The sequence below is a fragment of the Borborobacter arsenicus genome (genome assembly GCF_003934165.1).
Lineage (GTDB): Bacteria > Pseudomonadota > Alphaproteobacteria > Rhizobiales > Rhizobiaceae > Pseudaminobacter > Pseudaminobacter arsenicus.
Map to the genome: position 1 here is coordinate 1 of NZ_RKST01000019.1, position 101,057 is coordinate 101,057.

Annotated in this window: 104 protein-coding genes and 3 tRNA genes; 63 read left to right on the top strand and 44 right to left on the bottom strand. The window is 61.8% G+C overall.

What is annotated here, in order from left to right:
• The 3 genes from EET67_RS19415 to EET67_RS19425 all read left to right on the top strand — a co-directional run.
• Positions 1–1,000, top strand: a 1,000-nt coding sequence (locus EET67_RS19415; protein ID WP_133308882.1) for a porin, incomplete at its 5' end; no start/stop codon positions are given.
• Positions 1,001–1,373: 373 nt separating this feature from the next.
• Complete coding sequence (locus EET67_RS19420) at positions 1,374–2,465, top strand: porin (RefSeq protein ID WP_128627873.1); 1,092 nt, start codon at positions 1,374–1,376, stop codon at positions 2,463–2,465.
• Positions 2,466–2,658: 193 nt separating this feature from the next.
• Positions 2,659–2,979 (top strand): hypothetical protein, encoded by a 321-nt coding sequence (locus tag EET67_RS19425; RefSeq protein ID WP_128627874.1) that lies wholly within the window; start codon positions 2,659–2,661, stop codon positions 2,977–2,979.
• A gap of 90 nt (positions 2,980–3,069) precedes the next feature.
• Here the strand turns inward: EET67_RS19425 and EET67_RS19430 are convergent, their stop codons facing one another.
• A complete protein-coding gene (locus EET67_RS19430) occupies positions 3,070–4,020 on the bottom strand; it encodes an alpha/beta fold hydrolase (protein WP_128627875.1) in 951 nt (316 codons plus the stop codon).
• Positions 4,017–6,047: a lytic transglycosylase domain-containing protein gene (locus tag EET67_RS19435; protein WP_128627876.1), complete on the bottom strand. Its 2,031-nt coding sequence runs from the start codon at positions 6,045–6,047 to the stop codon at positions 4,017–4,019. Before EET67_RS19435 ends, EET67_RS19430 begins: the two co-directional genes overlap by 4 nt.
• Before the next feature lie 238 nt (positions 6,048–6,285).
• Between EET67_RS19435 and dapA the strand changes: the two genes are divergently transcribed.
• Positions 6,286–7,167, top strand: coding sequence for a 4-hydroxy-tetrahydrodipicolinate synthase (gene dapA, locus EET67_RS19440; RefSeq protein ID WP_128627967.1), 882 nt, complete (start codon positions 6,286–6,288; stop codon positions 7,165–7,167).
• Between the two features lie 157 nt (positions 7,168–7,324).
• On the top strand, positions 7,325–7,801 hold the full coding sequence (gene smpB / locus EET67_RS19445; protein ID WP_128627877.1) for an SsrA-binding protein SmpB: 477 nt from the start codon (positions 7,325–7,327) through the stop codon (positions 7,799–7,801).
• A 115-nt stretch (positions 7,802–7,916) separates the two neighbouring features.
• Here smpB and EET67_RS19450 read toward each other — a convergent pair whose 3' ends face one another.
• Together EET67_RS19450 and EET67_RS19455 are read right to left on the bottom strand one after the other, a co-directional pair.
• Positions 7,917–8,567, bottom strand: coding sequence for a uracil-DNA glycosylase (locus EET67_RS19450; protein WP_128627878.1), 651 nt, complete (start codon positions 8,565–8,567; stop codon positions 7,917–7,919).
• Positions 8,567–9,151, bottom strand: a complete 585-nt coding sequence (locus tag EET67_RS19455) for a LabA-like NYN domain-containing protein (RefSeq protein ID WP_128627879.1) — start codon at positions 9,149–9,151, stop codon at positions 8,567–8,569. Before EET67_RS19455 ends, EET67_RS19450 begins: the two co-directional genes overlap by 1 nt.
• 305 nt (positions 9,152–9,456) lie before the next feature.
• Here EET67_RS19455 and rpoZ point away from each other — a divergent pair, with 305 nt between their 5' ends.
• The 9 genes from rpoZ to recO all read left to right on the top strand — a co-directional run bounded on the left by rpoZ (position 9,457) and on the right by recO (position 17,138).
• A complete protein-coding gene (gene rpoZ / locus EET67_RS19460; protein WP_128627880.1) occupies positions 9,457–9,861 on the top strand; it encodes a DNA-directed RNA polymerase subunit omega in 405 nt (134 codons plus the stop codon).
• A 112-nt stretch (positions 9,862–9,973) separates the two neighbouring features.
• Entirely contained in the window at positions 9,974–12,202 is a 2,229-nt protein-coding gene (locus EET67_RS19465; RefSeq protein WP_128627881.1) for a RelA/SpoT family protein, read from the top strand.
• Positions 12,203–12,229: 27 nt separating this feature from the next.
• The gene (gene pyrE, locus EET67_RS19470; RefSeq protein WP_128627882.1) at positions 12,230–12,808 is read left to right on the top strand and encodes an orotate phosphoribosyltransferase; all 579 of its coding nucleotides are present in this window, start codon (positions 12,230–12,232) and stop codon (positions 12,806–12,808) included.
• A gap of 6 nt (positions 12,809–12,814) precedes the next feature.
• Positions 12,815–13,216: a holo-ACP synthase gene (gene acpS / locus EET67_RS19475; RefSeq protein WP_128627883.1), complete on the top strand. Its 402-nt coding sequence runs from the start codon at positions 12,815–12,817 to the stop codon at positions 13,214–13,216.
• Positions 13,217–13,305: 89 nt separating this feature from the next.
• Positions 13,306–14,055, top strand: a complete 750-nt coding sequence (lepB, locus tag EET67_RS19480) for a signal peptidase I (protein ID WP_128627884.1) — start codon at positions 13,306–13,308, stop codon at positions 14,053–14,055.
• Between the two features lie 12 nt (positions 14,056–14,067).
• Positions 14,068–14,793 (top strand): ribonuclease III, encoded by a 726-nt coding sequence (gene rnc / locus EET67_RS19485; protein ID WP_128627885.1) that lies wholly within the window; start codon positions 14,068–14,070, stop codon positions 14,791–14,793.
• A complete protein-coding gene (gene era / locus EET67_RS19490; protein WP_425359535.1) occupies positions 14,763–15,701 on the top strand; it encodes a GTPase Era in 939 nt (312 codons plus the stop codon). The genes rnc and era overlap by 31 nt, the downstream gene beginning before the upstream one ends.
• Before the next feature lie 61 nt (positions 15,702–15,762).
• Positions 15,763–16,374, top strand: coding sequence for a carboxymuconolactone decarboxylase family protein (locus EET67_RS19495; RefSeq protein ID WP_128627886.1), 612 nt, complete (start codon positions 15,763–15,765; stop codon positions 16,372–16,374).
• Positions 16,375–16,382: 8 nt separating this feature from the next.
• Positions 16,383–17,138, top strand: a complete 756-nt coding sequence (recO, locus tag EET67_RS19500) for a DNA repair protein RecO (protein WP_128627887.1) — start codon at positions 16,383–16,385, stop codon at positions 17,136–17,138.
• A 4-nt stretch (positions 17,139–17,142) separates the two neighbouring features.
• Here recO and EET67_RS19505 read toward each other — a convergent pair whose 3' ends face one another.
• Positions 17,143–17,772: a YfbR-like 5'-deoxynucleotidase gene (locus tag EET67_RS19505; protein WP_128627888.1), complete on the bottom strand. Its 630-nt coding sequence runs from the start codon at positions 17,770–17,772 to the stop codon at positions 17,143–17,145.
• The gene (gene ygfZ / locus EET67_RS19510; protein ID WP_128627889.1) at positions 17,769–18,656 is read right to left on the bottom strand and encodes a CAF17-like 4Fe-4S cluster assembly/insertion protein YgfZ; all 888 of its coding nucleotides are present in this window, start codon (positions 18,654–18,656) and stop codon (positions 17,769–17,771) included. The genes EET67_RS19505 and ygfZ overlap by 4 nt, the downstream gene beginning before the upstream one ends.
• 83 nt (positions 18,657–18,739) lie before the next feature.
• Here ygfZ and EET67_RS19515 point away from each other — a divergent pair, with 83 nt between their 5' ends.
• Positions 18,740–20,071: a dihydroorotase gene (locus EET67_RS19515; protein ID WP_128627890.1), complete on the top strand. Its 1,332-nt coding sequence runs from the start codon at positions 18,740–18,742 to the stop codon at positions 20,069–20,071.
• Positions 20,072–20,089: 18 nt separating this feature from the next.
• Here EET67_RS19515 and EET67_RS19520 read toward each other — a convergent pair whose 3' ends face one another.
• The 4 genes from EET67_RS19520 to EET67_RS26425 all read right to left on the bottom strand — a co-directional run bounded on the left by EET67_RS19520 (position 20,090) and on the right by EET67_RS26425 (position 22,223).
• Entirely contained in the window at positions 20,090–20,905 is an 816-nt protein-coding gene (locus tag EET67_RS19520; RefSeq protein ID WP_128627891.1) for a hypothetical protein, read from the bottom strand.
• A gap of 78 nt (positions 20,906–20,983) precedes the next feature.
• A complete protein-coding gene (locus EET67_RS19525; RefSeq protein WP_128627892.1) occupies positions 20,984–21,241 on the bottom strand; it encodes a hypothetical protein in 258 nt (85 codons plus the stop codon).
• A 136-nt stretch (positions 21,242–21,377) separates the two neighbouring features.
• Entirely contained in the window at positions 21,378–21,752 is a 375-nt protein-coding gene (locus EET67_RS19530; protein ID WP_128627893.1) for a TIGR02301 family protein, read from the bottom strand.
• A gap of 57 nt (positions 21,753–21,809) precedes the next feature.
• Entirely contained in the window at positions 21,810–22,223 is a 414-nt protein-coding gene (locus EET67_RS26425) for an NUDIX hydrolase (protein WP_128627894.1), read from the bottom strand.
• Between the two features lie 124 nt (positions 22,224–22,347).
• Between EET67_RS26425 and EET67_RS19540 the strand changes: the two genes are divergently transcribed.
• Both EET67_RS19540 and EET67_RS19545 read left to right on the top strand, forming a co-directional pair.
• Positions 22,348–23,097, top strand: a complete 750-nt coding sequence (locus tag EET67_RS19540) for an SOS response-associated peptidase (protein ID WP_128627895.1) — start codon at positions 22,348–22,350, stop codon at positions 23,095–23,097.
• Positions 23,098–23,109: 12 nt separating this feature from the next.
• On the top strand, positions 23,110–23,727 hold the full coding sequence (locus tag EET67_RS19545; protein WP_128627896.1) for a LysE/ArgO family amino acid transporter: 618 nt from the start codon (positions 23,110–23,112) through the stop codon (positions 23,725–23,727).
• Here EET67_RS19545 and EET67_RS19550 read toward each other — a convergent pair.
• A complete protein-coding gene (locus EET67_RS19550) occupies positions 23,710–23,871 on the bottom strand; it encodes a transcriptional regulator (protein ID WP_128627897.1) in 162 nt (53 codons plus the stop codon). The genes EET67_RS19545 and EET67_RS19550 overlap by 18 nt on opposite strands.
• A gap of 369 nt (positions 23,872–24,240) precedes the next feature.
• Between EET67_RS19550 and cysS the strand changes: the two genes are divergently transcribed.
• The 6 genes from cysS (at position 24,241) to rarD (ending at position 30,434) form a co-directional block, all read left to right on the top strand.
• The gene (gene cysS, locus EET67_RS19555) at positions 24,241–25,731 is read left to right on the top strand and encodes a cysteine--tRNA ligase (protein WP_128627898.1); all 1,491 of its coding nucleotides are present in this window, start codon (positions 24,241–24,243) and stop codon (positions 25,729–25,731) included.
• Positions 25,728–26,111, top strand: coding sequence for a VOC family protein (locus EET67_RS19560; RefSeq protein WP_128627899.1), 384 nt, complete (start codon positions 25,728–25,730; stop codon positions 26,109–26,111). The genes cysS and EET67_RS19560 overlap by 4 nt, the downstream gene beginning before the upstream one ends.
• 18 nt (positions 26,112–26,129) lie before the next feature.
• Complete coding sequence (locus EET67_RS19565; protein ID WP_128627900.1) at positions 26,130–26,630, top strand: GFA family protein; 501 nt, start codon at positions 26,130–26,132, stop codon at positions 26,628–26,630.
• Positions 26,623–27,582, top strand: coding sequence for a prolyl aminopeptidase (pip, locus tag EET67_RS19570; protein WP_128627901.1), 960 nt, complete (start codon positions 26,623–26,625; stop codon positions 27,580–27,582). The genes EET67_RS19565 and pip overlap by 8 nt, the downstream gene beginning before the upstream one ends.
• A 217-nt stretch (positions 27,583–27,799) precedes the next feature.
• Positions 27,800–29,425: a citramalate synthase gene (gene cimA / locus EET67_RS19580; RefSeq protein ID WP_128627969.1), complete on the top strand. Its 1,626-nt coding sequence runs from the start codon at positions 27,800–27,802 to the stop codon at positions 29,423–29,425.
• A gap of 73 nt (positions 29,426–29,498) precedes the next feature.
• Positions 29,499–30,434 carry an EamA family transporter RarD gene (gene rarD, locus EET67_RS19585; protein ID WP_128627903.1) on the top strand — a complete coding sequence of 312 codons (936 nt, stop codon included), beginning with the start codon at positions 29,499–29,501 and terminating at the stop codon, positions 30,432–30,434.
• Between the two features lie 26 nt (positions 30,435–30,460).
• On the opposite strand, the gene EET67_RS19590 is transcribed toward rarD, so the two are convergent.
• Positions 30,461–31,072: an LOG family protein gene (locus EET67_RS19590; RefSeq protein ID WP_128627904.1), complete on the bottom strand. Its 612-nt coding sequence runs from the start codon at positions 31,070–31,072 to the stop codon at positions 30,461–30,463.
• A gap of 114 nt (positions 31,073–31,186) precedes the next feature.
• Here EET67_RS19590 and EET67_RS19595 point away from each other — a divergent pair, with 114 nt between their 5' ends.
• The 5 genes from EET67_RS19595 (at position 31,187) to pssA (ending at position 36,589) form a co-directional block, all read left to right on the top strand.
• On the top strand, positions 31,187–32,689 hold the full coding sequence (locus tag EET67_RS19595) for a LysM peptidoglycan-binding domain-containing protein (protein ID WP_128627905.1): 1,503 nt from the start codon (positions 31,187–31,189) through the stop codon (positions 32,687–32,689).
• A 69-nt stretch (positions 32,690–32,758) separates the two neighbouring features.
• A complete protein-coding gene (locus tag EET67_RS19600; protein WP_128627906.1) occupies positions 32,759–33,100 on the top strand; it encodes an ArsR/SmtB family transcription factor in 342 nt (113 codons plus the stop codon).
• Positions 33,090–34,973, top strand: a complete 1,884-nt coding sequence (locus EET67_RS19605) for an ABCB family ABC transporter ATP-binding protein/permease (protein ID WP_128627907.1) — start codon at positions 33,090–33,092, stop codon at positions 34,971–34,973. The genes EET67_RS19600 and EET67_RS19605 overlap by 11 nt, the downstream gene beginning before the upstream one ends.
• A gap of 94 nt (positions 34,974–35,067) precedes the next feature.
• Entirely contained in the window at positions 35,068–35,766 is a 699-nt protein-coding gene (locus EET67_RS19610; RefSeq protein WP_128627908.1) for a phosphatidylserine decarboxylase, read from the top strand.
• 1 nt (position 35,767) lies between these two features.
• Complete coding sequence (gene pssA, locus EET67_RS19615) at positions 35,768–36,589, top strand: CDP-diacylglycerol--serine O-phosphatidyltransferase (protein WP_128627909.1); 822 nt, start codon at positions 35,768–35,770, stop codon at positions 36,587–36,589.
• Between the two features lie 11 nt (positions 36,590–36,600).
• On the opposite strand, the gene EET67_RS19620 is transcribed toward pssA, so the two are convergent.
• Complete coding sequence (locus EET67_RS19620) at positions 36,601–38,847, bottom strand: AMP-binding protein (RefSeq protein WP_128627910.1); 2,247 nt, start codon at positions 38,845–38,847, stop codon at positions 36,601–36,603.
• A 533-nt stretch (positions 38,848–39,380) separates the two neighbouring features.
• Positions 39,381–39,575, bottom strand: a complete 195-nt coding sequence (locus EET67_RS19625; RefSeq protein ID WP_425359536.1) for a hypothetical protein — start codon at positions 39,573–39,575, stop codon at positions 39,381–39,383.
• A gap of 82 nt (positions 39,576–39,657) precedes the next feature.
• Between EET67_RS19625 and EET67_RS19630 the strand changes: the two genes are divergently transcribed.
• Positions 39,658–40,185: an OsmC family protein gene (locus tag EET67_RS19630; protein ID WP_128627911.1), complete on the top strand. Its 528-nt coding sequence runs from the start codon at positions 39,658–39,660 to the stop codon at positions 40,183–40,185.
• Between the two features lie 28 nt (positions 40,186–40,213).
• Here the strand turns inward: EET67_RS19630 and EET67_RS19635 are convergent, their stop codons facing one another.
• On the bottom strand, positions 40,214–40,801 hold the full coding sequence (locus tag EET67_RS19635; RefSeq protein ID WP_128627970.1) for a hypothetical protein: 588 nt from the start codon (positions 40,799–40,801) through the stop codon (positions 40,214–40,216).
• 151 nt (positions 40,802–40,952) lie between these two features.
• Positions 40,953–41,714 carry an SDR family NAD(P)-dependent oxidoreductase gene (locus EET67_RS19640; RefSeq protein WP_128627912.1) on the bottom strand — a complete coding sequence of 254 codons (762 nt, stop codon included), beginning with the start codon at positions 41,712–41,714 and terminating at the stop codon, positions 40,953–40,955.
• A gap of 163 nt (positions 41,715–41,877) precedes the next feature.
• Between EET67_RS19640 and EET67_RS19645 the strand changes: the two genes are divergently transcribed.
• On the top strand, positions 41,878–42,303 hold the full coding sequence (locus EET67_RS19645) for a DoxX family protein (protein WP_128627913.1): 426 nt from the start codon (positions 41,878–41,880) through the stop codon (positions 42,301–42,303).
• A gap of 50 nt (positions 42,304–42,353) precedes the next feature.
• Here EET67_RS19645 and purF read toward each other — a convergent pair whose 3' ends face one another.
• The 8 genes from purF to rpsF form a co-directional block, all read right to left on the bottom strand.
• The gene (purF, locus tag EET67_RS19650) at positions 42,354–43,820 is read right to left on the bottom strand and encodes an amidophosphoribosyltransferase (RefSeq protein ID WP_128627914.1); all 1,467 of its coding nucleotides are present in this window, start codon (positions 43,818–43,820) and stop codon (positions 42,354–42,356) included.
• Between the two features lie 57 nt (positions 43,821–43,877).
• Positions 43,878–44,480 (bottom strand): CvpA family protein, encoded by a 603-nt coding sequence (locus EET67_RS19655; protein WP_128627915.1) that lies wholly within the window; start codon positions 44,478–44,480, stop codon positions 43,878–43,880.
• Positions 44,481–44,518: 38 nt separating this feature from the next.
• Positions 44,519–45,916, bottom strand: coding sequence for a DNA repair protein RadA (radA, locus tag EET67_RS19660; protein WP_128627916.1), 1,398 nt, complete (start codon positions 45,914–45,916; stop codon positions 44,519–44,521).
• 44 nt (positions 45,917–45,960) lie between these two features.
• Entirely contained in the window at positions 45,961–47,451 is a 1,491-nt protein-coding gene (locus tag EET67_RS19665; RefSeq protein ID WP_128627917.1) for a replicative DNA helicase, read from the bottom strand.
• Between the two features lie 207 nt (positions 47,452–47,658).
• Positions 47,659–48,954: a cyclopropane fatty acid synthase gene (locus tag EET67_RS19670; RefSeq protein ID WP_128627918.1), complete on the bottom strand. Its 1,296-nt coding sequence runs from the start codon at positions 48,952–48,954 to the stop codon at positions 47,659–47,661.
• Positions 48,955–49,107: 153 nt separating this feature from the next.
• Positions 49,108–49,683, bottom strand: a complete 576-nt coding sequence (gene rplI, locus EET67_RS19675) for a 50S ribosomal protein L9 (RefSeq protein ID WP_128627919.1) — start codon at positions 49,681–49,683, stop codon at positions 49,108–49,110.
• A 220-nt stretch (positions 49,684–49,903) separates the two neighbouring features.
• Entirely contained in the window at positions 49,904–50,152 is a 249-nt protein-coding gene (gene rpsR / locus EET67_RS19680; protein WP_019170551.1) for a 30S ribosomal protein S18, read from the bottom strand.
• On the bottom strand, positions 50,152–50,589 hold the full coding sequence (gene rpsF, locus EET67_RS19685) for a 30S ribosomal protein S6 (RefSeq protein WP_128627920.1): 438 nt from the start codon (positions 50,587–50,589) through the stop codon (positions 50,152–50,154). The genes rpsR and rpsF overlap by 1 nt, the downstream gene beginning before the upstream one ends.
• A 386-nt stretch (positions 50,590–50,975) precedes the next feature.
• Here rpsF and EET67_RS19690 point away from each other — a divergent pair, with 386 nt between their 5' ends.
• On the top strand, positions 50,976–52,616 hold the full coding sequence (locus EET67_RS19690) for a TadE/TadG family type IV pilus assembly protein (RefSeq protein WP_128627921.1): 1,641 nt from the start codon (positions 50,976–50,978) through the stop codon (positions 52,614–52,616).
• Here the strand turns inward: EET67_RS19690 and EET67_RS19695 are convergent, their stop codons facing one another.
• Positions 52,617–54,446, bottom strand: a complete 1,830-nt coding sequence (locus tag EET67_RS19695) for an LTA synthase family protein (RefSeq protein WP_245451076.1) — start codon at positions 54,444–54,446, stop codon at positions 52,617–52,619.
• Between the two features lie 299 nt (positions 54,447–54,745).
• Here EET67_RS19695 and fabD point away from each other — a divergent pair, with 299 nt between their 5' ends.
• From fabD to gmk, 7 genes are all read left to right on the top strand, one after another.
• Positions 54,746–55,687: an ACP S-malonyltransferase gene (gene fabD / locus EET67_RS19700; protein WP_128627923.1), complete on the top strand. Its 942-nt coding sequence runs from the start codon at positions 54,746–54,748 to the stop codon at positions 55,685–55,687.
• Positions 55,688–55,744: 57 nt separating this feature from the next.
• On the top strand, positions 55,745–56,482 hold the full coding sequence (fabG, locus tag EET67_RS19705) for a 3-oxoacyl-[acyl-carrier-protein] reductase (protein ID WP_128627924.1): 738 nt from the start codon (positions 55,745–55,747) through the stop codon (positions 56,480–56,482).
• Positions 56,483–56,678: 196 nt separating this feature from the next.
• The gene (locus tag EET67_RS19710) at positions 56,679–56,915 is read left to right on the top strand and encodes an acyl carrier protein (protein WP_019170544.1); all 237 of its coding nucleotides are present in this window, start codon (positions 56,679–56,681) and stop codon (positions 56,913–56,915) included.
• Positions 56,916–56,952: 37 nt separating this feature from the next.
• Positions 56,953–58,215: a beta-ketoacyl-ACP synthase II gene (gene fabF, locus EET67_RS19715; protein ID WP_128627925.1), complete on the top strand. Its 1,263-nt coding sequence runs from the start codon at positions 56,953–56,955 to the stop codon at positions 58,213–58,215.
• A 155-nt stretch (positions 58,216–58,370) separates the two neighbouring features.
• On the top strand, positions 58,371–59,561 hold the full coding sequence (gene mltG / locus EET67_RS19720) for an endolytic transglycosylase MltG (protein ID WP_128627926.1): 1,191 nt from the start codon (positions 58,371–58,373) through the stop codon (positions 59,559–59,561).
• Between the two features lie 118 nt (positions 59,562–59,679).
• Positions 59,680–60,570 carry a YicC/YloC family endoribonuclease gene (locus EET67_RS19725; RefSeq protein WP_128627927.1) on the top strand — a complete coding sequence of 297 codons (891 nt, stop codon included), beginning with the start codon at positions 59,680–59,682 and terminating at the stop codon, positions 60,568–60,570.
• A 3-nt stretch (positions 60,571–60,573) separates the two neighbouring features.
• Positions 60,574–61,227: a guanylate kinase gene (gmk, locus tag EET67_RS19730; RefSeq protein ID WP_128627928.1), complete on the top strand. Its 654-nt coding sequence runs from the start codon at positions 60,574–60,576 to the stop codon at positions 61,225–61,227.
• Positions 61,228–61,242: 15 nt separating this feature from the next.
• Here gmk and rsmA read toward each other — a convergent pair whose 3' ends face one another.
• The 6 genes from rsmA to lptF all read right to left on the bottom strand — a co-directional run bounded on the left by rsmA (position 61,243) and on the right by lptF (position 68,812).
• On the bottom strand, positions 61,243–62,067 hold the full coding sequence (gene rsmA, locus EET67_RS19735) for a 16S rRNA (adenine(1518)-N(6)/adenine(1519)-N(6))-dimethyltransferase RsmA (RefSeq protein WP_128627929.1): 825 nt from the start codon (positions 62,065–62,067) through the stop codon (positions 61,243–61,245).
• Positions 62,064–63,092 carry a 4-hydroxythreonine-4-phosphate dehydrogenase PdxA gene (pdxA, locus tag EET67_RS19740; protein WP_128627930.1) on the bottom strand — a complete coding sequence of 343 codons (1,029 nt, stop codon included), beginning with the start codon at positions 63,090–63,092 and terminating at the stop codon, positions 62,064–62,066. The genes rsmA and pdxA overlap by 4 nt, the downstream gene beginning before the upstream one ends.
• Positions 63,093–63,096: 4 nt before the next feature.
• Positions 63,097–64,035: a peptidylprolyl isomerase gene (locus tag EET67_RS19745; protein WP_128627931.1), complete on the bottom strand. Its 939-nt coding sequence runs from the start codon at positions 64,033–64,035 to the stop codon at positions 63,097–63,099.
• A gap of 96 nt (positions 64,036–64,131) precedes the next feature.
• The gene (locus EET67_RS19750; protein WP_128627971.1) at positions 64,132–66,435 is read right to left on the bottom strand and encodes an LPS-assembly protein LptD; all 2,304 of its coding nucleotides are present in this window, start codon (positions 66,433–66,435) and stop codon (positions 64,132–64,134) included.
• A gap of 89 nt (positions 66,436–66,524) precedes the next feature.
• Positions 66,525–67,613: an LPS export ABC transporter permease LptG gene (gene lptG, locus EET67_RS19755; protein ID WP_170313239.1), complete on the bottom strand. Its 1,089-nt coding sequence runs from the start codon at positions 67,611–67,613 to the stop codon at positions 66,525–66,527.
• Positions 67,610–68,812, bottom strand: a complete 1,203-nt coding sequence (lptF, locus tag EET67_RS19760) for an LPS export ABC transporter permease LptF (RefSeq protein WP_128627932.1) — start codon at positions 68,810–68,812, stop codon at positions 67,610–67,612. The genes lptG and lptF overlap by 4 nt, the downstream gene beginning before the upstream one ends.
• 356 nt (positions 68,813–69,168) lie before the next feature.
• On the opposite strand from lptF, the gene EET67_RS19765 reads away from it, so the two are divergent.
• The 7 genes from EET67_RS19765 (at position 69,169) to EET67_RS19795 (ending at position 74,606) form a co-directional block, all read left to right on the top strand.
• On the top strand, positions 69,169–70,662 hold the full coding sequence (locus tag EET67_RS19765; protein WP_128627933.1) for a leucyl aminopeptidase: 1,494 nt from the start codon (positions 69,169–69,171) through the stop codon (positions 70,660–70,662).
• A 10-nt stretch (positions 70,663–70,672) separates the two neighbouring features.
• Positions 70,673–71,122, top strand: coding sequence for a DNA polymerase III subunit chi (locus EET67_RS19770; protein ID WP_128627934.1), 450 nt, complete (start codon positions 70,673–70,675; stop codon positions 71,120–71,122).
• 112 nt (positions 71,123–71,234) lie between these two features.
• Positions 71,235–71,858, top strand: coding sequence for a hypothetical protein (locus EET67_RS19775; RefSeq protein ID WP_128627935.1), 624 nt, complete (start codon positions 71,235–71,237; stop codon positions 71,856–71,858).
• A 1-nt stretch (position 71,859) separates the two neighbouring features.
• Positions 71,860–72,720 carry a 23S rRNA (adenine(2030)-N(6))-methyltransferase RlmJ gene (locus EET67_RS19780; protein ID WP_128627936.1) on the top strand — a complete coding sequence of 287 codons (861 nt, stop codon included), beginning with the start codon at positions 71,860–71,862 and terminating at the stop codon, positions 72,718–72,720.
• A gap of 70 nt (positions 72,721–72,790) precedes the next feature.
• On the top strand, positions 72,791–73,231 hold the full coding sequence (locus EET67_RS19785) for a hypothetical protein (RefSeq protein ID WP_128627937.1): 441 nt from the start codon (positions 72,791–72,793) through the stop codon (positions 73,229–73,231).
• Positions 73,232–73,269: 38 nt separating this feature from the next.
• Positions 73,270–73,932 (top strand): ribonuclease T2 family protein, encoded by a 663-nt coding sequence (locus EET67_RS19790; RefSeq protein WP_128627938.1) that lies wholly within the window; start codon positions 73,270–73,272, stop codon positions 73,930–73,932.
• Between the two features lie 77 nt (positions 73,933–74,009).
• The gene (locus EET67_RS19795) at positions 74,010–74,606 is read left to right on the top strand and encodes a glutathione S-transferase family protein (protein WP_128627939.1); all 597 of its coding nucleotides are present in this window, start codon (positions 74,010–74,012) and stop codon (positions 74,604–74,606) included.
• A 178-nt stretch (positions 74,607–74,784) separates the two neighbouring features.
• Here the strand turns inward: EET67_RS19795 and EET67_RS19800 are convergent, their stop codons facing one another.
• Positions 74,785–75,447: an outer membrane protein gene (locus EET67_RS19800; RefSeq protein WP_128627940.1), complete on the bottom strand. Its 663-nt coding sequence runs from the start codon at positions 75,445–75,447 to the stop codon at positions 74,785–74,787.
• 401 nt (positions 75,448–75,848) lie between these two features.
• Between EET67_RS19800 and EET67_RS19805 the strand changes: the two genes are divergently transcribed.
• From EET67_RS19805 to EET67_RS19830, 6 genes are all read left to right on the top strand, one after another.
• Positions 75,849–76,613, top strand: a complete 765-nt coding sequence (locus EET67_RS19805; protein WP_128627941.1) for an SDR family oxidoreductase — start codon at positions 75,849–75,851, stop codon at positions 76,611–76,613.
• Positions 76,610–78,685, top strand: coding sequence for an excinuclease ABC subunit UvrC (gene uvrC, locus EET67_RS19810; protein ID WP_128627942.1), 2,076 nt, complete (start codon positions 76,610–76,612; stop codon positions 78,683–78,685). Before EET67_RS19805 ends, uvrC begins: the two co-directional genes overlap by 4 nt.
• 103 nt (positions 78,686–78,788) lie before the next feature.
• Positions 78,789–79,379, top strand: a complete 591-nt coding sequence (gene pgsA, locus EET67_RS19815) for a CDP-diacylglycerol--glycerol-3-phosphate 3-phosphatidyltransferase (RefSeq protein ID WP_128627943.1) — start codon at positions 78,789–78,791, stop codon at positions 79,377–79,379.
• Positions 79,376–79,642, top strand: coding sequence for a molybdopterin converting factor subunit 1 (gene moaD, locus EET67_RS19820; RefSeq protein ID WP_128627944.1), 267 nt, complete (start codon positions 79,376–79,378; stop codon positions 79,640–79,642). Before pgsA ends, moaD begins: the two co-directional genes overlap by 4 nt.
• A 4-nt stretch (positions 79,643–79,646) precedes the next feature.
• A complete protein-coding gene (locus EET67_RS19825) occupies positions 79,647–80,117 on the top strand; it encodes a molybdenum cofactor biosynthesis protein MoaE (protein ID WP_128627945.1) in 471 nt (156 codons plus the stop codon).
• Positions 80,118–80,232: 115 nt separating this feature from the next.
• Positions 80,233–81,006, top strand: a complete 774-nt coding sequence (locus EET67_RS19830; protein ID WP_128627946.1) for a YbaY family lipoprotein — start codon at positions 80,233–80,235, stop codon at positions 81,004–81,006.
• A gap of 89 nt (positions 81,007–81,095) precedes the next feature.
• Here EET67_RS19830 and ndk read toward each other — a convergent pair whose 3' ends face one another.
• Together ndk and EET67_RS19840 are read right to left on the bottom strand one after the other, a co-directional pair.
• Positions 81,096–81,518, bottom strand: a complete 423-nt coding sequence (gene ndk / locus EET67_RS19835) for a nucleoside-diphosphate kinase (RefSeq protein ID WP_128627947.1) — start codon at positions 81,516–81,518, stop codon at positions 81,096–81,098.
• Between the two features lie 91 nt (positions 81,519–81,609).
• Entirely contained in the window at positions 81,610–82,299 is a 690-nt protein-coding gene (locus EET67_RS19840; protein WP_128627948.1) for a glutathione S-transferase family protein, read from the bottom strand.
• A gap of 68 nt (positions 82,300–82,367) precedes the next feature.
• On the opposite strand from EET67_RS19840, the gene EET67_RS19845 reads away from it, so the two are divergent.
• Positions 82,368–82,877 carry a DinB family protein gene (locus EET67_RS19845; RefSeq protein WP_128627949.1) on the top strand — a complete coding sequence of 170 codons (510 nt, stop codon included), beginning with the start codon at positions 82,368–82,370 and terminating at the stop codon, positions 82,875–82,877.
• A 12-nt stretch (positions 82,878–82,889) separates the two neighbouring features.
• On the opposite strand, the gene EET67_RS19850 is transcribed toward EET67_RS19845, so the two are convergent.
• Positions 82,890–83,651, bottom strand: a complete 762-nt coding sequence (locus EET67_RS19850; RefSeq protein WP_128627950.1) for an ABC transporter permease — start codon at positions 83,649–83,651, stop codon at positions 82,890–82,892.
• A complete protein-coding gene (locus EET67_RS19855; RefSeq protein ID WP_128627951.1) occupies positions 83,648–84,574 on the bottom strand; it encodes an ABC transporter ATP-binding protein in 927 nt (308 codons plus the stop codon). Before EET67_RS19855 ends, EET67_RS19850 begins: the two co-directional genes overlap by 4 nt.
• 146 nt (positions 84,575–84,720) lie before the next feature.
• On the opposite strand from EET67_RS19855, the gene EET67_RS19860 reads away from it, so the two are divergent.
• On the top strand, positions 84,721–86,598 hold the full coding sequence (locus EET67_RS19860; RefSeq protein WP_128627952.1) for an ABC-F family ATP-binding cassette domain-containing protein: 1,878 nt from the start codon (positions 84,721–84,723) through the stop codon (positions 86,596–86,598).
• Positions 86,599–86,669: 71 nt separating this feature from the next.
• The gene (locus EET67_RS19865) at positions 86,670–88,778 is read left to right on the top strand and encodes a molybdopterin-containing oxidoreductase family protein (protein WP_128627953.1); all 2,109 of its coding nucleotides are present in this window, start codon (positions 86,670–86,672) and stop codon (positions 88,776–88,778) included.
• Between the two features lie 6 nt (positions 88,779–88,784).
• Here the strand turns inward: EET67_RS19865 and EET67_RS19870 are convergent, their stop codons facing one another.
• The 4 genes from EET67_RS19870 to purM are packed head-to-tail and all read right to left on the bottom strand — an operon-like array spanning position 88,785 to position 91,210.
• Positions 88,785–89,126, bottom strand: a complete 342-nt coding sequence (locus EET67_RS19870) for a type II toxin-antitoxin system HicB family antitoxin (protein ID WP_128627954.1) — start codon at positions 89,124–89,126, stop codon at positions 88,785–88,787.
• A complete protein-coding gene (locus EET67_RS19875) occupies positions 89,123–89,377 on the bottom strand; it encodes a type II toxin-antitoxin system HicA family toxin (RefSeq protein ID WP_128627955.1) in 255 nt (84 codons plus the stop codon). Before EET67_RS19875 ends, EET67_RS19870 begins: the two co-directional genes overlap by 4 nt.
• Before the next feature lie 58 nt (positions 89,378–89,435).
• Complete coding sequence (gene purN, locus EET67_RS19880; protein ID WP_128627956.1) at positions 89,436–90,149, bottom strand: phosphoribosylglycinamide formyltransferase; 714 nt, start codon at positions 90,147–90,149, stop codon at positions 89,436–89,438.
• The gene (purM, locus tag EET67_RS19885; RefSeq protein WP_128627957.1) at positions 90,146–91,210 is read right to left on the bottom strand and encodes a phosphoribosylformylglycinamidine cyclo-ligase; all 1,065 of its coding nucleotides are present in this window, start codon (positions 91,208–91,210) and stop codon (positions 90,146–90,148) included. The genes purN and purM overlap by 4 nt, the downstream gene beginning before the upstream one ends.
• A gap of 198 nt (positions 91,211–91,408) precedes the next feature.
• On the opposite strand from purM, the gene EET67_RS19890 reads away from it, so the two are divergent.
• Genes EET67_RS19890 through hdaA form a run of 3 tightly spaced genes read left to right on the top strand, consistent with a single transcriptional unit; the run spans position 91,409 to position 93,832 of the window.
• Complete coding sequence (locus tag EET67_RS19890; RefSeq protein ID WP_128627958.1) at positions 91,409–91,966, top strand: CDP-alcohol phosphatidyltransferase family protein; 558 nt, start codon at positions 91,409–91,411, stop codon at positions 91,964–91,966.
• Positions 91,938–93,104: an AI-2E family transporter gene (locus EET67_RS19895; RefSeq protein ID WP_128627959.1), complete on the top strand. Its 1,167-nt coding sequence runs from the start codon at positions 91,938–91,940 to the stop codon at positions 93,102–93,104. The genes EET67_RS19890 and EET67_RS19895 overlap by 29 nt, the downstream gene beginning before the upstream one ends.
• A gap of 26 nt (positions 93,105–93,130) precedes the next feature.
• On the top strand, positions 93,131–93,832 hold the full coding sequence (gene hdaA, locus EET67_RS19900; RefSeq protein WP_128627960.1) for a DnaA regulatory inactivator HdaA: 702 nt from the start codon (positions 93,131–93,133) through the stop codon (positions 93,830–93,832).
• 211 nt (positions 93,833–94,043) lie between these two features.
• Here hdaA and EET67_RS19905 read toward each other — a convergent pair whose 3' ends face one another.
• The 3 genes from EET67_RS19905 to bhcR all read right to left on the bottom strand — a co-directional run bounded on the left by EET67_RS19905 (position 94,044) and on the right by bhcR (position 95,559).
• Positions 94,044–94,430, bottom strand: a complete 387-nt coding sequence (locus tag EET67_RS19905) for a hypothetical protein (RefSeq protein ID WP_128627961.1) — start codon at positions 94,428–94,430, stop codon at positions 94,044–94,046.
• A 154-nt stretch (positions 94,431–94,584) separates the two neighbouring features.
• A tRNA-Thr gene (locus tag EET67_RS19910) sits at positions 94,585–94,660 on the bottom strand.
• Positions 94,661–94,731: 71 nt separating this feature from the next.
• Complete coding sequence (gene bhcR, locus EET67_RS19915; protein WP_128627962.1) at positions 94,732–95,559, bottom strand: HTH-type transcriptional regulator BhcR; 828 nt, start codon at positions 95,557–95,559, stop codon at positions 94,732–94,734.
• Positions 95,560–95,743: 184 nt separating this feature from the next.
• Here bhcR and gcl point away from each other — a divergent pair, with 184 nt between their 5' ends.
• From gcl to EET67_RS19930, 3 genes are all read left to right on the top strand, one after another.
• The gene (gcl, locus tag EET67_RS19920) at positions 95,744–97,525 is read left to right on the top strand and encodes a glyoxylate carboligase (protein WP_128627963.1); all 1,782 of its coding nucleotides are present in this window, start codon (positions 95,744–95,746) and stop codon (positions 97,523–97,525) included.
• 184 nt (positions 97,526–97,709) lie between these two features.
• Positions 97,710–98,507: a 2-oxo-tetronate isomerase gene (otnI, locus tag EET67_RS19925; protein WP_128627964.1), complete on the top strand. Its 798-nt coding sequence runs from the start codon at positions 97,710–97,712 to the stop codon at positions 98,505–98,507.
• Positions 98,508–98,509: 2 nt separating this feature from the next.
• Entirely contained in the window at positions 98,510–99,466 is a 957-nt protein-coding gene (locus tag EET67_RS19930; protein ID WP_483458292.1) for a 2-hydroxy-3-oxopropionate reductase, read from the top strand.
• A 43-nt stretch (positions 99,467–99,509) separates the two neighbouring features.
• Here EET67_RS19930 and EET67_RS19935 read toward each other — a convergent pair whose 3' ends face one another.
• Entirely contained in the window at positions 99,510–100,376 is an 867-nt protein-coding gene (locus tag EET67_RS19935) for a TrmH family RNA methyltransferase (protein WP_128627966.1), read from the bottom strand.
• Positions 100,377–100,563: 187 nt separating this feature from the next.
• Between EET67_RS19935 and EET67_RS19940 the strand changes: the two genes are divergently transcribed.
• The 3 genes from EET67_RS19940 to EET67_RS19950 all read left to right on the top strand — a co-directional run.
• Positions 100,564–100,648: transfer RNA gene (locus EET67_RS19940), tRNA-Tyr, on the top strand.
• Positions 100,649–100,671: 23 nt separating this feature from the next.
• A tRNA-Gly gene (locus EET67_RS19945) sits at positions 100,672–100,745 on the top strand.
• 193 nt (positions 100,746–100,938) lie between these two features.
• On the top strand, positions 100,939–101,057 hold a 119-nt coding region (locus EET67_RS19950), incomplete at its 3' end, for a GTP-binding protein (protein WP_245450842.1).

A 101,057-nucleotide genomic window follows, 5' to 3' on the forward strand; every position in this document is an offset into this window, starting at 1 on the left:
CGAACCGGAACCCATGGAATATGTCCGCGTCTGCGACGTTTACGGCGCCGGCTTCTACTACATCCCGGGCACCGAAACCTGCCTGCGCGTCGGCGGCTATCTGCGCTACGACATCCGCGTCGGTGATGCTGCCGTGTATAACGGTCTGCAGGACGTCAACGACCGTCTCGACGGCGGAACGGACGACACCTACTTCAAGCGTGCTCGCGCTGCCGTGCAGCTCGACGCCCGTTCGGAAACCGAACTCGGCACCCTGCGTTCCTACATCCACCTCAACTTCAACTGGGATACCTTCAGGAACGACGACAACGACAGCGACACGCGCACCAGTGTTGCCATCAACCATGCCTATATCGAGCTCGGCGGCTTCCGCATCGGTAAGACCGACTCGCTGTTCTCGACCTTCACCGGCTATGCCGGCGGCGTGATCATGGACGATATCATCCTTTACGGTCCGTTCGACACCCACCAGATCGCCTACACCTACACCGGCGGCAACGGCTTCTCGGCTGCAGTCGCTGTTGAAGAGGGTGCCGGTCCGGACTTCACGCTCGACTCCTATGTCCCGCACGTGGTTGCTGGCGTTGGCTACACGCAGGCCTGGGGCGGCGTCTCGGGTGTCGTCGGCTATGACTCGGTTTGGGAAGAGTGGACCGGCAAGGTTCGCCTGGACGTGAACGCCACCGAGACGGTTTCGCTCTTCATCATGGGCGCCTATGGCTCGGATGACAATGTCGCTCAGAGCTTCTACAAGCAGTGGGACGGCAATTGGGCTGTCTGGGGCGGCGGTTCGGCTCAGCTGACCGAAAAGGCCAAGCTGAACATCCAGCTCTCCTACACCGAAGCAGAAGATTTTGCTGCTGTCGCTGGCGTGAACTACCAGCTGGTTCCAGGCCTGACCATCACGCCTGAAATCGCCTACACCGACAACTTCGACGCCCCGGATGGTGTTGATGCTGATGGCGTCACCGGCTTCCTGCGCTTCCAGCGCAACTTCTAATCAGCCCATCGGCTGATTTGAGAACCCGGCGGGCAACCGCCGGGTTTTTTGTTTGGGTGGATCGCTCGAAGCGGGCTCCGCCACCTATTGCGCAGTCCCGAAATTGCGTCCGGCTGCTTGGCCTGGCTGCGGCGTTCACATGGTAAACGCGGCCTTAACGCCACCACTCCATTTGTGTTTTCTCTACAACAGACGAAGAAACTCCGGCTGCGCATAGCATTCTGCGGATCGGCTCCTGTTGCGCGGCAAGATTTTGGTGGCAAATATCGCCTTCAAGAATCGGTGCCTCCCGCATCGGTCTCTTCAAGCCAAGGCAATCCGCAATAGCAGCGATACCCAGGCCACCCTTTGAGTTTTGACTGGAGATTTGACTATGAACACCAAGAGCCTCTTTCTCGGCTCCGCTGCGGCCCTTTTCGCAGTCTCCGGTGCTTACGCGGCCGATGCGGTTGTCGTCGCTGAACCGGAGCCCATGGAATATGTCCGCGTCTGCGACGTTTACGGCGCTGGCTTCTACTATATCCCGGGCACCGAGACCTGCCTGCGCGTTGGTGGCTATCTGCGCTATGACATCGGTGTTGGCGACCGTACCGGTTATGGCGGCTTCACCGATGTGGTTGACAAGGGAGACGCATTTGATGGTGTCGATAGCCTGAACGACACCTACTATAAGCGCGCCCGCGTAGCGCTGCAGCTTGATGCCCGGTCCGAGACCGAACTTGGCACCCTGCGCGCCTATATGCACCTCAACTTCAACTGGGATGGCGGCGACGTAAACGACGACGGCATCACCACCACCAGCACGGAAGTGGCGATCGAGCACGCCTATATCGAGCTTGGCGGGTTCCGCATCGGCAAGAGCGATTCACTGTTCTCGACCTTCACCGGCTATGCCGGCGGCGTGATTGCCGACGACATCATCCCCTACGGCCCGTTCGACACCCACCAGATCGTCTACACCTACACCGGTGGCAACGGTTTCTCGGCGGCGATCGGCCTGGAAGAGGGCGACGGTCCGCTGTTCACTCTCGACTCCTACGTCCCGCATGTGGTCGGTGGCCTGTCCTTCACCCAGGGCTGGGGCGGTGTCTCGGCCGTCGTCGGCTATGACTCGGTGTGGGAAGAGTGGGCCGGCAAGGTTCGCCTGGACGTCAATGCGACCGAAACCGTTTCGCTCTTCATCATGGGCGGCTGGCAGTCAGATGCCGACAGGCCGAATTTCTATGGCTCCTGGAACGGCGATTGGGCAGTCTGGGGTGGCGGCACCGCCAAGCTGTCGGAAAAGGCGACGCTTAACGTCCAGCTTTCCTACACGGAGACGGAAGACTTCGCCGCAGTTGCTGGCTTAGCCTATGAACTCGTTCCTAACCTGACGATCACGCCGGAAGTCAACTATGTCGACAATTTCGACGTCGACGGTGAAGACGGTGTTGGCGGCTTCCTGCGCTTCCAGCGCAATTTCTGATCGGCCTATCGGCCTACTGAGTGTTGACGGCTCGCGGTCCAAGGGATCGCGAGCCGTCGTCTATTTGTCCACCTGATCTGCCGCGACGCTACCACAATAGATTGACGGGTCTCTCCCAAGTGAGCGCTATTCGCTCGCTGTGGCCGAGATTACGCTTGGGCATCTGCCCGCGTCAGCGCGTGGAGCCTCACTGATGCTGCGGACAAGCGTATTTCATTGTTTCCTGGCTGGTTGCATGGGGATGGTCAACGCCAGCGCACAGGAGGTGGTGGTGTTCAGACCTATCGACGCGAACGCAACATCGATCCCGTCTCTGGCTTGCCTCGACGCCTATGACCGTGTTGACGATTCGTCAGCGCGGCTTTCGATGAGTTCCGATATTCTTCGCCTTTGCGCTGCAAATGAAGATGTGGATGGCGATGGGTGTGACAAGGAATTGAAGCGGGTTGTAACCGATCAGTCCAAATTCCGCGACGCACTGAGGGGCTTCAAGAAGGAATGCCGCGCCAAATGATATGAGATACAAACATCCGCGCCCCGCGCAGAGATGGTGTGCGGCTGGCGGACATAACAGAAGCGATTTCGTGTCTTTCCGCGCACTCGTTTACGCAGAGGTCCCGGCAATGGATGAGGGGGCGATGCTTCCCGCGCCCGACCCGCCATGGCGCGTCTTGCGATCGGCCTTTGCAAGAAAGGTTGCGATTTTCTGAGGCAGACTGCCTGTTTCAAGAAGGGGAGCATGCCCCTGGCCGGTAACGGTCACTGTATCGATCATTGGATGGCGCCGCGCCATTTCATCCAAGGTTTCGGCCGAAAGCAGCCGAGAATTTTCGCCTCTGATCGCCAGAAGCGGAATATTGCACAGGCCCTGGAATTGTGGCCACAGCACCGGCAGCGGTGCATTCAGATCCAAACCAGTCACGGTTTTCACAAGCGCAGGGTCGTAGTCCGCGACTGGATTGCCGTCGGCATCGCGGTAGATGGCCCGGACGAATCGTTCCCAGTCGGCATCGGTCAGCGCCGAAAAGGCCTGGCCGTGAGTGGCGCGCTGGATAGTTACGGCATCGGCAAGGCTCTTGGGCTTGGGCGCACGTTCGAGATAGGCCCGGATATGGGCCAAGCCCGCACCTTCGACGACCGGGCCTATGTCGTTGAGAATCACGGCCTTCAAGGTCGTTGGGCGCATGGCGGCAAGCACGTGGATGATGAGGCCGCCGCGCGAGGTGCCAATGAAGGCGCCATGCGCAATCCCCATTGCCGTCAGCCCGGCAAGAATATCCTCTGCCTCGACGACGACATTGTAGTTTTGCCAGTTGCGGTCATAGGCCGATTGGCCACGGCCACGATAGTCGAAGGCGACGACCATGCGCGGCGTAGCGGCGTCGCGCGACAGATAGAGCGCAAGTTCATGGAAGTCGCGGGCATTGCGGGTGAGCCCCGGAAGGCAGATTGCCGGCTGTGCTGTCGATATCTCCTTGCCATAGATGCGCGCGTGCAGACGCAACCCATCAGGCGCGCTGTAATAGAAGTCGGAATAGTCTGGCGTGGAAGTCAACGACCGTTCACCAGATCGTCGACAATATCGAACTTGCCCGAAAGGCGCATCTTGTAGACCTGATAGTTCTCCATGACACGCTGGATATAGCCGCGGGTTTCGGCGAAGGGAATGCGTTCGATCCAGTCGATGACGATCTCGATATCCTTTCCACGCGGATCGCCATAGCGCGACATCCATTGGGAGGCACGGCGCGGACCGGCGTTGTAGCCGGCGAAGGTGAGCACATAGGAGCCGTCGAAACGCCTAAGCTGCTCGCCGAGAAAGGCCGCACCCAGCGTCGCATTATACCCAGCATCGGTGGTGAGGCGGGCCTGCGAATAGGTCATGCCGGCCGTTCGTGCCACCTCCTTGGCGGTTCCCGGCAGCAATTGCAACAGGCCGCGCGCACCGGCACCCGAAACGGCCGTGACGTTGAACTCGCTCTCCTGGCGGGCAATGGCATAGGCAAGAGCCTTTCCGGAACCGGAAATATTGGCGGAGGAGGGGATGACACCGGTGGGATGGGCAAGCGCGCCGACCTCGATGCCGCGCGCAGCGGCGATCTTGCCGACCCTCAAGGCCAGGAAATGATTACCGCGCTTTTCGGCCATGACGGCAAGCAAAGCCAATTCGCCGGGGCTGGTGAGTTGGGCTGCAAGGTCGCGGTATAGCGTGTCGGCAAGGCTGGCATGGTCCGCCTGCTCCAGACGCTTGATGGCATGCACCGCCTCGCGGCGCTCGAAAGCCTGCCGATCCCGGGTAGATGGCTGGGGGTAGTCCACCTTGATCGTGTTGCGGCCCAGCTTGGCGGCGGCGAGTTGGCCATAGAAACTGGTGCCGTAGCGCGCCGCCTTCTGGAAATAATCCTTCGAATTGCCCGGGCCGCCCGTTTCGGCAGCGCGTCCGAGCCAATAATAGGCTCGCGCCAGCGAAATGGGGCCTTCGGCGAGATCGGCAATGCGGGCAAAATGCCGGGCCGCCACATTCGCGTCGCGCAGGCCGCGCAAGGCATACCAGCCCGCATGGAATTCGGCATCGGCAGCATTGGCCGGACTTTCGGCCGCATGGGCGGCTGCCACGCGATAGGCGGTTTTCATGTCGCCCTGATCGACCAGTTCGCGCGACAGTACGCGGCGTTCGATCCACCAGGCATCGGGATCGACCAGCGCGGCCTTCTCCTTGGGCGCCTTGAGCATGACGGCTGCGGCCTGCGCGAACTTGTCCTTGCGCCGAAGATATTTCGCCTCGGCAAAATAATAGCCGGCACTGCGCTGCATGGCCGGCACCGCGTCAAGCAGCTTGCCCGCCGATTTTTCGCCGCGGATCACGGCACCCCAGGCTTCGGCCAATGTCTCGGCGCCGGCAAGGGCGGCAACGCGCATGGCCGAGTTGACTCGATCCGCATAAAGCATCCGCTCCATGCGCAAACGGTGGTCGGCGGCCGGGATGAGCTTGCCGAACTCCTTGATGACGGCAACTTCGTCCCTGGCGTCGAGTTTTTGCGTGCGCCACAGCGGTGAAAGTGCGGCGCGTGCTGCGTTGCGATTTCCGAGCGCGACATGCGCCCGGGCGAGGATCATCGCGCCTTCGATGGTCTGCGGCGGCGTGCTGCCGAATGCCTTGGCGACGGCTTTCGCATCAGGCGCCTCGCGAAAAAGCGCACGTTCGCTGTTGCGGCGCAGCGCCTCCATGCCGGGCCAGCCGGGCAGCGCCTGTGCGGCAGCGGCAATTTCGCCGCTTGGGACCTTGTCGCCGCCTCGAAGAGCGATGGCCCAGGAGAGGATATGGTGGTCGAGGGAATGGCGAGGCAGTCGATCGCGGATCGTGCGTGCGCCATCGATGTCGCGCGCCGAGAGCGCATCGAGCCCGCTTTTCAGTACGGCGATGCTGCCCGTTGCAATCGCACCCGCGCCAACGAAACCACCAGGCTGGGCGGGGATCGCGGCGGTCATTTGCGCATCAACGGTGCCTGTCATCGCCGCTGGCGTGAAAGCGAGAAACGCGCCGACCAGCGCGAAGCGATGAATGTGCCTGTTGCCGGCCATGCCAACTCCCTGCCGCACACAATACAAACTGGATGGAGTGACAGGAAGCCTATTCGGCGCCGATGAAGAGCAGGTTAATGAAAGGTTATCGGGGTCGATAAAATAGCGGGTTTTCTGGCCCTGCCGATCCCTCCTGTCTGCCGCGTCAAGGCTATGGTGTGCGGCTTTGTTTTCGGATAGAAAGCCGCGAAATCAAAACATGACTGCATATCCGAAAGGCCGCAGGGAGTTCCATGACATGCTGAGAGGCTCGATCACCGCACTCGTGACACCGTTCCAGAAGGGTGGCGGTTTCGACGAGAAAGCCTTTCGCGACCTTGTCGAGTGGCAGATTTCGGAAGGCACGTCCGGGTTGGTGCCGGTCGGCACCACCGGTGAATCACCGACCCTGTCGCATGACGAGCACCGCCAGGTGGTCAAGGCCTGTGTCGAGGTCGCCGCAGGCCGGGTGCCGGTGATCGCGGGTGCCGGCTCCAACAATACGGAAGAAGCGATTGGCCTTGCCAGATATGCCGAGCAGGTCGGGGCAGATGCGGTGCTGGTTGTCACGCCATACTACAACAAGCCGAGCCAGCGCGGCCTCTACGCCCACTTTGCGGCGGTGGCCAAGGCAACCAAACTGCCGATCATCATCTACAATATCCCGCCGCGCTCGATCATCGACATGGCGCCCGAAACCATGGGCCGCCTGGCGCATGACTTCCCCAACATCGCCGGCGTCAAGGATGCCACCGGCAAGGTCGAGCGCGCTTCCGAGCAGCGCGCGACCTGCGGCAAGGACTTCATCCAGCTTTCGGGCGAGGATGCCTCGGCGCTGGGCTTCAATGCCCATGGCGGCGTCGGCTGCATTTCGGTGACCGCCAATGTCGCGCCGCGGCTGTGTGCGGAGTTCCAGGAGGCTTCGCTGAAGGGCGATCGCGAACGCGCACTCGAATTGCAGGACCGACTGATGCCGCTGCACCGGGCGCTGTTCCTGGAGCCCAACCCGGCCGGGCCGAAATATGCGCTTTCGCGCCTCGGTCGGATCGAGAATCTGCTGCGTACGCCGATGGTCGAGATCGAGGCCGAGACTGCCGCGCGCATCGATGCGGCGATGAAGCATGCCGGGCTGATCAACTGAAATGCGGCTGAATAAAAGCTTGGAGCCGTCCTCGAACTGGAACGGCTCTAGCCCCTTGCGGAATTCGGCTCGCAGGGCCATTTGAGTGCGTCCTTCAAGGCCTTTCCCGACAGCGAGGGGGGCGCCTTGAAGAACCACCGGATAGCGATGTGATGCCATGAGCCAGAAGAAAGCAGACCCCAACAACAAGGTTGCCGCAGAAAACCGCAAGGCACGGTTTTCCTATGAGGTCATCGACACGGTCGAGGCCGGCCTTGTGCTGACCGGGACCGAGGTCAAGTCTCTGCGGCAGGGGCAGGCGAATATCCAGGAATCCTACGCCTCGGCCGAGGATGGCGAGATCTGGCTGATCAATTCCTATGTGCCGGAATATCTGCAGGGCAACCGCTTCAACCATGAGCCGCGCCGCCGCCGCAAATTGTTGCTGAACAAGCGTGAAATGGCGCGACTTGCCCAGAGCGTCGAACGCGAAGGCATGACCATGGTGCCGTTGAAGATCTATTTCAACGACAAGGGCCGCGCCAAGCTGCTTTTGGCCATCGCACGCGGCAAGAAGCTGCACGACAAGCGCGAGACTGAAAAACAGCGCGACTGGAACCGCGAAAAGGGCAGGCTGCTCAAGGAGCGAGGGTGAGGAATGGTGCGCGTCCGCGCACGAAAAGCCAACGATTTGGCTTTTCGTGCGACGAACGTCCGAAGCCATAGCGAAGGGCCGGACCGGGTAGAGCTACTTCAGCTCCAGCCTGATTTTATCGCTTCAGATACTCTGCTATCTCGCTGAATACATTGATGAACATCTCTGTCGTCAGGCGACCGGTATTGGTGTTGTAGCGCGAGCAGTGATAGCTCGAAAACACGGTCACACCGCCGATCTGTTGCCTGCCGCCATGGCTGAAGGGAAAGTCGGCCACTCGCCCGCCCAATGCCCTGATGGTGGATTGATGTGAAATCGTCCCCAGTGTCAGGATCGCTTCCAGATTTTCAAAGCGCTTCAATGTGGCGCTGAGGAACTGCCGGCAGGTGTTGATTTCGGCGCCGACCGGCTTGTTTTCGGGTGGGACGCATTTGACCGCATTGGTGATTGCGGTGCCGATCAGTTCGAGACTGTCGTCGGGACGCGCCTCGAAGCGCCCGCGTGCCAGACCGAAGCGGATCAGTGTGTCATAGAGGAGGTCGCCAGCGTAGTCGCCGGTGAAGGGCCTTCCGGTGCGGTTGGCACCGCGCAGGCCGGGTGCCAGCCCGACGACGAGCAGGCGCACGGCCGCGTCGCCTTCAGGGGGCAGGAAGGAGGGGACCGGTGCATTGTGCCATGATGGCTCGCGCTCACGCCATCCCGCAATGAAATCATGCAGGCGGGGGCAGAGTGGGCAATCGGGCGAGGGTTCGCAGGCGCCCCGCATCAATAGTCTTCGTCATCGGCCGTATCGGCCGGCTCCGGGCGCCGCGCGGGTCGTTCGGTGGGATCGCGGCCGATCTCGCCCTTCAGCGTCATGAGGTCGATGAAGTGGTCGGCCTGCCGACGCAGTTCATCGGAGATCATCGGCGGCTGCGAGGCCATGGTGGATACCACGCTCACCTTCTTGCCCCGACGCTGCAATGCCTCGACCAGCGTGCGGAAGTCGCCGTCGCCGGAGAAGATGACATAGTGGTCGACCACGTCGGCCAGTTCCAGCGCATCGACGGTGAGTTCGATGTCCATATTGCCTTTGATCTTGCGGCGGCCGGCGGAATCGGTGAATTCCTTGGCCGGCTTGGTCACCACCTTGAAGCCGTTATAGTCGAGCCAGTCTATCAGCGGGCGAATGGAGGAGTATTCCTGATCTTCGACCAGCGCAGTGTAGTAGTAGGCTCGGAGCAGATAACCGCGTTTCTGGAAGCTCGACAGCAATTTGCGATAGTCGATGTCGAAGCCGAGCGAGCGCGATGTGGCGTAGAGATTAGCGCCATCAATAAAGAGCGCGATCTTCTCCCGTGGATCAAACATGTGAAATATCCCTAGAAAAAATAGGCAACGTCATCAAAACGCCAGAACTGCCGTTGGGTTTCGTGAAAACAGCCCTGACGAACCGCCTAATCTAAAAATATAACGCGACTGCTTCCCATTCCAAGGGCCGCAAGCCTGCACAAGAAAATGTGATCTTGCGTTTCCGGCAAGAGGAGTCGAGTGTCAAGGCATGAAACCGTGCCTGTGGCCGAGGCGGCATGCTGCTTCTTGCTTGTGTTTTGCAGCGGTTCGGGTTAAGGACCGCGCCTGTTTTCCATGACATTCACGTATGAAAGGGGCGATCCATGGCCCGCGTAACCGTTGAAGACTGCATTGACAAGGTCGACAACCGCTTTGAGCTGGTGCTTCTGGCCGGCCATCGCGCCCGGCAGATCTCGCAGGGTGCGCCGATCACCGTTGATCGTGACAACGACAAGAATCCGGTCGTCGCATTGCGCGAAATCGCTGACGAGACCCTGTCGCCGGGCGATCTCAAGGAAGACCTGATCCATTCGCTGCAGAAGCATGTCGAGGTCGACGAACCCGAATCCGATAGCCAGGCCTTGCTCGACCAGGCCGACGCATCGGCGGCGGCTCCTTCCGAGGACGCTGGCGAGGAAGAAAACATCGCTTTCGACCGGATGAGCGAGGAAGACCTGCTTGCCGGCATCGAAGGCCTTGTCGCGCCGGAGAAAAACGACGAATACTGACCTTTTGGGTCAGCATCGGCACTTCCGTGCCGGTTGAATCATGGCTATTTATGACATGCGCCGTATCACCCGATGCGGCGCATGATCGTTTTCCGACCCGCGAGATCTGGCCATGATGCGTCAATATGAGCTTGTCGAGCGCGTGCAGCGCTACAAGCCTGACGTGAACGAGGCGCTTCTCAACAAGGCTTATGTCTATGCCATGCAGAAGCATGGCCATCAGCGGCGTGCTTCTGGTGATCCTTATTTCTCGCACCCGCTGGAAGTGGCGGCGATCCTCACCGAAATGCATATGGACGAGGCGACCATTGCCGTGGCGCTTCTTCATGACACGATAGAGGACACGTCGGCGACAAGGCAGGAGATCGACGAACTCTTCGGCCCCGATCTCGGCTCGCTGGTCGAGGGGCTGACCAAGCTCAAGAAGCTCGATCTCGTGTCGAAGAAGGCCGAGCAGGCCGAGAACCTGCGCAAGCTGCTTCTGGCGATCTCGGAAGATGTGCGCGTGCTTCTGGTCAAGCTTGCCGATCGCCTGCACAATATGCGCACGCTCGACCATATGCCCGAAAGCAAGCGACTGCGCATCGCCGAGGAGACGATGGACATCTATGCGCCGCTGGCCGGCCGCATGGGCATGCAAGGCATGCGCGAGGAACTGGAGGAACTGGCCTTCCGCTATATCAACCCGGAGGCCTATCGCACAGTGACTTCCCGGCTTGCCGAGCTTTCCGAGCGCAATCGCGACGTGATCGTGGAGATCGAGAACACGCTGTCGGAACTGTTCAAGAAATATGAGCTGAAGGCGAGCGTCAAAGGCCGCCAGAAAAAGCCGTGGTCGGTGTTCCGCAAGATGGAGTCCAAGGCGCTCTCCTTCGAGCAGCTTTCCGATATTTTCGGCTTCCGCGTCATCGTCGACACGGTCGAGGATTGCTATCGCGCTCTGGGTGCCATCCACACGACCTGGTCGATGGTGCCAGGCCGCTTCAAGGATTACATTTCGACGCCCAAGCAGAACGACTATCGCTCGATCCACACCACCATCGTCGGGCCGTCGCGCCAGCGCATCGAGTTGCAGATCCGCACCCGCGAGATGAACAAGGTGGCCGAGTATGGTGTTGCCGTTCATGCGCTCTACAAGGATACGCCCGGCAAGGTGAATGCCGCAGACCACGCGATCTCCAAGGAAACCAATGCCTATGCTTGGCTGCGGCGCACCATCGAGCAACTGGCGGAAGGCGACAATCCGGAAGACTTCCTCGAAAACACCAAGCTCGAATTGTTCCAGGATCAGGTGTTCTGCTTCACGCCCAAGGGCATGCTGATTGCGCTGCCGCGCGGCGCGACCCCGATCGATTTTGCCTATGCCGTGCACACCGATGTCGGCGACACTTGCGTGGGGGCCAAGGTCAATGGCCGCATCATGCCGCTGATGACCGAACTGAAGAATGGCGACGAGGTCGAGATCATCCGCTCCAAGGCGCAGGTGCCGCCGGCGGCATGGGAATCGGTAGTGGTGACCGGCAAGGCGCGCGCCGCCATCCGTCGCGCCACCAAGAATGCCATCCGCAAGCAATATTCCGGCCTCGGGGCGCGCATCCTGGAGCGCGCCTTCGACCGTGCCGGCAAGGTCTTTTCCAAGGACGGGCTGAAGCCGGTGCTGCATCGCCTTGCACGCAAGGATGTCGAGGATGTGCTGACGGCAGTCGGCCGTGGCGAACTGGCGTCCAGCGACGTGATGAAGGCGGTGTTCCCGGATTTCAAGGACGAACGGGTCACCCAAGCAGCGAAGCCGCGGGAGGAAGGCTGGTCGAAGATCAGGAACGCGGCCGGCATGCTGTTCCAGATTCCGGGCCGGGCCTCGCGCAAGGACAGGCAGGTGGCCAGAGAGAACGGCGCAGTGCCGATCCGCGGCGTTCGCGGCGACCTCCCGGTGCGGTTTGCGCCGGAGGGCGCCGTGCCGGGTGATCGCATCATCGGCATCATGCAGCCAGGGTCTGGCATCACCATCTATCCGATCCAGTCGCCGTCGCTCACCGCTTTCGACGACCAGCCGGAGCGCTGGATCGACGTGCGCTGGGACATCGACGAGGCGACCAAGGAGCGCTTTCCCGCCCGCATATCGGTGGTGGCGCTCAATGCGCCGGGGTCGCTCGCCGAAATCGCGCAGGTGATTGCCGAAAACGATGCGAACATCCATACGCTTTCCATGATCCGCACAGCGCCTGACTTCACCGAGATGCTGATCGATCTCGAAGTCTGGGACCTGAAGCACCTGAACCGGCTGATTTCTCAGCTCAAGGAGAACGCCAGCGTCAGCGACGCCCATCGCGTCAATGGCTGAACGCCTGCCAAGCAATGGACTGACTGAATGAATACGACAGAAGTGCTGGATATCTTCCGCAGCGCAGGCGCCGTGCTGGAAGGCCATTTCATCCTGACTTCGGGACTGCGCAGCCCGATCTTCCTGCAGAAGGCGCGCGTCTTCATGCATGCCGACAAGACCGAGGCACTGTGCCGGGCGCTGGCCGAGAAGATCCGTGCCGAGGTGCCGGGCCGGATCGACTATGTCGTGGGACCTGCCATTGGCGGCCTGATCCCGGCCTATGAGACCTCGCGCCATCTCGGCGTGCCGGCAATATGGGTTGAGCGCGAGGCAGGCACCTTCAAGCTGCGCCGCTTTGAGATCGAGCCGGGTGCCCGTGTGGTTATCGTGGAGGATATAGTCACCACCGGCCTGTCGATCCGGGAAACCATCGAGTGCCTGCGCGATCTGGGCGCGGAAGTGCTGGCCGCCGCCTGCATCATCGACCGCTCGGCCGGCAAGAGCGATGTCGGTGTGAAGCTGGTGGCGCTCGCCGAATATGAGGTGCCGGCCTATCCGGCGGACCAGTTGCCGCCTGAACTTGCCGCGCTACCCGCGGTCAAGCCCGGCAGCCGCAACATCTGACTTGCCATGATTATCGGCATCGGCAGCGATCTGATCGACATAAGGCGCATCGAGAAATCGCTCGAGCGCTATGGCGAGCGTTTCGTCCAAAGAATCTACACCGAGGTGGAGCAGGCGAAATCCGACCGCCGCCGGGAGCGGGCCGCGTCCTATGCCAAGCGTTTCGCGGCCAAGGAGGCCTGCGCCAAGGCGCTGGGCACGGGAATGTCGCATGGCGTGTTCTGGCGCGACATGGGCGTGGTCAACCTGCCGGGGGGCAAGCCGACGATGAAACTGACCGGCGGCGCGGCCACGCGATTGCAACAGATGCTGCCAAAGGGTCATCGGGCGATGATCCATCTCACCATCACCGATGATTTTCCGCTCGCCCAAGCCTTTGTGATCATCGAGGCCCTGCCGGTCGAATAACCGCCACTTTCATGGCGCTCCTACCGGCTCGGGACGTTGCCCCGCGCGTGCCGACCCCTTATACCAACGACCCAGACAAAGAGGACGACATGAGCGTGGCTGACAAATCTGAGAAGAAATCGGGCGGACTTGGCGAAACCGTCAGCGTCATCGTCCAGGCGCTCCTGCTGGCATTGGTCATCCGCACGCTTTTGTTCCAGCCGTTCTCGATCCCCTCCGGGTCGATGCGGCCTACGCTGCTGGAAGGCGACTATCTCTTCGTCACCAAATGGGCCTATGGCTATTCGCGCCACTCGCTGCCCTTTTCGCCCAACATCTTCTCCGGCCGCATTTGGGGATCGGAGCCGGAGCGCGGCGATGTCGTGGTGTTCAAATTCCCGCCCAATCCCTCGCTTGACTATATCAAGCGCGTAGTTGGCCTGCCGGGCGACCGTATCCAGATGCGTGACGGCGAGCTCGTCGTCAATGGCGAGGCGGTGAAACGCGAGAAGATCGGCCAGATCGACAATCCGGACATCACGGAGGTCAGCCGCCCGGTCGACGTCTATCGCGAAACGCTGCCGAACGGCGTTTCCTACGACACGCTCGACATCACGCCGAATTCGATCGGCGACAATACGCGCGAATTCGTCGTGCCCGACGGGCATTATTTCATGATGGGCGACAATCGCGACAATTCCTCCGACAGCCGCTTCTCGGTGGGCTATGTGCCGGCGGAAAACCTCGTCGGCCGCGCCAATATCATCTTCTTCTCGATCGCCGATGGCGCAAGCCCGCTGGAAATATGGAAATGGCCGGGCTCGCTGCGCGGCTCGCGCCTGCTCGACTTCGTGCGCTAGCGGCGCCGCGTCATGGCCTTCAAACGGCTGACCGGAGAGGCGCTGGCGGCAGCGCTGCAGGAGCGCACCGGACATATTTTCCGCGATCATCAGCGGCTGCAGCGCGCGCTTACCCATGCCAGCGCGCGCGGCGCTCATTCAGGCGTCGATTATGAGCGGTTCGAATTCCTTGGCGACCGGGTGCTTGGCCTGTTGGTGGCCGACATGCTGTTCCATGCCTTTCCGGATGCGGCCGAAGGCGAATTGTCGGTGCGGCTGAACGCGCTGGTCAATGCCGAGGCGCTTGCTGAAATCGCTGACGAGATCGGCCTGACCGAACTGATCCGCGCCGGCAGCGAAGTCAAGACACTGGCCGGCCGCAAGCGCGTCAATATTCGCGCCGATGCGTTGGAATCGCTGATCGCGGCCCTTTATCTCGATGGCGGCATGGATGTGGCGCGAGCCTTCATCCTGCGCTATTGGGAGCCGCGCTCGCGTGTGACAGGGGCTGCCCGCCGCGATCCCAAGACCGAACTGCAGGAATGGGCGCATCACACTGCAACCACCACGCCCGTGTACAAGATCGAAAGCCGCGAGGGACCGGATCACGATCCGCTCTTTACGATGAGCGTGCAAGTGGGCGACCATGAGCCGGCGATCGGAACCGGCCGCTCCAAGCGCGAGGCAGAACAGGCGGCGGCCGCCGCATTGCTTCTGCGCGAGGGCGTGTGGGGCAGCGAGGAAGGACAACAATCGTGACCGAAACCCAGGCGCCTGTGACACATTCCGGCTTCGTTGCGCTGATCGGCGCGCCCAATGCCGGCAAATCCACGCTGGTCAACCAGCTGGTCGGCGCCAAGGTGTCGATCGTTACTCATAAGGTGCAGACGACTCGCGCCATCGTGCGCGGCATCGCCACGCATAACAATGCGCAGATCGTGTTCGTGGATACGCCCGGCATCTTCAAGCCGCGCCGCCGACTCGACCGCGCCATGGTCACCACCGCCTGGGGCGGGGCCAAGGACGCCGATCTGGTCATGGTGCTGATCGATGCCGAACGCGGGATCAAGGGCGATGCCGACGCGATGCTGACCAGTCTTGAGGGCGTGCATCAGCCCAAAATCCTCATTTTGAACAAGCTCGACCGGGTGAAGCCTGAAAGCCTGCTGGAATTGGCCGCCACGGCCAATGAGCGCGTCAAGTTCGAGCGCACTTTCATGGTCTCGGCCCTGACCGGGGCTGGTTGCGGCGCCATCCTCGATTATCTCGCCGAGGCCTTGCCGGCCGGCCCCTGGTATTATCCGGAAGACCAGATTTCCGACCTGCCGATGCGCCAGCTCGCCGCCGAGATCACCCGCGAGAAGCTTTATCTGCGCCTGCACCAGGAACTGCCCTATTCTTCCCATGTCGAGACGGAGAAGTGGGAGGAAAAGCCCGACGGCTCGGTGCGCATCGAGCAGGTGATCTATGTCGAGCGCGACAGCCAGAAGAAGATCGTGCTCGGCCACAAGGGCGAGACGATCCGCTCGATCGGCCAGGCGGCCCGCAAGGAGATCGGCGATATTCTCGAACAGAAGGTGCATCTGTTCCTGTTCGTGAAGGTGCGCGAGAACTGGGGCGACGACCCCGAACGCTATCGCGAAATGGGCCTTGATTTCCCTGGTTGATCGTTCCGCGCGACCTGGATTTGCGCTATTCTTTCGGCTCGTTCAGTTCGGGAGATGCGCGATGGCTTACATCAATACCGTGACCGACAGCGATCCTGGTTCCAAGATAGCGCGGATGTTCGCAAAGGCTGAGGCCGGCTACGGTTATCTGCCCAATATGGTGAAGGCGTTCAGCCACCGTCCGGATGTGATGGAGGCCTGGAACAACCTTCTTGCCAGTATCAAGTCGAGCATGGATTTGCGCCGCTATGAACTGGTGACCATGGCGGCAGCCAAGGAACTGCGCAGTTCATATTGCATGCTGGCCCATGGCAGCGTGCTCCTGCACGGACATTTCACCCCGCTGGAGCTTCAGGCGGTGGTGGAAGGCAACGATACGGCTCCCCTCAACGAAACCGACCGCGCCATCATGCGCTTTGCCGCCAAGGTGGTGCGCGATGCCACGTCGGTCAGCGCCGAAGACGTCGAGGACTTGCGGAGCAGGGGACTGACGGATAGCGAGATTTTCGACATCGTTGCTGCGGCCGCCGTGCGCTGCTTCTTCAGCAAGACGCTTGATGCATTGGGTGTGCAGCCTGATGGCGTCTATCATGAGATAGAGCCGCGTCTGAAACGGGCGCTTGTGGTGGGGCGCGACATTGATAGCGGTTGCGACCTGTCGCACCCGGCTTAGTTTGCACGATGGAATGGCGCGACGAAGGCATCATCCTCGGCACCCGCAAGCATGGCGAATCGAGTGTCATCCTTGAGGTGATGACACGCGCGCATGGCCGCCATCTCGGCATGGTGCGCGGCGGGCGCTCACGCAAAGCGCAGCCGGTGCTGCAGGCGGGCAACCGGGTGGACGTGACCTGGCGCGCACGACTCGACGAACATCTCGGCATGTTCCAGGTCGAGGCGCTGGAACTCAATGCCGCGCGATTGTTCGAAAGCGCCTGTGCCGTCTACGGCCTGCAGACGCTTGCCGCGCACCTTCGCCTGCTCCCCGAACGCGACCCGCATGCTGCGCTGTATGAAACGCTGCTAGTGCTGATCCCAAATCTTGCCGAGCCGATGGCGGCGGGGGAACTGGTGGTGCGTTTCGAATTGCTCGTCCTGGAAGAACTTGGCTTCGGCCTCGATCTTGCCTCATGTGCTGCAACCGGCCGGCGCGATGAACTGGTCTATGTCTCGCCGAAATCAGGCCGTGCGGTCTCACGCGAAGCGGGGCTGCCCTGGCACGAGAAGATGCTGGCGCTGCCGTCCTTCCTGCTGCGCGGGTCGGGCTTGCGCGCCGACAGGGCGACGATGGAGCAGGCATTTCGCCTGACGGATTTCTTCTTCACCCGGCACGTCTATGAGCCGCGCGGGCTGCATCCGCCGGAGGCCCGCGCCGGCTTCCTCAACGCGCTACGCAAGCACGAAATGGCCGCCGCAGCCGCTGACGAACGCACGTAGCCTGTCAGCTTGCCCTCGCAATGGTGGCGCGCTGCTTTTCGATATGCATGAAGCGGTCGAGGAACGCCTTCTGCACCGCCCTGACCGGGCGCGATGTCAGGTCGAAGCGATCTGCCGCGATGCCGCGCGGGCGGCCGAAGAACTGGGCGGCTTCGGCGGTCGAGAAGCCCGCCAGTTCGGTCGCCTCGAAATAGGCGGCGATCTGGTCGGCGCGCTTGATCGCCTTCTTCAGCTTCTCGTCGGGGTCGGCCGGCAATGAGAAGCGGATATGGATCGCCCGTTGCAGGCGGTGCTCGACCGTCTTGTAGCCGCCGCCGACCACGGATTTGAACGGCGAGATCATGTCGCCGATGACATATTCCGGGGCGTCATGCAGCAGCGCTGCCAGGCAGGCGTCGGGCGAGGGATTTTTGACCTGCTCGCGAAAGATCGCTTCCACCAGAAGCGAATGCTGCGCGACCGAAAAGGCATGATCCCCGCCGGTCTGGCCGTTCCAGCGGGCAACACGCGAAAGGCCGTGGGCGATGTCGGAGATTTCGACATCGAGCGGCGAGGGATCGAGCAGGTCGAGCCTGCGCCCCGAAAGCATGCGCTGCCATGCACGCGCCGGCGCGCCCGCCCGATCCGCCATCAGGCGTCCCCCGTGGCGGTCTGGTCCTGCGGGAAAGTGAATTTTGCCCAGGCGGGAATGGTGAGCGAGACGGCAACGCCGCCGGCGGTGATTGGCAGGCCGGTGTCAAGCGCATCCTTGACGCGGTCGATCCGCACGATCGCCAGGCCGTCAGTGCCGGAAACGGAACCGAGCGTACCGATGGAACGGTCGCCGGCAAGGATGTCTGCGCCGCTTTCAGACAGGGCCGAGTCTGCGGCAACCAGAAGGACACGCCTGCGCGCGGTACCTCGATGCTGCATGCGCGACACCACCTCCTGGCCGACATAGCAGCCCTTGGTGAAGCCGACCCCATCGCTCTGGTCGAGCAGCACATCGTGCGGGAAGGCATCGCCGAGCGCATAGTCCGGACCGCTTTCGGCAATGCCGTGGGCAATGCGCAGCGCATGCCACAGCGAGGGATCGGGCTCGCCCAAAGCAATGGGAGCGTAGATGCGGCGGACGGAAGGCTCGCCGGCAAAACGCGCGTCGCGAACCGCTGCCGTGCCTTGCGGCAGCTCGCTTGAATCATCTTGTGAAGTCGATGAATCACCTTGCCACGAAACGGAGACAAATGTCTGATCCGGCTTGGAAATCTCAGCCTTGGCACGCAGCCGGTAGAGCATCAGCCGGCGGATGAAGTCGTCCACCACATCGGCGCGGCAATCCAGCCGGAAGCCGCCGGAACCGTCGCGCGAGATCAGGAAATCGAACAGGATCTTGCCCTGCGGCGTCAGCAGCGCGCCGGGCTTGGCCTCATCTTCGCCGAGTTTGTCGAGATCGGTGGTGAGGATGTTTTGCAACAAATGTTCCGCATCCGCGCCAGACACCAAAACCAGGCTACGGTCTGCGAGGTGGACAATGGGCATGATGACAATGACCTGAAACTTGCAAATCGGGATGCCATTACGTAAGCCGCTCACATCAGACCGGCAAGAGCCAGGACCCAGCTATGACAGCGAGTTACGACCTTATTCTCAAAGGCGGCATTGTCGTCAATCAGGACGGCATCGGTGCGCGCGACATCGGCGTGAGGGCGGGGCGGATCGCGGCGATAGGCAATCTCGCCACGGCCTCGGCCGGCGAGACCATCGATTGCACCGGCCTGCACATCCTGCCTGGCGTGGTGGACAGCCAGGTGCATTTCCGCGAGCCCGGACTGGAGCACAAGGAAGACCTGGAGAGTGGGTCGCGGGCCGCCGTGCTCGGTGGTGTGACCGCCGTCTTCGAAATGCCCAACACCAATCCGCTGACGACGAGTGCCGATGCACTGGCCGACAAGGTTGCGCGCGGTACGAACCGCATGCATTGCGACTTTGCCTTCTGGGTCGGCGGCACACGCGACAATGCCGCCGATGTCGGCGAGTTGGAAAGGCTGCCGGGCGCTGCCGGCATCAAGGTGTTCATGGGCTCGTCCACCGGCGACCTTCTGGTTGAGGATGATGACGGCGTGTTCTCGATCCTGAAGAACACGCGCCGGCGGGCTGCCTTCCATTCGGAAGATGAATTCCGCCTGCGCGAGCGGCTTGGCGAGCGAGTGGCGGGCGATGCTTCCTCGCATCCGGTGTGGCGCGACGAGATCGCGGCACTGCGCTGCACGGAGCGGCTGGTTGAGGTGGCGCGGCGCGCGCGGGCACGCATCCATGTGCTGCATATCTCGACGGCGGAGGAGATCGCCTTCCTCGAAGGCCACAAGGACGTGGCAAGCTGTGAGGCGACGCCGCATCACCTGACCATGACCGCCGACGACTATGGCCGGCTCGGCACGCTGTTGCAGATGAACCCGCCGGTTCGTGTCTCGCGCCATCGCGATGGCATCTGGCGCGGCATTTCGCAGGGGATCGTCGATGTGCTGGGCTCCGACCATGCGCCGCACACGCTTGCCGAGAAGGCGAAGGAATATCCGGCGTCGCCCTCGGGTATGACGGGCGTGCAGACGCTGGTACCGATCATGCTCGACCATGTAAATGCCGGCCGGCTGACGCTGGAGCGGCTGGTGGACCTGACCAGCCATGGCCCGCAGCGCCTGTTCGGCATGGCCCGCAAGGGTCGGATCGCCGCCGGCTACGATGCCGATTTCACCGTGGTCGATCTCAAGCGGCGTGAAACCATCACCAATGCCCAGCAGGGCTCCAAGGCGGGCTGGACGCCCTATGACGGCAGGGAAGTGACCGGCTGGCCAGTTGGCACCATCATCCGCGGCAGCCGCGTGATGTGGGAAGGCGAGATTGTTTCGCCTTCGCAGGGCAGGGCGGTCGAGTTCTCCGAATCCGGCGCAGGCTGAGGCTCAAGCCGGATCGCTCTATTCACCGGCGACGAAGAACACCCACTGGCCGTCAGGCGCGATGCCGGCACGGTAGAATGTATATGTGCCGTAGGTCTTCATATCCTCGTAATCGCCGGCCGTGACGATCTTGAAAAGCTCGACGCGCTGCGGCGAGGTGAGCTTTTCCAGGGGCATGGCGAAGAAATAGGGCCAGGCATAAAGCTCCTGCGGCGTGCCGGGGTCGAGATGGACGTAGCCGCTGGTCAGCACCTCCTCCAGGATAGCCAGTATCTCCTGGCCTTCGGTGTCACCGGAAAGGCCGCGCAGGAAGTCGATGGCGTCGCCCTCGACTTCGGCCAGTGAAAGCTGGGTTGCGTCGTCGCCGGAGCCGATCAGGGGACGCAGCTTTTCGATGTCGCCGGTCTTGGCCGCGTCGAGAATGAGTTGGCGCATGCGCCGGACGGGTTCTGGCAGCTTTTCCAGGTCATAGAGGATTTCCGGCAGCGGCGCATTGGGGTCGTCAACGCCCTGCGTGGCTCCGTTGGGTTGCGCCGGCTGTCCGGGCTCGACCTGTTCGGGTTCTTCTTCCTCGGGCTCTGCCTCGTCAGGCTTGGCGCCCGTTGGCGGCGTGGTCTGGATGGGATCGGGCAGGGGGACGGATTTCTCCGGTGCCTCTTCGGGGGAGGCTGGCGCGGGAAGCTCTTCCCGTTTGATTTCGCTCAAGGCTGCGGCTGGAAGCGTCGCGGTGAAGAAAAACGCCGAAGCGGCGATGGCAAATGTGGCAAGCCAGGAAAAGGTAAACCGGCCGATCGAAACTCGGTCGCCTGCCGCGCCGCATCTGGATAGCTGCATGTCACTCCCTCTCATGGGCACGGAATCGATTCCTTGCCCAGCCGTCTCTTACAATGAAAAGGCGGCGAGGGGGACGTGTCAATGTCGCAGGCGGACCGGTTCGAACTCGCCGGCGATCACTTTCTCGCGCATCCGCTCAAGCAGGCCCAGTGCGGCGGCCTCGCCGCTGCGCCGCAATATCTCGCCGCAAGCGGTGGCAAGGGCCGCCTCCGCGATGATGTCGGATTCGATGCCGGCCGAAAGTCCTTCTGCCCAGGCCTCATTGTGGCATTCAACGGCAGTCAGGCGCTTTTCTTCCCTGACCAGCGCATCGATGTCGCTGATCCTTTGTTGCATGCTCATCTTCCACCCTTTCAAGTCCGGCCCGAAAAAGTCGGATCAACTTGAGCTTTCCCTTTAATGTCCCGTTAAGTTGTTTAGCACGCCAGGCGTTCCATGTACGCCCCGGATTGCCGGGACCGTTAATGCGCACTTAATTTCCATAGCGCCCGGCGACCTCGCGGGTGAGCGTTTCGCCCTCCTTCATGTAGCGGTCGATCGCCTCGGTGGCCGAGGGGGTGCATTTGGCATAGGCACCTTCGAAAGAGCGATAGCCGCGATTGAAGCTGGCGATGAATTTTGCCCGCCGCGCCGGGTCGGGCTTTTCGGCCTCGATCAGCTTTTCCATCTGGCCACGCCACTGCGTGCCTTCCTCGCCACACAGATTGCGCAGGAAATGCAGCGAGCCGAGAATTTCGGCAAGCCGCATCAAGCTGCCCTCGAACGGCGCCTCCGCAGCGCGTGCGGGTCCGGAGGAGAGTGCCGGAACGACGGCCAGAACGAGGAAAATCTGCAAGATGCGGCTCATAACCCCTTGTGGCGAAACAATTTGTCAGCCGCAAGGCGATTTACCGGCAATTCCCGGTCAATTGTCGTCCGCCAGAAGCTTGGCTGCCACCTCCAGCGTGCTCGCGGTTACCGGCATGGTTTTCATCTGCCCCAGCGTGAAGAAGCCGGCCTCGGCTGCATCGGTGGCGGCCAGGGGCTCGCCGCCGCAATCGTCTCCCGAAAACACCTGAAGGCGATAGGCAACCGCGATGCCGTCGCGTAGCGTTTCGATCGTGAATTGACGCAGCGGTGTCAGGTTGCAGACCTCAAGTCCGGTCTCCTCGCGCAACTCGCGGGCTGCCGCCTGCTCTTCGCTCTCGCCCGGCTCCACCCGTCCCCCTGGAAAGGCATATTCGCCGAAGGAGGGGGCGTGGCCGCGCTTGACCAGCAGGATGCGGTCGCCGCGCCTGAGCGCTACCGAGACTGCGGGGATGATCAGCTTCTGTGCCATTGGTCTGCTCGGTTGTTGGTGATTGCGTTGGGGACAGCGCCGGTTGCGGACACTTAGCAGGTTGCCGCCACCGGTTTCCATGGCCACAGTACCGATAGAATTATCAATCGGTATCGAACGAGCAATGTGCGGCCGCTTTTCACTCATTTCCAACCCGGAAGAGGTCGAAGCCCTGTTCGGACTGATTGCGCTCGACCCGTTCCCGCCGCGCTACAATATCGCTCCCACCCAGCCCATCCTGATGGTGATGGCAGGCACGCCGCGTGAACCCGGCTCCAATCTGCCCGACCGCCAGGCGCTGCTGGTGCGCTGGGGGCTTATTCCGGCCTGGGTGAAGGATACCAAGGCCTTTCCGCTGTTATTCAATGCCCGGTCCGAAACGGCAGCCCAAAAGGCGGCGTTCCGCACCGCCATGCGGCATCGCCGCACGCTGGTGCCGGCCTCCGGCTTCTATGAATGGCGGCAGGGCAACAAGAAGGGCGCACAGGCCTATTGGGTGCGGCCGAGGGAGGGCGGCATCATCGCCTTCGCCGGGCTGATGGAAAGCTATGCCGAGCCCGGCGGCTCGGAAATGGATACAGGTACCATCCTGACCACCAGCGCCAGCAGCGATATCGCCCCGATCCATGAGCGCATGCCGGTGGTGATCCACCGCGAGGATTTCGCACGCTGGCTGGATTGCCGCACGCAGGAGCCCCGCGACGTGGTCGATCTGATGCGGCCGACCGAACCCGGCTTCTTCGAGGCGGTTCCCGTATCCGATCTCGTCAACAAGGTCGACAATGCCGGGCCGGAACTGCAGCAGCGCGTGGAGCCCGCGGCGGTGGAGAAGGCTGACCCGCCACCCGCTCCTGCGCAGATGTCGCTGTTCTAAGCGGTCCTACCGATGTCAGCCACGCTATCGGCAGGCCTGTCCGGTTTTCTGCTCGGCGCCTCGCTCATCATCGCCATCGGCGCGCAGAACGCCTTCATCCTGAGGCAGGGCCTGCTCAGGCAGCATGTCTTCATCCTGTGCCTGATCTGCGCTTTATCGGATGCGTTGCTGATCTTGGCGGGCGTCGCCGGGCTCGGCACGCTGATCGCGCAATCGCCAATGCTGATCAATGTGGTGACGATGGGCGGAGCGCTCTTCCTGTTCTGCTATGCGCTCTTTGCCTTTCGCCGCGCGCTGAAGCCGGAGGTGCTGCACGCGGCCAACACCGGCCGAGGCAGCCTGAAGACGGCAATCGCTGCCTGCCTGGCCTTCACCTTCCTCAACCCGCACGTCTATCTGGATACGGTGCTTTTGCTGGGCTCGCTCTCGGCACGCTACGAGGGAAGCGCCCGCCTGGCCTATGCGGCAGGCGCGGTGCTTGCATCCTTCGTCTGGTTCTTCGGGCTGGGCTATGGCGCCCGCCTGCTCCAGCCCGTCTTTGCCAGACCCGCCGCCTGGCGCGTGCTCGACGTCGCCATCGGCCTCATCATGGCCGGTATCGGCCTCAGTCTGCTAAGCCGCCTTGCGTAGCGGCTGCTGCTCTTCGGCCGGCTTGTCCTTCCTGGCCGCAAGCACGGCTGCGAGAATGTCCGCTGGGCCGATTGCCCGGTAATGGCTGGTGAGCGCCGCATATTGGCGGCGAATGCGTTCTGCTTCGCTCTGTGCGACCGACATGACTGCGTTCCCCAAGGTAAATTCCCGTTCAGGTCCTGCCATGATAGGTCTTTGGGTCGAAATAGTGACCGCTGGCCGGCCTTTCCGCCAGTTGAACAATTTGATCTATGGACATGTTTAATAAAATCTTACGGATAGTCCGAAAGGAGAAGCCGCAGTTGCGGCTTGACGGCAACAGCGCCGGCAGCGATAAAGCAGCCATGAAAACGCCTTTCGCCATTTGCGGCATTTGCATTATCGGCTAGCGAAAGCTGGCTCGGACGTTTTCGCCTTTTCTCTCGACAGACAGGACAAACGCCCCGGCCAGCAGGCTGGAAGAATAGGTTTCATCACGCGTGGCGACCTGCCCGCAAACGAACCGGAGTTTGAATGTCGGACGCATTTAGAGGCTTGCGGCTTACCAATACGCTGACACGCACGAAGGAGGACTTCGTGCCGATCGATGCGCGCAATGTGCGCATGTATGTCTGTGGCCCCACGGTCTACGACTTCGCCCATATCGGCAATGCCAGGCCGGTGATCGTCTTCGACGTGCTCTACCGCCTGCTGCGCCAGCTCTACGGCGAGAGCCACGTCACTTATGTGCGCAACATCACCGACGTGGACGACAAGATCAATGCGCGCGCCCTGCGCGATTTTCCCGACCTGCCGCTCAACGAAGCGATCGCCAGGGTCACGGAAAAGACCGCCGACCAGTTTCATGCCGATGTGGCGCGGCTCGGCTGCCTGGAGCCGACATATGAGCCGCGCGCGACCGAGTTCGTTCAACCGCGCGCCGACGGCAAGACCGATATGGTTACGTTGATTCAACGTCTCATCGAACGCGGCCATGCCTATGAAGCCAATGGCGAAGTCCTGTTCGACACCGCTTCGATGCCCGACTATGGCGCGCTCTCCAAGCGCAATCTCGACGAGCAGCAGGCGGGTGCGCGCATCGCCGTCGAGGGGCACAAGAAGAATCCCGGCGACTTCGTTTTGTGGAAGCTTTCCGCCGCCCATGAGCCTGGCTGGGAGGCGCCGTGGGGCCAAGAGGCGTGGGCCGCCACAGGCGGGACCGGGAAGCCAAAAGGTCGGCCGGGCTGGCATATCGAGTGCTCGGCCATGTCGGCGGCCTATCTGGGCGAGGTGTTCGACATCCATGGCGGCGGGCTCGACCTGATCTTCCCGCATCACGAGAACGAGATCGCGCAATCGCGCTGTGCGCATGGCACGCAGGTGATGGCCAATTACTGGCTGCACAACGGCTTCCTGCAGGTCGAGGGTCGCAAGATGTCGAAGAGCGAGGGCAATTTCGTTACCATCCACGAATTGCTGGAGACGGACAGGTTCGGCGGGCGCAAATGGCCGGGCGAGGTGCTGCGGCTTGCCATGCTGATGACGCATTACCGCGAGCCGATCGATTTCTCGGTGCGCAAGCTTGAGGAGGCGGAGGCCGTGCTGGATGGCTGGTATCGCGCCGTCGGCGATACGCCTGTCTCCAACATTTCCTGCGCCGACGTGCTCGGTGCGTTGTGCGACGATCTCGGCACCGCAGGCGCGGTGACGGCGCTGCACGAACTGCGCGCCGAGGCGGCCAAGGGCAGCAGTGGCGCGCAGGCCTGCTTCAAGGCGAGCGCGGCACTTCTGGGCCTGCTGCAGGTGACTGCCGACGAGTGGTTTGCGGCGAAGGCCGCAAATGCCGAGATCGATCGAGAGGCGATCGCCCAGCGTATTGCCGCGCGCCTTGCCTTCATCCGCGACAAGGATTGGGGAGAGGCCGACAAGATCCGCGATGAGCTGCTGGCGCAGGGCGTCCAGCTCAAGGACGGCAAGGACCCCGCCACCGGCGAGCGCGTGACCACCTGGGAGGTGAAACGATGATTGATCATCTGGGCATTTGCGTTGCGGATTTCGATGCGTCCAAGGCCTTCTACGACAAGGTGATGGCGCCGCTTGGCGCCTCGTTCTTGATGATGGTGCCGGCGGAGCATACCGGTGGCGTCAAGGTCGGCGGCTATGGCCGCGAGCGTCCGACCTTCTGGCTGCATGAAGGGGCGGAAACCGGTCCGGGGCGGCACATCGCCTTTTCGGCCCGTTCACGGGCGGAGGTCGATGCCTTCTACGCCGCGGCGATGGCTGCCGGCGGCCGTGACAATGGCGCGCCGGGGCTGCGGCCGCATTACCATCCCGATTATTACGGCGCCTTCGTCTTCGATCCTGACGGCAACAATATCGAAGCCGTCTGCCACCTGCCGGAATGATGCGGGGAGGGCAAAGCCATGAGCCTCGACAACAAGCCGGTGCATACGGGTGGCTGCCAGTGCGGGGCCGTGCGCTTCCGCGTGGAAGGCGCACTCGGCGACGCCTCGGTGTGCCACTGCCGCATGTGCCAGAAGGCGAGCGGCAATTTCTATGCGCCGCTTGTCTCGGTGCGCGAGGCAAAGCTTGAATGGACGCGGGGGCAGCGCAAACTGTTTTCCTCCTCCAACCATGTGTCGCGCGGCTTCTGTGCCGATTGCGGCACACCGCTGACCTATGAGGCCCCGGACGGGCTGGCGCTGATGATCGGCGCTTTCGACGACCCATCGGGGCTAGCGCCGCAGATCCAGTGGGGCACCGAGGCCAAGCTGCCCTATGTCGACGGCGTTCCGGACCTGCCGGGCAAGGACACGATGGCCGATAAGGACGCCGCCGGGTTCCTGGCCACGCTGGTTTCCTACCAGCATCCCGACCACGACACCGATGAATGGCCGCCGAAGGAGAGACAAAAGAATGACTGACGAATTGCGCACGCTCTATCCCGAAATCGAGCCTTTTGACAGCGGTATGCTGGATGTCGGCGACGGCCATCAGGTCTATTGGGAACGCTCCGGCACGCGCGGCGCCAAGCCGGCGGTGTTCCTGCATGGCGGGCCGGGCGGCGGCATCTCGCCCAAGCATAGGCGGCTGTTCGACCCGAAGCTCTACGACGTGATCCTGTTCGACCAGCGCGGCTGCGGGCATTCCACGCCGCATGCCGAGCTCGAAGCCAACACCACCTGGCATCTGGTGGCCGACATGGAGAAGCTGCGCGAAATGGCCGGCTTCGACAAATGGCTGGTATTCGGCGGTTCCTGGGGCTCGACGCTGGCGCTCGCCTATGCCGAGACGCATCCGGAGCGCGTCAGCGAATTGGTGCTGCGCGGCATCTTCACGCTGCGCCGAGCGGAGGTGCAATGGTACTATCAGCATGGTGCCTCGCAGATATTTCCGGAGAAATGGGAGCGCTTCGTGGCGCAGATCCCCGAAGGCGAGCGCCATGATTTCGTCGCCGCCTATCGCAAGCGGCTGACCAGCGACGACCGGCTGGTGCGCGTGGAGGCGGCGAAGGCCTGGAGCCTTTGGGAGGGCGAGACGATTACGCTCCTGCCCGACCCGTCGATGACCACCGCCTTCGGCCAGGACGATTTCGCCGTCGCCTTCGCGCGCATCGAGAACCACTATTTCACCCATGGCGGCTGGCTGGAGGAGGGACAGCTCATCCGCGATGCCGGCAAGCTGAAGGGCATTCCCGGCGTCATCGTGCAGGGACGCTACGATGCCGCCTGTCCGCCGGCGACGGCATGGGCGCTGCACAAGGCCTGGCCGGAGGCCGAGTTCCACATCATCGAGAATGCCGGCCACGCCTATTCCGAACCGGGCATACTGGACCGGCTGATGCGGGCGACCGATCAGTTCGCGGGGACGTCATGAGCTGTCTGGCATTTATCTGGCCTGATAGGTCCACCCCCCTCTGGCCTGCCGGCCATCTCCCCCTCAAGGGGGGAGATCAGCAGAGCCAACTTCGCCACCTATTCTGCAACGTTGGCGATTGGGTGAGGTCGTGGCGAAAGCTAATCTCCCCCCTTGAGGGGGAGATGCCCGGCAGGGCAGAGGGGGGTGGTTCATGTCCGCCAAGGCAAGATTGGGCATGGCAATGACCGTGAAACAACGCATTTATCTCTACGACACCACGCTGCGTGACGGCCAGCAGACGCCGGGTATCGACTTTTCGGTGGAAGACAAGCTGGCGGTGGCCAAGATGCTGGACGAGTTCGGCCTCGATTATGTCGAGGGCGGCTATCCTGGCGCCAATCCGACCGATACGGCGTTTTTCACCGGAAAGCGCACCAAGCGGGCGAAGTTTTCCGCTTTCGGCATGACCAAGCGGGCGGGCGTCTCTGTGTCGAACGACCCGGGACTGGCCGTTCTCTTGCAGGCCGAGGCGGACACCGTGTGCTTCGTCGCCAAGAGCTGGGACTATCATGTGCGCGTGGCGCTCGGCTGTTCCAATGAAGAGAATCTGGAAGCGATTGCAGCGTCGGTCGAGGCGGCACGCGACGCCGGCAGGGAAGCGCTGGTCGATTGCGAGCATTTCTTCGACGGCTTCAAGGCCAATCCAGACTACGCGCTGGCTTGCGCGCGCACCGCATTTGAGGCTGGCGCGCGCTGGGTGGTGCTGTGCGACACCAATGGCGGAACTCAACCCTCGGAAGTGCGCACAATTGTCGAACAAGTCATAGCGTGTGGTATTCCGGGCGAAAATCTCGGCATTCACGCCCATGACGATACCGGGCAGGCGGTGGCCAATTCGCTTGCCGCGGTGGAGGCCGGGGTGCGCCAGATCCAGGGCACGCTGAATGGCATCGGCGAGCGCTGCGGCAATGCCGACCTGATCACGATCATTCCCACACTGATGCTGAAGCCTGCCTTCGCCGACCGCTTTGAGACCGGCATTTCGGCTGAGGCGCTTGCCGGCGTCTCCAGGCTGTCGCGCGGCTTCGACGAATTGCTCAACCGTGCGCCGGAAGCGCAGGCGCCCTATGTCGGCGCCTCGGCCTTCGCCACCAAGGCCGGCATCCATGCCTCGGCGCTGGCCAAGGAGCCGCAGACCTATGAGCATGTACCGCCGGAATCGGTCGGCAACCGGCGCAGGGTCATGGTGTCGGACCAGGGCGGCAGGGCGAATTTCGTCACCGAACTGAAACGGCGCGGCATTGAAATACCGAAGGACGGCCATAAGCTTGATGCGCTGATCGCCGTGGTCAAGGAGCGCGAGGCCGAGGGCTACGCCTATGAGGGTGCGGATGCGAGCTTCGAGCTCCTGGCGCGGCGCATGCTGCATACGGTGCCGGATTTCTTCCGCGTCACCAGCTTTCGCTGCATGGTCGAGCGGCGCTTCGACGCCAATGGCGTGCTGAAGACGATCTCCGAAGCGGTGGTCAAGGTGACCATCGATGGCGAGGAGAAGATGTCGGTTGCCGAGGGCAGGGGGCCGGTCAATGCGCTTGACGTTGCCCTGCGCAAGGATCTTGGCAAGTTCCAGACCGAGATCGGTGACCTGGAACTGGCTGACTACAAGGTGCGCATCCTCAATGGCGGCACCGAGGCGGTGACGCGGGTCCTGATCGAATCGCGCGATTCGACCGGTGCGCGCTGGTCGACGGTGGGTGTCTCCGACAACATCATCGACGCTTCCTTCCAGGCGCTGATGGATTCCATCGTCTACAAGCTGATGAAGAACCGCGAAATGGCGGGTCTGGTGGCCGCCGAATAGCCATCAGCCATATGCGACGATCGATCAGAACTTTGAAATGGTGCTTGCTCTCCAATGGGCGCATAGGGAACCCATGACAGTGCAGACAACCACAAGCAGCGACCCGGCGAGCCGGGGGTTCTTCTATGCCCTTTCGGCTTATTCCCTTTGGGGCTTCCTTCCGCTTTTCCTGAAGGCGGTGGCGCATATTCCTGCAACCGAAGTGGTGGCGCACCGGATATTGTGGTCGGTGCCGGTCGCGGGGGTCGTGCTGCTGGTGCTCGGCCGCACGAAGGATGTGATGGCGGCGCTGCGCTCACCGCGCACGATGGTGATGGCGGCAGTCACTGCGGCCATCATTGCGCTCAACTGGGGCATCTATGTCTGGGCAATCGCGGTGGAGCGCACCGTGGAGTCGGCGCTCGGTTATTACATCAATCCGCTGGTCAGCGTCGCCATGGGGGCCGTGCTGCTCGGCGAGCGGATGAACCGGATGCAGATGGCAGCCATCGGTCTGGCCACGGTCGCCGTTTGCTTCCTGGCTGTCGATGCCGGCGGGGTGCCCTGGGTCTCGCTGTCGCTTGCCTTCACTTTTGCCACCTATGGCTATCTGCGCAAGACGCTGCCCATCGGCCCAAGCCAGGGCTTCTTCCTGGAAGTGCTGATCCTGTGCCTGCCGGCGCTTGCCTATGTCGTATGGCTGCAGATGCGAGGGGAAAGCCATCTTCTGCCCTCGCAGCCCTATGACTTCGCCCTGCTCTTGGCCTGCGGACCGATCACCGCCGTGCCGCTGCTGCTCTATGCATTCGGTGCCAAGTTGCTGCGGCTGAGCACCCTTGGCCTGATGCAATATATCGCGCCGACAATGATCTTCCTGATCGCGATATTTGTTTTCAACGAACCGTTTGACGGCGTGCGCGTCGTCGCCTTCGCACTGATCTGGTCGGCGCTTGCGATCTACACCTGGTCGACGTTTTTCGTCCATGAACGCCCGGCGGTTGCAGAGCAGGTAGTCACGCCGGACAAGTAATGAAGCTTGGCGCTGAAGGCGGCTAGCTACATCTTGTCGATGACCGACTGCACGCCGGTGGTCGGCGTATCGACCGCCGCGCCCTCCGCGAGGATTGCCGCGACGATGGCCTCGGGCTTGTCGATTACCAGCGGCTTGACCAGATGCGAGGTGTGCACGAAGCCCTGGTCCTTCATGTGGTCGATGAGCGCCAGCATCGGGTTCCAGAAGCCGGCGACATTGCCGAAAACGATCGGCTTGCGGTGATTGCCGAGTTGGGCCCAGGTCATGATCTCGACGATCTCTTCCAGCGTGCCGATGCCGCCGGGAAGCGCCACGAAAGCATCCGACTTCTCGAACATCGCATGTTTGCGTTCATGCATGTTTTCGGTGACGAGGATTTCGTCGAACCGGTCGAGCGCGCTTTCGGTGGCTTCCTTGTTCACGAGAAAGCGCGGGATAATGCCAGTGATCTTGCCGCCGGCCCGGTAGGCACCGTCCGCCACCGCGCCCATGATGCCCTTGGTGCCGCCGCCATAGACGAGCCGCAGGCCAGCCTCGGCGATCGAGCGTCCAAGCACATGCCCTGCCTTGAGATACAGGCCATTGATGCCCGGCGAGGAACCGCAATAAACGCAGATCGATCGAATCGTCTTCATCCGCTTATTCGTGGTTGTCTTGGCCGCTTTGGTCAAGCTTGGAGTCGGGCTTTTTCTTGTAGCCCTCGCCAAAACAGGATAGACCCGGCGAAGGTGGCTAAGTGTTGGGGTACCATGGCAGGCACAGCAGTAAGAGCCTTGTTGTTTTTGGCAGGTGGCGTCGCTGCCGCGGCTGTGACGGCCTATGTGTCCGGCGCGCTCGATCCATATCTGGGCAAGCCGGAGGTGGTCGCGGCGACGCCGGATGCTTCCGCGGCGGCAAAAGCGGATTCCAAGACGGCAAGGCTGCCCGGTGAAAGCAAGGAAGCTCCCTCGCAGCCTTCGGCGACGTTGGCCGGTCCGGAAGGCGCTGAGGCCGCAAAGCCCGCGGACACGAAGGCGCCTTCTGCCGACACGGCTGGACAGGAGAAGCAGGCAAAGGACATTCTGGCGCCGTCCTTCGATGTCGTGCGGGCCGAGCCCGACGGGTCGATCGTCATCGCCGGCAAGGCAGCGCCCAACTCCAAGGTCGAGATCGTCATTGGCGCCGAAGTGATCGGCAATGCGACAGCCGGGCCGGAGGGGGATTTCGCGGTCGCACTCGATGAAAATCTGAAGCCTGGCAACCACCAGATCGTGCTGCGTTCGACCGCCCCTGACAATGTAGTGGCAACCTCGCCCGAAACCGCGATCGTATCCATCCCCGAAACGAAAGACGGGCAGGTCTTGGCGCTGGTCGAGCAGCCCGGCGTGCCAAGCAAGCTGATTTCGGTGCCCGAGCCGGAAAAGCAGGCCGAAGCGAAGGCCGACAGCAAGGCGTCTCAGCCCTCGGATCAGAATGCTGCTACAACGCAGGCACCGCCTGTGGCGCAGGAAGAAAAGGCCAATACACCTTCCGGGCAGGCAGGCGAGCAACAGGCGGCTGTCTCCCCGGCACCGTCTGCGGCTGAGCCGAAGCCCGGCGAGCCCATGGTCAAGGTCGAAGCGGTGGAGATCGAGGGGCGCAAGATATTCATCGCCGGTGCCGCCGATCCAGGCCGCAAGGTGCGCGCCTATGCCAACGATATCCTGCTGGGGGAGGTGATCACCTCGCCGGGCGGGCGCTTCCTGATCGAAACCGAGCGTGATTTGCCGGTCGGTGACTACATCATCCGTGTCGACGGGCTGGAGCCGGATGGGGCCAAGGTGGTGACCCGGGCGGCCGTTCCGTTCGAACGCGAGCCGGGAGAAGCGATTTCGGCGGTCGCGCCGGACGCCAATGCGCCGGAAGGCGGACAAGCAGCGGATGCTGCGGCAGCCGCGCCAGGCGACGCTGGCGAGAAGGCAGCGGCGGCACCGGCCCTGCCTGCCGGAGCCGGCGAGATTGCCGCCACGGCGCCTGAGGCTCTTGCCCCGAAGCTGGAAAACGTCGATGGCGCGGTCATCATCCGTCGTGGCGATTCGCTGTGGCGCATATCCCGCCGTGTCTATGGGCTCGGTGTCCGTTACTCCACGATCTATCTCGCCAATCAGGAGCAGATCAGGGACCCGGACATGATCTGGCCGGGCCAGGTCTTCAAGGTACCGGAGAAGACGCGGGAGGGCGAGGCGGCCGACATGGAAGCCATCGGCAGCCAGGCAACGACCGCGCCCCGATAATCGCAGCTGTTGCAGAAATCCGGTTCATCGTCTATCGTCGATGGACGATGAATTGCCGGTGCACCGGAGATGACTGACTGCCGACCGGCTGAAACAAACCTGATCGCTGCGCGGTTTGCCGCCCTGTCGCACCCTGCCCGTATCTCAATTCTGCGGCATCTGGCGCAGGCGCAATGCTGTTGCTGCAAGGACGTGGTCGAACAACTCGACCTTGCGCAATCGACGGTGTCGCAGCATCTGAAGATATTGGTGGAAGCAGGCCTCGTGCGTCTTTCGCCAGAAGGGCAGCGTTCGCTTTACGAGATCGACCGGGACGCCCTTGCGGGGTTTTCCGCGTCATTTGCCACGCTGGTGGAAGATTGTTGTTCTGCCAGCCCAGCCAATACAGAGACTGACAATTTTGGCCGATAAGACCGTTTCAGCCGATTCCGGCTCCACGCTTAAAACGCTGGTCAATCTATGGCCCTATATGTGGCCATCGGACCGCCCCGACCTGAAAGCCCGTGTGGTATGGGCGACGTTCTATCTGTTTGTCGCCAAGTTCATACTGGTGGGGGTGCCCTATTTCTTCAAATGGGCGACCAATGCGCTTGCCGGTGACAATGCACCGCTGCCGCCGCTGCCGGATTTCCTGCTTGGGCCGGTGATGCTGGTCATCGCCTACAATGTCGTGCGGCTGGTGCAGCTTGGCTTCAACCAGCTCCGGGATGCGCTTTTTGCCCGGGTCGGCCAGCATGCGGTGCGCCAGCTTGCCTACAAGACCTTCGTCCACATGCACAATCTGTCGCTGCGCTTTCATCTCGAGCGGCGCACCGGCGGCCTGTCGCGCATCATCGAGCGCGGCACCAAGGGCATCGAGACGATCGTCCGTTTCACCATCCTCAACAGCCTGCCGACCATACTGGAATTTGCCCTGACGGCGGTGATCTTCGCCATCGCCTATGGCTGGCTCTATGTGCTGGTGGTGGCGGTCACCGTGGCGATCTACACCTGGTTTACCGTCTGGGCGAGCGATTGGCGCATCGGCATCCGCCGCGAGATGAACGATTCTGACACCGACGCCAACACCAAGGCGATCGATTCGCTGCTGAATTTCGAGACGGTCAAATATTTCAACAATGAGCGCATGGAAGCGCAGCGTTTCGATCGTTCGATGCAGCGCTATGAGGTGGCAGCGACGAAGACCTGGACCTCGCTCGGCTGGCTCAATTTCGGGCAGGGCGCGATCTTCGGCGCCGGCATGGCGATTGTCATGTGGATGTCGGCGCTGGAAGTGATGGCCGGCACGCAGACGATCGGTGATTTCGTCTTCATCAACGCCATGCTGATGCAGCTTTCGGTGCCGCTGAATTTCATAGGCTTCATCTATCGCGAGATTCGCCAGGGCCTGACCGACATCGAGCAGATGTTTGCCCTGCTCGATGTGAAGCAGGAGGTGGTGGACCAGCCGCAGGCAAGGCCCCTTGCCGTGTCCCATGGCGCGGTCGAGTTCCGCGACGTGCATTTCTCCTACGATCCGGCGCGCCCGATCCTGAAGGGGGTCAGCTTCGAGGTGCCGGCCGGCAAGACGATTGCCATCGTCGGCCCTTCGGGCGCGGGCAAGTCGACCATCTCGCGGTTGCTGTTTCGCTTCTACGACATCCAGAGCGGCTCGGTGCTGATCGACGGGCAGGACATACGCGATGTGACGCAGGAGAGCCTGCGCGCGGCGATTGGCATGGTGCCGCAGGACACGGTGCTGTTCAACGACACTATTGCCTACAATATCCGCTATGGCCGTACCGATGCGAGTGACGAGGAGGTGAAGAAGGCGGCCGAACTTGCACAGATCGGCGCATTCATCGACCGCCTGCCCGACGGCTACAAGGCCATGGTCGGCGAGCGTGGGTTGAAGCTTTCGGGCGGCGAAAAGCAGCGCGTGGCCATCGCTCGCACGATCCTCAAGGCGCCGCCTATCCTGATGCTGGACGAGGCGACGTCAGCCCTCGATACGCATACCGAGCAGGAGATCCAGGCCGCGCTCGACCTGGTCAGCCGCGGGCGAACGACGATCGTGATCGCCCATCGGCTCTCGACGGTGATCGGCGCCGATGAGATCATCGTGCTCAAGGATGGACGCATTGCCGAGCGCGGCACGCATCTGGCGCTGCTGCGCAAGGAAGGGCTTTATGCCTCCATGTGGGCTCGCCAGCGTGAGGCGAGCGAGGCCGAGGAGCGGTTGCGCATCGCCCGCGAGAGCGACGATTTGGGCATAGTCACCCGCCGCCGCACTGCAGAAGTTTGAGTGCGGAAGCGCCGATCCGCTGCAATGTCGCGTTGCGATGGGCGAGTGTTTCCGGTAAGCAGGCGCCAACTGAATTGGAGCCTGCCCCCGCCCTATGAGCCTTGTCGATACGATCAGGAATACACTCGTGCCCGTTCATCGGGAGGGATATCCGTTCATCGGGGCGTTTTTTGCGGCAACGCTGATCCTGGGCTATTTTTCGACCAGCCTGTTCTGGATCGGCCTGATCCTGACGGCGTGGTGCGCCTATTTCTTCCGCGACCCGCAGCGCGTGACGCCGGTTGATGACCGATTGGTGATAAGTCCCGCCGACGGGATCGTCTCTGCCGTCGGGCCGGCAGTGCCGCCTCGCGAGCTTGGCCTCGGAACCACGGAAATGACCCGTATTTCGGTGTTCATGAATGTCTTTTCCTGTCATGTGAACCGCGCGCCGGTGCGCGGCCGCATCACAAGGATCGAACACCGGCCCGGCAAGTTCCTGAATGCCGACCTCGACAAGGCAAGCAGCGAAAACGAGCGCAACGGGCTGGTTATCGAAAGCCCGAATGGAACCGTGGCTGCCGTGCAGATCGCCGGCCTGGTGGCACGACGAATCGTCTGCTGGGCCGAGGCAGAGAGCAATATCGGGGTCGGCGAACGCTTCGGGCTGATCCGCTTCGGCTCGCGTGTCGATGTGTTCCTGCCCCTGGGTGCCACGGCGCGTGTGGCGGTCGGCCAGACGGCGGTCGCAGGCGAAACCGTCATCGCCGAGTTTGGTGGCGATCCCGCAACCCTTCTGGCGCGGGTCTCCTGAGATGGCCCGGCCGTTCCAACCCTTCGAGAGTTATGGCCGCGGCGGTCCCCGTATTCGTGAAATTCCCCTGCGGCTGGTCCTACCCAACCTGATCACCGTGCTGGCCATATGCGCAGGGCTTTCGGGCATCCGGCTTGCCTTCGAACTGCGCTTCGAGACGGCGGTGGTGATGGTGCTGATTGCCGCCTTCCTGGACGGCATCGACGGTCGCATCGCACGTATGCTGAAGGCGACGTCCAAATTCGGCGCACAGATGGATTCGCTTGCCGACATCGTCAATTTCGGTGTCGCGCCGGCCTTGGTGCTTTATGCCTTCCTGCTCGATCGCGCCGGCTCGCCGGGCTGGATTGCCGCTCTTCTGTTTGCCATTGCCTGCGGATTGCGGCTGGCGCGCTTCAACGTGCTTGAGGAAGACCACAACCGGCCTGCCTGGGAAGGGGAGTATTTCGTCGGCGTTCCGGCTCCAGCCGGCGCCGTCATCGTCATGCTGCCGATCTATCTGGTGTTCATCGGCGCGCTGCAGGCCGGCCCCATGCTGGGTTTCGTCAGCTCCGGTTTCACCGTGCTCGTCGCCTTCCTGCTGGTCAGCCGCTTGCCGATCTATACCGGCAAGAAACTGCGGGTGCCAGGCGACAAGGTATTGCCGCTGATCCTGGGCATATCGTTCTTCGTGCTGCTGCTGGTCACCTATCCGTGGCAGACACTGTCCGTCTCGGTGATCGCCTATCTGCTGTTTCTGCCGCTGAGCGCCCGAGCTTATTTTCGCCGGGCCAAGATCGAGGACGCGAAAGCGGCCGCGGAAGAAGCCGACAAAATTCCTTAACAAGCGAAATCCTATGCGGCGGCCACGATTCCGAGCCGCTGCAGCGCCATTTGTCTGACCGCGGCATAGTCGATCCGTCCGGAATCGAGCCGGGGCAGGTCCGCGATCGTGATGATGTCATGCGGGATTAACCGGTCGCTCGCCCCGGCAAGCCTGCCGAATTGCCGCAGCAGATCGGGCTCGTCGGCGGTGGTGACCAGCGTGACCTGTTCGCCCTTGTGCTTATCGGGAACGGCGATGGCCGCATGCTGGCCATCGGGCCAGAGCTGACAGGCAAGGGCTTCGACCGCGTCGAGGGAAACGATCTCGCCGCCGACGCTGGCAATGCGCCCGGCGCGGCCCATCACGGTCAGGAATCCTTCGCGGTCGACGTCGACGATATCGCCGGTGTCGTGCCAGCCATCGCCCAAAGCCTGGAGCACGCCGGGTTGCGAGGCGCGCATATAGCCGAGCATCAGATTGGGCCCCTGGATCAGCAGGCGACCGGCCTGCGGGATGCCGCTGACCGGTTCAAGCTTCATGCGCATGCCCGGAAGCAGACGGCCGGCCGTGCCCTCCCGGTTGTGGGTGGCGGTGTTGATGGAAACGACAGGAGCAGCCTCGGTCAGGCCAAAACCTTCCACGATGCGCGCGCCAAAGCGCTCACGCCAGATGCGCCGGGTCTCGTCATCGACAGTTCCGGTGCCGACCATGGCGAAACGCAGGCCCGAAAGGTTGAAGTTTTCCGCAAGCCGGCCATGGGCGGCGAGGGACGTGTCGTTGCCCAGGATGATGCTTGGCCTGATCTTTGCCGCAATGGCTGCTTCCCGCTGCGAACCGAGGGCTTCGCGGTCAAGCAGAAGCCTGGCTCCCGCCAGAAGCGGCAGGACAATGCCGCCGGTGAGGCTGAAGGTGCGCGATACAGGCAGGAGGTTGAGCAGGCTGTCGTCAAGACCGATGCTGAGGCGCGCCTCAAGCTGGCGGGCATTGGCCAGAAGATTGGCGTGCGACAGCACGACCGCCTTGGGATCCGCCTCCCGGCCGGAAGTGAACAGAATTGCGGCCGGCGTCGCCGCTTCCTGGCGCATATGGACGGGCCACCACCACAAGGCTGCCGCCACGAGTTTTTCAGCGATCGTGATGTTCTTGCGGACGTCTTCCAGCCAGACGAACTTTGCACCGCCTTTTTCTGCCGCCTCAACGGCTTGCGAGAGGCCGGCATTGGCAATGAAGCTGCGTGAGGAGACGACGGTGCGCACAAGCGCGGTGCGAATGGCGGTGGTGATGCCGGCTGATTGCGTCTCGGGCTTGATCATTGCCGCAACGCGGTCGCCGGACCAGAGCGCAAGGAGCGAGACTACCATGTCGGCAGTGTTCGGCAGCAGCACGCCGACGGCTTCGCCCGGCGCGGTCACGGAGGCAAAGCGATGGCCAAATGTGCGGGCGCCGACAAAAAGCTGCCTGTAGCTCAGCGTTGCGTGCATCCGGCCCGATTCGGCTTGCTCAAAGCTCTCGACGATCGGGTGGTGTGGGCCATAGCGGAAGGCTGCGTCGCGGAGTGCCAGGAACAGGCTGCGCTTTGGATCGGGTGCGGCAAGGCGAGCTTCCGCCAGGCGGTCGAACAGGGCATTCGATGCGCGAGCTGGCTGCTTGATACTGAGCGCCATCAGCTCGGCGATGGTTATCGGCTCCAGCGTATTGACGGAAAGGCGCGGGAAAAGCCGCCTGCGCCCGTCTGTCGCCCTGCTGCGGGAAAAAGGCAGATATCGCGCCTCGCCGACGAATATCGGCACAACCTTCGCATCGGCCCGCAGCGCGATGCGTGCCACGGCACGAAATAGCCGATAGGTCTTTGTGTCGGGCTCGATGGTGTCGGGCAGGTAGACGGCAAGGCGGCCCCTGCCTTTCAGGACGCGCACCAGGCGCCGGCTGACGAAGACATGCTCGGCCTTGAAGACGATGGTGCGGGCGAGGGCCCGCCATGGCTCCAGCCAGGGCGAGCGTGCGGATTCATCGTCGAGGATATGCAGCGTATCCTCCGGCAGCAGTGAAAGCATCAGGGCCGGATCGAGACGGGATTGATGCGTGATCGCGTAGATGACGGGGGTCTGCACCGCGCGCGCAGCGCGGACTTTTCGGTCGCGGATGCGATAGACGAGCTTCAGCGGCACATAAAGCAGTGCCTGGCGAAACCCCAGTCGAAGTCGGACAATCTGGAGAATGGCCACAGCCAGATAGGCTGCGACGATACCCAGCGCGATGCTGCTGGCAAGGATCATGCCGCACTCCCCATGCGTGTCCTACTTGCGGTTCTCGCGACCGCCTGGGATGAGAAAACTAGACGAAGGTGCGCGAAGGTCAATGCAGGCATTTTCATTCACCAGGCGGACATTCCAAGAATGTTGGGTGGCCTTCTTGCCTGCGCAAAGAAAAAAGCCGGCGCGAGGCCGGCTTTGAGTAAGGGTTGGACGGGTGAGGGGGATGGGGGGTGGTGTACCCGTCCGCCAAGAGAACGCACGGGAGGCAAAAGGGTTCCCGCAATTAGGGTCAGGACCTATTAATATGATCGAAAATGGCGCCTGAAACGGCGATGAGATGCCAGGAGAAGCCCGCCGGTCGATGTGGTTCATCGGCCAAGGGCCTCGACGCCGCAGCTCGAAGCCGTTTCGGCGTCCTTCGGATGTGGTCCCTCTGGCCGGCTACTTTGTTGAAAAGGCTTGAAAATGACGACATTTCCTGCGCCTTTTCTCCTCGTATCCAGCCAGATGGTCTCACACCATTTCGACCAGATTAACAGGTCCTGACCCTAGCTTCAGCGCATCAAGCCATGCGTGGCCGTCGAGCCTTCATTCCAGTCGCGCCCCGCATGTGAAAAGACTGCGGCGAGCACGATCGTGCCGCCGAAGAGATTGGCCGCCGGCGGAATTTCCGCCAGAAATGACGGAAGCCAGGGCGAATGACGCACCGAACGCCGCAAGCAGCGCGGCGTCGCGGATCGATATTTCACAACACCCGCCTGGTTGCCTTACTTGGGCAAGGCAGGCACATGCGTGGTAGAGTGGCTTCCCGCGCATGTGAGAGGTTAACCCATGGACGCCGCCCAACTGAAAGCCTTGCAGACGCCGTTGAAGGAGGCTTACCGGGACGATGCTGCCCAGGCGCTGATAACGCTTCGCGCAAAGGGCTCGATCGATGACCAGACAATCGCCTGCAAGGTCGAGACTGGACGGGCAATGGCCGTTGCCGGCCTGCATCCGGCGACGGGTGGCACCGGGCTTGAGCTTTGCTCCGGCGACATGCTGTTGGAAGCGCTGGTTGCCTGCGCAGGGGTGACATTGCGGGCGGTAGCCACCGCGCTGGAATTCAGGCTGCACGCCGGCACGGTGGAGGCGCAGGGTGATCTTGATTTCCGCGGCACGCTTGGCGTGGCCAAGGATGCGCCGGTGGGGTTTCGCGCCATCCGCCTGCGCTTCGACCTGGAGACGGACGAGCCGCAGGAGCGCATCGACACGCTGCTTAAGCTGACCGAGCGCTACTGCGTGGTGTTCCAGACGCTCAATGCAAAGCCTGATCTTTCAGTGACGGTGCAGGCACAACGGCCAACCGCCCGGATGTGAGGCCGGGCGGGGTGTTGGCCGGAAAAGGTCAATTCGCGGCGAAGCAGTAGAAAAGACCGTCGCCGCCGGTTCCCTTCAACGCATCCTGGCTGCAGCCGCCGCGCGATGCATGCGAAGAGTTCCACGATTTCGCTGGGGGAGAATCATCGAGCCCCATGCGGTCGTGGTGGCCCATCATTGCAGCCCCTTCGGTTCCGTCCATGCTCCAGTCGCCGCAGGTCTGGTCGGCGGCCTTGGTGCCGTCCGGCATCGATCCGGTCAGGATATCGTGCCGATTGGGCTCGTCGCCGCGACCGTTGATGACGGTGCCCTTCTCATCGAGCGCCGTCTGCTTGTTGATGCCGTTGGCATCGCTGTGCAGCGAGGCGACATCGTCGGCAATCTTTTCGCCCTTGGCGTTGAACCAGGGGCCAGCGCCTATGCGGTCGCGCGCGTCGGTGTCACTGGTCGAAAGATAGGCATGCCAGGTCTTGCCTGAGCTGCCGGCAGCTTCTGCCAGTTGCTGGCAATGGGCATCGGCGCCTGCAAGGCCGCCCAGATTGGCGCCCTTGCCCGGCCCCTGGCTGGTGACGAAGAAACTCATCGACGTGTCTTGCGCGCTGGCCGCCGACATCATGGCCGCAATGCCTGCGGCCGCTAGAACAGCAAGATGTTTCACGGATTTCCTCCCGGTTTTCGGTCCCCACCCGGAAGAAAACGTTAGGGCGCACCTACATAAGCAGCCAATCACAACCCCGTGTTGAAGATGTGAACGGTGCGCGGCCGGACTACTCCGGCATCCGGTAGGAGACCCAGCGCTGCGGCTTGGCCTGGAAAATCCGGCCGGTTTCCGTCAGTTCAGGGCTCGCCAGCGGCAAAATATTGGCCGCGATCTCGGATGGGTGCGGCAGCGTGGCCGGATCTTCGCCGGGCGCCGCCTGCGCACGCATGGCTGTGCGGGTGCGGCCCGGATCGACGCAATTGACCCTGAGCTTCATGTTCCGGGTTTCGTCGGCCCAGGAGCGCCCCAGCGCCTCGACCGCGGCCTTGGAGGCGGCATAGGGCGCCCAGAAGGCACGGGCGGAATGGGCTGCTCCCGAAGACAACAGGATGGCGCGCCCGGCATCCGAAAGCCGCAGCAGGGGATCGACCGAGCGGATCAACCGCCAGGTTGCGGTGACATTGACGGCCATGACCTTGTCGAACACCTTGGCCTCGACATGGCCAATAGGGGCGATGACGCCAAGCACGCCGGCATTGGCAACGAGAATGTCGAGCTTGCCCCAGCGGTCGTTGATGGCGCCGCCGAGCCGGTCGATGCCCTGCATGTCGGTGAGGTCGAGCGGCACCAGCGTCGCCTCGCCACGCCCGGTCCTGGCTCTCTCCGCCTTGATCTCGTCGTCGAGTTCCTCAAGGCCGCCAACGGTGCGGGCAACGGCGATGACATGGGCTCCCGCCGCCGCCATCTGCCTGGCGATGTGATAGCCGATGCCACGCGATGCACCAGTGACCAGCGCTATACGGTTGGAAAGGTCGGGAGCAGGGGTCATAAGGATTTCCAGTTCGAATATGCGGTATCAGATAGGACGAAACCGCAAAATAAGGAACCCTGCAACGGCTGATCCATTTTGCCCCAGTGCGGGGGATTCCCGGTGCATCGGGACGGACCGCGATGCCCCTGGAACAGACAATTTATCGCAGGAGGGGAAATCCATGAGCAGAACCGTTGCAATCCTGATCGCAAGGCTGATCTTCGCCGGCATTTTTGCCATGGCGGCAGCATTCAAATTCGCCGGAATGGCAGACACTGCCGCTTACATCGCTGCGGCCGGCTTTCCGTTTCCATTGCTGCTGGCGTGGCTCGCGGCGTTCTTCGAGCTTGCGCTGGTGCTTGCCTTCCTGACCGGAGCGTATTTTTCCGAGGCGGCACTTTTGGCCGGTGTCTATGTAATCTTCCTGGCCTTTGCCTTCCACGGCCCATCACATTGGCAAGGCAATCAGGCCGAGTTCGGCTTCTTTGTCGACCACTTCACCTTCCTGGCCGGCCTGCTCTTCGCGGCCGTGCACGGGCCGGGCGAAAAGCTGGCGTTGCACAATGGCTTGATCTGGAAAGGCGAATCCGTTTCTGGCCGACTCTGAGCCAGTGATCGCACCAGACCCAAACCTGAATTTTGAATTGAACCTAACGCCTATGTTCCGCTCGACGCCAGTAGCGAAAGGGTGCGGACATTGTCGGCCCCTTCATGGTCCAGAAGTCGGGTCGGATAGTCGGTGGTGAAGCAGGCATCGCAAAATTGCGGCTGGTCGTTCTCGCGCCTTGCCTCACCGACCGCGCGGTAGAGCCCGTCGATCGACAGGAAACCGAGCGAATCGACACGGATAAATTCCGCCATGTCCTCGATAGACATGCGCGAGGCCAGCAGCTTGGTGGTTTCCGGCGTATCGACGCCGTAGAAGCAGGAGGAGCGCGTCGGCGGGGAGGCGATGCGCATATGCACCTCCCTTGCGCCGGCATCGCGCACCATCTGCACGATCTTCTGGCTGGTGGTGCCGCGCACGATGGAATCGTCCACCAGCACCACGCGCTTGCCCTCGATCATGCGGCGATTGGCATTGTGCTTGAGCTTGACGCCCATATGGCGGATCGAATCGGTCGGCTGGATGAAGGTGCGGCCGACATAGTGGTTGCGGATGATGCCGAGCTCGAAGGGCAGGCCCGCTTGCTGGGCAAAGCCGATGGCTGCCGGGGTGCCGCTGTCGGGCACCGGAACGACGATATCGGCCTCGACCGGATTTTCCAGCGCCAGCTCCATGCCGATACGCTTGCGCACATCATAGACGTTGCGGCCTTCGACGGAGGAGTCCGGGCGGGCGAAATAGACATATTCGAAGATGCAGAAGCGCGGCTTCTGCGGCTCGAACGGGAAGATGCTCTCGATGCCCTTGGGTGTTACGATGATCATTTCGCCCGGCTTGACGTCGCGCACGAAGCGCGCGCCGATAATGTCGAGGGCAACCGTTTCGGATGCCAGGATCCAGGCGCCGTCGAGATCGCCCAGCACCAACGGGCGGATGCCGAGCGGGTCGCGGCAGCCGATCATCTTCTTGGACGTTAGCGCCACCAGCGAGAACGCGCCTTCGAGCGCACGCACCGCCTCGATGAAGCGACTGTTGACATCCTTCTCGCGGCTGGTGGCGACCAGATGCAGGATGGTCTCGGTGTCGGAGGTGGAAGAGAAGATCGCGCCTTGCTTCTGCAGCGTGCGCTGGACAGTCATGGCATTGGTGATGTTGCCGTTATGGGCAATGGCGAACCCACCATCGGCAAGTTCGGCAAAGAGCGGCTGCACATTGCGCAGGCCCGAGCCGCCTGTGGTGGCATAGCGCGTATGGCCGATGGCGCGGTTGCCCTTGAGGCTGTCGAGCACGCGCGGCTTGGTGAAGGTATCGCCAATCAGCCCGACATGGCGTTCGACATGGAACTGGCTGCCATCATAGGAGACGATGCCGGCCGCTTCCTGGCCGCGATGTTGGAGCGCGTGCAGGCCGAGCGTGACGATTGCCGCAGCATCCTGCCGGCCGAAAATGCCGAACACACCGCATTCGTCGTGGAAATGATCGTCGGCCTCACCTTGGAGGACGTCTGCATGTGCCATGGGGCGCACTCTCATCAGAAAGCCATCATATAGGGCAGCAGAAAGCCGTGCGCCATATCAATTGTCCGCTGGAGCCTCTTCGGACGGTGGCGTCTCGGCTGGTGGTGTCGTGGTTTCGGCCGGCGGTGCCTCACCCGTTTCGGGCACCTGATCCGGCTGCAACCGCTTCAGGATCGAGTTTTCGGGATCGTCCGGCAGCATGCTTTCAAGTTTTGCGCCGATGCTTTCGAGCAGTGGCTTGGATTTGGCTTCCGCGATCCAGGCCGGCGGATTGGAGCCGACCAGCCAGTTGAAGAACAGAAGGCCCACGGCCACGACAAGGATGCCGCGTGCCGCGCCATAGAGAAAGCCGAGCGTGCGGTCGAGCGCGCCGACACGGCTATCGATGATGAAATCGGCGATCTTCATGGTGATGACCGTCACCACGATGAGCGCGACGATGAAGACAATCGCCGCCGCAGCACCCATCGCCAGCTTCTCATTGTCGATATAGGGCTGCACATAGGGCAGCACGGCCGGGTAGAAGAAATAGGCAGCAATTGCCGCCGCAACCCATGACGCGATTGAAAGCACCTCGCGTGAGAAGCCGCGCACCATGGCAAGCATCGCCGAAACGAGGGTGAAGCCGACGAGAATTCCGTCAAGCAGCGTAATCGGCATGTCGTTCCCACTCCATCATGACGCCTGCGATGGTCCGGTCAGTCGTCTGCGTTCCGGCGCAGCGATCCCGCAATCCGCACCACAAGATCGGTGAGCGTCGCCGGCTGAAACGCACGGGACCCGATGCCCCCGGATATTTCCTCGCTGCCCTTGGGCAGAACCGCCTCTCCAAAACCCAGCTTTTCGGCTTCCTTGAGACGCTGCTGCGCATGCGCAACCGGCCTTATGGCGCCTGAAAGGCTGATTTCGCCGAAATAGACGCAATCTGCCGGAAGGGCAAGACCGGTAAGCGACGAAACCAGGGCCGCCGCGACCGCGAGATCGGCCGCCGGTTCGGAAATGCGGTAGCCGCCGGCGACGTTGAGATAGACATCGTGGGTGGCAAAGCGCACGCCGCAATGGGCCTCCAGCACCGCAAGCACCATGGCAAGGCGCGGGCTGTCCCAGCCGACGACGGCGCGGCGCGGCGTGCCCAGCGGCGAGGGCGCGACCAGCGCCTGGATCTCGACCAGGACCGGGCGCGTGCCCTCCATGCCGGCAAAAACGGCAGCCCCCGGCGATTTGGCATGGCGCTCGCCGAGGAACAATTCGGATGGGTTGGACACTTCGCGCAGGCCCTTGTCCGACATCTCGAACACGCCGATCTCGTCGGTCGGGCCGAAGCGGTTCTTGACCGTGCGCAGGATGCGGTAGTGATGGCCGCCTTCGCCTTCGAAATAGAGCACGCCGTCGACCATGTGCTCGACCACGCGGGGGCCGGCGATCTGCCCTTCCTTGGTGACATGGCCGACCAGCACGATGGCCGCACCGGTGGATTTGGCGTAGCGGATCAGCGCCTGCGCCGAGGAACGGACCTGGGTGACCGTGCCCGGCGCCGATTCGGCCATGTCGGTCCATAGCGTCTGGATCGAATCGAGGATGACGAGGTCGGGCCGCTTGCCTTCGGCAATGGTTGCCAGAATGTCCTCTACATTGGTTTCGGCAGCAAGCTCCACCGCCGAATCGGCAACGCCGAGCCGCTGGGCGCGCAGCCTGATCTGGGCTACCGCCTCTTCGCCTGAGACATAGACGATGCGGTGGCCCTTGCCGGCAAGGGCGGCCGCGGCCTGGGTGAGCAGGGTCGATTTACCGATGCCCGGATCGCCGCCGACCAGCAGGGCCGAGCCGCGCACGAAGCCGCCGCCGGTGGCACGGTCAAGCTCGCCGATTCCGCTGGCGATGCGCGGCGCATCCTCGATCTCGCCCGACAGGGTGGTCAGCGTGACCGGGCGGCCCTTGCGGGCGCTGCGCATTGCCGCCGGCCCGCTGCCGATGCCGCCCGAGGTGCCTTCCTCGATCAGCGTGTTCCATTCGCCGCAGGCGTCGCATTTGCCGGCCCAGCGCGTGTGGACCGTGCCGCAATTCTGGCAGATGAACTGGGTGCGGGTTTTAGCCATGACCGGCAGGCCAGAGGAGGGTGGATATCACAGGCACGTCCAGCCTACTCGAACCGTTCAGGCAAATGATGCTCTTCGGCGAGATCGGAGAAGCGGGTGAATTCGCCGGTAAAGGCGAGCGAGACAGTGCCAGTGGGGCCATGGCGCTGCTTGGCGATGATGACCTCGGCCTTGCCGCGGGCATCGTTCATTTCGCCTTCCCACTTGAGATATTCCTCGGTGCCGGGCTTCGGCTCCTTGTTCTTGAGATAATATTCCTCGCGATAGACGAAGATCACCACGTCGGCGTCCTGCTCGATCGAGCCCGATTCGCGCAGGTCGGAAAGTTGCGGGCGCTTGTCGTCGCGGCTTTCGACCTGACGCGAGAGCTGCGACAGGGCGATGATCGGCACGCCAAGCTCCTTGGCGAGCGCCTTCAGTCCGGTCGTGATCTCGGTGATTTCCTGAACGCGGTTCTGCGAGGCCTTGGCGGAGGAGCCTTGCATGAGCTGGATATAGTCGATGACCAGCACGTCGAGTCCGCGCTGGCGCTTCAGGCGGCGGGCCCGTGCGGCAAGCTGGGCAATCGAGATACCGCCGGTTGAATCGATGAAGAGCGGGATTTTCTGCATCGTCTGCGAACAGGCGACCAGCTTTTCGAAATCCGCCTCGGTGATGTCGCCGCGGCGGATCTTGGAGGAGGGGATTTCAGTCTGCTCGGAAATGATGCGCGTGGCGAGCTGTTCGGACGACATTTCAAGCGAGAAAAAGCCGATGACACCGCCATTGGCCGCCTTGAACGAACCGTCGGCCTGTTGCGCCGGCTCATAGGCATGGGCGATGTTGAAGGCGATGTTGGTGGCAAGCGAGGTCTTGCCCATGCCCGGACGCCCCGCCAGCACGATCAGGTCGGAAGGCTGCAGGCCACCCATGCGCCGGTCGAGGTCGCGCAGGCCGGTGGCGATGCCGGAGAGGTGTCCGTCGCGCATATAGGCGGCGTTGGCCATGTCCACGGCGGTCTTGACCGCGTCGTTGAAGCTCTCGAAGCCGCCATCGTAGCGGCCGGTTTCGGCCAGTTCGAACAGCCGCCGCTCGGCATCCTCGATCTGTTCCTGCGGCGCCATGTCGACCGGGGCGTCATAGGCGATGTTGACCATGTCCTCGCCGACCGTGATCAGCGCGCGCCGCGTGGCAAGGTCGTAGATGGCGCGGCCATAGTCGGCGGCGTTGATAATGGTGACGGCTTCGGCGGCCAGCCGGGCGAGATATTGGGCGACCGTCATGTCGCCGACCTTCTCGTCGGCCGGCAGGAAGGTCTTCAGCGTGATGGGATTGGCCATCTTGCCCATGCGGATGAGTTCGCCCGCAACCTCGAAGATCTTGCGGTGCAGCGGCTCGTAGAAATGTGCCGGCTTGAGGAAATCCGAAACGCGGTAGAAGGCGTCGTTGTTGACGAGCACCGCGCCCAGCAAGGCCTGTTCAGCCTCGATATTGTTCGGCGCCTCGCGATAGAGCGGTGTTTCGGCCACGCCGAATTTTCGTGCTGCCTCTGCCATTCTTTCCCCGATGTTCAGCCCCGGACCTCGGTACCAGAAGCCGCCGGCGCCCGCTCGACAAATACCGGGTTTTCCCTCTTGTGCCCGCGATTCACAGACGACCGGAAAAATCCGTCTCGATGCCAGAATCAGATTGACGCGAATCAGTACGGGAGTTTAGCGCAGGCCGCGCGGAACAAAACAGGAAAATCCTGTCATGCTCCGCGTTTACTGGCCTTTCTCGGCAACGCGCCGCTTAGGCGCCGGTTCGCCGGAAGAATCGTCCGGCTTGTGGGCGGCCTCGTGCAAGGCCAGCGCCTTCTCGCATTTGCCGATATAGTCGCGGGTGAGCGGCACGGTGTCGTTGCGGCGCGTGAGCTGCACCTGGAAGACAATCAGGTCCTGCCAGCGGAACGCAGCCTCCGAGCCGGCAAGGTAAAATTCCCACATGCGGCAGAAGCGCTCGTCATAGATTTCCTTGGCGCGCTCACGATTGGCCATGAAGCGCTGGCGCCAGTTCTTCAGGGTCTCGGCATAGTGCAGCCGCAGGATCTCGATGTCGGCCACCATCAGCCCCGATTTCTCGATGACGGGCAGCACTTCCGACAGCGCCGGTATGTAGCCGCCGGGGAAGATATATTTGCGGATAAAGGCATTGGTGGCAAAGGGCGGGCCGCTGCGGCCGATGGAATGCAGCACCATGACGCCATCTGGCTTGAGCAATTGCGCGCATTTTTCGAAGAATGTGCGGTAGTGGTTGACGCCGACATGCTCGAACATGCCGACCGACACGATGCGGTCGAAGCGCTCTGTCAGATCGCGATAGTCGCGCAGTTCGAAATGGGCGTGGTTGTCCAGGCCGTCTTCGCGGGCCCGTTCGGTCGCAACCGCAAGCTGTTCGGTCGACAGCGTGACGCCGAGAACCTCGGCATCGAAATTTCGCGCCAGATAAAGGCCCAGACCGCCCCAGCCGCAACCGATGTCGAGCACGTTCTGGCCCGGTTTCATGCAAAGCTTGGAAGCGATATGGCGCTTCTTGGCCAGTTGCGCCTCGTCGAGCGTCATGTCTGGTCGCTCGAAATAGGCGCAGGAATATTGCATGTCCTGATCGAGGAACAGCTTGTAGATTTCACCCGACAGATCGTAGTGACGCTGGACATTGCGCTTGGAGCGGCTTGCCGTGTTGAGCTGGTGGAAGCGCCGGAAGGCATGACGCAGGCCTTCCACCGCCTTGGTCCAGGCAGCTTCGATGGTGCCGCTCGGCCCCATATTCTCGAAGGCTATTCGCAGCACACCCAATATGTCGCCCTCGACCACATCGAAATCGCCTTCCATGAAGGCTTCCGGCAGTGCCAGCATCGGATCGAGCGCGATGGCGCGTTCGGCATGCTTTGTCTTGACGACGACATGGACGTGCTCGCCGCTGCCATCACCAAACCTGTAAGTGGCGCCGGTGGGGCCGGTGACGGAGAGGTTGCCTGTTATGACCAGGCGTTCGACGACACGCTGCAAAAATCTGTTCACGGCGATGCACCCGCTTTTTTACGAGAAGGTCCACCCCTATTGTGCGTCAAAGCGTCACAAACACAATAGTTCCAGTTTGTACAAAAAAACCCGGGCAAAATGCCCGGGTCTTGGTCCAGTTCACCGAAGATGTATCGGCGCGTAGAACTGTGATCAGATTTCCTCGCCTTCTTCGGCATTCGGGTCGAAGAAATTCTCTGGGCGGGCATTCTCATTGATGTCCTCGCCATAGATGGCTTCGGCAGAATCGAGCTTCTCGCCGGCTGCCTGGCGCTCTGCCTCGTCGGCGGTGCGGGCGATGTTGAGCGTGATGGTGACCTCGACTTCCGGATGCAGCGCGATCGCTACATTGGTGAGGCCGATGGTCTTGATCGGGTGGTTCAGTTCGACCTGGTTGCGATCGACCGAGAAGCCTTCGGCTGAGATGATGTCGGCGATGTCGCGGGTCGAAACGGAACCGTAGAGCTGGCCGGTCTCGCCGGCCGAGCGCACGACGACGAAGTTCATGCCGTCGAGCTTTTCGGCAACCTTCTCAGCTTCCGACTTGCGCTCCAGGTTGCGTGCCTCGAGCTGGGCGCGCTGGCCCTCGAACTTCTTCTTGTTGGCTTCATTGGCGCGCAGCGCCTTGCCCTGCGGCAAGAGGAAGTTGCGGGCAAAGCCGTCCTTGACGCGGACGGTGTCGCCCATCTGGCCGAGGCGGGAAATACGTTCCAGAAGAATGACTTCCATGATTCTGATCTCCTTTATGTCGCACAATTGCGAAGAGCCAGGCAGGAAGCTGAAGGTCGGCGCGTTGCGCCTCGGTCGCTGTCCTGCCGGCTGGCAGTTAGGGAAGCGGACAAGCCGGTTCCCAACCCGGGGATTTTTATTCTGCTTCCCGAAGCCGCGCCCGTCGCGGCGGGGAAGATGCGGGCGGCTTACCGCCCGCAGTTCGGTCGCGTGGCGACCCTTATTTCACCACATAGGGCAGCAGGCCGAGGAAGCGCGCGCGCTTGATCGCCTTGGCGAGTTCGCGCTGCTTCTTCTGGCTGACGGCCGTGATGCGCGACGGCACGATCTTGCCGCGCTCGGAAATGTAGCGCTGCAGCAGACGCACGTCCTTGTAGTCGATCTTGGGCGCGTTGGCGCCGGAGAACGGGCAGGTCTTGCGGCGACGATGGAAAGGGCGCCGCGTCGGAATCTGATTGATGTCGACCATTATTCTGCTCCCTCAACGCCTTCGCGCGGGCGGCGCGGGCCGCGGTCGCCCCGGTCACCACGATCACGATCTCCGAAGCCACGGCCCGGACGATCGCCACGATCACTGCGCTCTTCGCGCTTCTGCATCATGGCCGACGCGCCTTCCTCGTGAGCCTCGACCTTGACGGTCAGGAAGCGCAGGACGTCTTCCGACAGGCCCATCTGGCGCTCCATTTCATTGAGCGCTTCGGGCGGGCAGGTCAGGTCCATCAGCGTGTAGTAAGCCTTGCGGTTCTTCTTCACGCGATAGGTGAGGGACTTCAATCCCCAGTTCTCGACCCGGCCGACAGACCCGCCATGAGAGGTGATGACACCCTTGTACTGTTCGACAAGAGCATCGACCTGCTGCTGCGAGAGGTCTTGCCGGGCAAGAAACACATGTTCGTATAGAGCCATTGTTTTCGTGCCTTTCTTCATTTCCCTGTCGGTTCCCGGCGGCTAAAGCCTCTGCAACTTCTCTTGACCTGCATGGCAGGGAAGAAAGGAGCGTAACGAGACGGTCGAGAGCGGAGACACGGGAAGCGGAAACCCATCTGGCTTCACAACGGATGCTTTCACATTGAAAGCCTCCGGCCCTCCGTTCAGCCCCCAGCTGGGACCGGCAGATTGCGGGCGTCTATACAGGTTTTTGCGACGGATGCAAGGCGGTCATTCGATGCCTGCATATCGCGAACGCATTCTTAACCCTTTTGCGAATGAAGCCGGCGGAATGCGGCTGCATTCAACAAAATTTCACCTTGCCCGCGCCAGATTACGTCAAACGGGCAATCACGGGGGTTGTGATGCTGATCCAGCGTTTCTGGCATTCGCGAAGCGGCAATTTCGCCATGATGTTCGCGATTTCGTTTCCTGCTGTCCTCGCCGGGGTTGGCCTGGCCCTTGATGTCGCCAATCTGATCGCCGCCAAATCGAACCTTCAGAACGCGCTGGATTCGGCGGTTCTGGCCGCTTCACGGCTTCAGGATGCATCATCTTCCCGACAGGATGCATTTGACGGATTCTTTGCGGCCAACATTGCCGGCAACCACTATCTTGAGAACGCGGAAGCCGAGTTCGCGGTTGACCCGGGCATCAACTCCATCAGAACGACAGCTACCGCCCACGCCGACGTATCTTTGAACTTTGCCTTCATTTTCGGCCAGAGTGCGCGCGTCACGGCGACGGCCAGCGCTTATGAATCGACCGCGCGGCTGGAGGTCGCGCTGGTGCTCGACAATACCGGTTCGATGGAAGCCACCAATATGCAGGCGCTGAGGGAGGCTGCAACCGACCTGATCGCGACATTGGAAGAAGAAAAAACCAAGAATCCAGATCGTGAAATCCGAGCCGCGCTCGTTCCGTTCGTCACCGCTGTGAATATCAAAGGCGTGGGGTTCAAGGAAGAATGGATCGATAAGCGCAAGGTCGTACCAGAGGACGATTCTAGCCTGAACGGGGTAAATTTCGAGCTTGAGGACGGAAGCCGGGTCGGCCACTGGGAACTGTTCACACGGCTTAAAGAGAAGGCCGGAGTCAACGTCGAGTGGAAAGGCTGTGTGGAGGCGCGCCCGGCGCGCTACAATGCCGACTACACGCCTAAGATGGGCGTTACTCCAAACCTTGACGATACGCAGCCCAACCCATTGAAGCCCGAAACGATGTTTGTGCCGTACTTTGCGCCGGATGAGCCGGGAAAGGCCCAACAGGCGCTGAACGACGGAAACAAACTGAATAATAGCTATCTGGAAGACCCATACGACGCGAGTGACAAAAAGCAAAACAACGCGGACAATCTTCTGGCGATGCAGAGGTCACTCACCAAGTATAGCAAGAGCAGCATCCGGAATGTAATCGGAGACAACACTTTCAGGACCACAGGCCCGAACTATGCCTGTCCGACGCCGATCGTGCCGCTGACGACGGATCTAACCACGCTCAAGACAGAAATAGCTAAGATGATCTACTGGCAGGGTTCCGGTACCAACGTTGCGGAGGGGGTGGCATGGGGCATGCGCGTGCTTTCGCCAGGCGAACCCTATACGCAAGGCCACCCCTTCGATGCCAAGGAGACGACCAAGGTTGTGGTGGTCTTCACCGATGGCGAAAACAATGTCTTTGGAGCGAAAGACGCTCTCATCAACAAATCGGACTATGGTTCCTACGGATACGTCAAGGACGGCTACAAGAGAATGGGGACGGATGACCGGGGGATCGCCCTGTCCAACGTCAACAAGCTGACGCTCGCCGCATGCAACCAGTTGAAGGATAATGACGTCCGGGTGTTTACCGTGGTGCTGAAGGCGGTCACCGCGACCAATCGGGACCTGTACACGGCCTGTGCCACGAACCCGACGGACTATTATCCGACCAAGGATGCGACCGAGTTGAAGGCCGCATTCAAGAAGATCAGCTACTCGATCTCGCAGCTCTATGTGACGAACTGATCAGGTCGTGCCGGGAGCTTCCTTTGGTGTTGGGAAGAAGGTTTTCTTGCCGTGGCGCTTGCCGAAGATCATGTCATATTGCAGCAGGCGGAAGTCGCGGATAACCGGATCGATCGTCTTGGCGCGTGACCAGTTCGGTGTCGCCTCGTCTGCCGGCGACACCAGCATGTTGCGGTCGATGACGCGGTAGCGCTCGCTGATCTCACCGAGGAAGCCGGTATAATAAGGGTGGCTGATGCCGGCCGCCTTGAGCACATGCAGCGGCAGCAGGGCCGGGCTGATCGAGCCCAGATCCGTCACCGGACCGCTGCGGTTCGACCAGATGACCAGCGGTGTCTCATGCTGGGCGCTCATTTCCGGCAAGGGCGCCTTGCGGCTGGCGACATTGTCCTTCATGAAGCCGGTTTCGACATAGGCTGGCCCCAACGGTGGCAGATGGTCTCCGAACATGGCAATGACCGTGGGCCGCTCCCGCTGCCTTGCCCATTCGAGCAATCGCGCAAGGCTCTTGTCGCCGTCTGCAACGCCCTCGGTGTAGCTCAGGATTGCCCCTTGTGACTCTGCGCTTGGGGCTCCCGACACCTCATGCATGGTGTCGATATAGCGATTGGCAGCGTAAGGGCCATGGTTCTGCAGCGTGACGGCAAACAGGAAGAACGGCTGCGCGATAGCGTCGGCCTCGCGAATGATCTCGTCGGTCAGCGCCATGTCGGACGCAAGCGGCCCGCGTGCAGCCAGCGGCGGCAGGTTTTCCACCGACATGAACCGTTCGAAGCCGAAGGCCTCGTAGACCGGCGCGCGGTTCCAGAACCAACCCTCGAAGGGATGGAAGGCCCGCGTGGCATAGCCCTCGCTCTTCAGGAAGGTTGCAAGCGACGGCAGCGAGCGGCGCACATATTGCTGATAGGGAATGCTGCCATAGGGCAGGAATGCGTTGGAAAAGCCCGTCAGCGCCTCGAACTCGACATTGGCGGTCATGCCGCCGAATTCCGGCGAGAAGATATGACCGGACTGGATCGCCCGAACTGTAGGGATGGGATCGGGCGTAATGGTGACACCCGGCAGCAATGTCGGGTCCCAGAAGGATTCGTTCATGACGATGATGATGTCAGGCCGCTCGGCAGGCAGGACCGGCAGCGCCGTGTGCGGCTGCGCGATGGCCTCGATGGCCTTGGCCGAATAGCCTTGAGGGGCCGACACCTTGGCCATCGGCACATTGAGCGCGAAGGCGATGGCAAAGCCGTTGCTGTCGTAATTCTCCTTCTGGTCCCACATCATCGGGATGATCTGGAGCCGGTCGCGCGCCCAGGAGAACGTCGCGTAGTCCATGATCGAGCCGAAGAAGACCAGTGCCGGCAGCGCCAAGGCCAGGCGGGCGGCTCGGGCGCGCCATGAAAGCGCGGGGATGTGCCTGCGCCAGAATTTCCAGGCCATGACCAAAAGGACGAGGGAAGCAACCGCACCGGCAAGGGTCGCCACTGCCATCAGCGGGCGCTGTCCTACCAGCAGAGGCGCCAGTTCCAGGATCTGGCGTGCATATAGAAAGTCCGTCGGATAGAGCGGGTCGCCGAGATAGTGCGATTTCTGGTGGCCGATGAAGGCCAGCAGCAGAGCGAGCGGTGCCACCAGAAGCAAGGCGTGGTAGGCGCGGCCAAGCAGGGCGTCGAGGAAGATCAGCAGAAATGCGAACAGAAGAACCGTGGTCCAGCCGGGACGGAACGGCTGCTGGAAGAAGAGCAGCGTCTGCGAGAGCGATCCGCGCACGATCAGTTCGACGGCAAAGACCAGCAGGGCTGAAATCAGTAGTGTGAGCGCAACGGTACCGCCGATCCGTGCTGCCGAAAACGCACGGCTGCGCCCGGCCGCTGCCGCATCATTTGTGGAATCGCCCTGCAAAGGCTCAAACAGACTTGCCAACTCACGAACCTCGAACGCGAAACAAAACTGTCATCCCACTGTCACCGAACTGTCACAAAATCTAGCGTCTGTGTTCAAATTGAGAAGGGGAGCCGGGCTTCGCGCTCATTTTTGAAAACAATGGCTACGTTCGGTGTTGATACCGGACGGCCTTGACTTTGACGCCTTCCTCGCGTCACACGCGACGTCGAGAAACAATCCGGGAGCCGTTCATGGCCATCGCATTTACCTTTCCGGGGCAGGGAAGCCAGGCTATTGGCATGGGCAAGGACCTTGCCGAGGCCTTCCCGCAAGCGCGCGCGGTGTTCGAGGAAGTCGACGAAGCGCTTGGCGAGAAGCTGTCATCTGTCATTTGGGAGGGGCCGGAAGACGCCCTGACGCTGACTGCCAATGCGCAGCCGGCGCTGATGGCCGTCTCCATGGCCGCGATCCGCGCGCTGGAGGCGAGCGGCCTGGCGTTGAAGGACAAGGTTTCCTATGTCGCCGGCCATTCGCTCGGCGAATATTCGGCGCTTGCCGCGGCAGGCATGTTTTCCATCGGCGATGCCGCAAGGCTGCTTCGTATCCGCGGCAATGCCATGCAGGCGGCGGTGCCGGTGGGCGAGGGCGCAATGGCAGCCATCATCGGGCTGGAGCAGGCCGATGTAGAGGCGGCCTGCGCCGAGGCCGCCCATGGATCGGTCTGCCAGATCGCCAATGACAACGGCGGCGGCCAGTTCGTGATTTCGGGCGCCAAGGCAGCGGTCGAACTTGCGGCAACGCTTTGCACGCAAAAGGGCGCCAAGCGCGCGCTGATGTTGCAGGTTTCGGCTCCCTTCCACTCCGCGCTGATGGGGCCGGCGGCCGACGCCATGCGCGAGGCGCTGGCCGGCGTGAAGAAGAATGTGCCGCTGGTGCCGGTGGTCTCCAATGTCTCGGTGAGCCCGTCCAGCGACCCGGACGAGATCGCCGCGCGGTTGGTCGAGCAGGTGACGGGACGGGTGCGCTGGCGCGAGACCATCGACTGGTTTGGCGCCAATGGTGTTACCGCGCTTTATGAAATAGGCGCCGGCAAGGTGCTGTCGGGGCTGGCGCGGCGCATCAATAAGGAAATCGCGACGACGGCGGTCGGCACTCCCGCGGATGTCGAAGCAACTGTCGCAGCGCTGGCCTGAGGAATAAACTCGACCCCACCCATTTGAAGGGTGTGCTCTAAGAAGCGGAGTTCAAACATGTTCGATCTGACCGGCCGCAAGGCGCTCGTCACCGGAGCTACCGGCGGCATTGGCGAGGAGATCGCCCGCGCGCTCCACAGGCAGGGCGCAACCGTCGGCCTGCATGGCACCCGTGCCGAGAAGCTGGAAGCGCTGGCCGCCGAACTCGGCGAGCGGGTGAAGCTGTTCCCGGCCAATCTGTCGGACCGCGACGAGGTCAAGGCGCTTGGCCAGAAGGCAGAAGCCGAACTCGAGGGCGTCGATATCCTGGTCAATAATGCCGGCATCACCAAGGACGGGCTTTTCGTGCGCATGTCGGATGCGGATTGGGATGCCGTGCTGGAGGTCAATCTGACGGCGGTGTTCCGCCTGACGCGCGAACTGACCCATCCGATGATGCGCCGCCGCAATGGCCGCATCATCAATATCAGTTCGGTGGTGGGCGTCACCGGAAATCCCGGCCAGACGAATTACTGCGCCTCCAAGGCCGGCCTGATCGGCTTTTCCAAGTCGCTCGCGCAAGAGATCGCCACCCGTAACGTGACGGTCAATTGCGTTGCGCCGGGCTTCATCGAATCAGCCATGACCGACAAGCTCAACGACAAGCAGAAGGAGGCGATCATGGCCGCGATTCCCGCCAGGCGCATGGGAACAGGCGCCGAAGTCGCCTCGGCGGTGGTGTATCTTGCCTCTGACGAAGCCGCCTATGTCACCGGCCAGACCATTCATGTGAACGGCGGCATGGCGATGATCTGAATACGCCATCCACGACGGTGGATGAGGCGTTTTCCGCATTGGACGCGCGCAGCTTTTCGTGTAATGCCGCCCTTGAGACGGGGCTGGCGAGGGAATTGCCGCTGCCGTTCGGTTCCTCAAAGGAACATCTTTCAGCTTGATTAGCGGCATTCGTGCGGCTAACGAAGACGAACAAACAAAGGACGAGGATGCCCACATGAGTGACACCGCAGAGCGCGTCAAGAAGATCGTTGTCGAACATCTCGGCGTCGAAGCCGACAAGGTAACGGAAGCAGCGAGCTTCATCGATGACCTGGGCGCGGACAGCCTTGACACGGTTGAACTCGTCATGGCGTTCGAAGAAGAGTTCGGTGTGGAAATCCCCGACGATGCGGCCGAGACGATCCTGACCGTCGGCGATGCCGTGAAATATATCGACAAGGCCTCGGCCTGACGCTTTCGCCGGCAGTCAGTAGACCGGGAGTACCTTTATGAGGCGTGTCGTCGTAACCGGCATGGGCCTGCTCTCGCCATTTGGCGTGGGCGTGGAACATGGGTGGAAGCAGCTTCTGACCGGCCGCAGCGCGGCCAGAAGGGTCACGGAGTTCGAGGCCGAAGACCTCGCCTGCAAGATCGCCCATGTGATCCCGCGCGGCGACGGCAGCGACGGCACCTTCAATCCCGAGGCCTATCTGGAGCCGAAGGAACTGCGCAAGATCGGCGACTTCATCCTTTACGGGATCGCGGCCGCCGACGAGGCGTTGAAGGATTCCGGCTGGGAGCCGAAGACGCCCGAGGAGCAATATGCCACCGGGGTGATGATCGGTTCAGGCATCGGCGGCATCGAGGGTATCGCGGAAAATGCGCTGGTTTTGCATGAACGCGGACCTCGTCGCATCACGCCCTTCTTCATTCCCGGCAACATCATCAACCTGGTTTCAGGCCAGGTGTCGATCCGGCACGGGCTGAAAGGCCCGAACCATTCGGTCGTCACCGCCTGTTCGACCGGGGCGCACGCAATCGGCGATGCCGCACGGCTGATCATATTCGGCGATGCCGATGTCATGCTGGCCGGTGGCGCGGAATCGCCGGTGACGCGCCTGTCGCTGGCCGGGTTTGCCGCCTGCAAGGCGCTCTCGACAGGGCGCAACGAGACACCGCAAAAGGCGTCCCGCCCCTATGACCGCGACCGTGACGGCTTCGTCATGGGCGAGGGCGCGGGCGTGGTCGTGCTTGAAGAACTCGAGCACGCCAAGGCGCGTGGCGCGAAAATCTATGCCGAAGTGACCGGCTACGGTCTGACCGGCGATGCCTATCACATCACCGCGCCATCACCGGACGGGGAAGGCGCCTTCCGCTGCATGCAGGCCGCGCTCAAGCGTGCAAACCTGTCTCCGGCCGATATCGACTATATCAACGCCCACGGCACCTCGACCATGGCCGACACGCTGGAGCTCGGCGCGGTCGAAAGGCTGGTTGGGGATGCTGCATCGAAGATTTCCATGTCTTCGACCAAATCGTCCATCGGCCACCTTCTGGGGGCCGCAGGTGCCGCCGAAGCGATCTTCTCGATCCTGGCCATTCGCGACAACATCGCGCCGCCGACAATCAATCTCGACAATCCTGAACGGGAAACGGCCATCGACCTGGTGCCGCACAAGCCGCGTCAGCGCCGGATCGACGTTGCGCTCTCGAATTCCTTCGGATTTGGCGGCACCAACGCATCGCTGGTCTTCCAGCGCTACAATGGCTGAGTTCGCGGCCGGGTTCGAATTTCGTCGCGAATTTTGCCTTATTCGTGCCTAGGGTCCCCCAAAGGGGGATTCATCAATGCGATCGGCCGGAACCGCAAGATCCTGTCCTGGCCGTTCGGCGGGGATGATACTCGCAAGAGCAATATTGAGGCGCCATGAACACCAATCCGGCAGAAGGGGAATTCGGCGAGCGCTCCCAGGCGCCGAAGCCTATCGTGCCGAAGACCGCCAGCGAAGCGCTGCGGCCGGAGGCAGGCACGCCGCCGCCGCCGCGAACCCGTTCGCGAGCGTCGCGCAACCAGTTCATTGTATTCATGAATTTCCTCCTGTCGGTGGTCATGCTCATCGTGCTGGCGGCGGGTGCGGCGGTTTATTTCGGCAAGCGTGAATTCGAGGGCGCGGGTCCGGCCAGGACGGCCACGACCTTCCTGGTCAAGCCGAACACCGGCGTTCAGGAAATCGCCGAACAGCTCGAACGGCGCGCCCTGATCAGCGATGCGCGCATCTTCCGTCTCGGCGTGCGCGCCCACGGCAATGATTCGGCACTGAAGGCCGGCGAATACGAGATCAAGCCGGAAGCTTCGATGCGCGACATCATGGAGCTTCTCAAGAGCGGCAAGTCGGTGATGTATTCGCTGACGATTCCGGAAGGATTGACGGTCGAGCAGGCATTCCAGCGCATTGCCGAACAGGAGGCGCTGACCGGCGACCTGCCGCAGACGCTACCGCCCGAGGGCAGCCTTGCGGCAGATACGCAGCGTTTCACCCGTGGCGCCACGCGCCAGCAGATCATCGACAAGATGCTGGCGCATCAAAAGGAACTGGTCGAGGAGATCTGGTCGCGGCGCGTGCCTGACCTGCCATTGGCCAATATCGAGGAATTCGTCATTCTGGCGTCGATCGTGGAAAAGGAAACCGGACGCGGCGACGAGCGTTCGCGGGTCGCTGCCGTCTTCCTCAACCGGTTGAAGAAGAACATGCGGCTGCAGTCCGACCCGACCATTCTATATGGGCTGTTCGGCGGCAAGGGCAGGCCCTCAGATCGCCCGATCTATCAGTCCGACATCGAAAAGCCGACGCCCTACAACACCTATGTCATCAACGGCCTGCCGCCGACGCCGATCGCCAATCCAGGCAAGGCAGCGCTGGAAGCGGTCGCCAACCCGTCGCAGACCAACGATCTTTACTTCGTCGCGGATGGCACCGGCGGGCACGTCTTTGCCCAGACGCTGGAAGAGCATAACCAGAATGTCGCGCGTTGGCGGGCCATCCGTAAGAAGCAGGCCGATGAAGCCGCAAAGGCCGGCGAAGGCGGCGCGGCAGAAGAGACGGCACCGAAGCAATAGCGGATCGGACCCGACCAAGGGACCAGGTTCAAGACAATGCGGCATGGAGATCTCCGCAATGGTAAGGCGTAATCCGCCGTTTGCCGTGGCGCGAGGTGGCAATCAGATAGGGGCGCCGATGACTTTGCAAAGCATGACGGGCTTTTCGCGGGCCACGGCGGAGCATGACGGTGCGGCCATTGCCTGGGAAGTGAAGTCGGTCAACGGCAAGGCCGTGGACACCCGGCTCCGGTTGCCGCAGGGCTGCGAAAGGCTGGAACAGCCGGTGCGCCAGGCCGTGCAACGCCGCTTCTCGCGCGGCAGCATCCAGGCATCGCTGACCATCGGCCGGACTGCCGGGACGATGGTGCAGCCCGTGGTCAATGAGGCGTTTTTGAAGGATCTGGCAGGGCTTGCCCAGCGGCTTCAGGAACAGTTCGGCGTCGCACCGGCAAGCGCTGACGGCCTGCTTGCCCTACGCGGCGTTCTCGACGTGCCGGAAACCCTGGAAACCGAGGAGGTGCGCGCTGCTTTCGATGTGGCTGTCCTGGCTGCGCTGGACAAGGCGCTGGCCGGTCTTGAACAGGCGCGCCAGGCCGAAGGGGAGGCATTGCGCGGGCTGCTAGCTGGCCACGTCGATGCGATCGAGGCGCTGACCTTGCGGGCCGAAGCCGACAAGTCGCGCGACCCGGCGGTCATCCGCGCCAGGCTCGCCGAGCAGGTCGCCCTGCTGATGGATGCTGCGGCCAATCTCGATGAAACCCGCCTGCATCAGGAAGCTGCTTTCCTTGCCACCAAGGCAGATATCCGCGAAGAGATCGACCGGCTGAAAACCCACGTCGCCTCGGCACGAACGCTGTTGTCCGGCACCGGGCCGATCGGGCGCAAGCTCGATTTTCTGGCGCAGGAATTCAACCGCGAATCGAATACTTTGTGCTCGAAATCGAACGCTGCGAGCGTGACTGCCACCGGGCTGGAATTGAAGGCCGTGGTGGATCAGTTTCGTGAGCAGGTTCAAAATCTGGAGTAGCGTATGAGCGCGCAGACATCGTCAACCGCAATCCGGCGGCGTGGCCTTATGCTGGTCTTGTCTTCCCCCTCCGGGGCGGGCAAGTCGACCATTGCGCGCAATCTGCTCGAGAACGATCACGAACTCAGCCTGTCGGTAAGTGTCACCACGCGGCCACGCCGCGGCAGCGAAATCGACGGTGTGCATTATCGCTTCATCACGCCGCGCGAATTCGACGGCATGCGCGAATCGGACGCCTTGCTGGAATGGGCTGAGGTTCACGGCAATTTCTACGCTACCCCGCGCGAACCGGTGGAGGCGGCGATGGCCGACGGCCGCGACATGCTGTTCGATATCGACTGGCAAGGTGCGCTTCAGCTCAAGGACAAGATGCGAGCCGACATCGTCTCGATCTTCATCCTGCCGCCCTCGATGAAGGAACTGAAAGCTAGGCTCAAGCGCCGGGCGGAAGATTCGGACGAGGTGATCGAAAAGCGCCTGCAGAATGCGCGAGTCGAGATCGAGCATTGGCGTGATTACGACCATGTCGTCATCAATCACGACCTCGACCGCGCTTATAGCGATGTCCGCGCCATCGTAACCGCCGAACGGCTGCGGCGCGACCGCCGACCCGGCCTGTTCGATTTCGTTTCCGGCCTGCTGGACGAGAAGATATAGGGCTGATCGAAGACCCTACACAGCGTTGGCCAGCGCCACGAATTCGGCGATATCGAGCGTTTCGGCCCGGCGGGTGCCGTCGATGCCAGTTGTCTCCAGGAGGCGCGCACCCTCGATGCCCTTGAGGCTCTGGCGCAGCATCTTGCGGCGCTGGCCGAAGGCGGCTTCGGTGACACGGCCGAGGGTACGAACGTCAGCGGGCAGCGGCTGTTCTCGGGGGATGAGATGCACCACTGAGGACGTGACCTTTGGCGGCGGCGTGAAAGCCTGTGGCGGCACGTCGAAGGCGATCCTTGCTTCTGTGCGCCAGCCGGCCAGAACGCCCAACCGTCCATAGGCATCGCTTCCAGGCAAAGCCACGATGCGCTGGGCAACCTCGCGCTGGAACATCAGCGTCATGGAGCGGTAGAAGGGCGGCCAGTCGGCAACGGTCAGCCAGCGCAGCAGCAGTTCGGTGCCGATATTGTAGGGCAGGTTGGCAACAATCTTTGTCGGTTTGCCGCCAGCAATGGCTGGAAAATCGGTCTTGAGCGCATCGCCGGGTATGACTTCCAGGCGGCCGGGATAGTGTGCGGAAACCTCGGCCAGCGCCGCCAGGCAACGTTCGTCGCGCTCGATGGCAACCACGCGCGCAGCCCCATTCGCCAGCAATGCGCGGGTCAGCCCGCCGGGCCCAGGCCCTACCTCGATGACGGTCACGTCGCTCAGGTCACCGGCGGCGCGGGCAATCTTGCCGGTAAGATTGAGATCGAGCAGGAAGTTCTGGCCAAGCGACTTCTTCGCCTGAAGCTCATGGCGCGCGATCACCTCGCGCAGCGGCGGCAATCCGTCGAGGCTCACGCAGAAGCGTCCTGCGTGTCGGCGAGTTGCCGGGCAAGCTTGAGCGCAGCGATCAAACTGTCCGGTCGCGCAATACCTTTGCCGGCAATGTCGAAGGCGGTGCCGTGATCTGGCGAGGTGCGAATGAAAGGCAGGCCGAGTGTGACATTCACGGCCTCGTCGAAGGCCAGCGCCTTGGCCGGAATCAGCGCCTGATCGTGATACATGCACAAGGCGACATCATAGCCGGCGCGCGCGCGGGCGTGAAACAGCGTGTCGGCGGGCAGGGGACCGAAAGCATTGATGCCTTCGGCTCGCAACTGATCTACTGCCGGCCGTACGATTGTCTCGTCTTCTTTGCCCATTGCGCCGCCTTCGCCCGCATGGGGATTGAGCCCGGTTATGGCGAGCCGCGGGTCTGCGATCCCGAAGCGGCTGCGCAGATCATGCGCCGTGATGCGCGCGGTGCGCAGGATCATCTCGGTGGTCAGCGTTCCCGGCACTCGCGCTAGCGGGATATGTATCGTCACCGGTACGGTGCGCAATTCAGGCCCGGCCAGCAACATGACCGGGGTAATCTCCCGGCCGACCTTCTGCCCGGCGAGATGGGCGAGATATTCGGTGTGGCCAGGGAAACGGAAGCCGGCATCATAAAGCGGCTTTTTGGCGATCGGGCACGTGACGAGCGCAGCCGCAGTTCCTGAAAACACATCTGCGACCGCGCGGTCGATTGCCTCGATGACACCGGCCGCATTGTCGGAAGTCGGCACGCCGATGCTGTCGGTGAAGCGTGAAGCCAGAGGAACGACCGGCAAGGCGCGCGCAAAGACCTTCGCAGCCTCCGCAGGTGTCGTTTCTTCGACAGGGATGTCGACGCCGAGATGCCGCGCCCGCGCAGACATCAGAGCCGGATCGGTGAGGAGATAAAAGGGGGCAATTCCGGTCGCGGCTCGTGAGTTCCACGCTGCCATGGCAATCTCCGGCCCGATGCCGGATGGATCACCCGCCGTCACCGCAAGAGCCGCCGCTTCCTCCGCCCCAGCCATGGCGTTAGCGTTCGACGATGCGAGCTTTTTCCCGCAATTCGGCGATGTATCGCTTGCTCATCGCTTCGGCTTGCTCATCCTTGTTGCCTTCCGACTGGAACACCATCTTGGCGACCTTGTCGTCGGAAACCTCGCGGGCACTGCAAATGCCGATGAACTCGATGCCGCGATCGGTCTGGCGAACAGGGGTCGCGCCGCCGGTCTTGGTCTTCTTGATCTGGTCGGCCCATTCGGCGGGCAGTTCAGGCGCCAGCACCCGGCCGAGGTCGCGAACGGTCACGTCGAGCAGGCCCTTGGCGAATTGGCGCGTGCTTTCGCAGCCGCTGAAGCGTGCACGCATTGCCTCGGCCTCGCGTTTGCGCTTGCCGATGTTTCCACGTTCCTTGGCCGGAACGACGAAAATAACCTGCTGCAGCATGTATTCGGTTGCCGAGGGCTTGCTGCCGCCCTGCTCGAGCATGCGCCGCACCACGTCCTGTTCGCTCATCGTGCCGCCCTGGGAACGGTAGCGGGAGGAAAGCGCCTGGTTCCAGCTCATCTGCGCACGGATGAAGTCCTTGAAGTGCTCAGCGGTGACTCCGGCTTGCGAAAGGGCGCCGGTCAACTGCTTGGTCGACATCTTGTTGGAACTGGCAAAGCGCGCGAAGGCATCTTCGACCTGCTGGTCCGAGACATTGATGCCCAGCCGTTTTGTTTCGGCGACCCGCAATGTCTGCTCGATCATCTCATCGGCGGCGAGCTTGTTTAGATTGCCCTTGCGGTGCTGCAATTTCATGAAGGCAGCGCGACGCTGTATGTCGTAGGTCGTGATCGGGACATTGTTGACGACATATTTGATCTCGCTCGCCTGGGCAGGCGAGATGGACACCGCTGCGGGAATGGCGCTTGCAGCGACCAGCAGGGCAAAGCTCGTCGAGAAAAGATATTTCCTGATCGAAGACATGCCAATCGATCCTTGTTTCCGGCGTTTTTGCTGAGTGGATATGCCCGTCAATGCCGATCCTATGCGGCGAAACGATGACCTGCGACCACCATCAGCCTATTCGAAAGCGCTGGTGGCCGAGCCGAAATCGCCGAGCGTGCGGAAGGAGATGTTGAAACCGAAGGTCTGCTCATCCTCCACCCTGTCAGCCACGATGGGGTTGGGGTCGCGCTTGGTGGTCATGGTCATCGTGTAGGAGAAGCACTCGTCGTCATAGGCAAAGCCGATGGACTGCTGGCTCAACACGCTGGACTGGAAGTCGTAGGTGACTGAGCCGAAGGCACGCCAGTTCTCATGGAAGCGGACCGACGAGCCCACCGTGACCTCATGACGATCATCTGCGAAGCCATAAAGCGGCTGCGCCTGGATGAAGGCGTATTTGGCGTTCACGGAGAACGGCCTGGTCGCATAGCCTGCCCGCAATTCGGCACGGCGAAGCTCCAGCGTCTGCTCATCCAGCCGCGCGCTGGCCGAGGCCGCGAGGCCGAATGGCGTGCTGAAGCCGGCAAGGCCGACAAAATCAGATGTTTCGGTTTCAAGCCCCGAGGCCGCGCCGACATTCACCAGGTCGGGCGAATCGAAGGAGTTGCGTCCGGCGAGGTGGTAAGACTGGCCGAACAGTGCGTTGGTGGTCCAGCCATTGGCATAGGAGCCGGTATAGCGCAGGCCGATATTGGCGCGCGTGCCACCCTCTATGCGGTCATAGCCGGCGAACTTGTCGCGCTCGAACAGCGTCGTGGCATCGAAGACGAAGCTTTGCGCATCTTCATTGGGGATGCCGAGCGTATCGGCATAGGCTTCGTCCGGGCGTGCAAAGACCTGCGCCATCGGCTCCAGCACATGTGAAGCGCTGGTAAGCGAAAACAGCACCGGCCAGCGCAGTTCCAGCCCGGCTGTCGCCATCGACCGGTAATAGGCCGAACGTACGTCCGCTTGGACGCCACGCAAGCCTGCCATGTCGTTTATCGCATCGACCGAAGCTGATGTCTGGTCGACGTAGGTCGTGTCCGCCTGGAAAGCCAGCAGCGGCGTCACCACCAGGCCGCCATCAGTGATGAAGGAGCGTTTCCATTCGGCCTCACCCGTCAACCGGGTCGAGGTGCCGTCAATGCCGGGGATAGAGGGTGTCGCCAGACGCTCGTCGAGCTCGGACCGACGGACCGAACGGGTGTTGAGGTCGAAATTGAGTTCGCCGCCGAAGACAGATTCGTCGGGCGTATAGGAATAGTCGAGCGACGGCAGCACCCAGGGCAGCTTGTCGTTACGCGCAGACGGGCTGCTATCCAGGTATTTTTCCTGAGCCTGGAATTTCATGCCGCGCAGATCGAAATAGTTCCGATCATTGAGGCCGGTCAGATAAACCTCGGACCGGTGAGTGGATTCGGTAAATCCGTCGATCTCATAGGTATTGGAAAAATTCTTGTCGGTCTGGGCCAGGATGTTCCAGCCGAAGGCCCAGCGCGGATTGATGGTGAAGCGGCCTTTCGTGCCGACCATGCCGCGGAACCGGTTCGGGTCGATGGCAGTGCCTGCATCCTCCAGGCCGAACCCGAACGCTCCAGGATCATTCTGGCGGATGCCGGCGATCTTCAGGCTGTATTCGCCATTGTTGAAGCGCTGGCGCCATTCAGCCTGGCCGAGGAAGCCTTGCCTGGAAAGGCCGGTGCCGGTGACGGTCAAGTCATAGGTCGGCGAAAGTGCCAGATAATACGGCACGGAGACAACCGCGCCGAGCTCCGACTTGTAGCCGATGCCGGGGAACAGGAAGCCGCTTTTGCGCTTCACCGTGGGATCGGCAATCTCGAACGCCGGCAGATAGGCAATCGGGAAGCCGAAGAACTCGAAGCGCGATTTCTCGAACCGTACCGTCTTGGCCTTGCCGTTCCAGATGATCTTCTGGGCCTTGATGCGCCATATCGGCGCCTTGTCAGGCTTTTCCTCGCAAGGCTCGCAAGCGGTGTAGACGCCATTGTTGAAGGTCGTCACCACACCGCCTTTGCGCTCCGCGCTTTCGGCCGCGAAATAGGTCTTGTCGACGGTTTCCACGCGCAGTGCGTTGACGAAGCCATCAGCAAAATCGTCGGTGACGTCGATTTCGTCGGAATAGATCTTGGTGCCCGAGCTGTCGATGATCTCGACATTGCCGCTGGCGACCAGGCGCGAGGTCTTGCGGTCATAGGCGACGCGCTGCGCGACCAGCCGGTTGCCGCCATAGTCGATCTGCACGCCGCCGACCGCCGTCACCGTATTGGCGTCGTTGTCATAGACCAGCGTGTCGGCTTCCAGCAGCATCTGGGAGCCTTCCGGAACCTGGCCCGAAATGTCCGGGAGTTCCTGCGACAGGGCAGGCTGTGCGGGCATGGCGAAGGCAAAAAGGCAAGCGAGTGCCGTGGCGCCGTAAAGGCGCTTCAGGCGAGCCGAATTGCAGGTGGAAACTGCCGCGCCCCCCACTAGCCATCCTCTCTGTACAAAAGGAACGTCACCCCAAAAAACATCGCCACTATCACTGGAAGCCACGCTGCAACAAAAGGTGGCACGAATCCAGCATTCCCAAATGCTTTGACCAAAACTGAAACGACATAAAGCAGAAAGCCGGCAAGGATGCCACCCAGAATCATCGTTGAAGATTGCCCCATGCGCTCAAAGCGCATGGAAACTGTCGCGGCAATGAGGGTCATTGCGACAAGAAGCAGCGGCAGCGCCACCAGCGAGTGGAATTGCATGGCGAAGGCATTTGCCCTGAGGCCGAAGGAGCGCGCCACCTCGATCTTGCCGGGAAGCTCGAAGAATGGGATTGTCTCGGGTCGCGCCAGCCGTTCCTGGACGAATTCCGGCTTCAGATTGGTCGGCACCCGGTCGTCGGCCAGCGTCTCGGCAGGACCGCGCCCGCGGAAGCGCTTCACGTCGTTGAGTTCCCAATAGCCATCGCGAAGGTAAGCCCGCCTGGCGTCCTTGCGTTCGATGATATCGCCGTCCTGGTCGAGTTCGAAGAAGACGGCGTCGGAGAGTTCCAGGCCGCGATTGAGGACAGCCCGGGCTCCGATGATCGTGTCCGAATTGTTGGTCTTCTGGTGAATCCAGGGCGCGGCAAAGGCCGAAACCGTGTTGGAATCGCCCGAGCGCAAATTGCTTTCGAGAAATTCGGAATGGGAGAGCCCGTTGGCCGCCAGTGGGTTAAGCACGCCGACTGTCAGCACGCCGAAAAGCAAGGCTCCGAGGCAGGCCGGGCGCAGGAACTGCCATGCCGAAATGCCGGCGGAACGCGCAATGACCAGTTCATATTTGCGGTTGAGTGAGATCAGCGTGGCCATGGCGGCAAAAAGCGCCACGAAAGGCACGGTCTGCTGCATGACCATCGGCACGCGCAGCGCAGAGATCGCCAGCGCGGACAGGAAGGTGAAGTTTGGCAGGCCGGAGGTGCGGCTGGAGAACTCGGTGAAATCGATCAGGAAGACGAGCGCATAAATGCCGATGAAGAACCACGTGGTGATGACCACATAGCGCTGGAAGAAATAGCGGCCGAGCGTCCACCCCATCACGCACGCCCTCCCGCGGCATCGGCGCGATTGAAGAGTCGCCGCCAGATTGCCGAAAGGCCGCTGCCCAGCCGGGTCCATGCCATGCCCAGCCATTCCGCCCAGGCGAGCGGCAGCTCCATCGTGCGATTGCTGAGGATGAAGCCGATCGCAACCAGCGAGGCGCCGACCGGGACCGCATAGGCAAGCGGGCTGAACAGCGCATTGGTCTGTGCCTGGTTGGTCACGAAGAATCCGAGCCAGCGCACGAACAGCGCGATGGTGATTGCCGTCAGCAGCGGATTGATGCGGCCCTCGCGATGCGAGCGGGCGCCACCGGCAACCGCCAGTGCAATGAGAGAAAATACGAGCGGATAGATCCATTCCGTGAAGCGCCTGTGCAGTTCGGCGCGGAAGGTTTGCGGTGCTATCTGGTAGAATTTGTCATTGGGATCAGGGTTTATGAGATAGGGGATCGTGCGGTCCTTGGGAAACATGGTCACGGTTTCGGCCGCCGACGAGAAGGCCGAAAGGTCGAATGCATAGGAGGTGAAGCGGATCACCGAGACGTCGCCTGCCGGCGTCTTGCGGTGGACCACGCCGTCATTCATGATCAACATGCTGCGGCCCTCGGTCTGCACGACCGCGCCGGTCTTGGCATAATAGACCAGATCGATGCCTTCCTGCCGCGAATCGGCCACGAAGATACCGCCGAGCCTACCGTCCGGAAGCCGCTCGGCAACCTGGACGAACAGGCCTTCATCCACCTTGCGGAACGTCCCTTCCTGGATGACCAGCGACAGCAGGTCGGCTCGCGCCGCCGCCACCAATTCGCGCCCGCGCTCACGTGCATAGGGGTCGACGCCGTTATCCACGGCGAAGGAAAACACGCTTGCCAGAAGCGCCAGGATGACGATCGGGCGCACGATGATCGCCCGCGAACTTCCCGCCGCGTTGATGACGGCGAGTTCGGAATCGGTGTTCATGACGCTGAGCGTCTGCGCTACCGCGATGATGAGCGCGAAAGGCACGACGATCGGGATGATCGATGGCAGGATGAGCGTGGCGATTTCGAAGAAGGTGAGGGCGGATTGGCCACTGTCGGTGACCAGATCGACGCGGGCCAGGACCTGTGTCGTCCAAACGATCGCCAACGTCCAGAACAGCGCGGCCAGGAAGACCTCGATGGTTCGACGCATTATGTAGCGCTCAAGGACCTTCATGTGCCGCAAATTTTTCCGTCTGTGGTTGTTACTCGTAGCGGCCCATGCGATCGCCAGCGTGGACCGCAAAGTATCCGCGCCGCTGCTGCAGCACAACCGGCTTGACCTGGTTCCCGTCCCGTCTCGCCTTTTTGATGCATCGAGGAGTCTCGTCAGGATTGGCTAAGAAAACGCCAAAAAAGCTGGTTAACCGCTCGTTAATGGCGATGCAACGCAGGATGCCGCGTGGCGACATTCAGCCCGCTGAAATGCGGCAAAAGACCGGCCGCGCATGCTTGCGTCTTGCCAAATGCCGTAAAAGGACGAAAGGTCGCGCGCGACACCGCACACTTAGCATCATCCGAAAGCAGGCTTCCATGACTTCGACCCCTACCATCAGCTTTGCCAAATTTGCTGCGCCCAAGAAGGGGGTCGCATTCGTGCTTGTAGCCGAGGGCGGGGGATTGAGCGAACAGGCGCGGGCCTGCGATCCGGCCGGCACGTTCGAGCGCGCCTTTCCGGTGGCAGACTTCACGGGCAAGTTCGGCAGCGTGGTGGACGTATTGGCGCCGCAAGGTTCACCGCTCGACCGGCTGGTCGCGCTGGGCGCCGGCAAGGGATCTGATCTCAACGATCATGCCTGGCTCAAGCTTGGCGGCGTTGTTGCCGCACAACTGCGCAAGGCGACAGACGTCTCCGTGGTCGCCGAGCTTGATGGGGCCAAGCTCGGTGGGGCCGAGGCGGCGCAGCTTGCATCCGGCATTCTCCTGCGCAGCTATTCCTTCGACAAATACAAGACCAGGAAGGACGAAGCGAACGGCAAGGAGCCTTCGAAGCCGGCAAAGATCACCATCCACTGTTCCGATCCGGCAGGCGCCAAGAAGGCTTTCGCCAATGCCAAGGCAGTCGTGGATGGCGTGACGCTCGCACGTGACCTGGTCAATGAACCGGCCAATGCGCTCGGGCCGGTAGAGTTTGCCGCCCACGCCAAGGAGCTTGAGCAGCTAGGTGTCAAGGTCGAGGTGTTGACCGAAAAGGAAATGAAGAAGCTCGGCATGGGTGCGCTTCTGGGCGTGGCGCAAGGCTCGCCGCGCGGTGCGCGCCTGGTGGTCATGCAGTGGAACGGTGGCAAGGCAAAGGACAAGCCTGTCGCCTTCGTCGGCAAGGGCGTGACCTTCGATACGGGCGGTAATTCGATGAAGCCGGCCTCCGGCATGGAAGACATGAAGGGCGACATGGGCGGGGCGGCCGCCGTGACCGGGCTGATGCATGCGCTTGCCGGACGCAAGGCCAAGGTGAACGCCGTCGGCATCATCGGCCTTGTGGAAAACGCTGTCGATGGCGCGGCCCAGCGCCCCGGCGACATCGTCACCTCCATGTCGGGCCAGACCATCGAAGTGCTCAACACCGATGCCGAAGGCCGCCTGGTGCTGGCCGATGCGCTCTGGTACTGCAACGACCGTTTCCAGCCGAAATTCATGGTCAATCTGGCGACGCTGACCGGGGCGATCATGGTTTCGCTCGGTCAGATCCATGCCGGGCTCTTCTCCAACGATGACGAATTGTCAGAGCGGCTGACGCAGGCGGGGCTGACGACGCAGGAGAAGCTGTGGCGCATGCCGATGGGCAGCGAATATGACAAGCTGCTCGATTCCAAGAATGCCGACATGAAGAATATCGGCGGCCGCTTCGGCGGAGCGATCACTGCGGCGCAGTTTCTGCACCGCTTCGTCAAGGACACGCCCTGGGCACATCTCGACATAGCCGGCACTGCCATGGGTTCGCCGGCAAACGAGATCAACCAGTCCTGGGGCTCGGGCTTCGGCGTGCGGCTGCTCGACCAGCTCGTGCGTGACCACTACGAAGGCTGATGCCGGCGCAATGACCGATGTGCTGTTCTACCACCTGACGGAATCCACGCTGGAGGATGCGCTGCCCGGCCTGCTCGAACGCAGCGTGCAGCGTGGCTGGCGGGTGGTGGTGCAGGCTGGCAGCGACGAGCGTCGGGATGCGCTGGATGCGCATCTGTGGACCTTCCGCGACGACTCTTTCCTCGCGCACGGGCCGGACGGCGAACCCCATGCGGCAGAGCAGCCGATCCTGCTGACCACTTCGATTGAAAACCGCAACGAGGCGCAGGTGCGGTTTCTGGTCGACGGGGCAAACCCGCCCGATCTCGGCCCTTATGAGCGCGCCGTTTTCATGTTCGACGGCCATGACGCGGCCCAGCTTGAGGCCGCGCGCGAGCATTGGAAGGTCACGAAGGCAGCCGGCCATACGGTCACCTATTGGCAACAGACCTCCGACCGGCGCTGGGAGCGCAAGGCGTAGGTTACGCGCACGGTTTTCCGTTTCGATTGGATGCCGTGAAGCACGCTCCATCTTGCTTTTGCAGGAATTCGGACAGAAAGCTGCGCCCCATTGGCCGTAGACGGATTTGCTGATGCGCTTTCTTTTCCTTCTTGTTCTCCTCGCCGGCGCTGCAATGGGTGTCTTCTACCCGTGGTTCGTCAACAATTTCTCGGGCCATGAGATAGGCACATGGCGGGTCTATGACCGCGCCTCGGGCTTCAAGCCGGTGATGGCACGGCTGGATGCGTCAGACATGCCGGTGCGGGTCCTGGTCGACATGACCGCGGTCGGTGAGCCGGCGCTGGTCGGCACGCGCACGGTGGTGACGATAACGGCGGCAACCGATGGGCGCACGGTGCTTGCCGATACGCTGACCTTCCAAGGGTCGAGGGTTCGCGATGAATCACCCCAGACCAACGAGAAGATATTTCGTGCCGAAGCCGGCGTGATTGCCGATACGCAAGGCGGCAGCTACACATTCACGCTCGGGCCAGGAGATGCGGAAGGCATTGACATGCACGCGGTCGACCTGGTCTTGCGTGCCGATGCCGCCGACCTGGATGAAAGGGCCCAGCCGATCGGCTTCTCGCTGATGGCGATCGGCGTGATCGGATTTGTCATCGCCATGCGGCGCCGGCGCGGATCGGAACGGCGGAACCCCAATTCCCAACCGCCTCCGCCACGCTGGGGCCGCAATGGCGGCGGGAGCAGCTGACGTGAACTATCGCCACGCCTATCACGCCGGCAATTTCGCCGATGTCGTCAAGCATGTCGTGCTGGCGCGGCTGGTCGAATATCTGAAGCGCAAGGACAAGGCGTTTCGGGTAATCGATACCCATGCCGGGATCGGCCTCTACGACCTGTCGAGCCAGGAGGCGCAGAAGACCGGGGAATGGCAGGACGGCATCGGCCGGGTACTTGCCGCAAGCATCGCGCCGGAAGCGGCTGGGCTGATGGCGGCCTATCTCGATGCGGTGCGCTCGGTCAATCCGGATGGCGGGCTTTCTGCCTATCCGGGCTCGCCGCTTATCACCCGCCTTCTGCTCCGAAAGCAGGACCGCTTGTCGGCGATCGAACTGCATCCGCAAGACGTGATCCGGCTGAAGGCGCTGTTTGCCGACGATTTCCAGGTGCGGGTGACCGAGCTTGACGGCTGGCTGGCGCTGGGTGCGCATCTGCCACCGAAGGAAAAGCGCGGCCTGGTGCTGGTTGATCCGCCCTTCGAGCAGGCAGGCGAGTTCGACCGGCTGGTCGAGCGGCTGTCAAGGGCCTGGAAGCGCTGGCCCGGCGGCATCTATGCGCTTTGGTATCCGATCAAGGACCGGCCGGTGGTTGCCGCCTTTCACAAGGCGCTGGCCTCGGCCGGCATCCCGAAGATCCTCAACATCCGTTTCGAGGTCAGGCGTGCCACAGGCGAGCCGCGTCTCGACGGCAGCGGCATGATCGTCGTCAACCCGCCATTTACCCTGGAAGCGGAGTTGAGGACTGTTTTTCCTCTCCTGCACAACCTGCTTTCCGAAGAAAAAGCGGCACCTTGGTCACTGGACTGGTTGGCGAGGGAAGACGCCGGCGCTTGACCATGCCCTGCGCATTCAGCACAATCGCCCACCCAACCGTCGCGCTGAGCGATGAATCATGAGGTCAACTATGTCACGCATCGCCCAGTTCGCCATGGCTGCATTTTTTGCTGCCGGGTCGGTTTTCGCCATGCCAGCGGTGTCGCTCGCGGCGGATCAGGTGGTCTATTCGGACCAGGGGGCCAGCCTGTGCACGGAACAGCGCTACCTGTCGAAGATCGTCGATCGCTTTGGCTATCAGGTTCGCAATGTGCCTAATCTCCCCAATGTGGCGATCTCGGATTTCAATCTGATCCAACAGGTCCGCTATGAGCCGGTGGCGGAGCGCCATCCGATCGCGCGCCTTTATTGTACGGCGAATGCCAGCCTTTCGGATGGCCAGCAGCGCCAGATCTGGTATCTGATCGAAGGCAGGATGGGCTTTGTCGGCATCGGCGACAATGTCGAATTCTGCGTCGCCGGTTTTGACCGCTGGATGGTCTATAATGGCGGCTGCCGGGTATTGCATTAGAGCCAGTTGATCTTCCGGCGCGCGACAGGTCCGAACGCATGAGGCGTTGGGCAAAGCGGTTGGCCGCGCTTGGCGTTCTGTTGCTGGCAGGACCTGCTGTTCAGGCTGATTCGCTGCCTAAAGCCGGGCGCGGCTTTGATTTCTATGTCCTGTCGCTGTCCTGGTCACCGAGCTATTGCGAGGCGGAGGGGGAGGCTGCCAACCGCCAGCAATGTGCGACGGGGCGGCCCTATGCCTTTGTTGTCCATGGTTTGTGGCCGCAATTCGAGCGCGGCTATCCGCAGGATTGCCCGGTGGCCGAGCGGGGCGTGCCCAACGGAACCTTGCCTACGCTTTACGACCTGATGCCTTCGGCGGGCCTGATCCGCCATCAATGGCGCAAGCACGGCAGTTGCGCCGGCCTGCCGCAGCGGGACTATTTCAATGTCCTGCGGGCCGCACGCGGGCGCGTGATGATCCCGCCCGAATTCCAGCGGCTCAGGACCTATCGATCGGTCCATCCCGATGCGGTGGAGGGCGCGTTCCTTCATTCAAATCCGGGGCTTGGACCGGATGGCATCGCCGTGACCTGCGATCGCCGCTATCTGCGCGAGGTTCGCATCTGCATGGGCAAGGACCTGTCGTTCCGCTCCTGCCCGGAAGTCGATGCACACGCCTGCCGCCGTTCCAAAGTGGTGATGCCCCCGGTTCGTGGCGGATAGTTTTTCCGTAACTGGGTGTTGCTCTGCGGCAACGCTGAAACTAGGGTTCCGCCGCCTTGAATCCCGGAGACTGATGAATGTCCAAACTGCTTTATGCATCCGCATCGCCCTACAGCGCGAAGGTGCGGATGGCCGCCGCTTATGCGGGTGTCGCGCTTCAGGCCGTCACGACCGACACCAATGCCGAGCCGGCGGAACTCATCAATGCCAATCCGCTCGGAAAGATACCTGTATTGATCACCGAAGACGGCGAATCGGTGTTCGACAGCCGCGCCATCACCCAGCATCTCAACCGTGTATCCGGCAATCTTCTGTTTCCGCGAAACCAGGCCAAGCGGCTCGACGCTGAGCGGCTGGAAGCGCTGGCCGACGGCATCTGCGACTGCCTGCTGGCGCATGTCTATGAACGCCGCTTCCACCCGGAGGAGAAAGTCCATGAGCCGTGGCTGGAAAAGCAGTGGTCGAAGGTGGTGCGCGCGCTGGACGAGTTGAATGCCAATCCACCCAAGCTGCCCAAGAAGGTCAATGCCGGCCACATCGCGCTGCGCGCCTGTCTTGGCTATATGGACCTGCGCTTTGCCGGCAAGTGGGAACGCGGCCGCTCCAAGCTCAAGCGCTGGGCCGCGCGATTCGATGAGAAGTTTCCGGAATTGAAGCCCTACCTCCCATCCTAAAAGTGTTTGATCCCGAAAAGTTGCAGACTTTTCGGACCAGATCATGCCTCAAGAATAAAGACTTAGAGCGAGATAGCGCTTCAAGGAAAAGTCATCGCGCTCTAAGTGCAGACACGAAAAAGCCGGGTATCCCGTGAGGAACACCCGGCTTTTTCTGCCCGCCCGCTAGGGGCGATTGTTAGAACTTCATACCGATGCCGAACTGGATGCGATGATCCGTGGCATCGACTTCGCGGGTGCCGATACCCGTGGTGAAGTCTTCGCTGCCATAGTCGGTGTAGCGATATTCGACGCGGCCGAACACCTGGTCGGTGATCTTGACGTCGGTGCCGACGCCAGCGGTCCAGCCGAACATCGTGTTGCGGTCGCTGATGCCGCCCTGGGTAACCTTCAGGCTCTGCGCAGCGCCACCGGCCGTGATGTAGGGCAGAATGTCCGGCGTTATCGCATAGCCAAGACGGCCACGCAGCGAGCCGTTCGCACCGCCGTCAACCGTGGTGCCGGCGTTATCGCCGCTGAAGTCGCCGTAGCCGATATCGGCTTCAACGCCGGCCACGAAGTTGTCCGACTGCCAGTTGTAACCGGCGAAACCGGTGCCGACAAAGCCATCGGTTTCGATCGTGTTGCCCGGCTCTTCAGCCTCGCCGGAAAAGCCGTAACCAAGGGTTACACCGGCATAGGGGCCGGACCAGGTGTTAAGCGGAGGTACTTCCATCGGTGCCGCAGGTGCCGGCGGCTCTTCCATGACGACATCGGCCGCATTGGCAGGGACAACGCCGGCAAGGGCGATGAGCCCGAGCGCAACCGCAAAGGGGCGCGCAAATTTCAAATTGGCTTCCATTTTTCTCTACTCCTTAAGCCACAGCACTTGAAAACTTCTGTGGGGGCATCCCTAATCCCGCTGGGAGGAATAACGGGCTGGGTGCCTGACGGTTCCCAATGTCATGTCGAATTGCGGCTGGAGCGCACCTGAAGTTGGGTCTTTAGCTGGCCGAAATGTGGCGGAAACTTGACGTTGCACTTGCGCAACAGAAATGGCGACGACGTTGGCCGACATTTGGCTAAGGTCGCTTGGTATAAGGGATTTTAGACCCTATATGGGAGCTGTCCGCGATGGTTTCCTGCCGGATCTGGCGCGTTTTCGGGCGCCTTGCCACAATGCAGCCAAATCGACGAACGGAAATTAACGATGGGTAGCCGGCGGATTGATCCACGGCCGCTTGCAAAATGAAGGGTGGACAGATGACGAACCCCGGCCGGACGGCTCTGGTGACGGGCGGCGCCAAAAGAGTGGGCAGGGCCATCGTCGAAGACCTTGCCGGCCACGGATTTGCCGTGGCCATCCATTGCAATAGCTCGCGCGTGGAAGCCGATGCGGTGGTGCAATCGATTCGGCAGGCCGGTGGCCGCGCAAGCGTGGTGCAGGCCGACCTGACCGACACCCAGGCCGTTGACGGGCTGGTCGCGCAGGCGATGGCCGAGATCGGGCCGATCGGGCTCTTGGTCAACAATGCGTCGGTGTTCGAGCCCGACCAGCTCGGCGACTTCGACTGGGCTACCTGGGACCGGCATTTTGCCGTTCATTTGAAGGCGCCGGCGCTCCTGACCCGCAGATTTGCCGAAGCGCTCCCGCCCGAGCAGGAGGGATTGGTGGTCAATCTCGTGGACCAAAGGGTGTGGAAGCCGACACCCATGTTCTTTTCTTATGCACTGTCCAAATCCGCGCTGTGGGCGGCGACACAAACGATGGCGCAGGCGCTGGCGCCGAGGATTCGCGTCAACGCCATCGCGCCGGGGCCGACGCTTGCGAATGCAAGGCAGGATGCAAGCGATTTCACAGCGCAGGTGGAGGGCCTGATTCTCGGCCGCGGCCCGCAGCTTGCCGATTTTGGCGCAACCATCCGCTATCTATGGGAGCAGCGTTCGGTGACCGGCCAGATGATCGCACTTGATGGCGGCCAGCATCTTGCATGGCAGACGCCGGATGTGACAGGCATGTTGGAATGAGCCCCAAGGACCCCAATTCCAGGCTGCGACGCGGATCGATGGCAGCCGGAGACGATATTGCCGGCTTCATGCCTGGTCATGAGGTCGAGCAGGATGAGGAGCCGACCGTCGACCCCGCGACGCCTTCGGTATCGGACGCGGCCTTCACCGCCGTCGACTGGACACCGCCGGCCGCCGATGGTGATCAGCCGGACGGCGCCAAGGTGATCCAGGCGCTGGTCAAGCGCCTCCCCAACGCGCCGGGTGTCTATCGCATGATGAATGCAGCCGGCGACGTGCTCTATGTCGGCAAGGCGCGCAGCCTGAAAAAGCGCGTCACCAGCTATGCGCAGGGGCGCTTCCACACCATGCGCATCGGCCGCATGGTGCGCGAAACGGCGACGATGGAGTTCGTCGTCACCCGCACCGAAATCGAGGCGTTGCTGCTTGAGGCCAATCTTATCAAGCGCCTGCGGCCGCGATTCAACGTGCTTTTGCGCGACGACAAGTCGTTTCCCTATATTCTGCTGACCGGCGACCACCCGTCGCCCGGCATTTTCAAGCATCGTGGTGCGCGCTCACGCAAGGGCGACTATTTCGGCCCCTTCGCCTCGGCTGGCGCGGTCGATCGCACCATCAATTCGCTGCAGCGCGCCTTTCTGCTGCGCACCTGCACCGATTCGGTCTTCGAGAGCCGCACAAGGCCGTGCCTGCTCTATCAGATCAAGCGCTGCTCGGCGCCGTGTACCGGTGAAATTTCGGCGGCGGACTATGCCGCGCTGGTGGACGAGGCGAAGGATTTCCTTTCAGGCCGCAGCCAGAAGGTGAAGACCGAGATTTCGGCTGCCATGCAGGAGGCAGCCGAGGAACTCGATTTCGAGCGTGCCGCGATCTATCGCGACCGGCTGTCAGCCCTGTCGCATGTGCAGAGCCATCAGGGAATCAACCCGCAGGCGACACAGGAGGCGGACGTCTTCGCCATCCATCAGGAAGGCGGGCATATCTGCATCCAGGTGTTCTTCTTCCGCACCGGGCAGAACTGGGGCAACCGCGCCTATTTCCCGAAGGCCGATCCGGCTCTTGAAGCGGGCGAGGTGCTGGGATCGTTCTTGGCGCAGTTCTATGACGACAAACCGTCACCGCGCCTGATCCTGCTATCGCACGCGGTGGAGGAACAGGATCTTTTGTGCGAGGCGCTGTCCACGCGTGCCGGTCAAAAGGTGGCGATTGCGGTGCCGCGCCGGGGCGAGAAGAAGGATCTGGTCGATCACGCAGCGCAAAACGCCCGCGAGGCGCTGGGGCGGCGGCTGGCCGAAACCTCCACCCAGGCGCGACTGCTGGCCGGCCTGGCCGAGACCTTCGGGCTGGAAAAGACCCCGACCCGTATCGAGGTCTATGATAATTCCCACATCATGGGCACCAATGCGGTGGGCGCAATGATCGTGGCCGGGCCGGAAGGCTTCGTGAAGAACCAGTATCGCAAGTTCAACATCCGCTCGACCGAGATCACGCCCGGCGACGATTTCGGCATGATGCGCGAGGTCATGGAACGGCGCTTTTCCCGGCTGCTGAAGGAGCATGCCGCACCGGAGGTGAATGGGAACGAGGCGGAGGAGGAGAGCGGCGGTTCGGCCTTTCCAGCTTGGCCGGATGTGATCTTCATCGATGGCGGGCAGGGCCAGATGACGGCGGTGCGCGCTATTCTCGACCAGCTTGGCATTGCCGACCGGGTCACCGCGATCGGCGTTGCCAAGGGTCAGGACCGCGAAGCCGGCCGCGAGCGGTTCTTCGTCGAAGGCAAGCCCTCATTCTCGCTGCCGATCCGCGACCCCGTGCTCTATTTCGTGCAGAGGTTGCGCGACGAGGCTCATCGCTTCGCCATCGGCTCGCACCGGGCGCGGCGCAAGAAGGAAATGGTTCGCAATCCGCTCGACGAGATCAGCGGCATCGGGCCGGGCCGCAAGCGCGCGTTGCTGCTTCACTTTGGCACGGCCAAGGCAGTCAGCCGGGCGGCTATAGAGGATCTGGTGGCTGTGGATGGCATTTCGGAGCATGTTGCACGTCTCGTTTACAATCATTTTCACGAAAATTAGCCGTTAGCGGCCAAAAAATTTGCTGGGCCATCAATTTCCCATAGTTGACCCCCTACGTCGGGTTCTGATTTGAGTACGAAAGATAAAACGGTCACGGATCAAAATGGCCAAGCGCGCTTTCAATCTTCCCAACATGCTGACCTACGCACGCATTCTTGCTGTGCCGCTGATCGTGCTGTGCTTTTTTCTTGAGGGCCGTCTACGCTCCAGCGACTTTGCCCGCTATTCTGCGCTGGCGATCTTCCTGGCGGCAAGCATTACCGACTATTTCGACGGCTATCTGGCGCGGGCCTGGCAGCAGACCTCCAATATCGGCCGCATGCTCGACCCGATCGCCGACAAGCTTCTGGTAGCGACCTGCCTGCTGCTTCTGGCTGCCGACACCGATCGCACCATAGCCGGCTGGACGCTGTGGGCGGCAATCATCATCCTGTGCCGCGAAATCCTGGTTTCGGGCCTGCGCGAATATCTGGCGGCCTTGAAGGTCAGCGTGCCGGTGACGCAACTGGCCAAATGGAAGACCACTATCCAGATGGTGGCGATCGCCTTCCTGCTGCTGGGGCCGGCCGGCGACAAGATCGTGCCCTATTGGACCAATGTGGGCATAACGCTTCTATGGATTTCGGCTATTGTTACGCTGTATACCGGCTATGACTATTTTCGGGCCGGCGTAAAGCATATTATCGACGAATGAACGAGCATCCGACCAGACTGGTTTATTTCGCCTGGGTCCGCGAGCGGATCGGCAGGCAGGAAGAAGACGTGGCGCTTCCCGCCGAGGTGGAAACGGTGGCCGATCTGCTGACCTGGCTTAAAGGCCGGGGCGAGGAATATGAAAACGCCCTGCAATATCCCGAAGTGATCCGCGTCGCCATCAATCATGAGCATGTGGACCACCGGGAGAAGATAGCGGGCGCGCGTGAGATCGCGCTGTTCCCGCCGATGACCGGGGGCTGAGGCCATGACTGCTTCGGTCGAGCCCTATGTCAGCATCCAGCGCGAGGACTTCGACGTTGCCGCCGAGATTGCGCGCCTGACCACGGGGCAGACCAATGTCGGAGCGGTGGTCAATTTCATCGGCCTGTGCCGCGATGAGGCCGGCGCGCTTTCGGCCCTGGAACTCGAACACTATCCCGGCATGGCCAAGGCCGAGATCGCGCGCATCGCCAATGAAGCGCTTGAGCGCTGGAACCTGTGCGGACTGACGGCCATCCACCGTTTCGGCAAGATGGCGCCGGGCGACAACATCGTTCTGGTGGTGACGGCCTCCACCCACCGCCAGGCTGCCTTCGAGGCGGCCAGCTTCCTGATGGACTATCTGAAATCGCGCGCGCCCTTCTGGAAGAAGGAGCATCGTGCGGATGGCTCGGCCGGCGATTGGGTCGATGCCAAGGAAGAAGACGATGAGGCGGCTGCTCGCTGGGCGCGATAGAGCGTCCGACCGAAAGGGCGGAACCGTCCTATTGCGCCGGCAGCAAAACGTCCACCGCCATTGAACAACCGCAATCTCCTGCTGCAAGATCTTCAAAACAATGGAGATTTGACCGATGCTCGGCAGGCTTTCGGAATTCCTGATCTTTGGACTGGCACCCTTGATGGTTGCTGCGGTGCTGTTGCCGGGCAATGCCTTGGCTGAGGAAAAGGTGATTTCCGGCGAAGTGCTCTATCGTGAGCGCATCGCACTGCCGCCGAATGCGGTCATGGCGGTGCAACTGGCCGACGTTTCGCTGGCCGACGCACCTGCGGCCATCATTGCCGAGCAGACGGTCGATCCCGCCGGGCAGGTGCCGATCAAATTCGAGCTTCGCTTCGACGCGTCGGTCATCCAGCCGAAGATGAGCTATGCCCTACAGGCGCGCATCACGGTGGAGGATCAGCTCTGGTTCATCACCGACACCCGCCATGAGGTGGATCCACTGGCGACGACCGAGCCGCAGACCGTGTTGGTCAAGCGCGTGGCACAGGGAGAACCGAGCGATCCCTCCACGTCCGGGATATTCGACGTCGAGTGGATCGTGGAAGCAATCGAGGGCAAACCGGCGGCGGGTGGCGTGAAGTCGACGCTAAAGATCGAGGCGGACGGACAGGTCAGCGGCCGTGGCGGCTGCAACGGCTATGGTGGCCCAGCGAAGGTTGAGGGCGAAAAGATCTCCTTTGGCAATATGCGCGCGACCCTTATGGCTTGCGAACAGGCGGCGATGGACCAGGAGGGACGGTTTTTCGCCGCGCTGAAGGAGGTCGAGGGCTATCGCATCGAAGGTGGCAGGCTGGTGCTGGCCGACAAGGACGGCAAGGAACTGGTGCGTCTCACGAAAGGGTGAGGGCAGGCCCAAAAGCAGAAAGGCCGGGGCGTTGACCCCGGCCTTTCTTTTTAAATCAATCGTTTGCGCCTGAAAGGCGACTCAAATTCTCAGCCGACGATCTCGGTGTCGGAGAACCAGTAGCGGATTTCCTCGGCCGCGGTTTCCGGGGCATCCGAACCGTGGACGGAATTCTCACCGATCGACAGCGCATGCACCTTGCGGATGGTGCCCTCGGCGGCCTGGGCCGGATTGGTGGCACCCATCACTTCGCGGTTCTTGGCGATCGCGTTCTCGCCTTCCAGCACCTGGACGATGGTCGGGCCGGAGGACATGAACTCGACCAACTCGCCAAAGAAGGGGCGTTCCCTGTGGACGGCGTAGAAGCCTTCGGCTTCGCGGCGGCTCATCCAGACGCGGCGGGACGCGACGACGCGCAGGCCGGCATCTTCCAGCATCTTGGTGATGGCGCCGGTAAGGTTGCGGCGCGTTGCGTCCGGCTTGATCATCGAAAACGTGCGTTCGATCGCCATGGTAGGTCCTTCTGAAATTGGGGAAAGAATGTGTGGCGGACCCTATACAGGCGCGCCGCCACATTGCCAATACCCAACGGTCATCTGTTGCCTATGCGGCTTCGACCCTGCGGCCCAGCCCGTCGTAAAGGTCGAGACAGCGCTCGAACCAACCGTTGACGGGATCGTCGGGGGCGAGGAAAGCGAAAGGCGAGGTGACGCGCACCCACTGGAATGCGCCGAAGACGATATAGTCCGGATAGAGCGGCGTCTGCCCGCCAATGAAGGGCTGGTAGCTGAGCATGCTGCGCAGCGGCTCCAGCGATGCACGGAAAGCGGCAAGCCCGCTGTCGCGGCCGGCCGGCACGTCCTCCAGCTGCTTGCCGTAGCGCGCCTCGCGGCTTTGGCGGAAATAGACCTTGTTGGCTTCGTCCTGCCGCGCGTGGATTTCCATGAGCACGGCCGCGCCGAGATAGGGATGCAGCGTCATCTGCGACCAGCGCTCGATGAAGCGCGCCATTGCCTTGCCGCCTTCGCCGCCGAACAGCGTCGGCCGGTCAGGATAGGCATCTTCCAGATAGAGCGCGATGGCGAAGGAATCGGCCACCACCTTGCCGCCGTCGCGGATCACCGGAATGGTTTTCGACGCACTGTCTTCCACCTTCGGTACCTCAAGAAAGCGTGTCGGCACGCTTTTGAAATCGAGCCCCTTATGGGCCAGCGCCATCGCTGCCTTCCAGCAATGCGGGCTGAAGGGCCGGGCGGGATCGCTGCCGACAAGGTCGTAGAGCAGAATGGTCATTTGCGCTTCTTTCCGATGTGGTTAGAAAGAGCGCCATAGTCTGCGCTTTGTATCTCGAAGGAAAGTCCATGAAGCAGCATTTCATGATGCTGGCGGCATATAATCGCTGGGCCAATGCGCGCATCTACGATGCTGCCGCAACACTTTCGGCGGAAGAATTCACCCGTGATACGGGGGCGTTCTTCAAGTCTATGGTGGGCACGTTGAACCATGTCCTCACTGCCGACCGTATCTGGATGAAGCGCTTTACCGGCGAGGGCGATGCGCCCGCCGCGCTCGACACGATCATCCATGCCGATTTCGGCAAGCTGCGCCTGGCACGCGAGGCGGAGGACAGGCGGATTCTGAATTGGGTGGAGGGCCTCAGCGACAAGGCGCTGGCCGGGCGTTTCTCCTATATGACGGTGACCGACATGCGCACGATCTCGCAACGCCTGGCGCCGGCACTCGATCATTTCTTCAACCACCAGACCCATCATCGCGGACAGGCGCACATGATCCTGACCGTTCTGGGCAGGCCATCGGTGGTGCTGGACTTGATCTATTTCCAGCGCACCGAGGGCAAGGCCTACGCCTGATCGGCTCAACACCTAGGTCTTGAGCCGATAACCCGTCTTGAAGATCCAGGCGACGATGCAAAGGCAGACCGCCAGGAATACCAGCGTCATGCCAAGGCTGATGCCGACGCTGACATCGGCGATGCCGAAGAAACTCCAGCGAAAGCCGCTGACCAGATAGACCACAGGATTGAACAGCGTCACCTTCTGCCAGAAGGGCGGCAGCATGTTGATCGAATAGAAACTGCCACCGAGGAAGGTCAGCGGCGTTACGATCAAGAGCGGCACCAGTTGCAGCTTTTCGAAGCCGTCGGCCCAGATGCCGATGATGAAGCCGAACAGGCTGAAGGTGACGGCCGTCAGCACCAGGAACAGCAGCATCCAGAACGGATGGGCGATGTGGAGCGGCACGAACAGTGCTGCCGTCGCCAGGATGATCAGCCCGAGGATGATCGATTTTGACGCCGCGGCGCCGACATAGCTCGCGGTGATTTCCAGGAAGGACACCGGCGCCGACAGGATTTCATAGATGGTACCGGTGAATTTCGGGAAATAAATGCCGAAGGAGGCGTTGGAGATACTCTGCGTCAGAAGCGAGAGCATGATCAGCCCCGGCACGATGAAGGCGCCGTAGCTCACCCCGTCGATCTCCTCGATGCGCGAGCCGATGGCCGCGCCGAACACGACGAAATAGAGCGAGGTAGAGATGACCGGCGAGACGATGCTTTGCAGCAGCGTGCGCCAGGTGCGCGCCATTTCGAACAGATAGATCGATCGCATCGCCCGGTAGTTCATGGCTGTTTCCTCACCAGGCTGACGAAAATCTCTTCCAGCGAGCTTTGATGCGTCTGGAGGTCCTTGAAGCGGATTCCGCTTTCGTTGAGGTCCTGCAGCAGGCTGGTGATACCGGTTCGCTCGCCGGCAGTGTCATAGGTGTAGACCAGCTCGCGCCCGCCATCGGCCAGTTCCATCCCATATGTACCCAGCGACGCGGGAACGGCGTCGAGCGGATTGAGCAGTTGTAGCCTGAGCTGCTTGCGGCCGAGCTTGCGCATCAGTTCGGCCTTGTCCTCGACCAGGATGATCTCGCCATGGCTGATGACGCCGACCCGGTCGGCCATCTCCTCGGCCTCCTCGATATAATGCGTGGTCAGGATGATGGTGACGCCCGTGTCGCGCAGCGAGCGCACGACCTCCCACATGTCGCGCCGCAATTCCACGTCCACGCCGGCTGTCGGCTCGTCGAGAAACAGGATCTGCGGTTCGTGCGACAGCGCCTTGGCGATCATGACGCGACGCTTCATGCCGCCAGACAGCGTGATCAGCTTGCTGTCTTTCTTGTCCCACAGCGACAGGTCGCGCAGGATCTTTTCGACATAGGCAGGGTCCGCCTTCTTGCCGAACAGGCCGCGGCTGAAGCTGACGGTCGCCCATACCGTTTCGAACGCATCCGTGGTCAGTTCCTGCGGTACGAGGCCGATCCGGGAACGAGCCTGCCGGTAGTCGCGGATGATGTCGTGGCCGTCAGCCGTGACCTTGCCTTCGCTTGGGTTGACTATGCCGCAGATGATGCCGATCAGCGTGGTCTTGCCGGCGCCGTTGGGGCCGAGCAGCGCGAAGATCTCGCCGCGATTGATATCGAGATTGATGTTTTTTAGGGCACGGAAGCCGGTGGCATAGGTCTTCGACAGGTTCGAAACGGAGATGATCGGCTGCATGGGGAATCGCTGAGAGGTTTGACCAAGGCGGCCGTTGGAAGGTCTGCAGAATATATGGGCCAAATGCTGCGGTACAAGGCGGCCAGGCGCCGATCGTGGCCGCCCGCCCCTTGCGATCCGCAACGGTCCAGTGCAAAAGCCGGCACATGCTGATGATCAATGACCTTTCTCTGCGCATTGCCGGGCGCCTGCTGCTAGACCACGCTTCGCTGACGCTGCCAGCGGGCACGAAGGCGGGGCTTGTCGGCCGTAACGGCACCGGCAAGACGACGCTGTTTCGCGCAATCACGGGTGACATGCCTTCTGAAACAGGCTCGGTCAGCCTGCCGAAAGGCCTGCGCATCGGCCAGGTGGCGCAGGAGGCGCCGGGGACCGAGGAGCCTCTGATCGATATCGTGCTGAAGGCCGATACGGAGCGTGCGGCGCTGCTTGAAGAAGAAAAGACGGCGACCGATCCGCATCGCATCGCCGAAATCCATATCAGGCTGGCCGATATCGACGCGCATTCGGCCGAGGCGCGCGCCGCCACCATTCTGGCAGGCCTTGGCTTTGACGACGAGGCGCAGAAGCGGCCGGCATCCTCCTTTTCCGGCGGCTGGCGCATGCGCGTAGCGCTGGCGGCGGTGCTGTTTTCGCAGCCCGACCTGCTGCTGCTGGACGAGCCGACCAACTATCTCGACCTTGAAGGCACGCTGTGGCTGGAAACCTACGTCGCCAAATACCCGCACACCGTGCTCTTGATCAGCCACGACCGCGACCTGCTCAACCGCGCGGTCAACTCGATCGTGCATCTCGACCAGAAGACGCTGACTTTCTGGCGCGGCGGCTATGACCAGTTCGAGCGGCAGCTTTCCGAACAGCGGGAGTTGCAGGAAAAAGGCCGCGTCAAGCAGGAAGCGGCGCGCAAGCATCTGCAGTCCTTCGTCGATCGCTTCCGTGCCAAGGCTTCCAAGGCACGCCAGGCGCAGTCGCGCATCAAGGCGCTGGAGCGCATGAAGCCTATTTCGGCGCTGGTGGACGATCATGTCCGGCCGTTCCATTTCCCCGAGCCAGTAAAGACCGTGGCTTCGCCCATCGTGGCGCTCGACCGGGTCGAGGTCGGCTACGAGCCGGGCAAGGCCATCCTGAAAAAGATGTCGTTGCGCATCGATGCCGACGACCGCATCGCCCTGCTTGGCGCCAATGGCAACGGCAAGTCGACTTTCGCCAAGCTTCTCTCCGGCAGGCTGAAGGCCGAAACCGGCACGATGACCATTGCACCGGGTCTAAAGGTTGCGATCTTCGCCCAGCACCAGTTGGACGATCTGCGGCCGGAGGAAAACGCCTATGAGCATGTGCGCCGGCTGATGCCGGATGCGCCGGAATCGAAGGTGCGGGGCAAGGTCGCGCAGTTCGGTCTGGCGACGGAGAAGATGAACACCGCCGCCAAGGACCTTTCCGGCGGCGAGAAGGCACGGCTGCTGATGGGGCTTTCGGCCTTCGACGGGCCGAACCTGTTCATCCTCGACGAACCGACCAACCATCTGGATATCGACAGCCGCGAATCGCTGATCCATGCGCTGAACGAGTTTCCCGGCGCGGTGATCCTGATTTCGCACGACCGCCATCTGCTGGAGGCGACGGCCGACCGGCTGTGGCTGGTGAAGGACGGGCAGGTGAACCCCTATGACGGTGACCTGGACGATTATCGTCAGCTGGTGACCGGGGTTTCGGTCGACCGCAGGGAACGGCGCGAGGCGGAAAAGGCTTCCAAGGCCGATCGCCGTCGCGAAGCGGCCCAGCGCCGCGCCGCCATGGAGCCGGTGGCCAAGGAAATAAGGGCGACGGAAGCGCTGATGGACCGCATCCGCAAGCGCATCGACGGCATCGAGGACCAGCTTGCCGATCCGACCCTTTACGAGAAGGACCCTGCCGCCGCCACACAGCTGGCCAAGGAGCGCTCGCAGCTGGGTGCCACCCTTGCCGGTCATGAGGAAAAATGGCTTGAGCTTTCGGCCGAATATGAGGAGGGCACGGCGGAATAGGACGGAAGAAGGATATCGTGCGCTCCGATCAGGCCCTACACGTCTTTCGTAAAACGCTGTAGGTTTCGTCCATGAACCAGCACATCAAGCTCAAGATCGGGCATTCCGCCTGCCCGCACGACTGTCCGTCGACCTGCGCGCTCGACGTCGAAATCCTCGGGCCGAACCGTATCGGCCGGGTGCATGGTGCCAAGGACAACGACTATACGGCCGGCGTTGTCTGCGCCAAGGTCGCGCGCTATGCCGACCGCGTGCATCACCCCGACCGGCTGCTGAAGCCGCTGGTGCGGGCCGGCGCCAAGGGCGAGGGCGGCTGGAAAGAGGCAAGCTGGGACGCAGCCCTTGATCTCGTTGCCGAGAAGTTTATCAAGGCCGAGGAGCGCTACGGCAGCGAGACGGTGTGGCCGTATTTCTATGCCGGCACGATGGGGCTGGTGCAGCGCGACGGCATCGAGCGGCTGCGGCATGCCAAGAAATATTCTGGCTTCTTCGGTTCGATCTGCACCAACCTGGCCTGGACCGGCTACGTGATGGGCACCGGCGCGCTGCGTGGTCCCGACCCGCGCGAAATGGCGAAGTCCGACTGCGTGGTGATCTGGGGCACCAATGCGGTTGTCACCCAGGTCAATGTGATGACCCACGCGATCAGGGCGCGCAAGGAGCGCGGCGCCAAGATCGTCGTCATCGACGTCTATGAGAACGCCACGATGAAGCAGGCCGATATGGGCCTGATCGTCAAGCCGGGAACGGACGCCGCCCTTGCCTGTGCGGTGATGCATATCCTGTTTCGCGACGGCCTCGCCGATCGTGCTTATCTGGAGAAATACACCGACGATCCGAAGGAGCTCGAAGCGCATCTGCAGACCCGGACGCCGGAATGGGCCTCAGCCATCACCGGCCTGCCGGTGGAGGAAATCGAGGCCTTCGCCCGGCTGGTGGGCACCACGAAGAAGACTTTTTTCCGGCTGGGCTACGGATTTTCACGCCAGCGCAATGGCTCGGTGAACATGCATGCCGCCTTGTCCATCGCCGCGGTAACCGGCTGCTGGCAATATGAGGGTGGCGGCGCTTTCCATTCCAATTCAGGCGTCTTCTTGCTCGACAAGGACGTGCTCGAAGGCACGAGCCTGCGCGACCGGAATATCCGCTATCTTGATCATTCGCGCATCGGCCCGGTGCTGACGGGCGCGCAGGATGCGCTTTATGGCGGGCCGCCGGTGACGGCGATGCTGATCCAGAACACCAACCCGGCCAATGTCGCGCCGGACCAGCGGCTGGTGAAGCGCGGCATGCTGCGCGACGACCTGTTCATGTGCGTGCATGAGCAGTTCATGACCGACACGGCCAAGTTTGCCGATGTTGTGCTGCCGGCGACGATGTTCCTGGAGCATGACGACATCTATCGCGGCGGCGGAAACCAGTACATTGTGCTGGGGCCGAAGCTGATCGACCCGCCGGAAGGACCGCGCACTAACCACTTTGTCATCGAGGAACTCGGCAAGCGGCTGGGCGTGTCGCATCTGCCGGGCTTCGGGCTGACCGAGCGCGAACATATCGACCTCATGCTCGGCAAGCGCGGGCTCGGCACCTTCGCCACCTTCAAGGAAGGGCGCTGGGTCGATATGCAGCCGGATTTCGAGACCTCGCATTATCTGAACGGCTTCGGCCACCCGGACGGCAAGTTCCGTTTCCGCCCCGACTGGACCGGGCAGCCCGCACCGAACCGGCCGCCGCGCCGGATGGGCGTATTGGGGCCGCATCAACGCCTGCCGGAACTGCCCGACCATGTAGATCTGATCGAGGTTGCCGACGAGGAGCATCCGTTCCGCCTGGCGACGTCGCCGGCGCGCAATTTCCTCAATTCGAGCTTCACCGAGACCCCCGTTTCGAAATCGAAGGAAGGACGGCCGCAACTGCTCATCCATCCGCAGGACGCGGCGTCCCTTGGCCTGGCAGAGGGCGACCGGGTCGAAATCGGCAATATGCGCGGCGAGGTGGTGCTTCACGCCAGGCTGTTTAAGGGCGTGCGGCGTGGCGTGGTGATCGCCGAGGGCGTGTGGCCGAATTCCGCGCATGAGCGCGGGGAGGGCATCAATGTTTTGACAGGCGCCGATGCGCCGGCGCCCTATGGCGGCGCCGCTGTCCATGACAGCAAGATCTGGGTGCGTGCGGCGGGGTGAGGGTGCCTACGCCACTTGCTTGTCGGCGGCCGCACGCAGGACCTCTTCGCCCCATTGATTGAGGCTTTTGCCGGCCACTTCTGCGGCAAGTGCGACCTTGGAATGAACCGCAGGGTCAACTCGTAGCATCAGATTGCCCGAATATGGCTTCTCGGGCGACTTTCCTACCTTGGCGCAGGTTTCGACATAGTCGTTGACCGCCTCGTGGAATGCTGCCTTTAAATCCGCGACCGTATCGGCGTGGAATCCGACAACGTCATTGATGCCAAGAAGCCTTCCGAAGAAAATATCGTCCTTCTCGTCGAAGGCGATCGATGCTTTGTATCCCTTATATGTCATCGTGTTCATGGCTTTATTCCTAATTTGATCAGGAATTCCCTCGCATCCCTTACTTGGTAGCTTTTCGCTTCCTTTGCCGGATGTGGCCGATGGAAATAGGCGACAACGCCATTCAGGGTAAAGCGCACGGCTGATCCCTTTCCTTCGATGATTGTGCAGCCAACCGATATCAGCAAGCTCTCGATCGACGCCCATTCCATCGACTTGGGCACCGGATCCATGAATATGGCTTCGAGCGTCTTCCGATGCTTGCTGTTCATGCAAGCATTCTAAACCGGGTTTGGCCTGATTTGCAATCAGAAAACGATTGCAGGCAATTTACGGTGTGAACCGTGCCAGTGCCTCGAGGTCGACCGATTCGCGCACCGCGCTCGGGGAAACCAGCGTTTCGCCGGCATTTTCGATAATATGGTCGCTGTCAGCAAAAACGGTCCGCCCTTCCGTCATCACTGCTTTTCCCTCCGCCACCAGCCGCAGCGCCAGCGGGTAGAGGTGATGTTCGGCCTTGAGTACGCGGGCGGCCAGCGCTTCGGCCGTATCCCCGATAAGGACCGGCACTGCCGATTGCGCGATGGCAGGGCCATCATCCATTTCGTTTGTCACGAAATGCACGGTGCAGCCGTGAAGACGAACGCCGGCATCCAGAGCACGCTGGTGCGTGTCGAGCCCCCTGAAGGAGGGCAGCAATGCGGGGTGGATATTGATCATCCGGCCCTGCCATTTTGCCACGAAGCCGGACGTCAAGAGCCGCATATAGCCGGCGAGGCAGACGATCTGCGCACGAAAGCCCTCAAGTGCGGCATCTATCGCCGCGTCGTGTTTTTCCTTGTCGGCAAAATCGGCCCTGGCGATGACTCGCGTCGGAATGCCTTGTCCGGCAGCGAATTGCAGGCCGGCCGCATCGGATTTGTCGGAAATCACGCCGACGATCTCGGCCGGAAAGGCGGAGTCGGACGCGACATTGACCAGGGCGGCCATATTGGAACCGCGTCCGGAAATCAGGATGACGACACGCTTGCGCTCGGTGCTCACAGGGCGATCTCTCCACGATAGATGACGCCGCTGTCGCGGCGCGGCACGAGGCGGCCGATGGGCGAAACGGTCTCGCCCGCCTCCTGCAAAACGGCGGCGACCTGCGCTGCCTGGCCGGAGGCAACGACGAGTACCATGCCGACGCCGCAATTGAAGGTCCGCATCATTTCATCGGGCGCGACATTGCCGGTTCTGGCAAGCCAGGAGAAGACCGGCGGAACCTCGATTGCATTGAGATCGAGTTCGGCCGAAAAATCCTTCGGCAGCACGCGCGGAATATTTTCGGGAAAGCCGCCGCCGGTGATATGGGCCAGCGCCTTGATGCCGTGGGTGTTGCGGATCGCCTTCAGTACCGAGCGGACATAGATGCGGGTCGGCTCCAGCAAGGCTTCTGCCAGCGTCAGCCCATCGGCGAAGGGGGCGTCGTCGTTCCAGCCGAGCTTGCTTGCAGCAACGATGCGGCGGACCAGCGAAAAACCGTTGGAGTGAACGCCGGAAGAGGCGATGCCGAGCAGCACGTCGCCTTCCACAATGTCGTCGGTAGGGAGCAACTGGCCGCGTTCGGCAGCGCCCACGGCAAAGCCGGCAAGGTCGTAGTCGTTGCCGTGATACATGCCGGGCATTTCGGCGGTTTCACCGCCGATCAGCGCACAGCCGGCCTGCCGGCAGCCTTCAGCAATGCCACTGACGATGGAAGTTCCCTGCTGCGGGTCGAGCTTGCCGGTGGCGAAATAGTCGAGGAAGAACAGGGGCTCGGCACCCTGGACGACAAGGTCGTTGACGCACATGGCGACGAGGTCGATGCCGATCGTATCGTGCTTGTTCGCCTCGATGGCGATCTTCAGCTTGGTGCCGACGCCGTCATTGGCCGCCACCAGAACCGGGTCGGAAAAGCCGGCCGCCTTCAGGTCGAACAGGCCGCCGAAACCGCCGATCTCCCCATCCGCACCCGGTCGGCGGGTCGAGCGAACCAGTGGCTTGATGTTTTCCACCATCTGGTTGCCGGCATCGATATCGACGCCTGCCTGAGCATAGGTGAGCCCTTTTTTCTGCTTGCCCATGGCTGGTTCTCCGGGTGTCGGCCGCTTTGTTCCGGCTCTTCGCATGAACCGGCCTGCCTCGCAAGAAGCGGCCGGAATCTGTCGCTGGACAAATAGTAAATCCGTGGACAGCGTTGCTTATTTTCCAGCCACGACCTGCGGGGGCTTGTCGCCACGCGCCGGGTCGACCATCTATCAGGATCGGACAGGAGAGGCGACGTGACCGTAGCCAATATGATCACGATTTTGCGGCTTTTGCTGGTGCCGGTGGTGATCTATGCGCTGTTGACCGGCCGCATGGGCCTGGCCTTTGCCGGCTTCGTCATTGCCGGCGTTTCAGACGGCATCGACGGGTTCATTGCCCGGCATTTCAACCAGCGTTCCGAGCTTGGCTCCTATCTCGATCCGATGGCGGACAAGCTGCTTCTGGTCAGTGTGTTCGTGGTGCTCGGTCTGATGGGCGAGTTGCCGGTCTGGCTGGTCATCGCCGTCGTGTCGCGCGATGCGCTGATCGTGTGCGCAGTCATGCTGTCCACCGTGATGGGCAATCCGGTGGCGATGAAGCCGCTGATGATTTCCAAGGCCAACACCGCGATCCAGATCGTTCTTGCCGGCTTCGTGCTGGCCGAACTTGCCTTCCAACTCGATTATGGGCCTGTCCGGCCCGGCCTGGTATTCCTGTCCGGGCTCTTGACCATTGCTTCTGCGGCAGCCTATCTCGTCGCCTGGCTAAGGCATATGAGCGGCTATGGCGAAGGCGAAACTCCAGACAGTTGAAGTGACGCAGGAAGATCTGGCCTCGGCCGCGCTGCGGCGGCAGATCCGATTCTGGATCATTGCGGCAATCGTTCTGGCGTTGCTGCTCTATCTGTTCAGCAGCATCCTTTTGCCGTTCGTGGCAGGCATGGCGCTGGCCTATTTCCTCGATCCGGTTGCCGATCGGCTGCAGCGGCTCGGCCTGTCGCGGGTGATGGCGACCACGCTGATCCTGGTCGCGTTCCTGATCGTGCTGGTGCTTGGCCTTGTCATCCTCATTCCGCTTCTGGCCTCGCAGCTCACCGATTTTATCGCCAAGCTCCCTGAATATCTGACCCAGTTGCAGGGGCTGATCACCAGTTTCGACCCGCAATGGATCGAGCAGCGCTTCGGCGTCGATGCGGAGGGGCTTCGCGAAGGCCTGAACTCGCTGCTGACCACCGGCTTCGGTTTCCTGACGACGGTGTTCCAGTCGATATGGAGCTCGGGCGTAGCGTTGTTTTCCATCGCCAGCCTGTTCGTCGTCACGCCGGTCGTGGCCTTCTACATGCTTCTCGACTGGGATCGCATGATCCATACCGTGGATAGCTGGGTGCCGCGCGATCACGTGGAGACAGTCCGCCAGCTCGCCGCCGACATCAATGCCGCCACCGCCGGTTTCGTGCGCGGGCAGGGCACGCTCTGCCTCATACTCGGACTGATGTATGCCTTCGGGTTGACGCTGACCGGGCTGAAGTTCGGTGTGTTGATCGGTCTGTTTGCAGGGCTTATCAGCTTCATCCCCTATGTCGGTTCGCTGGTCGGGCTGGTGCTGTCGGTCGGGCTTGCCTTCGTGCAGTTCTGGCCGGATTGGCTGATGGTGGTGGCGGTGGCGGGCGTGTTCTTCGTCGGCCAGTTCATCGAAGGCAATATCCTCCAGCCGCGGCTGGTCGGCAAAAGCGTCGGCCTGCATCCAGTGTGGCTGATGTTTGCGCTATTTGCCTTCGGCGCGCTGTTCGGCTTCGTCGGCTTGCTGATTGCGGTGCCGGCGGCTGCGGCGATTGCGGTGCTGGTCCGCTTTGCAATTTCGCGCTATCTCGATTCGCCCCTCTACAAGGGGCATGAGGCAGCGAATGCCGGTTCGACGCGACTTACCGGAAGGACCGGCGACGATCATTGACTTGTTCTTCTCACGGACAAAGCGCCATGCGTGAACCTGAAACGCCGCGCCAACTGCCGCTCGATCTCGGTTTTTCGACGGGTTTTACCCGCGATGACCTCGTCGTGTCGGCAGCCAACAGCCAGGCCGTGGCGCTGATCGATCGTTGGCCTGACTGGCCGTCGCCGGTGGTGGTGCTGGCCGGGCCTGCGGGCTCGGGAAAGTCGCATCTGGCCGCAATCTGGCAAGCCAATTCCGGCGCCGTGCGCTTGCCTGCAGCAAGCATTGGCGAAAATCTTGCCGGCCTGGATGGCGCCGGTGCGGTTCTGATCGACGATGCCGATTGCGGGCAACTCGACCAGAACGGCCTGTTTCATCTCATCAACACGATCAGGGCCGGCGGCGGTGCGCTGCTTTTGACCGCGCGCCGCTTCCCGCTGGCCTGGGGAGTCACCCTGCCGGATCTGGCGTCACGGCTGAAGGCGGCAGCGACGATCGAGATCCACGAACCGGACGATTTGCTGCTGGCCGGCGTCATCACCAAGCTTTTCGCCGATCGCCAGATCGAGGTAGATCAAAATGTGGTGCAATATCTGGTCCGACGCATAGAGCGTTCGCTCTCGACAGCGATCCGTGTCGTCGACCGCCTTGATCGGGTGGCGCTTGAGCAGAAGACGCGGGTCAGCCGGACGCTTGCCGCGGATGTGATTGAAGCGATCGATCGGGGTCAGGCGGAATTCGATGTCTGAGCGGGCTCCATTCACAACGCCCAGGCTGCCAAAACCAGCGCGATAACGAGGATTGCCCCTGCAAAGAGGCTTGCACATTTCAATCGTGCAGAAGGCGAAGCGCGGAACCAGAGATCATAGATCCGGACCGCTGCAATAATCGCCGGCAGTGCTGCAAGGCCGCCCAGGGCGCCGATAACGTCCTTAACGGTTTTCCAGAGCCGATTGAGCGCTACCATCGGACCGCTGGGCTGCAGCGCGCAGCGATTGTCAGTTTGAGTTTTTTTGGAAGTTCGCTCAGCGGGCCATGCGCCATTTCGTCGAAGGCTTTGACGATGACGCTCTTCTGTTCCTCGCAGACATCCATGGAAGAAAAGTAGAGTATGGTTGGTGCACGAATTTCCGTGACGTCGGGGCCGCTGAATTGCGCCACGATCACGATGAGCAATGCTTTCACAACAATTCCCCGATAGGCAGGGGTTGAGAAGCCTCTCATGTGGAAGACAGCAACCACCTTCAGGCAAAGTGCTCGAAAGCACGCCCGCCTTCCCGCGAAACCGGTAAAACGCTCTCCGGCAAAAAAGTCGAAGAGCGTTCTATTGCGGGCAATGCCCGCCACATGGAGGGGTTCTCACGCCCCAGCCCCCTGAACCCAAGAGCCGGTTCCATCCGTAGTCCCATTAATGTGATATATCAATGTCCACTTTAGTGGCGGCAGCGGACAGACGGGCAGCTTGCAAGCGCGCCACATGTCGGACCGAAGAGGGAAGGGATGGTGCCCCCGGACGGACTCGAACCGCCGACCCCCTGATTACAAATCAGGTGCTCTACCAACTGAGCTACAAGGGCATCAGGCCCCGGTTAGCATATTTGGCGCTCCAGTAAAGACAAAAGTCCAGGCGAGCGCTGGCGCGCCACAGCTATTGCAGCGGTGCCGCCATGCCGCCGATCAGCCGGGTCACCTCGGCGGCGGCTTCCTTCACGACCGGGCCAATGATCGCCACACGTTCCGGTGTCATGCGCACGGTCGGGCCGGAGACCGAGACGCCACCGATCGGTTCGCCGAATTCGTTGAAGATCGCGGCCGCCACGCAACGCATGCCGGGATAACGCTCCTCATCGTCAACGGACCAGCCGCGCTGTCTGATTTCCGATAGATCCTGTGTAAGCACAATCATGTTGGAAAGCGTTCTTGGCGTGTAACTCTCGAGGCCGGTTCGGCCCACGATAGTGTCCACGCGCTGTGGATTAAGATGCGCCAGCACGGCCTTGCCGATGCCCGAAGCATGAAATGAGGTCCGGGTGCCGGGTCGAAAGAAGGCACGGATCGCCTCATGGGTTTCCACCTGGCTGACGAAGACAACGCAATCCTCTTCGGCAACGCCCAGATTGGCCGTTTCCCCGGTCTGCTCCATCAATTTCTGCATGACTGTGCGCGCCCGATCGATCAACCGGCGTCGGCGCAGGAAGGCCGTGCCCATGCGGTAGGTTCCGACACCGATCGACCATAGCTGGTCGGTCTGGTCGAATTCCACCATGGCGTGGCTCTCCAGCGTCGTCAGCATGCGGTAGGCGGTAGAGGCAGCAAGCTCCGACCTCGCTGCAATCTCGCTGAGCGACAGGCCGTTTCCTTCCGCGACAATGGCGAGGATGCGCAGCGCACGATCCAGCGATTGTACGGCATTAGCCTCAGGCTTCGGCTTGAAAGCGCGTGGGCGCCCGCGCTGGCGTCTTTCTGGAGAGTCCATTTCCATAGCATAGAAAAATATTTCGGAAAATGAAAGATGGCGATTCTGGAAAACAGATAAATCAACCTAATCAATCAGATGCTATTTATTTTCAAAAATGGAAAACTTTTCTGAAAAAATTGAAAAAGGTTGACCTTGGTGGCATGCTGAGCGAGATCGAACCCCTCTGCATGGGAGGATTGAAATGGCCAGGATGCGTGCCGTCGATGCGGCAGTTCTCGTTCTCGAAAGGGAGGGCGTTGATTGCGCCTTCGGCGTGCCTGGGGCGGCGATCAACCCGCTCTATTCGGCACTGAAGGCGCAAGGCACGATCCGGCATGTGCTGGCGCGCCATGTCGAGGGCGCTTCGCATATGGCCGAAGGCTATACGCGGGCCAGGGCCGGCAATATCGGTGTCTGCCTGGGAACCTCCGGCCCGGCCGGGACCGATATGATCACCGGGCTCTATTCGGCCCAGGCGGATTCGATCCCGATCCTGTGCATCACCGGTCAGGCGCCGCGGGCGCGGCTGACCAAGGAAGATTTCCAGGCGGTGGATATCGCGTCGATTGCCGCACCGGTGACCAAATGGGCAGCGACGATCATGGAGCCCTATCAGGTTCCGATGGCGCTGCAGAAGGCATTCCACCTGATGCGTTCGGGCAGGCCAGGTCCGGTGCTGATCGACCTGCCGATCGACGTGCAACTGGCCGAGATCGAGTTCGACATCGACACTTATGCGCCGCTGGCGCCCTATAAACCGGCGATGACACATGTGCAGGCCGAGAAGGTGCTGCAGATGCTGAACGAGGCGGAGCATCCCTTGATCGTGGCGGGTGGCGGCATCATCAATGCCGATGCGTCGGACCTTTTGATCGAATTTGCCGAAATCACCGGCGTCCCGGTTATCCCGACGCTGATGGGCTGGGGGTCGATCCCGGACGATCATCGCCTGATGGCGGGCATGTGTGGCCTGCAGACAGCGCATCGCTACGGCAATGCGACCATGCTTGCGGCCGACTTCGTGCTTGGCATTGGCAATCGCTGGGCCAATCGCCATACCGGTTCGGTCGATATTTATACCAAGGCGAAAAAATTCGTTCACATCGACATCGAGCCGACGCAGATCGGGCGTGTGTTTGCGCCAGATTACGGCGTGGTTTCCGATGCTGGTGCAGCCCTGAAGATGCTGCTCGACGTCGCGACCGAGTGGAAGACGGCCGGGCGGCTGTACGACTGGGGCGGATGGGCAAAGGCATGCCGGCAGCGCAAGAAGGTGATGAAGCGCAAGACGCATTTCGACCAGGTGCCGCTCAAGCCGCAACGCGTCTATGAGGAGATGAACAAGGCTTTCGGCCGCGACACGACCTATGTCACCACGATCGGGTTGAGCCAAATTGCCGGGGCCCAGTTCCTGCATGTCTACAAGCCGCGCAACTGGATTAATTGCGGTCAGGCCGGACCGCTCGGCTGGACACTGCCGGCCGCGCTCGGTGTGCGTGCGGCCGATCCGGACCGGAAGATCGTGGCGCTTTCGGGCGACTATGATTTTCAGTTCATGATCGAGGAACTGGCGGTCGGTGCGCAGCACAGATTGCCTTATATCCATGTCGTGGTGAACAACGCCTATCTCGGGCTGATCCGGCAGGCGCAGCGTGGCTTTTCGATGGATTTCGAGGTGGGCCTTGCCTTTGAGAACGTCAATGCCGGCGAAAATGCCGAGGCAGGCTACGGCGTCGATCATGTCGCGGTTGCCGAGGCGATGGGCTGCAAGGCCATCCGAGTGCGCCATTTGGAGGAATTCAAGACGGCCTTTGTCGAGGCCGAGCGGCTGATGAATCAGTATCAGGTGCCGGTGGTGCTTGAATTCATCCTCGAGCGGGTGACCAATATTTCGATGGGCACGGAAATCGACAATATCGTCGAATTCGAGGAACTTGCCCAGAACAACGAAGATGCGCCGACGGCCATTGCGCTGCTGGATTAGGACCGGCCGTCATCCCGGAAACCGGGTCGAGCGTAGCGAGGAACGGCTGTCCGGGATCCATTCCGGAACATGCTCAAGGTCACGGAATGGATCCCGGCTCTTCCTCCGCTACGCTTCGGTCGGCCGGGATGACGCGCTACATTAGGGTTGATGCTCCGTTGCGGGGCTGAATGGAGACCGGGACATGCCACGCTTTTCAGCCAATCTTTCCATGCTTTTTACCGAGCATGAATTTCTCGATCGCTTCGATGCAGCGGCCAAGGCCGGCTTTGGCGGCGTGGAATATATCGCACCCTATGACCATGCACCCGAGACGGTCGCTGCGCGCCTGAAGCAGAACGGCTTGGTCCAGGTATTGTTCAACCTGCCGCCGGGCGACTGGGCCAACGGCGAACGCGGCATTGCGGTGCTGCCGGATCGGGTCGAGGAATTTCGCGCAGGCGTCGAGACCGCGATCACCTATGCCAACACGCTGGGCTGTGGGCAGGTCAATTGCCTTGCCGGCATTGCGCCGGTTGGTGTCGAGCGCGATGTTCTGGAAAAGGTCTTTGTCGAAAACCTTTCTTTTGCGGCTGAAAAGTTGAAAGCGGCGGGGATCAGGCTGCTGATCGAGCCGATCAACACACGCGATATTCCTGGTTTCTTCCTGACCAACACGAAGCAGGCGCTGGACATCATCAAGCGCGTCGGCTCAGACAATCTCTATCTGCAGTATGACATTTATCACATGCAGATCATGGAGGGGGATCTCGCCCGCACCATCGAGGCCAATCTCGGCCGCATCGCGCATATCCAGCTTGCGGACAATCCCGGCCGGCATGAACCGGGCACCGGCGAGATAAACTATCCATTCCTCTACGAACACCTCGACCGCATCGGTTATTCCGGCTGGGTCGGTGCGGAATACAAACCGAAGGCCGGCACGTTCGAAGGGCTAGGCTGGTTCCGGGAATTTGCGGGCAAGGCAAGCGTGGCGGCTTAGTCATGCTCCCTCATCCGGCCGCTACACGGAGGCGGAGTGAGCGGCGCTTGGGAAAGGAAATGAACATGGAAACCATTGGCTTCATCGGTCTCGGTATCATGGGTGCGCCGATGGCCGGGCATCTGCTCGATGCAGGCTACGGCGTTTTTGCCAGCGGCCACCGCAGGGCTCCGCCGCAATGGCTGGTTGAGAAGGGATTGAGGACGGTCAGTGGTCACCACGCCGTGGCGCGCGCCGCAGACATCGTCATCACCATGGTTCCCGATACGCCGCAGGTCGCCGAAGTGCTGTTCGGTCAAAACGGCGTGGCCGGCGGCCTGAGCAAGGGCAAGCTCGTGATCGACATGAGTTCGATTTCGCCGATCGAGACCAAGGAGTTTGCACGCAAGATAAATGCGCTGGGCTGCGATTATCTCGATGCGCCGGTGTCGGGCGGGGAGGTCGGCGCCAAGGCAGCCTCGCTGACCATTATGGTGGGGGGGCCGCAGGCTGTTTTCGACCGGGCCCGGCCGGTTTTCGAGAAAATGGGCAAGAACATCACACTGGTGGGCGACAACGGCGTTGGCCAGATCACCAAGGTCGCCAACCAGATCGTCGTGGCGCTGACCATCGAAGCGGTGGGTGAGGCGCTGGTATTTGCCTCCAAGGCCGGTGCCGATCCGGCCAAGGTGCGGCAGGCGCTGATGGGCGGGCTGGCGGCCTCACGCATCCTGGAAGTTCATGGCGAACGCATGATAAACCGCACATTTTCGCCCGGTTTTCGCATCGAATTACATCAAAAAGACCTCAATCTTGCGCTGCAAGGCGCAAAATCGCTCGGAATTTCACTGCCAAATACGGCAATGACGCAGGAATTGTTCAATTCCTGCGCGGCAAATGGCGGTGCCGATGAGGATCACTCGGCACTGGTCAAGGCGTTGGAGCGAATGGCGGGGCACGACGTAGGCAGTCGGCAATAGGCACTCGGAATATTGGCATCACCGACTGCCCACTTCCGATTGCCTACTGCCGATTTCCCGACTGCCCCAAGAACTTCCTTGCCGCATAAAGCGACACCGCCGCCGCATTCGACACATTGAGCGAACGGATCGGTCCCGGCATGTCGAGCCGGGCAAGTATACTGACCGTCTCGCGTGTCCGCTGCCGCAGGCCCTTGCCTTCGGCGCCGAGCACGAGCGCGATCTTTGCCCCGGACAGGGATTTTTCCAGATCCTGGGGGCCTTCCGAATCAAGGCCGATGGTCTGGAAGCCGGCCTGGTGGAGTTCGCCCAGCGCTTCGGCCAGATTGCGTACCTCGATCAGGTCGATATGTTCCAGTGCGCCGGATGCGGACTTTGCCAGCACTCCCGATTCATGCGCGCTGTGGCGCGAAGTGGTGATCAGCGCGCCGGCGCCGAACGCGACGGCCGAGCGGATGATGGCGCCGACATTGTGCGGGTCAGTCACCTGGTCGAGCACCAGCACCAGCGGGGTATCGCCAAGGGCGTTGAGCGCCTTGGGCTTCAAAGACGTGGCTTCGATCAGCGCGCCCTGGTGCACGGCATCCGTGCCGGTGATCTTGTCGATGTCGCGCGGCTCCACGATCTCCACAGGAAAGGGCAGGGCGGCCGGATCGGTGATTCCCAGTCGTTCAATGGCGTTGCGGGTGACCAGCATGCGCCGAATCTTGCGCCGCGGGTTGTCGATCGCTGCCCGCACCGTATGCAGGCCATATAGCCGCAGCAGCCCGTCTTGCGGCGCTTCGCCGGGCGGAAGCGGCTTTTTCGGGCGAAAGCCCGGCTGGCCGCCGGCCTTCTGGTCGCGGAAACTGCGCCGCAGCTTGGCGTAATGGGTGTCCCTGGGTGTTCCGGGTTTCTTGTCGTCGCTCATGAGGGCTCTATAGCCGCCAAAGGGGATTTTGGATATGCCGCTTCACAAAATCACATGTTTGCAGTCGGTTGCGCACAAGAGCCGGTTGACAGCCTTTTGCCTTGCCGCCATAAGGCGCCAGCAGGTTGGGGCGTGCCACATCGATCATGTGCAATCGCCAAGCAGCCTGTACGGCTCCCGGCAGTTTGGAGGGGTGTCCGAGTGGTTAAAGGAGACGGACTGTAAATCCGTTCGCTATGCGTACGCTGGTTCGAATCCAGCCCCCTCCACCACCTGACCGGAGACGTCGAGACCCGCGGGTATAGCTCAATGGTAGAGCAGCAGCCTTCCAAGCTGAATATGCGGGTTCGATTCCCGCTACCCGCTCCAGGGCTTCGGTTGCGGCGCTGCCCCTTCCATTGGTATGGATGCGCCCCCATATGAGCGCAGCGCAAGCGGATCGGGGTGCTGGCCGATCAGGCTGCGGCGGTGCGGGTCAAAAGCCTCTTGTGTTTTCCGGCCTTTATCGCTAATCGCCCCGCATTCGAACCAAACTTAAACTCCCGACGCCAAGGAAAAGACGATGGCCAAGAGTAAATTCGAGCGCACCAAGCCGCATGTGAACATTGGCACGATTGGTCACGTTGACCATGGCAAGACGTCGCTGACGGCAGCGATCACGAAGTATTTCGGCGATTTCCG

Bases quoted from the DNA above. Each gene is read 5' to 3' on its own strand.
- EET67_RS19420 (WP_128627873.1), top strand. From the start codon at position 1,374: ATGAACACCAAGAGCCTCTTTCTCGGCTCCGCTGCGGCCCTTTTCGCA.
- EET67_RS19425 (WP_128627874.1), top strand. From the start codon at position 2,659: ATGCTGCGGACAAGCGTATTTCATTGTTTCCTGGCTGGTTGCATGGGG.
- EET67_RS19435 (WP_128627876.1), bottom strand. From the start codon at position 6,047: ATGGCCGGCAACAGGCACATTCATCGCTTCGCGCTGGTCGGCGCGTTT.
- dapA (WP_128627967.1), top strand. From the start codon at position 6,286: ATGCTGAGAGGCTCGATCACCGCACTCGTGACACCGTTCCAGAAGGGT.
- smpB (WP_128627877.1), top strand. From the start codon at position 7,325: ATGAGCCAGAAGAAAGCAGACCCCAACAACAAGGTTGCCGCAGAAAAC.
- EET67_RS19450 (WP_128627878.1), bottom strand. From the start codon at position 8,567: ATGCGGGGCGCCTGCGAACCCTCGCCCGATTGCCCACTCTGCCCCCGC.
- EET67_RS19455 (WP_128627879.1), bottom strand. From the start codon at position 9,151: ATGTTTGATCCACGGGAGAAGATCGCGCTCTTTATTGATGGCGCTAAT.
- rpoZ (WP_128627880.1), top strand. From the start codon at position 9,457: ATGGCCCGCGTAACCGTTGAAGACTGCATTGACAAGGTCGACAACCGC.
- EET67_RS19465 (WP_128627881.1), top strand. From the start codon at position 9,974: ATGATGCGTCAATATGAGCTTGTCGAGCGCGTGCAGCGCTACAAGCCT.
- pyrE (WP_128627882.1), top strand. From the start codon at position 12,230: ATGAATACGACAGAAGTGCTGGATATCTTCCGCAGCGCAGGCGCCGTG.
- acpS (WP_128627883.1), top strand. From the start codon at position 12,815: ATGATTATCGGCATCGGCAGCGATCTGATCGACATAAGGCGCATCGAG.
- lepB (WP_128627884.1), top strand. From the start codon at position 13,306: ATGAGCGTGGCTGACAAATCTGAGAAGAAATCGGGCGGACTTGGCGAA.
- rnc (WP_128627885.1), top strand. From the start codon at position 14,068: ATGGCCTTCAAACGGCTGACCGGAGAGGCGCTGGCGGCAGCGCTGCAG.
- EET67_RS19495 (WP_128627886.1), top strand. From the start codon at position 15,763: ATGGCTTACATCAATACCGTGACCGACAGCGATCCTGGTTCCAAGATA.
- recO (WP_128627887.1), top strand. From the start codon at position 16,383: ATGGAATGGCGCGACGAAGGCATCATCCTCGGCACCCGCAAGCATGGC.
- ygfZ (WP_128627889.1), bottom strand. From the start codon at position 18,656: ATGCCCATTGTCCACCTCGCAGACCGTAGCCTGGTTTTGGTGTCTGGC.
- EET67_RS19515 (WP_128627890.1), top strand. From the start codon at position 18,740: ATGACAGCGAGTTACGACCTTATTCTCAAAGGCGGCATTGTCGTCAAT.
- EET67_RS19520 (WP_128627891.1), bottom strand. From the start codon at position 20,905: ATGCAGCTATCCAGATGCGGCGCGGCAGGCGACCGAGTTTCGATCGGC.
- EET67_RS19525 (WP_128627892.1), bottom strand. From the start codon at position 21,241: ATGCAACAAAGGATCAGCGACATCGATGCGCTGGTCAGGGAAGAAAAG.
- EET67_RS19530 (WP_128627893.1), bottom strand. From the start codon at position 21,752: ATGAGCCGCATCTTGCAGATTTTCCTCGTTCTGGCCGTCGTTCCGGCA.
- EET67_RS26425 (WP_128627894.1), bottom strand. From the start codon at position 22,223: ATGGCACAGAAGCTGATCATCCCCGCAGTCTCGGTAGCGCTCAGGCGC.
- EET67_RS19540 (WP_128627895.1), top strand. From the start codon at position 22,348: ATGTGCGGCCGCTTTTCACTCATTTCCAACCCGGAAGAGGTCGAAGCC.
- EET67_RS19545 (WP_128627896.1), top strand. From the start codon at position 23,110: ATGTCAGCCACGCTATCGGCAGGCCTGTCCGGTTTTCTGCTCGGCGCC.
- EET67_RS19550 (WP_128627897.1), bottom strand. From the start codon at position 23,871: ATGTCGGTCGCACAGAGCGAAGCAGAACGCATTCGCCGCCAATATGCG.
- cysS (WP_128627898.1), top strand. From the start codon at position 24,241: ATGTCGGACGCATTTAGAGGCTTGCGGCTTACCAATACGCTGACACGC.
- EET67_RS19560 (WP_128627899.1), top strand. From the start codon at position 25,728: ATGATTGATCATCTGGGCATTTGCGTTGCGGATTTCGATGCGTCCAAG.
- EET67_RS19565 (WP_128627900.1), top strand. From the start codon at position 26,130: ATGAGCCTCGACAACAAGCCGGTGCATACGGGTGGCTGCCAGTGCGGG.
- pip (WP_128627901.1), top strand. From the start codon at position 26,623: ATGACTGACGAATTGCGCACGCTCTATCCCGAAATCGAGCCTTTTGAC.
- cimA (WP_128627969.1), top strand. From the start codon at position 27,800: ATGGCAATGACCGTGAAACAACGCATTTATCTCTACGACACCACGCTG.
- rarD (WP_128627903.1), top strand. From the start codon at position 29,499: ATGACAGTGCAGACAACCACAAGCAGCGACCCGGCGAGCCGGGGGTTC.
- EET67_RS19590 (WP_128627904.1), bottom strand. From the start codon at position 31,072: ATGAAGACGATTCGATCGATCTGCGTTTATTGCGGTTCCTCGCCGGGC.
- EET67_RS19595 (WP_128627905.1), top strand. From the start codon at position 31,187: ATGGCAGGCACAGCAGTAAGAGCCTTGTTGTTTTTGGCAGGTGGCGTC.
- EET67_RS19600 (WP_128627906.1), top strand. From the start codon at position 32,759: ATGACTGACTGCCGACCGGCTGAAACAAACCTGATCGCTGCGCGGTTT.
- EET67_RS19610 (WP_128627908.1), top strand. From the start codon at position 35,068: ATGAGCCTTGTCGATACGATCAGGAATACACTCGTGCCCGTTCATCGG.
- pssA (WP_128627909.1), top strand. From the start codon at position 35,768: ATGGCCCGGCCGTTCCAACCCTTCGAGAGTTATGGCCGCGGCGGTCCC.
- EET67_RS19620 (WP_128627910.1), bottom strand. From the start codon at position 38,847: ATGATCCTTGCCAGCAGCATCGCGCTGGGTATCGTCGCAGCCTATCTG.
- EET67_RS19630 (WP_128627911.1), top strand. From the start codon at position 39,658: ATGGACGCCGCCCAACTGAAAGCCTTGCAGACGCCGTTGAAGGAGGCT.
- EET67_RS19635 (WP_128627970.1), bottom strand. From the start codon at position 40,801: ATGATGTCGGCGGCCAGCGCGCAAGACACGTCGATGAGTTTCTTCGTC.
- EET67_RS19640 (WP_128627912.1), bottom strand. From the start codon at position 41,714: ATGACCCCTGCTCCCGACCTTTCCAACCGTATAGCGCTGGTCACTGGT.
- EET67_RS19645 (WP_128627913.1), top strand. From the start codon at position 41,878: ATGAGCAGAACCGTTGCAATCCTGATCGCAAGGCTGATCTTCGCCGGC.
- purF (WP_128627914.1), bottom strand. From the start codon at position 43,820: ATGGCACATGCAGACGTCCTCCAAGGTGAGGCCGACGATCATTTCCAC.
- EET67_RS19655 (WP_128627915.1), bottom strand. From the start codon at position 44,480: ATGCCGATTACGCTGCTTGACGGAATTCTCGTCGGCTTCACCCTCGTT.
- radA (WP_128627916.1), bottom strand. From the start codon at position 45,916: ATGGCTAAAACCCGCACCCAGTTCATCTGCCAGAATTGCGGCACGGTC.
- EET67_RS19665 (WP_128627917.1), bottom strand. From the start codon at position 47,451: ATGGCAGAGGCAGCACGAAAATTCGGCGTGGCCGAAACACCGCTCTAT.
- rplI (WP_128627919.1), bottom strand. From the start codon at position 49,683: ATGGAAGTCATTCTTCTGGAACGTATTTCCCGCCTCGGCCAGATGGGC.
- rpsR (WP_019170551.1), bottom strand. From the start codon at position 50,152: ATGGTCGACATCAATCAGATTCCGACGCGGCGCCCTTTCCATCGTCGC.
- rpsF (WP_128627920.1), bottom strand. From the start codon at position 50,589: ATGGCTCTATACGAACATGTGTTTCTTGCCCGGCAAGACCTCTCGCAG.
- EET67_RS19690 (WP_128627921.1), top strand. From the start codon at position 50,976: ATGCTGATCCAGCGTTTCTGGCATTCGCGAAGCGGCAATTTCGCCATG.
- fabD (WP_128627923.1), top strand. From the start codon at position 54,746: ATGGCCATCGCATTTACCTTTCCGGGGCAGGGAAGCCAGGCTATTGGC.
- fabG (WP_128627924.1), top strand. From the start codon at position 55,745: ATGTTCGATCTGACCGGCCGCAAGGCGCTCGTCACCGGAGCTACCGGC.
- EET67_RS19710 (WP_019170544.1), top strand. From the start codon at position 56,679: ATGAGTGACACCGCAGAGCGCGTCAAGAAGATCGTTGTCGAACATCTC.
- fabF (WP_128627925.1), top strand. From the start codon at position 56,953: ATGAGGCGTGTCGTCGTAACCGGCATGGGCCTGCTCTCGCCATTTGGC.
- mltG (WP_128627926.1), top strand. From the start codon at position 58,371: ATGAACACCAATCCGGCAGAAGGGGAATTCGGCGAGCGCTCCCAGGCG.
- EET67_RS19725 (WP_128627927.1), top strand. From the start codon at position 59,680: ATGACTTTGCAAAGCATGACGGGCTTTTCGCGGGCCACGGCGGAGCAT.
- gmk (WP_128627928.1), top strand. From the start codon at position 60,574: ATGAGCGCGCAGACATCGTCAACCGCAATCCGGCGGCGTGGCCTTATG.
- pdxA (WP_128627930.1), bottom strand. From the start codon at position 63,092: ATGGCTGGGGCGGAGGAAGCGGCGGCTCTTGCGGTGACGGCGGGTGAT.
- EET67_RS19745 (WP_128627931.1), bottom strand. From the start codon at position 64,035: ATGTCTTCGATCAGGAAATATCTTTTCTCGACGAGCTTTGCCCTGCTG.
- EET67_RS19750 (WP_128627971.1), bottom strand. From the start codon at position 66,435: ATGCCCGCACAGCCTGCCCTGTCGCAGGAACTCCCGGACATTTCGGGC.
- lptF (WP_128627932.1), bottom strand. From the start codon at position 68,812: ATGAAGGTCCTTGAGCGCTACATAATGCGTCGAACCATCGAGGTCTTC.
- EET67_RS19765 (WP_128627933.1), top strand. From the start codon at position 69,169: ATGACTTCGACCCCTACCATCAGCTTTGCCAAATTTGCTGCGCCCAAG.
- EET67_RS19770 (WP_128627934.1), top strand. From the start codon at position 70,673: ATGACCGATGTGCTGTTCTACCACCTGACGGAATCCACGCTGGAGGAT.
- EET67_RS19775 (WP_128627935.1), top strand. From the start codon at position 71,235: ATGCGCTTTCTTTTCCTTCTTGTTCTCCTCGCCGGCGCTGCAATGGGT.
- EET67_RS19785 (WP_128627937.1), top strand. From the start codon at position 72,791: ATGTCACGCATCGCCCAGTTCGCCATGGCTGCATTTTTTGCTGCCGGG.
- EET67_RS19790 (WP_128627938.1), top strand. From the start codon at position 73,270: ATGAGGCGTTGGGCAAAGCGGTTGGCCGCGCTTGGCGTTCTGTTGCTG.
- EET67_RS19795 (WP_128627939.1), top strand. From the start codon at position 74,010: ATGTCCAAACTGCTTTATGCATCCGCATCGCCCTACAGCGCGAAGGTG.
- EET67_RS19800 (WP_128627940.1), bottom strand. From the start codon at position 75,447: ATGGAAGCCAATTTGAAATTTGCGCGCCCCTTTGCGGTTGCGCTCGGG.
- EET67_RS19805 (WP_128627941.1), top strand. From the start codon at position 75,849: ATGACGAACCCCGGCCGGACGGCTCTGGTGACGGGCGGCGCCAAAAGA.
- uvrC (WP_128627942.1), top strand. From the start codon at position 76,610: ATGAGCCCCAAGGACCCCAATTCCAGGCTGCGACGCGGATCGATGGCA.
- pgsA (WP_128627943.1), top strand. From the start codon at position 78,789: ATGGCCAAGCGCGCTTTCAATCTTCCCAACATGCTGACCTACGCACGC.
- moaD (WP_128627944.1), top strand. From the start codon at position 79,376: ATGAACGAGCATCCGACCAGACTGGTTTATTTCGCCTGGGTCCGCGAG.
- EET67_RS19825 (WP_128627945.1), top strand. From the start codon at position 79,647: ATGACTGCTTCGGTCGAGCCCTATGTCAGCATCCAGCGCGAGGACTTC.
- EET67_RS19830 (WP_128627946.1), top strand. From the start codon at position 80,233: ATGCTCGGCAGGCTTTCGGAATTCCTGATCTTTGGACTGGCACCCTTG.
- ndk (WP_128627947.1), bottom strand. From the start codon at position 81,518: ATGGCGATCGAACGCACGTTTTCGATGATCAAGCCGGACGCAACGCGC.
- EET67_RS19840 (WP_128627948.1), bottom strand. From the start codon at position 82,299: ATGACCATTCTGCTCTACGACCTTGTCGGCAGCGATCCCGCCCGGCCC.
- EET67_RS19845 (WP_128627949.1), top strand. From the start codon at position 82,368: ATGAAGCAGCATTTCATGATGCTGGCGGCATATAATCGCTGGGCCAAT.
- EET67_RS19850 (WP_128627950.1), bottom strand. From the start codon at position 83,651: ATGAACTACCGGGCGATGCGATCGATCTATCTGTTCGAAATGGCGCGC.
- EET67_RS19855 (WP_128627951.1), bottom strand. From the start codon at position 84,574: ATGCAGCCGATCATCTCCGTTTCGAACCTGTCGAAGACCTATGCCACC.
- EET67_RS19860 (WP_128627952.1), top strand. From the start codon at position 84,721: ATGCTGATGATCAATGACCTTTCTCTGCGCATTGCCGGGCGCCTGCTG.
- EET67_RS19865 (WP_128627953.1), top strand. From the start codon at position 86,670: ATGAACCAGCACATCAAGCTCAAGATCGGGCATTCCGCCTGCCCGCAC.
- EET67_RS19870 (WP_128627954.1), bottom strand. From the start codon at position 89,126: ATGAACACGATGACATATAAGGGATACAAAGCATCGATCGCCTTCGAC.
- EET67_RS19875 (WP_128627955.1), bottom strand. From the start codon at position 89,377: ATGAACAGCAAGCATCGGAAGACGCTCGAAGCCATATTCATGGATCCG.
- purM (WP_128627957.1), bottom strand. From the start codon at position 91,210: ATGGGCAAGCAGAAAAAAGGGCTCACCTATGCTCAGGCAGGCGTCGAT.
- EET67_RS19895 (WP_128627959.1), top strand. From the start codon at position 91,938: ATGGCGAAGGCGAAACTCCAGACAGTTGAAGTGACGCAGGAAGATCTG.
- hdaA (WP_128627960.1), top strand. From the start codon at position 93,131: ATGCGTGAACCTGAAACGCCGCGCCAACTGCCGCTCGATCTCGGTTTT.
- bhcR (WP_128627962.1), bottom strand. From the start codon at position 95,559: ATGGACTCTCCAGAAAGACGCCAGCGCGGGCGCCCACGCGCTTTCAAG.
- gcl (WP_128627963.1), top strand. From the start codon at position 95,744: ATGGCCAGGATGCGTGCCGTCGATGCGGCAGTTCTCGTTCTCGAAAGG.
- otnI (WP_128627964.1), top strand. From the start codon at position 97,710: ATGCCACGCTTTTCAGCCAATCTTTCCATGCTTTTTACCGAGCATGAA.
- EET67_RS19930 (WP_483458292.1), top strand. From the start codon at position 98,510: ATGCTCCCTCATCCGGCCGCTACACGGAGGCGGAGTGAGCGGCGCTTG.
- EET67_RS19935 (WP_128627966.1), bottom strand. From the start codon at position 100,376: ATGAGCGACGACAAGAAACCCGGAACACCCAGGGACACCCATTACGCC.